Genomic DNA, 114,540 nt, shown 5'->3' with positions numbered 1-114,540 from the left:
CGCGCCGCGTTCGCCGACGCCTGGGGCGTCGAGCCCGTCGACATCGGCGTGGGCGGGTCCATCCCGTTCGTCGCCGCCTTCGCCGAGCAGTTCCCCGAGGCCGCCATCCTCGTCACCGGCGTCGAGGACCCCGACGCCCGCGCGCACGGTGCGAACGAGTCGCTGCACCTCGGCGAGTTCGAGAAGGTCTGCGTCGCCGAGACCCTGCTGCTCGCCCGCCTGGGCGCGCTGCCCCGCTGACAGCAAGGAAGACGATGACCCAGGGCACGTACGTCGAGGACGAGTTCCAGCGCGACACCACCTACATCGAGGACCGCGTCACCACCGACGGGGCCGGCGAACACGAGTGGCCGGCCGAGCCGGGGCGCTACCGCCTCGTCGTCGCCCGCGCCTGCCCGTGGGCCAACCGGGCGATCATCGTGCGGCGCCTGCTGGGGCTCGAGGACGCCATCTCGATGGGGCTGTGCGGCCCGACCCATGACAGCGACTCGTGGACCTTCGACCTCGACCCCGACGGGCTCGACCCGGTGCTGGGCATCCCGCGGCTGAAGGACGCCTACGAGAAGCGCTTCCCGGGGTACCCGCGCGGCATCACGGTGCCCGCGCTGGTCGATATCGCCTCGGGCCGGGTCGTCACGAACGACTTCGCGCCGATGACCCTCGACTTCTCGACCCAGTGGCGCGAGCACCACCGCGCCGGCGCGCCGGACCTCTACCCCGAGCCGCTGCGCGAGGAGATGGACGTGGTGATGAGGCGCGTCTACACCGAGGTGAACAACGGGGTCTACCGCTGCGGGTTCGCCGGTACCCAGGCGGCCTACGAGGACGCCTACGAACGGCTGTTCACGGCGCTGGACTGGCTCGAGGAGCGGCTGGCCGACCGGCGCTACCTCATGGGCGAGACCATCACCGAAGCCGACGTGCGGCTGTTCACGACGCTGGCGCGCTTCGACGCGGTCTACCACGGCCACTTCAAGTGCAACCGCAGCAAGCTGACCGAGATGCCGGTGCTGTGGGCGTACGCGCGCGACCTGTTCCAGACCCCGGGCTTCGGCGACACCACCGACGTCGTCCAGATCAAGAGCCACTACTACGAGGTGCACCGCGACATCAACCCCACCGGGGTGGTGCCCGCCGGCCCCGACCTCACCGGCTGGGGTACGCCGCACGGGCGGGAGGCGCTGGGCGGCCGCCCGTTCGGCGACGGCACCCCGCCCGGGCCGCCGGCGCCGGCGGAGCGGGTGCCCACCGCGCACAACCCGCTGGTGGGTGCCGACGGGCTCGTCCGCCGCTGAGCTCGAAGGCCACGACGCGCCCTCGCCCACGGCGGCGATGGGCGTGTCCTGCACGAGGATCCATAGGCAACTCTCAGGATGGTGCGCGACATCGAGGCGGTTTCTGCGGGACAGTGAGCCCGCAATGTTCCGTGCCTCGAGGAGCTCCTGATGCCACTTGTGAAGTCGTTGTGGGCCAGCATCCAGGGCGACCCGGTCTTCATGCGACGGGTCAACGGATGGCTGACGATCTTCTGGCTCGTGATGATCCCGGTGTCGCTGGTCACCCACTGGGTCAACTCGGTGGTCTACGTCTCGGCGCTCTCGCTGTGGGCGCTGGTGTCGGGCCACTGGTCCGCGTGGCAGGCCGCGCGGGTCGAGGTCAAGCAGCACGAGGAGGCGGAGGCGGCCAAACAGGAGAACGTCCCCGAGCAGGTGGTCCAGGAGATCATCGCGAGGACGGAGCTCCAGCCCGACCCGGCCGCGACGGCCGGGAGCGCGACGGCCGGGAGTGCGCCCGCCTGAGCGCGCAGTCACTCCATACCGCCCGGCTCGCCGAGGTGGAGCACCAGGCCGAGGTCGCGACTCGGGTGGACCTACGGGTCGAAGCGGTAACCGAGTCCGGGCTCGGTGATGAGGTGGAGGGGCTGGGAGGGGTCGTGTTCCAGCTTGGCGCGCAGCTGGGCCATGTAGACACGCAGATAGTTGGTGTCCTTGTCCCGTCCGGGTCCCCACACCTCGGTGAGCAGCTGGCTGCCGGTGACGAGCCGGCCGGGGTGGCGCACCAGGATCTCGATGAGGTGCCACTCGGTGGGAGTGAGTCTGACCGGCGTGCCGTGCCGGGATGCTCGCTTCGATGCGAGGTCGATGGTGAAGGCATCGGTGGTGACGACCGGGGCCTGCGGGTCGGGGTGGGCGCGCCGCAGTGCCGCCCGTACCCGGGCGAGGAGCTCGTCCATGCCGAAGGGCTTGGTGAGGTAGTCGTCCGCGCCGACGTCGAGAGCGCGGACCTTGTCCCTCTGGCCGTCGCGGGCGGACAGGACGATGACGGGAACGGTGGTCCATCCCCGCAGGCCGGCGACGACCTCCACCCCGTCCATGTCGGGCAGGCCGAGGTCGAGGATGACCAGGTCGGGTGGGCTGGCCGCAGCCGACCTGAGGGCGGCGGAGCCGTCGCGCACGGCGGTGACGGTGTAGCGCCGTGCTCGGAGGTTGATGCTCACGGCGCGCAGCATCTGCGGGTCGTCCTCGACGATCAGGATCCTGCTCATGCGGCGGTCGGCAGGCAGATGGTCATGGTCAGTCCACCGCCCGGGGTCGAGGAGGGCTCGAGGCGCCCGTTCATCGCGTCGAGGAACCCGCGCGCGATCGCCAGACCCAGCCCGAGCCCCGTGCTGACGTCCTGGTCCCCAAGTCGTTGGAACGGGACGAAGACGGCGTCCCACGTGCCGGGCTCGATGCCTGGCCCGTGGTCAACGACGTGCAGGCGGGCCAGGTCGAGCTCGGCGACGCCCGGGCCGGGGGCGGGTGCCTCGGCGTGGATCTCCACGGTGCCGCCCTCGGGAGTGAACCGGGCTGCGTTGTCGATCAGGTTGGCGATGACCTGCTCCAGCAGGCCGGCATCGGCCAGCACCAAGGGCAGGTTGTCGGGGGTGTCGACGGCGACGCGACGCGTCGTGCCGTGCAGCACGGCACGGGCAACGACCGCGTCGAGCGCGATGGGTTGCAGGTCCACGGGCAGCACACCGGCCTGGATCCGGCTCATGGCGAGCAGGTTGGAGACGACGTCCGACAGCCGGTCGGCGGATTCCTCGATCGTCCGGAGCAGCGCGGCGCGTTCGTCGTCGCTCCAGGGCACGTCATCCTGGCGAAGGCTCGAGGTGGCGGCCTTGATGCCGGCCAGCGGGGTTCGCAGGTCGTGCCCGACGGCAGCCAGCAGCCCGGCCCTGATGCGGTCGGTCTCGGCGAGGGTTTCGGCCCGCCCGGCCTGCTTGGCCAGTTCCTGACCCTCCCAGGCGCGTGCGGCGAGGTCGGCCAGGGTCGCGAACAGGTGCCGATCCTGGCCGACGAGCTCGGGGCCCCACGCGATGAGCTCCAGGCCGCCCGGGGCGGGGGCGCGCAGGGTCGGGCGACCCTGGATGTCGCTGCCCACCGATGCCAGGAGGGGGGCGTCATCCGTCGAGGCCTTGCGCAGCGCGACGGCATCCATGGTGAACAACGCCCGGACCCGCTCCAGGACGGTGCTCACCGACCCGTCACCGAACTCGACCGCGCCGAGCTCGGACAGCAGCCGGGACTCGACGAAGTGGCGGTCGGCGGCGCGACGTGCTCTGGAACCGAGCTCGACGGCGACGCTGACCAGGACGGCCACGAGGACGAACACGACCAGGTCCACAGCGGTGTCCCGGTTGGCCACGGCCAGCGTGTAGTAGGGAGGTGTCAGGAACCAGTTGACCAGCAGGAACGAGACCACGGCCGCCGACAGCGCCGGCCCGGCCCCGCCCAGCACGGCGATCACGACGACGGCGAGCAGGTAGATCAGGAGGAAGCTGCCGACGGCGAGCCGTGCCTGCAGCGGCAACAGGACGACGGTCAGCAGGGGCAGCCCGACGATGGTGAGCACCAGGCCCGCGCGGCCGTGGGGAAGGCGGACCTGTCCGGTCCGCGGGGGCTGCGCGCGGGCTTCCGTCCCGGCGACGACGTTCACCTGGTCAGCGTGTCACAGGGCCGGCGTCGGTTGCGGCGCCTTCCTCCTGGTGCCGGTGCTCGGCGGCCGCGGCGGATCCCAGCTGGTAGGGCACGTTGGTGACCATCACCCCCGGGAGGAAGATCAGCCTGGCCTTCAGCCGCAAGGCGGTCTGGTTGTGCAGCAGCTGTTCCCACCAATGGCCGACGACGTACTCGGGGACGAACACCGCGACGACATCGCGGGGGCCCTGGGTGCGCAGGTGTCTGATGTGCTCGATCACCGGCCGGGTCACATCCCGGAAGGATGAGTCGAGGATGGTCAACGGCACCGGGATGTCCCGGTCCAGCCAGTCGCGCCCGAGCTGGTCGGTCTCGTGGACGTTCGTGCGCACGGTCACCGCTGTGAGCGTGGTGGGTCGGGTGGCGCGGGCGTAGGCGATCGCTCGCAGGGCCGGGGTGTTCACCGTGGAGACCAGGACCACGGCATGGATCCGGCTCGGGAGCAGCACGCCCGCGGGTCCCGGGCGCAGCTCGTCGCGCACGGCCTGGTAGTGCCGGCCGATCCCGGTCATCAGTGCATAGACCAGCGGCATCGCGATGACCACGAGCCACGCGCCGTGGGTGAACTTCGTGACCAGGACGATGACCAGCACCAGGGCTGTCGTGGCGGCGCCGAGCGCGTTGATGCCCTGCGCGCGGCGCATCCGCCCGATCTCCGATGCCCGGTCGGTGAGGCGGATCAGGGTCCGCCAGTGGCGGACCATGCCGGCTTGGCTCAGTGTGAACGAGACGAACACGCCGATGATGTACAGCTGGATCAGGCGAGTCGGGCTGGCGTCGAACGCCCAGATCAGCGCGACGGCCAGCAACGCCAGGATGACGATCCCGTTGGAGAAGACCAGTCGGTCGCCGCGGCGGGCGAACTGACGGGGGAGGAAGCCGTCCTCCCCGAGGATCGACGCAAGGATGGGGAAGCCGTTGAACGCGGTGTTCGCTGCGAGCACCAGGATGGCGGCAGTGAAGGCCTGGACCGCATAGAAGCCCGCGGAGTCGTTCCCGAACACCGCGGCCGCCAGCTGAGCGATGACCGTGCGCTGCGAGTACCCGGCCGGCGCCCCCACCAGCTGCGCAGCGTCTGCGGCGACGTGGACATGGGTGGCCAGTGCCAATGCCGTGATGCCCACGAACATCCCGATCGTCAGCACGCCCATGATCCCCAGAGTGGCGGCGGCGTTGCGGCTCTTCGGCTGCTTGAAGTTGGGAACCCCGTTGCTCACCGCCTCCACCCCGGTGAGCGCCGTGCACCCTGACGCGAACGCCCGCAGCACCACGGCCACCAGCAGCAGGCCCGCCACGCTCTGCTCGGCCCGGATCCCGATGGTGGCCGACTCGGCCACTGGCGCGTCACCGCCGAGGAACCTCCAGATGCCGAACCCGGTCATCGCCAGCACGCACAGCACGAACCCGTAGGTCGGGACGGCGAACACCGTTCCGGACTCCTTGACCCCGCGAAGGTTGACCACCGCGAGCGCGACGACCAGCCCGGCGGACATCAGCACCACGTGAGGCGCCAGGGCCGGGAACGCGGCCACGACGTTGGCGACCCCCGCCGCGACCGAGACGGCGACGGTCAGCACGTAGTCGACCATCAAGGCGCTGGCCGCCACCAGCGCGGCCGTCCGGCCGAGGTTCTCGCGGCTCACGGCGTACGCGCCACCGCCGTCCGGGTAGGCGTAGCAGGTCTGCCGGTACGAGAGCACGACGATGACCAACAGGGTCACGACGGCGGCAGCGACCCACGGGGTCATGGAGAGGAGGGCCAGCCCGCCGAGGCTCAGCATGAGCAGGATCTCCTCGGTCGCGTACGCGTTCGAGGACAGAGGGTCGCTGCAGAACACCGGCAGGGCGAGCTTCTTCGGAAGGAGCGTGTCGCCCATCATCGAGGTCTGGAGGGGGTGCCCCAGCATCAGACGCTTCGGAAGGCGGGTCAATGTCGTCATGGCTCCACGGCAGCACCGACCGGCCTGGGCTTGCGGAATCCTGACGAGTCCTTGACGCGGGACCGGCGAACCTTGACGCCCTCTTGGCACCCTCGTACCAGCCCAGCCGCCGAACCTCCGCTTCCGCCGCTGGTCGGGTGGCGGCCCAGCCGACCCCGCGTCAGTCCTTGCCGGTCTCGCCCGGCAGCGCGAGCATCTGGTCGAGCGCGGCCCGCGCGTACCGCGAGGTCTCGTCGTCGACCCGGATGGCGTTGACCACCCGGCCCTCGACCAGCGACTCCAGCGCCCACACCAGGTGCGGCAGGTCGATGCGGTTCATGGTCGAGCAGTAGCAGACGTTCTTCTCCAGGAAGGCGATGCGCTGCTCGGGGAACTGCGCGGCCAGCCGGCGCACCAGGTTCAGCTCGGTGCCGACCGCCCAGGCGGTGCCGGCCGGGGCGGCCGCGATGGTCCTGATGATCCTCTCGGTCGAGCCCACCTCGTCGGCCAGCGCGACGACCTCGTGGCGGCACTCGGGGTGGACGATGACCTTGACGCCGGGGATGTCGCGGCGCGCCGCCTCGACGGCCTCGACCGAGAAGCGGCCGTGCACCGAGCAGTGGCCGCGCCACAGGATCATCGTGGCGTCGCGCAGCTGCTCGGGGGTGAGCCCGCCCATCGGGCGGTGCGGGTCCCAGACCACGCAGTCCTCGAGGGGGCGGCCGAGGTCGCGGGCGTAGGTGTTGCGGCCCAGGTGCTGGTCGGGCAGGAAGAGCACCTTGCCGCCGTCGCCGGCCCGGTCGAGCGCCCAGGTGAGCGCCGTGCGGGCGTTCGACGAGGTGCAGATGGTGCCGCCGTGGCGCCCCGTGAAGGCCTTGATGGCCGCCGAGGAGTTCATGTAGGTGACCGGCACGGTGCGCTCGGCGACACCGGCCTCGGCCAGCTGCTCCCAGCACTCCTGCACCTGGTCGATGGCGGCCATGTCGGCCATCGAGCACCCGGCCGCGAGGTCGGGCAGGACGACCGTCTGCTCTTCGGCGGTGAGGATGTCGGCCGACTCGGCCATGAAGTGCACCCCGCAGAACACGACGTACTCGGCGTCGGGGCGGGCGGCGGCCTCCTTGGCCAGCTTGAAGGAGTCGCCGGTGACGTCGGCGAACTCGATGACCTCGTCGCGCTGGTAGTGGTGGCCCAGGACGAACACGCGCTCGCCCAGCGCGGCCTTGGCGGCGCGGGCCCGCTCGACCAGGCCCGGGTCGGAGGGTGCCGGCAGGTCGCCGGGGCACTCCACCCCGCGTTCGCTGGCGAGGTCGCGCCCCTGCCCGAGCACGAGCAGGGGGAGGGGGGCGGGACGGGGCGCGCCGGTCGTGGTCGTCACGCCCCGATCGTATGCCTCAGCCCCTCGACGTCCGGCCGTCGACCGACTCCCGGAGGAGGTCGGCGTGCCCGGTGTGGTGCGCCCGCTCGGACAGCAGGTGGTGGACGGTGCGCCGCGCGCCGGGCTCCTCGCCCGGCCGGAACCACAGGGCGGGCGGCCCTGGGTGCTCGGCTCCGGCGGCGGGCACCGATACCCTCGCTGACGTGCGCGTGCTCATCGCCCCGGACCGGTTCGGGTCCACCCTCGGCCCGACCCAGGCGGCCACGGCGATGGCGGCCGGGTGGGCCGCCGGCGCGCCCCACGACGACGTCCGCATCCTGCCCCTGTCCGACGGGGGCCCCGGCTTCCTCGACGTCGTGCAGCGCGCCCTGGGCGGGGTGACGGTGGCCACCACCGTGAGCGACCCGGTGGGGCGCGAGGTGCCGGCCGCCGTGCTGGTCGTCGACGAGGGGCATCGCCGCACCGCGTGGGTCGAGACCTCCCAGGCGACGGGCCTGCACCTGCTCGCGGCCGACGAGCGCGACCCCGGCAGCACCAGTACGTGGGGCGTCGGTCAGCTCGTCGACACCGCCCTGGCCGAGGGCGCCACCCGCATCGTCCTGGGGGTGGGCGGGGGCGCCACGAACGACGCAGGGGCCGGGATGCTCGCCGCGCTCGGCGCCGGCCCGAGCTCCGTGCTGGCCCGCGGAGGGCTCGCGCTCACCGACGCGCCGGGCGACTCGCTGCTGGGCCTGCCGTCGGTGCTCGACCGGCTCTCCGGCGTCGAGCTCGTCCTGGCCACCGACGAGGAGACGCCGCTGCTGGGTCTGTCGGGCACCAGCGCCGTCGAGGCCCCGCGCAAGGGCGCCTCGCCCGACCTCGCGCAGCGCCTGGAGTTCGCGCTCGGCCACTTCACCGACGTGCTGGCCCGCTCGCTCCCCAGCCCGCCCCTGGACCTGCTCACCGGGCGCCCGCGCCGTCTCGACCGCGAACCGGGGGCGGGGGCCGCCGGGGGTCTGGGCTTCGCGCTGCTGGCCCTCGGAGCCCGTCCGGTCGGGGCGGTGGCCGAGGTGCTGCGGGTCAGCGGCTTCTCGGTGGCGGCCGCGGGCAGCGACCTGGTCGTCACGGGCACCGGCCGTCTCGACTGGACCGCGCTGCGGGGCTCGGTCGTCTCCGGGGTGGCCGAGGCCACGATGGAGACCGCACGGCCCGTGGTCTGCGTCGCCGGTGAGTGCCTGGTCGGGCGCCGCGAGTCGATGACGCTGGGCCTGGCCGGCTGCTACGCCGTGGCCGACACCCCCCGCGAGGTCGAGGCCATGGTGGCCGACCCGGTCGCGACCCTCGAGGCCCGTACCGCTCGCGTCGCGCGCACCTGGTCCCCGGCGCGCTGACGGACGGCCCCCAGCGGCTGTCCGGGGCGCGACGTACAGTGGGAGCATCCGGGAACACCGGAGGCCGATCCGGGGTTGGACGCAGCACCAGGCCCACCGGCCATCACCACCACAGACTCAAGGAGTCCTCGCATGAGCGACCAGCTCCAGACCACCGAGGCCACCGAGACCGCGACGCACGGCGTCCAGCTCACCGACGTGGCGTCCACCAAGGTCGCCTCCCTGCTCTTGCAGGAGGGTCGCGACGACCTCCGCCTCCGCGTGGGCGTGCAGCCCGGCGGCTGCTCGGGGCTCATCTACCAGCTCTACTTCGACGAGCGCACCCTCGACGGTGACCTCGTGCGCGACTTCGGTGGCGTCGAGGTCGTCGTCGACCGGATGAGCGCCCCCTACCTCGAGGGCGCCACCATCGACTTCTCCGACACCATCGAGAAGCAGGGGTTCACGATCGACAACCCCAACGCCGGCAGCTCCTGCGCCTGCGGCGACAGCTTCAGCTGACCCACGGTCCCAACGGGTCCGGGCCATCCCCTCGATGGTCCGGGCCCGTTGCCGTGCCCCGGGGCGGGTAGGTTGCTCTGGTGCAGATCGCCGTCACCGGGTCCATCGCCACCGACCACCTCATGACCTTCCGCGGGAGGTTCGCCGACTCCCTGGTCGTCGAGCAGCTCGACAAGATCTCGGTCAGTTTCCTCGCCGACCGCCTCGAGATCCGTCGAGGAGGCATCGCCGGCAACATCTGCTTCGGGATGGCCGTCCTCGGCGCCCGGCCGCTCCTCATCGGCGCCGCCGGTGAGGACTTCGGTGACTACCGCAGCTGGCTGACCCGCCACGGCGTCATCACCGAGCACGTCCACGTCTCCTCGACCCACCACACCGCGCGCTTCGTCTGCACCACCGACGACGACATGGCGCAGATCGCCACCTTCTACGCGGGTGCCATGTCCGAGGCCCGGATGATCGAGCTCGGGCCCATCCACGAGCGGTGGGGCCTGGACCTGGTGCTCATCGGCGCCGACGACCCCGACGCCATGCTGCGCCACACCGACGAGTGCCGGGGGCGCGGCATCCCGTTCGTGGCCGACCCCTCCCAGCAGCTGGCCTTCGCCGACGGGCCGTTCATCCGCAAGCTGGTCGACGGTGCCGACTACCTCTTCACCAACGAGTACGAGTCGCACCTGACCTCGACCAAGACCGGCTGGAGCCAGGACGAGATCGACGACCGGGTGACGACCCGCGTCATCACCCGCGGCAAGGACGGCGCCGACATCCGCACCCGCGGTGAGGAGCCCCTCCACGTGCCGGCCGCCGGTGACGTCGCGCGGGTCGACCCGACCGGCGTCGGCGACGCCTTCCGCGCCGGCTTCCTGGTCGGGCTGGCGGGTGGCCTCGGGCACGAGCGCTGCGCCCAGATGGGCTCGGTGCTCGCCGCCTACGTCCTCGAGACCGTGGGCACCCAGGAGTACACCGTCACCCGCAGCGGGGTCCTCGAGCGCGTCGCCGCCGCCTACGGCGACGACGCCGCCGCCGAGATCGCCCCCGTCGTGCGGTGCGCTCGCGACTGACGGCGCCGGCCTCGGTGTTCCCCCCGGTCGAGCCGCCCCCCAGCCCCTGGCTGTTCGACGCGGCGCGGGCCACCCCGGGCGACGACCTCGTCGCGGCCGGTGCCGACCTCGAGCCGGGGACCCTGCTCGAGGCCTACCGGCTGGGGCTCTTCCCGATGGGGCTGGGGCGCCACGGCCACGGCACGCTCGGCTGGTGGTCGCCCGACCCGCGCGGGGTCGTCCCGGCCGGCGCCCTGCGGGTGCGCCCGTCGCTGCGCAAGGTCCTGGGGCGCTTCGAGGTCACCGTCGACACCGCCTTCGCCGAGGTGGTCGACGGCTGTGCCGACCCGGAGCGCGACGGCCGCTGGATCACCCCCGAGGTCGAGGCCGCCTACCTCGCGCTGCACGAGCTCGGCTGGGCGCACAGCGTCGAGGTCCGGCAGGACGGACGCCTCGTGGGCGGCCTCTACGGGGTCTCGGTGGGCGGGCTGTTCGCGGGGGAGTCGATGTTCCACCGGGTGCGCGACGCCTCCAAGGTCGCGCTGGTGGGGCTCGTCACCCGCTTCCACGCCGACGGCGACCCGCGCCGCCTCGTCGACGTCCAGTGGGCCACCGACCACCTGCGCCGGATGGGGGCCGAGGAATGGCCGCGGGAGACCTACCTGGCCCGGCTGGCCTCGGCCCTGCAGGCCCCTCAGGTCGACCTGGCGTCGGTGGAGCCGCTGCCGGTGTCGGCGCTCGGGGCGGGCCGCGCGGCGGGCCCGGAGGCCGCGGCGCCACCCAGCACCACGGTGTAGCGGGTCCACCCCTCCTCGCGCGCCACGACCACGGTGTGCCCGCGCATCCGGCACCAGGCGGGGACGTCCGAGCGCGCCGCCTCGTCGTCGGCCAGCAGGACGAGCACGGTGCCGGCCGGCCGGCCGCGGCTCGCCCGGGCGGCCCGGATGACGGGGGTGGGGCAGCGGGTCCCGCGCGCGTCGACCACCTCGGGGGCGCTCACAGGTCGAGGGTCCCGAGCCGGCGCCGGACGTCGGTGACGACCCGGGGGAGCAGCGTGCAGAGCCGTTCGACGTCGTCGGCCCGCGTCGGTGAGACGGCCTCGGTGGGCAGGACCACGCGCACGTTGCCGTGGGTCAGCACACCGAGCGCGGCCAGCACGTGGCTCGGGCGCAGCGCGCTGGAGGTGCAGGCCGAGCCCGACCCCACCGCGAGACCGTGGCGCGCCAGCTCGTCGACGAGCACCTCGCCGTCGGCGAACAGCACGCTGAAGGTGACGACGTGGGGGAGCCGGTCGGCGGGGTCGCCGACCACCTCGACGTCGGGCGCCGACGCCGCGGCGGCGCGGATGCGGTCGACCAGCGCCGCGGCGCGGGCGGCGTCGTCGGCGGCCACCGGCTCGTGCTGGCGCCAGGCCTCGGCGGCGGCGAGCACCAGGGGCACCCAGGGTGCGGCGGCGGCGCGACCCTGCTCGGCCGGGAGCCGCGGGCCGGGCAGCCCCCACCGGGTGCCGGCGCGGACCCCGAGCAGCCCCAGCGGGGGACCACCGAAGGCCGCGGCGTCCGCCACCACCACGTCACCCACCGCCGGCAGCGGGTCGCGCCCCAGCGAGGCCGTGGCGTCGACCAGGAGCGGGACCCCGGCCTGGCGAGCGGCGGCGGCGACCTCGGCCAGCGGCTGCCGGGTGCCGACCTCGCCGTTGGCCGTCTGCAGGACCGCGGCCGCCACCTCCGGGCCGGCCAGGGCCGTGGCCATCGCGTCGGGCGCCACGCGCCCGGTGCCCGAGACCGCCGGGTGCTCCTCGTCGCCGCAGCGCAGCAACACCACGGAGCGCTCCACCGGTGAGGCCACCAGACGCGTCCCCACCCGTCGGCGGGCGTGTCCCAGCCCGTCGAGCCCCAGGACCAGGGCCTCCTCGGCGCTGGCGTGCACCGAGAGCTCCTCCGGCCGCACCCCGAGGGCGCCCGCGAGCACCTCCCGCGCGGTGTCCAGCAGCGCGCGGGCCCGGCGGCCCGGAGCGTGCAGCGCCGCGGGGTCGCCCCAGCCCACCGACAGGGCCGCGGCGAGGGTCTCGGCGGCGAGCGGATGCAGCGGCCCCCGCGTGGCGTCGAGCAGGCCGGCGGCCGCGCCGGGCGCCGGAACGGCCGGTCCGATGTCGCCCGGACCCGGCCTCGAAGGTTCAACGGTGGTGTGCGCCACGCGTCGACGGTAGCCCCCCTGCCTGCCCCTCACCGTGGGGGTGCAGTAGTGTTTGCCCCGTTCTTCCACCTCCCGACCGAAGGGTGAAGCGGTGCGCCAGCACGACCTCTTCTCGGCCCGACGCCCCGTCCGCCGGCTCGGCACCTGGGCTGCCGTCGGAGCCCTGACGGCCACCGCGCTCGCCGGCTGTGCGAGCGGCGACCTGCGCGGCTCCGCCTCCTCCGGCTGGCTCCCGCACGCGGTGACCCAGGGGGGCGAGCGCGTCACCACGCTGTGGATCGGCGCCTGGATCACCCTGATCGGCGTCGGCCTGCTCGTCATCGGCCTGATCCTCTGGTGCCTGGTGGCGTACCGCCGCAAGAAGGACGACACCGAGCTGCCCGTGCAGCTGCGCTACAACATCCCGATCGAGATCCTCTACACCGTCGTCCCGATGCTGATGGTGGTGGTGTTCTTCTACTACACCGCCCGCGACGAGGCCGCGCTGGTCGACACCTCGACCAAGCCCGATGTCACCGTCAACGTCATCGGCAAGCAGTGGAGCTGGGACTTCAACTATCTCGAGGCCGACGTGCACGAGGTCGGGACCCAGGCCATCCTCACCGGCGAGCCGGGGGCCGAGAAGACCATCCCCACCCTGTACCTGCCGGTGAACGAGCGCACCGAGTTCGTGCTCACGACCCGCGACGTCAACCACTCGTTCTGGATCCCCGCCTTCCTGCAGAAGATGGACATGATCCCGAGCCGGGTCAACCGCTTCCAGGTCGTGCCGACCCAGGAGGGGCAGTTCAAGGGCAAGTGCGCCGAGCTGTGCGGCGCCTACCACTCGCAGATGCTCTTCAACGTCAAGGTCGTCTCCCGTCAGGAGTTCGACGCCCACATGGCCGACCTGCGGGCCGCCGGACAGACGGGCATGCTCGACAACACCCTGAACCGTTCGCAGCTGATGGACGGCCAGACCGTCACCACCGGAGGGAACTGAGATGAGCACCGCCTCCGACGCCCGGATGTTCCGTGAGACGACCACCACGACCTCGACCCGCGTGCGCCCCCGCACGGCGCCGGGCTCGATCGTGGTCAAGTGGATCACCACCACCGACCACAAGGTCATCGGCAACCTCTACTTCATCACCTCGTTCATCTGGTTCCTGCTCGGCGGCGTGATGGCCCTGGTCATCCGCGCCGAGCTCGCGGAGCCGGGTCTGCAGATCGTCGACACCCCCACCCAGTACAACCAGCTGTTCACCATGCACGGCACGATCATGCTGCTGCTGTTCGCGACGCCGCTGTTCGCCGGCTTCGCCAACGCGCTGATGCCGCTGCAGATCGGCGCCCCCGACGTGTCGTTCCCGCGGCTGAACATGTTCGCGTACTGGCTCTACCTCTTCGGCGGCCTCATCGCCGGCGCCGGCTTCCTCACCCCCAACGGGGCGGCCGCCTTCGGCTGGTTCGCCTACGCGCCGCTGTCCGACAGCACCTACAGCCCGGGGGTCGGCGGTGACCTCTGGGTCTTCGGCCTCGCCCTCGGTGGCTTCGGCACCATCCTCGGCGCGGTCAACTTCATCACGACGATCCTGACGATGCGCGCCCCCGGCATGACGATGTTCCGGATGCCGATCTTCACCTGGACCGTCCTGATCACCTCGATCCTGGTGCTGATCGCCTTCCCCGCCCTGGCCGCCGCGCTGTTCGCCCTGGGCGCCGACCGACGGTTCGGGGCGCAGATCTTCGCCCCCGAGAGCGGCGGGGCCATGATGTGGCAGCACATCTTCTGGTTCTTCGGCCACCCCGAGGTCTACATCATCGCGCTGCCGTTCTTCGGCCTGATCTCCGAGATCCTCCCGGTGTTCTCGCGCAAGCCGATCTTCGGCTACAAGACCCTCGTGTACGCCACCATCGCGATCGCCGCCCTGTCCGTCTCGGTGTGGGCGCACCACATGTACGCGACCGGCGAGGTCCTGCTGCCGTTCTTCGCGATCATGACGATGCTGATCGCGGTACCCACCGGGGTGAAGTTCTTCAACTGGATCGGCACCATGTGGGGCGGCAAGCTCGAGTTCGCCACGCCCCTGTACTGGGCCATTGGCTTCCTGGTCACGTTCCTCTTCGGCGGCCTGACCGGCGTCATCCTGGCCAGCCCGGCCCTGGACTTCCAGCTGTCCGACAGCTACTTCGTGGTGGCGCACTTCCACTACGTGGTCTTCGGCACCGTGGTCTTCGCGATGTTCGCGGGCTTCTACTTCTGGTGGCCCAAGCTCACCGGCCGGATGCTCGACGAGAAGCTGGGCAAGATCCACTTCTGGATGCTGTTCATCGGCTTCCACACCACGTTCTTCGTCCAGCACATCCTCGGCGCCCAGGGCATGCCCCGCCGGTACGCCGACTACCTGCCCGAGGACGGCTTCACCCTCGGCAACCAGATCTCCACGGCGGGCGCGTTCCTGCTCGGGGCCTCGATGCTGCCGTTCTTCTACAACGTCTGGAAGACCTGGAAGTACGCGCCGCTCGTCGAGTCCGACGACCCGTGGGGCTACGGCGGCTCGCTCGAGTGGGCCACGTCGTGCCCGCCGCCGCGGCACAACTTCGACCGGATCCCGCGGATCCGTTCCGAGCGCCCCGCGTTCGACCTGCACCACCCCGAGGCGGCTCCGGCCACCTCGGTGCACCCCGACGCGAGGGCCACCGAGCGCAGCTCGCTCGTCTCGGCGCTCGGCCCGGCCGACATCGACGAGCAGGCCTTCCTCGACGAGACCGACCAGAAGACGAAGGACTGACGCCAATGCGCGCCATGGAGCGGATCGGCATCCTCATCGGGGTGTTCGCCTTCACCGTCGCCGCCATCTACTGGGCCTGGACGCACTCGACCGTCCTCGGTACCGAGTGGGTCGGCGTCGTCGGCCTCATCCTCGCCGGCCTGCTGGGCTTCATGATCGCCTGGTACCTGTGGATGACGCGGCGCAAGCTCGACCGCGACCCGTCCGACGACCCGTTGGGCGACATCGACGAGATCCAGGGCGACTACGGCTTCTTCAGCCCGCACAGCTGGCAGCCGCTGTTCCTCGGCGCGTCGGCCGCCATCATCTTCCTCGGCCTGGCCGCGGGCTGGTGGCTGGTCATGATCGGCGTGCTCCTCGCCGGGCCGGCCATCGTGGGCTGGACCTTCGAGTACTGGAAGGGCCCCAAGGCCCTCTGAGCCACCGCGACGTTCCGCCACGGGCCGCCCCTCGGGGCGGCCCGTGGCGCGTCCGGGGAGCTCAGCCCCAGCCGAGCTCGTGCAGCGCGGCGTCGTCGATGCCGACGTGGTGCGCGATCTCGTGCACGACGGTCACCGCGATCTCGTCGGTGAGCTCCTCGACATCGGCGCACATCCGGGTCAGCGGGCCGCGGAACAGCACGATGCGGTCGGGTAGGGCCCCGGCCGCCCAGCCGTCGTCGCGCTCGGTGAGCGGGATGCCGTCGTAGACCCCCAGCAGGTCCGGGTCGTCGGCGGGGGGCTCGTCCTCGACGAGGAAGACGACGTTGTCGAGCATGCCCAGCAGCTCTGCCGGCACGTCGTCCAGGGCGTCCCCGACGATGGCGTCGAAGGCCTCGGGCCCCAGGGGCCCCATGGTCAGGCCGGGGCCCGCAGCCGGCGCAGCACCGGCCGGTTGAGGGGCAGGCCGTTCCAGGTGGTGGTGGCCACCCCGTCGGCGCAGCGCAGGTGCAGCACGTGGGGGGTCTGCACGGCCACGACGCGGGCCTCGAACACTCCTGGCGCGCTCCAGCCGCCGGAGGCCGTCCAGGGGCCGGAGGTCGTCGTCTGCGGCCATCCGTCGGCGCCGCACGGCACCTCGAGGGCGTCCTCGCCCTCGGTGAGCCGCAGGGTCCAACCGTGACCGCCCGCAGCGGGCGCCACCTCGACCCGCTCCAGGAGGGGGACCTCCTCGGTGGGGGTGTGGGCGTAGGACCACGGCCCGTCGGCGGGGGTGGGCCCGCTGGGCTGCGGGGCGCCCGACGGTGCCGGGAGGCTCGCGGCGGCCAAGGCCTCGGTCAGGGCCGCGTGGGCGGCCGGGGCGGGGGGCAGCGGGGCGCCGGCCAGGTGGGGCAGCAGCTCCTCCCAGATGGCGTCGAGGGTCTCCTGGGTGCGCTCGGTGCATCCCGTGAGCGCCACCACCAGCTCGGCCTCCGGCACCACGACCGAGACCTGCCCGTAGGCCCCGTCGGCCCGCACCGCCCCGTGGCGGCAGCGCCACATCTGGTAGCCGTAGCCCTGCTGCCACTCCACCTCGCCGGGATGCACCGACGTGTCGGTGTGCAGCGCCGTCATGGTGGCGACCCAGCCGGCCGGGAGCACGCGGCGGCCCTGCCAGCGCCCGTCACGCAGCACCAGCTCGCCCAGGCGGGCCAGGGCGGCCGTCGGGACGTGCAGGCCGGAGTAGCCGAGGTCGACCCCGTCCTCGGCGCTCCAGGCGGCGTGGTCCAGGCCGAGCGGTTCCAGCAGCCGGGGCCGCAGGTAGTCCAGGAGCCGCTGGCCGCTGCGGCGCTGCACCGCCAGGGCGGCCATCAGGGTGGCGCCGTTGTTGTAGACGAACCACCCCGGCTCCTCCTCGGGCTCGGTGGCCAGGAAGACGTCCGGGAACTGCGCGGGGGAGTGCTCGCGCCAGGTGAGGGTGTCGACGCGGTGGCCGGTGCGCATCGCGAGGAGGTCGTGCAGGGTGAGGGCGGCGGCGCGCGGCCCGGCACGGTGGGCCGACTCGGGGAACAGGTCGACCACGCGCTCGTCGAGGCGCAGCAGGCCCTCGGCGACCCCGAAGCCCACGGCGCACGCCGTGAAGGTCTTGCTCACGGAGTACATCAGCTGGACCCCGTCGCGGTGGTACGGCGCCCACCAGCCCTCGGCGACGGTGTGGCCGTGGCGCAGGACGGTGACACTGTGGGGCTCGAGCCCGCGGTCCTCCCAGCGCCGCACCAGGGCCAGCAGGGCGGCGGAGGGCACTCCCTGGTCCTCGGGCGTGCTGGGGGGCAGGAGGGGGCCGGAGGGCGGCGTGGCGGGGCTCACCCCGCCAGCCTAGGCGGCCAGGGGAGCGCCATCGCGGCGGTCGCCACGGCAGACGGTGTCGGTGTCGAGGGCGGGCGGCTCGACGACGGAGGCCGCATCCCGGGCGGGGATGCGGCCTCCGTCGAGCGGGCCGAGCCGGGCTGCTCAGCGGCGCCCGGCGACCTCGGCGGACTCGGCCGCCTCGGCGGACTCGATCTCGCGGGCGTGCCGCGGAGCCTCGATGGCCTCGGTCTCGTGGCCGTGGTGCTGGGCGGCGGCGAGCTCGGCCGGGGTGACCGGGTTGACGGCGTCGGCGAAGTAGAACCGCGAGAGCGCGGCGCGCACGCGGTCCTTGCGGGCGGCCGGGCGGGCCACCCCGTGCTCGTCGGTCTCGGGCTCGAGCTGGAGCGGGGCCACCGGCTCGTGCTGCACGAGGAGCCACTGGTCCTGCGGCAGCTCGGTCTCGTGCCGCTCGAAGTAGCGGCCGTCGGGGGTGCGGATGATGGTGCCCGACTCACGGCCGTGCAGGACCTGCTCGCGGTCGCGCCGCTGCAGGGACAGGCACATCCGCTTGGTCACCCAGAACACGATGGGGGGCAGCACGAAGAAGCCGATCCGGAAGAACCAGGTGAGGTCATTGATCGACATGCCCAGCTGGATCGCCATGATGTCGTTGCCCGAGGCGAACATCAGCACGGTGTAGGCCGTGGCCCCCGCCATGCCGATGGCGGTCCGCACCGGAGCGTTGCGCGGGCGCTGGAGCAGGTGGTGCTCGCGCTCGTCCTTGGTCACGAACCGCTCGACGAACGGGTACGCGCCGATGACGACGTACACCAGCGGGAGCAGGATGAGCGCGCCGGGGATGATGTTCATCGACAGCGTGTAGCCGAAGGCGTTGACCTCGAGCCAGCCGGGCAGCAGGCGCAGCGCACCGTCGGCGAAGCCCATGTACCAGTCGGGCTGAGAGCCGGCGGTGACGGGGGAGGGGTCGTACGGCCCGTAGGCCCAGACCGGGTTGATCTGCACCAGCGCGGCCATGAGCGCGAGCACCCCGAAGACGATGAAGAAGAAGCCGCCGGCCTTGGCGGCGTACACCGGCATCACCGGGTAGCCGACCACATTGTCGTTGGTGCGGCCGGGGCCGGGGAACTGGGTGTGCTTCTGGAGCGCCACCAGGCCGATGTGCGCGGTGAAGAGGCCGACCAGGATGGCCGGGATGAGCAGCACGTGGGCCGAGTAGAGCCGGGGGATGATCATCTCGCCGGGGAACGGGCCCCCGAAGATGCCGTAGACCAGGTAGGTCCCGATGACCGGCGAGGTCTGCACGAAGCCGGCCATGGCCCGGATGCCGGTGCCGGAGAGCAGGTCGTCGGGGAGGGAGTAGCCCGCGAACCCCTCGATGATGGCGAGCAGGGCCAGCACCGAGCCGATGACCCAGTTGATCTCACGCGGCTTGCGGAAGGCGCCCGTGAAGAAGACGCGGAACATGTGCACCACGATCGCGACCACGAACATCAGCGCGGCCCAGTGGTGGATCTGGCGGATGATCAGGCCGCCCTTGATGTCGAACGAGATGTGCACCGCGGAGGCGTAGGCCTCCGACATCCGGACCCCGCGCAGTGGCACGTAGGAGCCGTCGTAGATGGTCTCGCCCATGCTGGGCACGAACCAGAAGGTCAGGAAGGCCCCGGTGATCAGGCAGATGATCATCGAGTACATCGCGATCTCGCCCAGCATGAAGGACCAGTGGTCGGGGAAGACCTTCTTCATGAGGTAGCCGACCGGCTTGGCCGCGCCGGTGCGCTCGTCGACCCAGCCGGCGAGGCCGCCGATCTTGCGGACGCCGGCCGAGGTGGGCGTGGGCGGCGTGCGGTCGCCGTCGCGCAGGGCGTCGGCGGGGCGGTCGGTGGTCGCCGTCATGTCAGCCACGCTCCCAGAAGCTCGGGCCGACCGCTTCGCGGAACGGCTGTGCGGAGACGAGGTAGCCCTCGTCGTCGACCGTGATCTTCAATTGTGGCAGAGGGCGGTGCGCCGGCCCGAAGATGACCTTGCAGTCCTGGGTCACGTCGAAGGTTGACTGGTGGCAGGGGCAGAGCAGGTGATGGGTCTGCTGCTCGTAGAGGCCCACCGGGCAGCCCACGTGGGTGCAGATCTTGGAGTACGCGACGATGCCCTGGTAGCCCCAGTCGATCTCCTTCTGGGACTGGATCTGCTCGGGGTCGAGCCGCATGAGGAGCACGGCGGCCTTCGCCTTCTCCTCGAGGAGGTTCTCGGCGCCGCCCTCGTTGGTCTCGGGGTCGGGGAGCAGGCCCTCGGGCATCACGTGGAAGACCGAGCCGATGGTGACGTCGCTGGCCTTGATGGGCAGGTTCTCGGGGTCCTTCATCAGGCGCAGCGGCTTGAACTCGGGGACCTGGCCGGGGCCGCTGGGGCCGCCGTTCCACCAGGTGAGCGACAAGCTCTTCTGCGGCATCTCGCCGAGGGAGCCGGCCACCTGCACCACGAGCGGCACCGCGAACAGGCCGAGGGCGCCGCCCAGGGTGTACTTGATGAGGGGGCGGCGGGTGATCTGCGAGGAGCCCCCGTCGACGGCCAGGACGCGGACGACCTCCTCGCGGTCGGCGTCGCTGGAGCGCAGCGGGTGGCGCTCCTCGACGACCTCGACGTCGGGCATCAGCGTCTTGGCCCAGTGCACGGCGCCGAAGCCGATGCCGAGCAGCGAGAACGCCAGGGTGACCCCGAGGGCGGCGTTGGAGGCGCTGGTGGTGCCGATGCCCGGGATGAAGACCGTCTCGTTGAGGTCGATGGCGTAGTACAGGACCACGAACAGGAGGGTGGCCAGGATCGAGATGCCGAAGAGCGTGGCGACCTGCTTCTCGGCACGGTCGGCGGCGCTCTGGTCGAGGTCGGCCATCCGCGGCACGTGCGTGGGCAGGCCGGGGTTGACGAAGCGGTCGGGGATGCCGCCGTACCCGACGACGTGGCCCTCGTCGAGCCGCACGGCGTCACCGTGGCCGGTGGTGGGGGCCACCTCGGTGCCGGGGGTGGGGGTGTCCTGCTCGTTCATCGGGATGCCGGTTTCTCTCGCGTCGGGTGTCGGGGGCGGGGCCGGGTCAGGCGGCCTTGGAGCCGAGCCAGACGGCGCAGCCCACGAGGATGCCGAGGCCGAAGACCCAGGCGAAGAGACCCTCGGTGACCGGGCCGAGCGACCCCAGCGTCATGCCGCCGGGGCTCTCCTCCTGGTTGAGGGTCGTGAGGAAGGCGATGACGTCCCTCTTGTCGTCGGGGGTGATGTTGGCGTCGTTGAACACCGGCATGCTCTGCGGCCCGCTGACCATCGCCTCGTAGACGTGCTTGCCCGTGACGTCGCCCAGGGACGGGGCGTACTTGCCGCGGGTCAGGGCGCCGCCGGCCCCCGCGAAGTTGTGGCACATGGCGCAGTTGACGCGGAAGATCTGGCCACCGCGCGCGGGGTCGCCCTTGGTGGGGTCGACGGCTTCCTCGCTGGGCACGGCCGGCCCGGGCGCCAGGGAGGCGATGTAGGCACCCATGTCGGCGATCTGCTCCTGGGTGAACTTCACGCTCTCGGAGCGGGAGGCCTGCACGCCGGGCTGGGTCATCGGCATCCGGCCGGTGCCGACCTGGAAGTCGACCGCGGCGGCGCCGACACCGGCCAGCGGCGGGCCGGCGATCTCGTTGCCGTTGCCGGTGGAGCGGCCCTCGGCGTTGAGGCCGTGGCACGAGGCGCAGTTGGCGCGGAAGAGGGCCTTGCCGCTCGCGACGCTCTGGGCCGGGAGGGCCTGGGTGGTCGCGTCGGCCGGCTCGGGGGCCACGGCCGCGTAGACCGCACCGGTGAGGAACAGGCCGATCATCAGGAGGACGGCGATGGCCGCCGGATGCCGGCGCCGGGCTGCCAGTGCGTTCACGAGTGCTTCCTGTCGTCTGCTGCGGTCAGGGGTCGGCCTGCGGGAGAGGTCACTTGAGAAGATAGATGGTGGCGAACAGGGCGATCCACACCACGTCGACGAAGTGCCAGTAGTACGACGTGACGACCGCGCCGGTCGCCTGGGCGTGGGTGTAGCGGCGGGTGGTGAAGGTGCGCCCGATGATCAGCAGGAAGGCCAGCAGGCCGCCGGTGACGTGCATCCCGTGGAAGCCGGTGGCGAGGTAGAAGATCGAGCCGTAGGAGTCGGACGAGAGCGTGACGCCGTCGGCGATGAGGTGCGCGTACTCGTAGACCTGGCCGGCCACGAAGGTGGCGCCGAAGACGTAGGTGAGGACGTACCACTCGCGCATGCCCCACTCCCGGAAGCGCAGCAGCCGGGTGCCGGCGGGGCGGGCGGGGACACCGCGCTCGGCCTGCCAGACGCCGAGCTGGCACCAGACGGAGGAGATGACCAGCACCAGGGTGTTGGCGGCCGCGAACGGCACGTTGAGCTCGGCCGTCCGCTCGGACCACAGCTGCGGCAGGTGGCCGCGCAGGGTGAAGTAGAACGCGAAGAGGGCCGCGAAGAACATGAGCTCGCTGGAGAGCCACACCATCGTGCCCACCGCGACCATGTTGGGCCGCGTCGCGGGGCCCGATCCTGGGATCGAGGGGACCGGACCGGTGTGCTTGAGCGAAGCCGCTGCTGTAGACGCCACGCAGGCATTATGCCGACTCCGTCCACCCCGTGCCGAGGCGACCCCCCGAAAGCCTCAACATCCGCGACGCGACGCTGGTCACGGACGGCGACCGACCCGTACCGGAGCGCCGGGCGTCGCTCGCTACGATGCCTTGCATGAGCGACTCCCACGCCGCAGCGGGCCCCGCGTCCACCCCGGCCGCCGACGGCGTCCACCGGGTCCGTGTCCTCCTCTACAGCGACGACATCACCACCCGTGACGCCGTCCGTGCCGCGGCCGGGCGCCGCCCCGCGCGTGACGTCGAGGTCGTCGCGTGGCACGAGTGTGCGACCGCCGAGGCCGTCATCGAGGCGATGGACGCGGGCGGGTACGACATCGCGGTGCTCGACGGCGAGACCGCCCCGGTGGGTGGGCTCGGCCTGTGCCGCCAGCTGAAGAACGAGATCTTCCGGTGCCCTCCGATCCTGGTGCTCACCGGGCGCCCGCAGGACGCCTGGCTGGCCGGCTGGTCGCTGGCCGACGACGCCGTCCCGCACCCCCTCGACCCGATCGCGGTCGCCGAGGCCATCGCCCGGCTCGCCCGCGACCGGGCCAGCGTCGGCTGACACGGGTGCCCCCCGCCACGGCCGCCCCGAGCTGGTCCGACCTGATCGCGGCCCTGCTGCGTCGCGAGGACCTGACCACCGACCAGGCCCGCTGGGCGATGGGCCAGGTCATGGGCGGCGAGGCCAGCCCGGTACAGCTGGCCGGCTTCCTGGTCGCCCTGCGCGCCAAGGGCGAGACGGTCGACGAGCTGCGCGGCCTGGCCGACGTGATGCTCGAGCACGCCCACCGCATCGACGTGCCCGGGCCGAGCGTCGACATCGTCGGCACCGGCGGTGACCGGCTGCACTCGGTCAACATCTCGACCATGGCGTCGGTCGTCGTCGCGGCCACCGGCCTGCGCGTCGTCAAGCACGGCAACCGGGCTGCGTCCTCCTCCTCCGGCTCGGCCGACGTCCTCGAGGCGCTCGGGGTCGACCTCACCCTCGACCCGGGCCAGGTCGCGGCGGTGGCCGAGCGGGCCGGCATCACCTTCTGCTTCGCCAACGCCTTCCACCCCTCGATGCGGCACGCGGCCGTGGCGCGGCGGGAGCTCGGCGTGGGCACCGCCTTCAACGCGCTCGGCCCGCTCACCAACCCGGGGCAGCCGACCTACGCCGCGGTGGGGGCGGCCGACGCCCGGCTGGCGCCGCTGCTCGCCGGGGTCTTCGCCGGGCGGGGCCGCCCGGCGGCGGTGTTCCGGGGCGACGACGGGCTCGACGAGCTGACCCTGGCCACGTCGTCGACGGTGTGGTGGGTCGCCTCCGGCGAGGTCACCGAGCTGTCGGTGGCTCCCGGCGACGTCGGCCTGGCGAGTGCGCCGGTCGAGGCGCTGCGCGGCGGCGACGCCGCCTTCAACGCCGACGTGGCGCGGCGCGTCCTCGCCGGCGAGACCGGGCCGGTGCGCGACGCCGTGGTCCTCAACGCCGGGATGGCGCTGGCCGTGGCCGAGGGCGCGCCCGGCGCTCCGACGCGCGACTCGCTGGTCGCGGCCCTGGCGCGTGGTGTGGCGCGGGCCCAGGAGGCGGTCGACGCCGGGGCGGCGGCGGCGCTGCTCGAGCGCTGGGTCGCCACGACCCGCGAGCTGGCCGCGGGCTGACGCCCGTCCTCCGGGTGGCGAGGCCGGCCGGGTCAGTCCTCGATGCCGAGGCTGAAGGCCGACTCCAGGTCGTGCGAGGAGTAGGTGCGGAAGGCGATGTGGGTGTTGGTGCCCGTGACGCCGTCGACCTTGTTGAGCCGGTCGGCGATGACGTCGGCCAGGTCCTCGTGCCGGCGCACCCGCACCATCGCGACCAGGTCGGCGTCGCCGGCGACCGAGTAGACCTCGGTGACGCCGTCGAGGTCGGCGATCGCCTGGGCGACCTCGGGGATGCGGTCGACGTCGGCGGTGATGAGGACGATGGCGGTGATCACGGCGTCAGCCTAGCCACCGACCGCACGGCTCACAGGGCGCGGTCGAGCAGGGCCTGCAGCTCGCGGTAGTGCCGCTCGGCACCGGCCTCCTGGTACATCGAGGTGTCGGCCATCGTGTAGCCGTGCGGCGCGTCGGGGAAGATCTCGTTGAGCGCGGTCAGGTCGTGGGCCGCGAAGGCCTCGGCCAGGGTGGTGACGGCCTCGGGCGGCATCGAGCGGTCGTGGTCGGCGTGGCCGAGGACGAACTCGGCCCGGGCCGCTGCGAGCCCGAGGTGCGGGCTGTCCGGCGTGTCGGTGACCAGGCCGCCACCGTGGAAGCCGCCGCAGGCGGCCACGTCGTCGGGGTGGGCCGTGGCGGCCCGCATCGAGAGGCGGGCGCCCATGCAGTAGCCGGTGGTGCCGAACGGGCCGTCGTCGACGCCGTCCAGGCCGCGCAGGGCCGCGACGTAGGCGGCGATGTCGGGGACCGCGAGGTCGGCGGTGAGCGCCTGCACCCGCGACATCGCAGGGCCCATGAACGCCTCACGGCCCTCGGGGGTGCGCAGGTCGCCGGTGGGCATCAGGGTCGCGACGTCGCCGTCGCGGTGGAAGACGTTGGGCGCCATCACGACGTAGCCCCACGAGGCGATGCGGTCGCACATGGCGGCGATCTGCGGACGCAGGCCGATCGCGTCCATGAAGAAGAGCACGCCGGGGCCGTGGCCGGAGGGCGGGCGCGAGACGTGGGCCTCGGCGGTGCCGCCGGGGACAGGGACGTCGATGAGGTGCAGGTCGCTCATGCTCCGGACGCTACGCCCGCCCCGTTCCTCCCTGCTTTTCGGGGTCACCCCGAAAAGCCGACGAGACAAGACCTGGCAGGTCTTGTCTCGTGCCGGAACCCTGGTGTCGAGCCGCTCGCGGTCAGCGGACGCCGGCGAACCCGGCGGCGGCGCGCCGGGAGGTCTCGAGCGGCTCGAGCTCCTCGCGCACGGCGGCCGCCCCGGCCACCGGGCACGTCCAGGCGCCGTCGACGTCGACGATCCGCACGCCGGGGGCCTCCAGCCAGCGCAGCACCTTCTCGCTCTCCTCGGGCGTGGCGGCGGTGGCGGGGGCGAGCGGAGCCGAGACGACCTCGGCGCTGGCGCGCAGGGCCGCGATGTAGGGCATCGGGTCGGCGCCGCGCGGCGAGGTGGTGCTGCCCGCCAAGCGCCCGTGACGCACGCACACGACCTCCCAGCCGCCGGTGACGGACCGGCGGGCCGCGACGAGCTCGGGGATGCGGGCCAGCGGGTCGAGGCGCTGGCTGCGGGTGGCCCCCCGGACGAACGCGACCAGCCGGTCGCGCACGACCTGGGCGTCCTCGAAGCGCTCGGCCGCGGCCAGGGTGTCCATCCGCTCCTGGAGGGCGACGAGCAGCTCGCGACCCCCGCCGCTGAGCAGCCGCGCTGCCCGCCCGACGACCTCGGAGTACTGCTCGACCGACTGGGCGCCGGTGCAGGGGGCGCCGCAGCGGCCCATCTCGGCCAGGGCGCACGCGGCCCGCGGCCGCGTCGGCGAGAGCCGCTCGACGCACTGGCGCAGGGGCAGGACCTCGTGGACCGCGGCCACCGCGGCCTCGGCCGCGTGGCGCGACCCGAAGGGCCCGACGTAGCGCGCGTCGTCGGCGGCGACCGCCCGCACCACCGAGAGCCGCGGGAAGGGCTCGACCGTGAGCTTGACCCACAGGGCCTTCTCGGGGTGCCGTGAGCGACGGTTGTAGCGAGGCTTGTGCTCGGCGATGAGCCGCAGCTCGCGGACCTCGGCCTCGAGAGTGGTGGCGCAGACGACCGGGCTGACGGACTCGGCGAGGCGCACCATCTCACCCATCCGCCGCCGGTGCTCGGAGGCGGTGAAGTACGAGCGCACCCGCGTGCGGATGGACACCGAGGTGCCGACGTAGAGCACGTGGCCGTGGCCGTCCTTGAACAGGTAGACCCCGGGCGCGTCGGGCAGGTCGTCGGCCAGGTGGCGCTTGCGGCGCCGGGCGGGGGAGACCCGCGCGGTGTAGTCGAGGAGCTCCTCGAGCGAGTGCACGCCGAGGTTGCCGACCCGCTCGATGAGCCCGTGCAGGACGTCGACGGTGGCGCGGGCGTCGTGCAGGGCCCGGTGGTCGGGGGTGGTGCGCGAGCGGAACAGCCGCGCCAGCGAGCCGAGGCGATGGTTGGGCACCTCGTCGCGCCGGACCAGCTGGCGGGCCAGGTGCACGGTGTCGAGCACCGGGAAGCCGGGCCAGGGGTGCTCGGTGCGGGCCGCGGCCGCCTTGAGGAAGGAGACGTCGAAGCGCGCGTTGTGGGCCACCAGCACGCTGCCGGCGGCGAACTCGAGGAAGGCGGGCAGCGCGGCTTCGATGCGTGGCGCGCCCGCCACCATGGCGTCGGTGATGCCGGTGAGCACCGCGATGAAGGCCGGGATGGGCTCGCCGGGGTCGACCAGGGTCTGGAACTCCCCGAGGACCTCGCCGGCGCGGACCTTGACCGCGCCGATCTCGGTGATGCCGCACTCGGCCGGGCTGCCGCCGGTGGTCTCCAGGTCGACGACGACGAAGGTGACCGACGACAGGGGCGTGCCCAGGTCGTCGAACGTGCCCTGGACCATCGTCATGTCCCGAACCGTAGGTCGGCCCTCCGACATCCCCTCCGAGGCGCGCGGGAGGGACGGCCGGCGGCCGGGTCGCGCCGAAGGGGAGCCCTCCCCTCCGGATCGGCGCCGGGAGGCCGCCCACGCGGTCTAGGGTGGTCACGCCCCCCGACCGGGGACGTCGGGGCGGGCTCGGGGCCGTGGAGGAGGAACGTCGTGATGCGTGGTGCCGGTGCCCGTGCGGCGGCGACCCGCCGGGCCCGCCGACGCGTCGCGAGCCTGGTCACGGTGGCGCTGGTCGCCTCCGCCCTCGGGTACGTGGCGGTGGCCAGCGACGGCACTACCGTGCACGAGACCGACCTGAACGACGCCGGCGTCTTCGTCAGCTCCGCCGCGCAGGCGAAGTTCGCCAAGGCCAACGTGCCCATCGGCCAGCTCGACACCGGGGTCGCCACCGACGCCGGCACCGGCGCCGGCCTCGACGTGCTCCAGGACGGCGCCGCCGTGCTCGGCCTGCGCACCGACACCGGCGAGCTCTTCCCCATCGACGTGCGCACCTCCACCGCCGGCGACCCCGCCGCCACCGTCCCGGCCGTGAAGTCCGTCCCCGGCCGGTGGACGCCGCGCCCGGTGGCCCTCGGCGGAGGCACCCTGGCCCTGCTCGACCCGGCTGCCGGCAAGGTCTACGCCCAGCGCGTCGACCCCGCGACCGGCACCGACAACCTGCCCGGGCTGGCCACGGGTGCCGAGCCGGTGGCCACGGTCGGCCCGAACGGCGCGCTGGCGGTCGGTCTCGACGGCGTCATCCACGTCGTCTCCGGGGCCGACGGTCGCGTCACGTCGGTGGCTCCGGCCGCGGCCGGCTTCGCCCGACCCGTCGTCGCCCCCACGTCGTTGCGCGCCGCCACCCCCGACATCACCGCGGTCGGACGCGCCTGGGTGGCGTACGACGCCGCCAGGGACCGCGTCTACACCGCGAGCAGGCCTGCGGGGTTCGACGCACAGGTCACGGTCGACGGCGCCCGGTTCGCGGCGCTGCAGCAGCCCGGCCCGGATGCCGAGGCCGTGGTCGTGCAGTCGGCCGACCGGGCCGCGCAGGTGCCGCTCGACGGCGGGGTCTCACCGGGGGGCGTCGTCGTCGGCGAGCGCGTCAACCGGGTACCGGGCGCTGTGCTGCTGTCGCGCCCGGTCGTGCTGGCGGGGTGCCTCCACGCCGCCTGGGCCGAGGAGGAGCGTGTCTTCTACGGGGCCAACTGCGGCCGCGTCGGTGACGAGCCGAGCACCACGTTGCCCGCCGAGGGCACGCTGCCGACGCGGGACGGGGTGGCGCTGCGGGTCAACCGTGGGCTCGTCGTCCTCAACGACCTCGACAACGGCGGCGTGTGGGACCTCGAGGACAAGCCCACGAAGATCGACAACTGGGACGCCCTCACCCCGCCGGTGCAGGAGGACGACAAGACCCGGAAGAAGGACGAGAACCTCCTCGACGACACGGCGGCCCAGCAGCCGCCCACCGCCAAGGACGACGCCGAGACGGTCCGCCCCGGCCGCACCAGCAAGCTGCACGTGCTCGACAACGACACGGACGCGGCCGGCTCGGTGCTGGCCATCGACCAGCGCGACGTCACGGCCCCCTCGACGAAGGGCGTCGCCGCCACGGTCTCGGCCGACGGGCAGGCGGTCGACGTGTCGGTCCCGGCGGAGGCCGCGGGCGGCCTGTTCGAGTTCTCGTACAAGGTCAACAACGGCAAGAAGACCTCGCAGAAGTCGGCCAGGGTCACGGTCCGCGTCGTCGGCGACGACGTCAACGGCCCCCCGCGGCTGCGCCCGGGCGGGGCCCGGCTGGCGCAGCAGGTGTACCCGGTCATCGTGGGGAAGCGTCTCTCGGTGCCGGTGCTGGCCGACTGGCGCGACCCCGAGAACGACGTCCTGGCGGCGCGGGCCGAGACCGAGGGCGGGGTCGTCGACGGCCAGGGGCGGATCACGCTGCGGGCCCCCACCGAGGTGGGGAGGCAACAGATCGGCTACGTCGTCACCGACGGCCTGGGCGGGTCCACCGAAGGCACCGTCGCGGCGCTCGTGATCGGTACCGGTCCCGACGTCAAGCTCGTGGCCCCTCGTACCCAGCCGGACGCCGTCCGCGGGGTCGTCGGCAAGCCCCTGCAGGTCGAGCCGCTCGGCAACGACGTGGCCGGCGCCGACCCGGGCGAGCCCGACGCCACGCTGACGCTGCGCTCCGAGGTGCGCCCGGTCGGTCCGCTGCAGGTCGACACCGACCTCGCCACCGGCCAGGTGACCATCACCGGCTCCGCCCCCGGCACGTACGAGCTGTCCTACTCGGCCGTCACCGGCGCCGGGGCGGCCCCGGGCCGCATCCGGGTCGACCTGGTGACACCACCCGAAGGCGCGCCGCCGGTCTCGGTGCCCGACACCGCCACCCTGCACGACCAGGCCGCGACCCTCGTCGACGTCCTGGCCAACGACTACTCCCCGCGCGGTGACGTGCTGGTCACCGCGGCCGTGCAGGCCGAGGGTGAGAACTCCTGGCTCCAGCCGTCGATCTACCAGGGCCGCTGGGTACGCCTGGAGTCCAGGGAGCCCGCCCCGCTCGACGGCCCCGGCCGCAGGGGCGTCATCCGCTACACCGTCAGCGACGGCACGCAGCGGGTCACCGGCCAGGTGGCGGTGCTCCAGCAGTCGGCTCTCGACGGCCCCGTGCCGCTGGTGGTCGACGACGAGGCCGCCGTGCGCGAGGGCGACACGGTCTCGATCCCCGTGCTCGACAACGACACGATGGCCGACGGCATCCCGCTCGTGCTCGACCCCGGCAGCGTCAAGGTCATCAGCACGGGCGACGAGCAGCGGGCGTTCGCCTCGGGCAACGTCATCCGCTACGTCCCCGAGGCCACGGCCCTGAAGGCGTCGAGGTTCGTGACGATCGAGTACGCCGCCTACGCCGAGGGGATGAAGGACCGCGCCCAGACCGCCCGGGTGCGGGTGCAGGTCACGCCGCTGCCGAACGCCCAGCGCATCAACCAGGCGCCGGTGGCCCGCAGCTTCACGGCCACCGTCACCGCCGGCGACCCCATCACCATGACGGTGCCGACGTTCGGGGTCGACCCCGACGGCGACAGCGTCAGCGTGACCGGCGTGGTCGGCGCCGACGGGGGAGCGGTCGACCTGACCCTGGGCCGCGTCGTGGGCATCGGGCCCTCGACCATCCGGTACGAGTCGTTCCCGCTGGCGGCCGGCACCGAGGTCGTCACCTACGAGGTGCGCGACCGCTTCGGGGCCACCAGCCGGGCCTCGGTGCGGGTCGGCGTGGTGCAGCCCGGCGACCCGCAGCCCCCGGTGGCGGTGGCCGACGAGGTCTTCGCGGCGCCCGGCAAGACCGTCACCGTCAAACCCCTCACGAACGACCTCGTGGCACGCGGCGACAGTGTCGAGGTCGAGACCCGGAGCCTGAACTCGCCGGCGACGCTGCGGCTGTGGCGCGTCGACGACGACAACGTCGTGCAGACCGAGGTGCCCGACGACACCACCCAGCTGCATCAGCTGGGCTACAGCATCAGCAACGGCATCTTCGACCCGTCGAAGGCGTCGATCCTGGTGCGCCCCGTCAAGGGCTGGGTGAACCCGCCGGTGGCCAACGACGACGTCGCGGCGCCCAAGCCCGGCGAGACCGCCACCCTCGTCGACGCCCTCGCCAACGACACCGACGTCGACTCCGACCCGGCCACGCTGCAGATCGTCGACGTGCTCTCGCCCGACGCCCGCTACGACCCCTCGACCCGGCGGGTGTCGGTGAAGATCCTCGACCACCCCTACGCCGTGCCCTACGTCATCGAGGACGAGGACGGCGCGACCGCGATGGCCGTCATCAACGTGCCCACCGGGGCCAACGGGCAGCCCTTCGTGGTGCAGAACGCGGTGATCGAGATGGACAAGGACTCGACCCGCACGGTCGCGCTGAACGACTACGTCAAGAGCCCGCGGGGCCGCGTCGTGTCCGTCACCACGGCCGACACCGTGAGCGCCTCGCCCGCCGAGGACCTCGACGTGTCGGTCACCGACAACCGCACGCTCGAGCTCACCTCCTCCAACGGCTACGTGGGCCCGGCGGCCGTCATGCTCGAGGTCACTGACCAGGACGCGGTCGGCCAGAAGGACTTCGGCACCGCGTACGTGTCGGTGCCGGTGCAGATCGGCCCCAAGGTGCCGTTGCTGCGCTGCCCCGAGGGCGAGGTCAGCGTGCTCGCGGGCGGCATCGACCGCAGCGTCGACCTGCCCACCTTCTGCCACGTCTGGCTGCCCGTCGGGACCGGTCTCGACAGCGTGCGCTTCGAGACCCGCTGGCAGACCGAGGCCGACGCCGACCTGCGCATCGACGGGCCGAGCAACCGGCGGGTGACGCTGCACGCCGACGCGGGCGCCTCGAGCTCACGGGGCCGGCTGAGCGTCACCGCACCCGGTCTGGCGACGCCCTCCACCATCGGCGTCCGGGTCATCGGCACGGACGAGGCGGCCCGCTCCGGCCTGACCCCCGGAGGCGCCGAGGACCCCGTCCCCGCGCCCCGGATGCGGCCGATCAGCCTCACCGGCCTCCAGGAGGGCCAGTCGCGTGCGGTCGACGTGTCGGTCTACCTCGACTCACCCCTGGCCGAGCCGGCGTGCAGCATCACCTCGGCCCGCATCGAGCGCGGCACCGGCGTCACGGTGTCGACCTCGGGCTGCACGCTCACCGTCACCGTCGGCACGCAGCCCTCGCCCACGGCGTCCATCGCTCTGTCCGTCAGCGACGGGCCGGGTCGCACCGCCCCCGGCCGGGTGTCGGTGACGATGCTCGGCCGCCCGTCCGTGCCGCGCCAGGTCGGCGCGGTCGCCGACCGGGACGCCGGGGGTCAGGCGCGCGTCGCGTGGCTGCCGCCCACCTACGACGGGGGAGCCACGGTGTCCTCCTACGTGGTGCGCTGGACCGGGGGCTCGTCGGGGCAGATGAGCTGTTCCGCCTCGCCGTGCACGGTCACCGGCCTGACCAACGGCAAGGACTACCGCTTCACCGTCGCCGCGGTCAACGGCGTCGGTGAGGGACCCGCGTCGGAGCCCAGTGCGGCGGTGCGCCCCGACACCCTGCCGCGCCAGGTCACGGGGGTGCGGATGCTCGCGCGGGGTGACCGGTCGCTGGAGATCGGCTGGGACGAGCCGACCAACGAGGGCAGCCCGCTGACCAAGTACGTGGTCCGGCTGATCTCCTCGACGGGTGAGACCAGGACGGTCGACGTCGCGGCCCCGAGCCTGCGCACGACGGTGACGGGGCTCGACAACATGGCCGAGCAGTCGGTGCAGGTGCAGGCCTGGAACGAGCTCGGCGCGGGGCCGTTCGGGCCGGCGGTCACGATGCAGTCGGCGGGCACCCCGCCCGCCCTGCCGGCCCCGGGCATCCAGGCCAGCGGGCCGGGCCCGGCGCAGGACTCGGCCGCGCTCACCATCACCTGGGAGCAGGGCTCGCCCAACGGGCCGCCGACGACGAAGTACACCCTCTACCAGTCGGTCGGCAACGGCGCCTGGACGGCGGTCGCCACCACCGCTCCCGGCACCCGCGACGCCAAGGTGACCATCCCCTACGACGGCAACACCTACCGCTACACCGTCACCCTCACCAACGGCGCCGGCCTCGAGGGGCCGCAGACCAACTCCTCGTCGTTCACGTCCGTCGGCCAGCCGTCGACCCCGACGCTCACGGCCAGCACGCCCAACAACGACCGCCGGATCACCCTGACGGTCGGCGTCGGGCAGCCTCGCGCCGGGTCGTTCACGACCATCCGGTGGTCCGGCGGCGGCCAGAACGGCAGCCACGCCTGTGGCTGCGCGCCCGGCTCGCAGGTCAGCTTCACGGTGGGTCCGTTCGACACCTCACCCACCAACAACCGCACCCTCACCGTGTGGACGGTCAACTCCGGGGGCAGCGAGTCGAACCGCGTGTCCGACACCGCGACACCCTACGGACCGACGCTGCAGCCCACCGGTCTGAGCAGCACCCGCAGCGGCAACACCATCACCTGGAGCTGGAACCTCCCGGAGAACGGGCGGCCGATCCAGCGGGTGGAGGTGCGGGGGGCCGTCGGCCAGGTCTTCGACTCGGCCAAGCAGCAGGTGAGCTTCACCGGGCAGGACGGCAGGACCTACCAGCTCGAGGTCCGGGCCTACGCGGGCGGCGACTGGTCACCCTGGGCGGGCCCCGACTCCCAGTCGATCCCTCAGCCGAAGAGCGTGACGGTCCTGAAGGGCAGCACCTGCACCCAGCGGTCGTGCAACACCGGCAACGGGTCGTGCACGAGTGCCGGCTGCCGCTGGATCGCCGTGCGCACCTCAGGGTTCAGCGGCGGTGTGACCTGCACCTTCCGCGTCGACGGCGGCACCGTCTCCGGGTGGCGCGACCTGTCGATGGGAGGGAACGCCACCCAGGAGAGCGACAACTTCTACGGAGGCACAGGAACGGTCACGGCCATCTGCGACGGCGTCTCCGACAGCCTCCAGTGGTAGCGCCGCCCGGCCGCCTCGCTCGGGGCCGGGGCGGGGGGACTGTCGGTGGTCGCGTCTAGCGTCGTCCGCGACACCTTGGAAGGGGTGAGACGCATGACCCGACCCGACGTCCTGGCCATCGAGTGCCGCACCTGCCCCGTGCGCGAGCTGCACTGTGCCGACTGCATGGTGCCCGTCCTGCTCGAGATCACCACGAGGGCCTCCGAGACCTCCCTCGACGCCGAGGAGCGTGCGGCCGTCACCCGTCTGGTGCGCGCCGGCCTCGTCGACCCCGAGACGGCCACCGCGGCCCGGGCCCGCCTCGAACCCGGCAGCACGGGCACCGGCTGGGGCCTCGCCGTCGGCTGAGGGCGCCGGCCGTCGGCCGCGGTCCCGCTCCCTACGATGAGCCGGTGCCCCGACGACCCAGCCCCCGTCGTACGCGGGGTCCGGTGGTCGCGGTGCTGGCGGCAGCCCTCCTGCTGGGCGGATGCTCCGACGCGGCGCCTCCCGACGGCGCCCCCGCGAGCCCCCGGCCGAGCACGTCGGCGCCCGCGCCCGGCCCGAGCGGCGCCCGCCCGGGTGCCTCGGTGCCGGACGCCTCCGCCGTGTCCACCGCCCTCGACACCCTGCTGGAGGCCCGGGACGCCGCCGTGCGCACGGGTGACACCGCCGCCTTCCGGGCCACCGTCGCCGCGCCGACCGACGCGGCCGGGCGGCGCCAGCTGCAGACGTTCGGGGCGGCCCGCGCGCTCGGCCTCTCGCAGCTGTCCCACGACGTCGCGCCCCCGGCCGACGACCCGGCGGCCGTCGACGTGACGCTGCGCTACCGGGTCGCCGGCGTCGACCGGGCCGAGCGCACCGCCACCGTCCGCTACGCCCTGCGCCGCGCGGGCGAGCGCTGGCTGGTCGCCGACGAGACCGCCACCGGTACCGACGCCGCCCCGCCGTGGCTGGCGATGCCGGGGCTGACGGTCCGTCGCGGGCGTTCCGTGGTCGTCGCGGGCACGGCCCCCGAGGCCGCCCTGGCCGCCGCGGCCACCACCGTCGACCGCTCGCTCCCGGTCCTGGCCCGCCTCTGGCCCGGCACTCCGCGCCGCACCCTGGTGCTGCTGCCCGAGACGCCGGCCGAGGCGGCCACCCTGCGGGGCGACGGCGGTGCCGCGGTGGGCCGGGTGGCCGCCACCACCGACGGCCCCACCGACGCCGCGGGGCTGGCCACCGGCGACCGTGTGCTCGTCGACCCCGACGCCCGGCGCCGTCTGACCCCGGTCGGCCGCGACGTCGTCCTGACCCACGAGCTGGCCCACGTGGCGGTGCGGGGGAGCGTGCCGGGCACGGCCCCGCTGTGGCTGTCCGAGGGCTACGCCGACCACGTGGGCTACGCCCGGGCGGGCCTGCCCGAACGCACGCTGGCCGCACCCCTGGTCGCGGCCGTCCGTGCCGGCACGGCCCCCGCCGCGCTGCCGACCGACACCGCGCTCGACCCCGGCGTCAGCGACATCGAGGTCGGCTACCTCGCCGCGTGGCAGGCCGCGCAGACGGTGGTAGCGCTGGCGGGGGAGGCCGGGCTGCGGCGTCTCGTGCGGGCGTGCACCGCGACCGGCGGCGCCGAGGCGGCCGCGCGGGCCTGCGACGCAGCGATGCCCGGCGTCATCGGCACCGACCGCGCGGGCCTCACCCGTCGCTGGCGGCAGCGGCTGGCCGCCCTCGCGCGGTGACGTCCGGCACCACCAGCAGCGACGCGGCCACCAACACCGCGACCAGCCAGAACTGGTTGTAGAACGCCTGCTTGTTCACCAGGTTCGCCACGGCCAGCACGAGGGCGAACCAGCGCAGGACCTCGCCGACGTCGGGCTGGCGGCGCCACACGGCCCAGACGGCGGCCGCGACGGCGGCCAGCATCACGAGGCCGGTGGCGGCGAAGGGCAGCTCGACGCCGCGCTCGTTGAGGAAGTACAGGTACCAGGTGTTCGCGAAACGGATGGGATGGAAGGTCAGCAACGTCGTCACGGTGTCGTCGACGAAGGCCGAGGCGTCCGCCAGCAGCCACGGCAGCACCAGCACGCCGGCCAGAGCCCCGGCGGCGAGGGTGCGCCGCCACCCGAAGGGGCGCCACAGCAGCAGCAGCGGCGCCAGCAGGGCCAGGTGCTGCTTGCTGGCGCACGCCACGGCCAGCGGCAGCACGGCCCACCAGGCGTGCCCGCGCCGCACCAGCACGGCCCACCACACCAGCAGGGCGGCGAGCACCGGCTCGGTCCAGGCCTGGTCGACCTGGGTGAGCGTCCCGGGGGCGAACACGACCAGGGCCACGACGGCCGCGGCGCGCGCCGCTTGGCCGCGCCGACCCCCGGCGAGGGCCCACAGGCCGGCCAGCAGCACCAGGGTCCAGACCAGCAGCATCCACCGGACGTCGCCGGCGACCCAGCGCCCGGGCGCGGTGAGCACGCCCATCCACGGCAGGTAGGTGAAGTGGTCCTGGACGCCGGGGGAGCCGGTGAAGACCTGCGTGTAGACGTCGTCGAGGCGCGCGGTGGCGTCGGCGAACTGCTGGAGGATGACCCACACGTCGATGCGTGGGGCGCGGTCACCCAGGATGGTGACGGCCGCGAGGGCCGTGTGGGCCAGCACCGCCACGCCCGCCGCGGCGGGCGCGGCCCAGGGTCGGGGGAGAGCCAGGAGCCCGGCGACCAGCACGGCCCCGACGGCCAGCACGGCGAGGGCGGCCGTCAGCCAGCCGCCGCGCAGGTACGAGAAGAGGGGCACGGTGAGGGTGAGTACCGCCGAGCCCACGAGCACCGCCGGGCCGAGCCACGACGGCAGGGCGAGGGCGGTGCGTCGCACCAGCCACCACGCCAGCAGCGCGGTGCACGCGGTGAGCACCAGCAGGATCGGTACCCGGAAGCGCACCACGCTCCACTGGGCGACCCCGAACCAGGCCAGCCACGCGAGGCCGAAGAGCAGCCCGGGCCCCCACGGTCGCCGGCCGGCGTCGGCGCCGTCGGGCCGCGGCGCGACGGTGGGCCGGCCGGCGTCAGCCACCGTAGAGCGCGTCGACCTCGTCGCCGAAGTCGCGCATGACGACGTTGCGCTTCAGCTTCAGCGACGGGGTGAGGTGCCCGGACTCCTCGGTGAAGTCACCGTCCAGGATGACGAACTTGCGGATCGACTCCGCCTTGGAGACCGCGGTGTTGGCGTCGTCGACGGCCTTCTGGATCTCGTCGCGGATGCGCTGGTCGTCCTTGGCCTTCGCGAACGGCAGGCCCTCGAGGCCGTGGGTGGCCGCCCAGCCGGGGTACATCTCCTCGTCGAGGGTGACCAGGGCGGCGATGAACGGCTTGCCGTCGCCGACGACGATGCACTGGCTGACCAGCGGGTGCGCCCGCAGCCGGTCCTCGAGCACGGCCGGCGCGACGTTCTTGCCGCCCGCGGTCACGAGGATCTCCTTCTTGCGACCGGTGATCCGCAGGAAGCCCGCGTCGTCGAGCTCGCCGATGTCGCCGGTGTGGAACCAGCCGCTGCGCACGGCGTCTGCGGTCGCGTCGGGGTTGCCGCGGTAGCCGCGCATCACGTTGACGCCGCGGAGGCAGATCTCGCCGTCGTCGGCGATGCGCACGTCGACGCCCGGCAGCGGCTGACCGACGGTGCCGATCCTCATCGCGTCGGGGCGGTTGACGGTGGCGGGCGCGGTCGTCTCGGTCAGCCCGTAGCCCTCGAGGATGGTGACCCCGATGCCGCGGAAGAAGTGGCCCAGCCGGGTGCCGAGCGGCGCCCCGCCGGACACGGCGTAGCGCACCTGACCGCCCATGGCGTCGCGCAGCCGGGCGTAGACCAGCTTGTCGAACACGGTGTGCCGCACCCGCAGTCCGAGCGGCACCGAGCCGGCGTCACGCGCCTCGGACCAGGCGATGGCGGCCGCCGCGGCCCCGGCGAAGATCTTGCCCTTGCCGCCGGCCTCGGCCGCGCTCTCGGCCGAGTTGTAGATCTTCTCGAACACGCGGGGCACGGCCAGGATGAACGTGGGACGGAACGAGCCGAAGTCGGCCATCAGGGTCTTGAGGTCGCTCGAGTGCCCCATCCGCACCCCGGCGGCCACGGCCAGGACCTCGATGAAGCGGGCGAACACGTGCGCCAGCGGCAGGAACAGCAGGGTCGAGGAGCCGGGCGCCCTGACGACCTGGTGGATCTCCTCGGCGGTGTTCTCGGCCAGGGTGAGGAAGTTGCCGTGGGTGAGCTCGACGCCCTTGGGCCGGCCGGTGGTGCCCGAGGTGTAGATGACGGTGGCGACGCTGTCGCGGTCGAGGCCCTCGCGTCGCGCGCCCAGCTCGGCGTCGTCGACGTCGGCGCCGTCGCGGGCCAGCGACCCGAGGTCACCGTGGTCGATCACCCAGGTGTGCCGCAGCGCCGGCAGGTCGCCGCGCACCCGGTCGAGGGAGGCCACGTGCTTCTCGGTCTCGACGACGACCCCGACCGCGCCCGAGTCGGAGAGGATCCACGCCACCTGGTCGGCCGAGGAGGTCTCGTAGATGGGGACGGGCACGGCGCCCGCGGCCCAGAGCGCGAAGTCGGTCAGGGTCCACTCGTACCGGGTGCAGCTGAGGATGCCGACGACGTCGCCGGGCGCGACGCCGGCGGCGATGAAGCCCTTGGCGAGCGCGTCGACCTCGTCGGCGAAGGCGGCGCTGCTGACGTCCTGCCACCCGTCGCCGTGGCGCCGCGAGAAGGCGACCCGGTCGGGGCGCTCGTCGGCCAGGCGGGTCGGGAGGTCCCCCAACGTCCCCGGGGCCGTCGCGGGCAGGACCAGCGGCATCGACTTCTCGTGCACCGTGGGACTCCTTCGTGCTCGGTGGGCGGCCCCTCAACTCTAGGGCCCGGGCGCCGGGTAGCCTGCGGTGCCATGGCCGACCGCACCCGCTCCTCCGTCGACATCGCCGCCTCCCCGGGCGAGGTCCTCGACGTCATCGCCGGGTTCGAGGCCTACCCGGAGTGGGCCGAGCAGGTCAAGGACTGCACCGTCCTCACCGAGGACGGCGACGGCTGGGCCGACCAGGTCGAGTTCACCCTCGACGCGGGTGCCATCAAGGACCAGTACGTGCTCGAGTACGACTGGGACGTCGCCGAGGACGGCACCGGCGTCATCTCCTGGCACCTGGTGCGGGCCTCGCTCCTGAAGGGCCTCACCGGCAGCTACACGCTCGAGGCGGTGGGCGCGGGCACCCGGGTGTCGTACGACCTCGAGGTCGACCTGACGATGCCGATGATCGGGATGCTGAAGCGCAAGGCCGAGAAGCACATCATCAGCACCGCGCTCACCGAGCTCAAGAAGCGCGTCGAGGGCTGAGCGCCACCATGACCTCACAGCGGTGGCCCGAGGACGTGGGGAGCGTCGGCGACGAGGCGGCGCGTCTCCTCGAGAGCCTACGACGGGCCGGGCTGGAGGCCGCCGCGCACGTCTCCGAACCGGCGCCCGCCGCGCGGACCCGCACCGGCGGCGCCACCCCGGGGGCCGCCCCCGAGGCTCCTGACGGTGCCCACCATCCGGCCGACGACGCGAAGGCCGATGGGCCGAAGGCGTTCTCGTGCGACGACCCGGTGTGCCAGTGGTGCCCGGTCTGCCGCGCGTCGGCGTTCGTGCGTCGCCTCAGCCCCGAGACCCTGAGCGGGCTGGCCGAGCTCGCCGGCGTCGCCGCTGCCGTGCTGTCCGACCTCGCCGGTGCCCGTGCCCGCCAGGAGGGCGCCGGGCCCGGCGCGGACCACGCCCGCACCCCCGCTGCCGAGGAGGAACCCCGTGGTTGACCGACCCCTGGCCATCGGCGTCGACATCGGCGGCACCAAGGTCGCCGCCGGGGTGGTCGACGCCTCCGGCGCGGTCCTGCGCCGGGCGCGGCGCGACACCCCTCACCGCTCCACCAGCCCACGCGTGGTCGAGGACACCATCGTCTCGGCCGTCGAGGAGCTGCTCGAGCAGGACGACGGCGTCGTCGCCGTCGGCATCGGGGCGGCCGGGTTCGTGGCGGCCGACCGCGCCACCGTGGTCTTCGCCCCCCACCTGTCGTGGCGCAACGAGCCGCTGCGCGAGGCGCTCGGCAGCCGCCTCGACCTGCCGATCTTCGTCGACAACGACGCGAACGCCGCCGTGTGGGCGGAGTACCGCTTCGGCGCGGGGCGCGGCGAGGGCCAGCTCGTCATGGTCAACCTCGGCACCGGTATCGGCGGTGGCATCGTCCTCGACGGGCGGGTGCTGCGGGGCCGCTTCGGCATCGCCGGCGAGTTCGGCCACATGCAGGTCGTGCCCGACGGCATCCGCTGCGAGTGCGGCAACCGCGGGTGCTGGGAGCAGTACGCGTCGGGCAACGCCCTCGTCCGCGAGGCGCGGGCGCTGATGTCGGCCGGCAGCCCGGTGGTCTCGGACCTCTTCGACCGCGTCGGGGGCAAGCCCGAGGACCTCACCGGGCCGCTGGTCACCGAGGCCGCCCGTGACGGCGACCCGCTGGCCCGCGAGCTGCTCGGTGAGATCGGGCGGTGGCTGGGCGTCGGCATGGCCGACCTCGCGGCCGCGCTCGACCCCGGCACCTTCGTGGTCGGCGGCGGGGTGAGCGCGGCCGGTGAGCTGCTGCTCGAGCCCGCGCGGCAGGCCTTCCGGCGCCAGCTGACCGGCCGCGGCTACCGGCCCGAGGCACGCATCGTGGCGGCCGAGCTCGGCAACGAGGCGGGCCTGGTGGGCGCGGCCGACCTGGCACGCGTCGGGGCCGGCGACCTGGCCTGGGCCGACGCCGGCGACCGGTCGGCGCCGCGGGCGGCGCGCGCCGCAGGGGCCGCAGAGGGCGGCGAGACGGAGCCCGAGCCGCCGGGCGTCCCGCCGGCCGGCTGACGCGTGACCGGCGCGGGGGTGCTGCGGGTCGCGTCCTACAACACCCGTGACTTCCTCGACGACCACCGCCTGGCGGCGCGGGTGGTGCGCGCCGTCGACCCCGACGTGCTCTGCCTCCAGGAGGTACCCCGCCGGCTGCTGGCCGGCGCCCGGGTACGCCGGTTCGCCGCCGCCTGCGGGATGGACTGGACCGGCCGGCACCGGGGGAGCGGCGGCACGACGGTCCTCACCTCCCCGCGGGTGCGGGTGCTGGGCGGCGGGCACCACCGGCTACCGGTGCGCTGGCCCGACCGCACGCGGGGCTTCGCCGAGGTGCGGGTCCTGCCGCCGGGCGGCGCCCCGGTGTCGGTGGTGTCGGTGCACCTCGGCCTGAAGGCGGGGGAGCGGGTGGCCCACACCGAGCGCATCCTGGCGGCCCTCGCCGACCGGGAGCCGCTGGTGCTGGCGGGCGACCTCAACGAGGACGACACCGGGGCGGCCTGGCGGCTCATCGACGTCCCCGGTCGCCTGCGCCTGGTGTCGCCACCGGAGCCGACCTTCCCGGCGCGCGCCCCGCGGCGCCGGCTCGACGTCGTGTTCGCCTCACCCGGGCTGCGGGTGCGGCCGCACCGCGAGGTGGCCGTGCCGGATGCCGTCTGGGCACGGGCGAGCGACCATCGGGCCGTGTGGGTCGACCTCGAGGCGCCGGCCCGCTGACGCCGTGGGAGCGACGGCTCGACCCGTGCGGGGACGTGGCGGTGGGGGGCGGCCGTCAGAGACGGACGCCGTCGTCGTCCTCGTCACGCTGGCGCGGCTGGCGCAGGACCAGCAGGGCGAACCCGCCCAGCGAGAGGGCGAGGCCGGCGAGGAACCAGCGCGTGCTGTGGAAGGGCCGGGCCAGGGCGACGTAGACCAGGCACAGCGGCCCGGCCACGAGCCCCAGGACGGCGCCCCAGAAGTGCAGGTCCTCCTGCGGCGGGAGCTCGACCTGCGGGGGCTCGAAGTGCTCGTCGTCGTCGACCGGCGTGGACGACGCGGTGGCCGCGTCCGACGCCGGCGGGGGCGGCTCCACCACGCGCCACGAGGAGGCCGGGACGAGGCCGTCGAGCGGTGAGGGGTTGACCCACGGCGGGCGTCCGGTGGTGGTCGGGCCCCCGGACGGCGCGGGGGCACCGGTGGGCTCGGCGGAGGACGCGGAGGAGGGGGCGGAGGGGGTGGCGCCCGCGGCATCCGGAGCGGGCGGCTCGGCGGAGGCGCCGGGCGCGGTGTCGTCCTCGGCTGCGGTGCCGTCGGCGCGCAGGTCCCAGCCGGCGACGATGGACGCGAAGCGCTCGTCGACGTCGCGCTCGTCCATCTCACCGGGGCGGTCGCTCACGGGTCCTCCTGCAGGTCGTGCGGCGTGATGATCTTCGCACGGGACCGCCCCCGCGCGAACGTGTGTGAAGACCCCGTGCATCCCCGACCTTCTTCACACACGTTCGGGGTGGGCCGCGACCGGCGGAGCCCCGGCCCCGCGAGCGGGTGTGCACTAGGCTGCCGAGCACACGCGCAGAAGGGTGGTCCGGGTGTTCTACTGGGTGCTGAAGACGGTCGTCCTCGGGCCGGTCCTGCGCCTGCTCTTCCGACCCTGGGTCGAGGGCGAGGAGCACATCCCCGAGACGGGCGCCGCGATCTTCGCGAGCAACCACCTCTCGTTCTCCGACTCGATCTTCCTGCCCCTCCTGGTGCCCCGCCGGGTGACCTTCCTGGCCAAGTCCGACTACTTCACCGGGCTCGGGCTCAAGGGCCGCCTCACCGCCGCGTTCTTCAAGGGGGTCGGCCAGCTGCCCATCGACCGCTCCGGCGGCCGGGCCAGCGAGGCCGCCCTCAGCTCGGGCCTGAAGGTCCTGCGCCGCGGCGAGCTGCTGGGTCTCTACCCCGAGGGCACCCGCAGCCCCGACGGGCGCCTGTTCAAGGGCCGCACCGGCGTCGCGCGGATGGCGCTCGAGGCCCGCGTGCCGGTCATCCCGGTCGCCATGATCAACACCGACAAGGCCCAGCCCACCGGCACGAAGATCCCGAAGCTGGTGCGGGTCGGTGTCCGCATCGGCCAGCCGCTGGACTTCTCGCGGTACGAGGGCATGGAGGGCGACCGCTTCGTCCTGCGCTCGATCACCGACGAGATCATGTACGCGCTGATGGAGCTCTCCGGCCAGGAGTACGTCGACATGTACGCCACCGCGATGAAGGACCGCATCGCCCGCGAGAAGAAGAACAAGGCCAAGGAGGCCGCCGAGGCCGCCACGCCGGGCCGCGCCGTCAGCGAGCTCGAGGAGTCCCTCGACGTGCGCGGGCTCGACGCCGACGCCCGCGGCGCCGAGCACCGTCCGGGCGACCCCCACCACGACGGGGCCCACTCGGACGACGGCCCGCAGCGCCGCGCGAGCTGACCCGCGGATGGGGGTCCTGGGGCCGCGCTCGCCGCGCACCGGGCGCCGTGAGCCGGTCGTCGTCGAGGCCTTCCACCGCGGCCTCGACGTCTTCCGGCCCCTCGCCGCGCTCTACGCCGGGCTGCTCGCGTGGCAGCGCGCCGACACCATGGTCCGCCCCTGGGTCGCCGGCCTCGCCCTGGGCGTGATGCTCGCCTGGTCGCTGGGGCTCCTCGTCGTGCGCCGCCGCCCCCGAGCCCTGGTGGCCGTCGAGGTCGTCATCGCCGTGCTGGCGGTCCTGGCCACGCCGCTGGCCGACGGGATGGCCGCGGTCACGGCGGGGCAGTTCACCATCCCCACGGTGTGGGCGGCCGGGTCGGTGGCCGGCGCCGCCGTGGTGGCCGGGGCCCGGGGCGGCCTGGTCGCGGCGGTCGTCGTGGGCGCGGCTGACCTGGTCGAGATCGGCGGCCGGCCCAGCCAGCTCACGGTGCACAACATCGTCATCCTCGTGCTGCTCGGCGGTCTCGTCGGGCTGGCCGTCGACCTCGCCCGCTCGGGGCTGCAGCGCGAGGAGCAGGTGCTCCTCGAGCGTGAGCGGCTGCGCGAGCGCGAGCGCATCGCCCGGGTCGTGCACGACGGCGTGCTCCAGTCGCTGGCCTACATCCACCGGCGCGGCAGCGACCTCGGCGGCGAGGCCGGCGAGCTCGGGCTGCTGGCCGCCGACCAGGAGCGCGCCCTGCGCCGGTTCGTCTCCGGCGCCGGCGCCCCGGGCGACGCGCCGCTCGACCTGCACGGGGTCGAGGGCGCCGAGGTCGACCTGCGCGTGCTCGTCACCGCCCACGAGCGGCCCGGGGTCAGCGCCGCGGTGCCGGCCGACCCGCTGCTGGTCGACCCCCGAGTGGCCCACGAGCTCGACGCCGCGCTGACCGCGGTGCTCGACAACGTCGAGCGCCACGCCGGCGACGGCGCCCGCGCCTGGGTGCTGCTCGAGGGCGACGCCGCGGGGGTCGAGCTCACCGTGCGCGACGACGGCCGTGGCGCCGAGGCCGGCGAGCTGTTCGGCGCCGCCGCCCGGGGCCGGATGGGCGTCAGCGGCTCCATCCGCGGGCGGGTCGAGGACCTCGGCGGAACAGCCACCTGGACCACCCGTCCCGGGGCAGGATGCACGGTGCGCCTCGTCGTCCCGCGCCGGCAGCCGGCGCCCCCCTGACCCCCTCACCACCCCGGCAGGAGACCCGATGAGCCAGCCGCCCGGCGCCGCGGCGCCCCCCGCCCCGCGGGTCCTGGTGGCCGACGACCACCCGCTGTGGCTCGCGGCCCTCGAGCGTGACCTCGCCGCGCGCGGGGTCGACATCGTCGGCACGGCCGTCGACGGCCCGGCGGCCGTGCGGCGCACCCGGGCGGCCCGCCCCGACGTGCTCGTCCTCGACCTCAACCTGCCGGGGATGCGCGGCGACGAGGTGTGCCGGGCCCTCGGCGACGTGCCGACCCGGGTCCTCATCCTCTCGGCCAGCGGCGAGCAGCACGACGTCCTGGCCGCCATCAAGGCCGGTGCCACCGGCTACCTCGTGAAGTCGGCGTCGCCGGCCGAGATCCTCGACGCCGTGCTGGCCACGGCGCGCGGCGAGGCGGTGTTCACGCCCGGGCTGGCGGGGCTGGTGCTGGGGGAGTTCCGCCGGATGGGAGCCGCCCCAGAGCCCGCATCCGGCGGCCCGGCCCGCTCGCGCCCCATCCCGCAGCTGACCGCCCGCGAGACCGAGATCCTGCGGCTGGTCGCCACGGGGATGGGCAGCAAGGAGATCGCCGCCCAGCTCGTGCTGTCTCACCGCACCGTCCAGAACCACGTGCAGAACACCCTCGGCAAGCTGCACCTGCACAACCGCGTCGAGCTCGTGCGCTTCGCCCTGGCCCACGGCCTCGAGGACGACGACCCGGCCGGCGCCTGACGCCGGCACCGGGACGCCGGCAGGGGCTCGCCATCGGCCCCGGGTATCGCGATACGGGCCCGGTGTCTCGGATGGCGGGCGCCGACCTACCATTGACCACCGTGAGCACGACCACTCCCGCCGACCCCCTCCAGCGGCTCGCCGCCGGTGCCCACCTCCCGGCCGCCCAGCAGCCGGTGTGGCCCGACCGGGCCGCCCTCGACGTGGCCACCTCGACGCTCGCGACCTATCCGCCGCTGGTCTTCGCGGGCGAGTGCGACGTCCTCAAGGAGCGCATGGCGGCGGTCTCGCGCGGCGAGGCCTTCGTGCTCCAGGGCGGCGACTGCGCCGAGACCTTCGCCTCGGCGACGGCCGACAACATCCGCGACCGGGTCAAGACCATCCTGCAGATGGCGGCGGTCCTCACCTACGGCGCGTCGATGCCGGTGGTCAAGGTCGGCCGGATGGCGGGGCAGTACGCCAAGCCCCGCTCGAGCCACGACGAGACCCGCGAGGGCGTCACCCTGCCCGCCTACCGCGGTGACATGGTCAACGACTACGAGTTCGAGGCCGACGCGCGCACCCCCGACCCCGACCGGCTGGTGCGGGCCTACCACGCGAGCAGCGCAACGCTGAACCTCGTGCGGGCCTTCACCATGGGCGGTTTCGCCGACCTGCGCCGCGTGCACGACTGGAACCGCGGCTTCGTCGGCAACACCGCCTTCGCCCGCTACGAGCGCCTGGCCAAGGACATCGACAAGGCGATGCGCTTCATGTCCGCCTGCGGCGCCGACTTCGAGGCCATGAAGACCACCGAGTTCTTCGCGGCGCACGAGGCGCTGCTGCTCGACTACGAGCGCCCGCTCACGCGCGTCGACTCGCGCACCGGCGAGCTGTACGACACCTCGGGGCACTTCATCTGGGTCGGCGAGCGCACCCGCGACCTCGGCGGGGCGCACCTCGACTTCGTCTCGCGGGTCAGGAACCCCGTGGGCGTGAAGGTCTCGGCCAGCGCCGACGTCGACGACCTGCTGCGGATCATCGACCTCGTCGACCCCGACCGCGAGCCCGGCCGGCTGACCTTCATCACCCGGATGGGCGCGGGCACCGTACGCGACGCCCTGCCGGCCATCGTCGAGAAGGTCACGGCCTCCGGCGCGCTCGTCAGCTGGGTGTGCGACCCGATGCACGGCAACACCTTCTCGTCGGCGTCGGGCTTCAAGACCCGCGACTTCGAGGACGTCGTCGAGGAGGTGCGCGGCTTCTTCGAGGTGCACCGCGGCCTTGGCACCCACCCCGGCGGCATCCACGTCGAGCTCACCGGCAACGACGTCACCGAGTGCATCGGGGGCTCCGAGAAGATCCTCGACGCTGACCTCGGGATGCGCTACGAGTCGGTGTGCGACCCCCGCCTGAACCACCAGCAGAGCCTCGAGCTCGCCTTCCTGGTGGCCGAGATGCTGGCCCAGGACTGAGGACGGACATGCCCGAGATCATCGCGGACCTGTTGTCCGACACCCTGACCCGTCCTACCCCGGCCATGCGCGAGGCGATGGCGCGGGCCGAGGTCGGTGACGACGTGTTCGGCGAGGACCCCACCGTGCGCGCGCTCGAGGAGCGGGTCGCGGGGCTGCTCGGGCACGAGGCGGGGCTGTTCGCGCCCACCGGCTCGATGGCCAACCAGCTGGGACTGCGCCTGCACGTGGCGCCGGGCCGCGAGATGGTGGCGGACCAGCAGGCGCACGTCGTGCGCGCCGAGCTCGGGGCCGCGGCCGCGTTCTCGGGGATCACCAGCCGCACCTGGCCGAGTGTGCGGGGCCGCCTCGAGGCGGCGGGCCCGATGTCGCTGGTCACCACCGGGGTCGGGCCCTACCAGGTCGAGACCGCGCTCGTGGTGGTCGAGAACACCCACAACTTCGGCGGCGGTACCGTGCAGCCGATCGAGACCATCCGCGAGGTGCGCGCCGCCACGCAGCCGCGCGGCGTCGCGATGCACCTCGACGGCGCCCGGCTCTGGAACGCCCACGTCGCCTCCGGGGTGGCGCTGGCCGACTACGGCACCGCGTTCGACACCGTGTCGGTGTGCCTGTCCAAGGGCCTGGGCGCGCCGGTGGGCTCGGTGCTCGTCGGGTCGGCCGACGCGATGGCCGAGGCGCGCATCTGGCGCAAGCGCTACGGCGGTGGGATGCGCCAGGTCGGCATCCTGGCCGCGGCGGGGCTGCACGCCCTCGACCACCACGTCGAGCGCCTGGCCGACGACCACGCCCGCGCCGCGCGCTTCGCCGCCGCCTGTGCCGAGGTCGCGCCCGGCACCATCGACCCCGCCACCGTCGAGACCAACATCGTCGTGCTCGACGTCGGCGCGGCCGGGCTGACCGCCGCGGCGTTCGTCGAGGGCACCCTGGCCCGCGGGGTGCGGACCTACGCGGTCGGCCCGGCCGCGGTGCGCCTGGTCTGGCACCTCGACGTCGACGACGCCGGCACCGAGGCCGCCATCGCCGCGGCGCGCGAGGTCCTCACCGCCGCTGCCTGAGGGCGCCCGCGGGGTCAGACGTCGTGGTGCAGGGCCTCGACCGGCGGGTCGTCGGCCGCGCTCGCGTCGCGTCGCCGGCGCCGCCCCAGCATGCCGCGCAGCTCGACCAGGTACATCGACGCCACGACCAGCCCGCCGCCCAGCAGCATCCGGCCGGTCAGTGACTCCCCACCCAGCAGCACCGCGAAGAAGGCCGCGAACACCGGCTCCATCGCCATCACGATGGCCGCGCGGGTCGCTGTCAGGTGTGCCTGGGCCCAGGTCTGCGCCCAGAGCGCCAGCGCCCCGGCGACGAGCGCCATGTACAGCAGCGAGGCCCACTGGCCGCCGTCGGCCGGGAGCGAGACCCCGTCGCGGACGGCCGCCACGCCGGTGACCACCGCGATGACCGCGGCCTGCACCGTCGACAGGCCCACGGCGGCCCCGGGGGTCGACCACCGGCCCAGGGCGATGATGTGGCCGGCGTACAGCACCGCCGAGGCCAGCGTCACGCCCTCGCCGATGCCCACCGACAGCCCGCGCAGCGACAGCACGGCCAGCCCCAGCGTGGTCAGGGCCACGGCGGCCCAGGTGACCCGGTCGATGCGGTCGCGCAGCAGCAGCGCCCCGAGCAGCGGCGTCAGCACCACGTAGGTGCCGGTGACGAAGCCCGAGACCGAGGCGTCGGTGTGCTGCAGCCCGGTGGTCTGCAGCAGCTGGGCCAGCCCGTAGAGCACCCCGAGCACCACCCCGATGCGCAGGTCGCGGCGCGACAGGGCCAGGGTCTGGCGGCGGAACAGTGCGAACAGCACGACCGCCGCGATGGCGAAGCGCACCGCCAGGAAGTCGGCCGGCGGCAGCGTGACCACCAGGTCGCGGATGAGGAAGAACGTCGAGCCCCAGACCGCGGTGACGAGGAGCAGGAGCAGGGTCGCCGCACGGGCGTGCCGCAGGGGTGGGGTCACCGGGGTCGACCGCCGGTCAGACGATGGTGATGGTGACGGTGCTCCCCTTGGGCGCTTGGCCGTCGGCGGGGTCCTGGAAGCGCACGGTGCCGAAGAAGCCGCCCAGCGCCTTCTCGACCTTCACGGCGAAGCCGAGGCCTTCCAGGATCGTCCTGGCCTCGCCCGTCTGCTTGCCCACCACGTTGGGCACGTCGACCATCACCGGGCCCTTGGAGACCACCAGGGTGACCGTGTCGCCCTGGTAGAGGATGCCGTCGCGCGGGGACTGGCTGATGACCGACCCCTTGGGCACGGTGTCGCTGTTCTCCTGCGTGCCGGCGTCGACCTTCAGGCCGAGCTGGGTGAGCGCCTGGGTGGCGGCCTCCGCCTTCGTGCCGGTGTAGTCCTTCACCGTGATCGGCCGGCGCCCCCGGCTCACCGAGACGGCCACGGGGGTGCCCCGCTTGACGCTGGCGCCCGCGGCCGGCTCGTTGCTCACGACCTGCCCGTTGGGGACCGTCTCGCTGTAGACCCGGGTGACCTTGCCCAGGGCGAGGCTGTTCTCCTCCAGCTGTCGGGTCGCCTCGGCCACGGTCATCCCCTGGACCTTCGGGACGCTGTAGCGCTCGGGGCCCTTCGAGACGGTGAGGACGACCTCGGTGCCGCGCGAGACCGTCGCGCCGACCCGGGGGTCGACGGAGATGACGGTGCCGGCCGCGACGTCCTCCGAGAAGGCGCCGACGACCGAGGGGTCGAGCGACGCCTGCTGCACGGCGGTCACGGCCTGCGCCTCCGGGCGGTTCAGCACCGAGGGCACGGTGGCGGTGGCGCCCGGCCCGAGCAGGAAGAACCACGCGGTGGCGGCGGCCAGCAGCACCGAGGCCAGGGCGGCCGGCCACCAGTTGCGCCGGCGCCGGCCCCCGCCGCCCACGACCACGCCCTCCAACGGCGCCGCGGGCACGTGCAGGGCCGCGGTCTCGCCGTCGCGCGGCAGCACTGCGGCGCGGCCGGGGCGCGGGCCGACGGGCAGCGCCGCGGTGGCGGTGGGCACCGCGGCGGCCTCGACCGCCGCGGCTCCCTCGGGCCGACCGTCGAGGACCTCGGCCGAGAGGCCGGCGCGGGTGCGCCGCACCATCGCCAGCAGCTCGGAGGCGTCGACGGGACGCTCGTCGGGGTCGCGGGCGGTGGCGACCGCCACGAGGTCGTCGATCTCGGGCGGCAGCGAGGCGACCCGGCTCGACGGCACCGGGACGCCGCCGTGCACGTGCTGGTAGGCGACGTGGATGGGGGTGTCCCCGGTGAAGGCCTTGGTGCCGGTGAGCATCTCGAGCAGCACCAGCCCGGCGGCGTAGACGTCGCTGCGGGCGTCGGCGATGCCGCGCTCGACCTGCTCGGGTGACAGGTACGCGACGGTGCCCAGGAGCACCCCGGTGGAGCTGGTCATGGTCTGGCTCGACACGGCGCGGGCGAGGCCGAAGTCGGCCACCTTCACCGCACCGGTCTCGCTGAGGATGACGTTCTCGGGCTTGACGTCGCGGTGGATGAGCCCCTTGGCGTGCGCCGCACCGAGGGCCTGGAGCACGGGGTCGAGCACGTCGAACGCGGCCCGCGGCGACAGCGGCCCCTCGTCGGTGAGGACCTCGCGCAGGGTCTGCCCGGGCACGTACTCCATGGCCAGGAACACCGAGCCGCCGTCCTGGCCCTGGTCGAAGACCGCGACGACGTTCGGGTGCGACAGGGCGGCCGCCGAGCGGGCCTCGCGGCGGAACCGGCTGACGAAGGACTCGTCGTGGACGAGGTGGGGGCGCATCACCTTGAGGGCGACCTCGCGCTCGAGGCGCTCGTCGACCGCGAGGTAGACCGTGGCCATCCCGCCCTCGGCGATCCGCGACAGGACGCGGTAGCGCCCGTCGAGGGTCTGGCCGATGAGGGCGTCGCCGGTCGATGACACCGCACGAGTGTACGTAGTCACGCGTCCCGCCCCGATCCTCGTCCGGTGATCACATGCTCGCGCGCAACCGCATGATGTTGGCGACGTAGTGCTTCGTGTCGCTGTACATCCCTCGCTGCTGCACCGACGCCAGACCCTGGTAGTAGCCCGCGACGGCGGTCGGCGTGCTCGAGGTCGCCCGGGTCAGCGCGCGCAGCATCACGACGCCGGCGGTGATGTTGTCCTGGGCGTCGAGCAGGTCCAGGCGCCGGCCCACGAGCGAGGACGCCCACTGGCCGCCGGACGGGATGACCTGCATGACGCCCACGGCGTTGGCGGGGGAGACCGCCCGCTGGTTCCAGCCGGACTCCTGGAAGGCCACGGCCAGGGCCAGCCGGGGGTCGACCCCGTGACGGCGCGCGGTGCGCACCACCATCGCCTTGACCTGGGTCCGGCTCGGCACCGCGCGGCGGGCCAGCTGCGCGTGGTTGCGGCGGGCCGCGGCGACCACGGCGTCCGGGTAGCGCACCCCCGCGAAGGTGTCGCCCACGGCGTGCGTCGAGGAGACCGCCCGCGGCACCCGGAGGCGCTGGCCCACCTGGAGGACGGCCCGGCTCGAGATCCGGCTGGCCCTCGCCACCGCGGCCACGGTCGTGCCGTACCGGGACGCGATGCCGCCCAGGGTGTCGCCGGAGCGCACCGTGTAGGAGCGGGTCGCCGGGCCGGCGGCCGCCTTGGCGGTGCGGGCCGCGGCCTTCCGCGCGACGGTGTGGGCGGCGCGGACCACGAGCCGGTCGCCCGGGTGGATGAGGCTGCGCGCGCCGAGGTGGTTGGCCTTGAGGATGCTCGGGATGCCGACCCGGTAGCGCGCCGCGATGCCGCTGACGGTCTCGCCGCTGCGCACGACGTGCACGGTCGCGGCGACCCGGGTGGTCGTGCGAGCCGGGGTGGCCTGGTGCACGGGTGCCGTGCGCGGGACGCTGAGGCGCGACCCGGCCATGATCAGGTGCGCCGAGCGCAGGTGGTTCCGGGCGGCCAGCGTCCCGACCGAGGTGCGGAACCGGGCGGCGATCACCTCCAGGGTGTCGCCGGGGCGCACCCGGTAGCCGGTCCAGCCGTAGGGGGCGCCGGACGAGCCGGCGACGACGGCGCTGACGTGGTCGAGCGGGATGACGGCGGGGGGCGGTGTGGCAGGGGCGACCATGTGACTCTCGGACCTTCGGCCTCGGGGTTGGCTGGCGTGACGCGTGGGTACTTCGGGGGCCCAAGGTACCGGAGTGGCGCGTGTTACGCCCGGGACTGCGCGGATCCGCGCCGTCGGCCCCGGCTGTGGGAACCTGGGCGGGTGAGCGACTCCCTGCCCGAGCCCGGCCCCGACCTCGAGACCCTCGTCCCGTCGTGGGTCACCGTCCCCGACCTCGCCGAGCGCCTCGGCATCCGGCTCGCCGACGTGCGGCGGCTCATCGAGGACCGCGAGCTCCTGGCGGTCCGGGTGGGCGAACGGCGCGTGGTCGCCGTCCCTGAGGGCTTCCTGGACGCCGACGGCCCGCTCGAGGCGCTCAAGGGCACCTTCACGGTGCTGGCCGACGGCGGGATGCGTGACGACGAGATCGTGCGCTGGCTGCACACCCCCGACGACACGCTGCCGTCCGGCGGCACCCCGCTCGACGCCATCCGGGCCGGTTTCAAGACCGAGGTCCGACGCCGGGCGATGGAAGAGGCCTTCTAGGAGGCCCGCTCGCCGCGGACGGGCCCCTCGGGCCTCGGGTCGGACGGGGTCAGGCGCTGCGCGCCGTCGCCGTCGTCACGAGGTCGGCCAGGACCCCGGCGGCCTCGGCCTCCAGGTGCGGGGCGTCGGCCAGGGCGGCCCGGGCCGACGCGGCCAGCCGGGCGATCTCGTCCTCGAGCACGCCGACGGCCCCGGAGTCGGTGATGCGCCCGCGCAGCTCGTCGACCTGCCGGCCGTCGAGGTCGGCCCGCCCCAGCAGCGACTCGACGCGGGCCCGGCCCGCGGCGTCGGAGCCGGCCAGGGCGTGCGCCAGCAGCACGGTGCGCTTGCCCTCGCGCAGGTCGTCGCCGGCGGGCTTGCCGGTCTCACCGGGGTCGCCGAAGACGCCCAGCAGGTCGTCGCGCAGCTGGAAGGCCCGCCCCAGGTCGAGCCCGTAGCGCGACAGGGCGTCGAGCCCGGCGGCATCGAGACCGCCGACGGTGGCCCCGATGAGCAGCGGGTGCTCGACGCTGTACTTGGCGCTCTTGTAGCGGATGACCCGCCCCGCGCGCTCGACCCGCTCGGTGTCGCCCACGCCCTCCCACGGCCGCATCGACTCGACCACGTCGAGGAACTGGCCGGCCATCAGCTGGGTACGCATCCGGTCGAAGACCCCGCGCCCACGGGCCAGCGCGTCGGTGGGCAGCCCGCAGGTCGCGTAGGCCTCGTCGGTCCAGGTGAGGCACAGGTTGCCCGCCAGCACCGCGCCCGCCAGGCCGAAGCGCTCGCCGTCGCCGGACCAGCCGCGCTCGGCGTGCCGCGCGGCCAGCGCCCGGTGCGCGGCCGGCATCCCGCGCCGGGTGTCGGAGTCGTCCATCACGTCGTCGTGGATCAGGGCGGCGGCCTGGAACAGCTCCATGGCGCTCGCGAGGCGCACGAGGGCCGGGGAGTCGGGCAGGCCCGCGGCCCGCGCGCCCCAGTAGAGGAAGGCCGCGCGCAGCCGCTTCCCGCCGCGCAGCAGCTCGCCGACGGCCGCCAGGAGGTCGTCGACGTCGGGCCCGAGCTCGGCCAGGACGGTGGCCTGCGCGGCCAGCTCGTCGTCGAGCACGGCCTGCACCCGCCGCCGCAGGTCGGCGGTGTCGAGCACGCTGGTCACGGGGGCTCCTCGGGCGCACGGAGGGTGGTGGCGGTGGTTCGGATGGTGGCGCCCCAGAGCCTACGGCGTCGGGGCTCGCGTACCCTCGGCGCCATGGCCCAGTACGGCGGAGGAGGGCGCCCCGAGCACCTCGTGGCGTCCATCCCGGCGCGGCTGCGCGACGAGCGTCCGTCCATCAGCTTCGAGTTCTTCCCCCCCAAGGACGACGCCAGCGAGGCCCAGCTCTGGGACGCCCTGCGGCGGCTCGAGCGGGTGCGGCCGGCCTTCGTCTCGGTCACGTACGGCGCCGGCGGCACCACCCAGGACCGCACCGTGCGGGTCACCGGGCGGATCGCCGACGAGACCTCGCTGACCCCCCTCGCGCACCTCACGTGCGTCGGGGCCTCGGTGCGCCAGCTGCGCCAGGTGGTCGGGCACTACGCCGCCTCCGGGGTGCGCAACATCCTGGCCCTGCGCGGTGACCCGCCCGGCAACGTGCGCGGCGAGTGGACGGCCCACCCCGAGGGCCTCGACCACGCCGAGGACCTCGTGCGGCTGGTCCGGGGGCTGGGCGACTTCACCATCGGCGTCGCGGCCTTCCCGGACGTCCACCCCGACAGCCCCGACCTCGACCACGACGTCGAGGTGCTGGTGCGCAAGGCCGACGCCGGTGCCACCTTCGCCATCACCCAGATGGTCTTCGACGCCGACAGCTACCTGCGCCTGCGCGACCGGGTGGCGGCCCGCCGCGACCTGCCGGTCACCCCGGGCCTGATGCCGGTGACGAGCTTCCCGCAGATCCAGCGGATGTCGGAGCTGATGGGCACCCCGCTGCCGCCGCAGGTCGTCGAGCGGCTCGAGGCCGTCAAGGACGACAAGGTGGCGGTGCGGGCGGTGGGTGTCGAGATCGCCACCGAGATCGGGCGGCGGATGCTGGCCGAGGGCGCGCCGGGGCTGCACTTCATCACCATGAACCGCTCCACGGCCACCCTCGAGGTCCACGAGGCCCTCGGGCTCTGAGCCCGGACGCCACCGCGGGCGGTCGGAGGGTGCTCCCCTCCGATCGCCCGCGGCGTCGTGATCGTGGTGCCGGTGGTGCTCCGCCTCAGTCGGCGATGCCCCCGCAGACCGTCGGGAGGGTGGCCTCGAGCGGGAACTGCGCGCCGAGCTCGGAGGGGCCGGACTCGAAGTCGTACACGCCGTTGCCGTTGAGGTCGATGCCGTGGACGACCACCTGGACCGTGCCCGCGTTGGCCAGGGCCGCGGCGTTGGAGAAGGTCCGGGTGTACTCGAGGTGGCCGGTCGCGTCGGCCACCGGGAACCGGGACAGGTCGAGGGCGCTCGCGGGCGAGGTGTCGCCCACGGTGGTCAGCGAGGTCAGGATGCCGCCGTAGAACGGGGCGCCCTCGACCACGTTGGTGATGCCGTTGTGGTCGGCGTCGGCGCTGCCGTCGGGGCACCCCTTGTCCATGGGCGTGCCGTCGATGCCGTGCAGGTGCATGGCGTGGGGCAGGCCCGGGGCGAGCCCGTCGACGGTGACCGTGACCTGGACCTTGCCGTTGGGCAGCGCGGTGATGCGCGTGCTGCCGTGCGCCTGGCTGTTCGGCACGCTGGCCAGCTGCACCGGGTTCAGCCCGTAGTGGTAGCTGGCGACCTTGGCCGAGGGGTTGGAGTCGTGCGTGGCCTGGGCCGTCGTGGCCGTGGCGACGCTGAGCGCCAGCGCGCTGCCGACGACGAGGAAGGGGGTGAGCTTCATGGGGGTGTCCTTCTGCAAGGGCCGGGGCGCCACCGTTGGTGCCCTCGACCTCGTTCGCCGCGGAGGGGCCGGCCGGATGCGTCGGGCCCGCAGCCGCCTCTCAGGAGACTGTCAGGCGACGTCCATCGGCTGGCCCGCGGTGACCCGGATGAGCTCGTCGTAGGTGGTCGCGAAGACGGTGTGGCTGTGGCCGGCCGCGGCCCAGACCCGGGCGTAGCGGCCGAGGGTGACGTCGACGATCGTGCGCAGCCGCCGGGGGTGCCCCACGGGCGCCACGCCACCGATCGCCATCCCGGTGTGGAGGCGGACGAAGTCGGGGTCGGCCTGGTCGACGGCCACGTACTCGGCCAGGCCCGCGACCTTGGCGGTGTCGACCCGGTGGCCGCCGGAGGCCAGCACCAGGAGCGGCTCGACGCCGCCGTCGGCCCTGGTGGCGGCGAAGACGAGGCTGTTGGCGATCTCGGCCGGGGTGATGCCCAGGGCCTCGGCGGCCGCCTTCGCGGTGCGCACGGCGCCGGGCAGCTGGCGCAGCTCGGGCCGCACGTGCTGGACCGCGAGGGCCTCGAGCACGGCGGCGACGGCCGGGTGGGTGGTGAGGTCGCGAGGTGGAGGGACCGCTGCGGGGGCGGGGCCGGCGGGTTCGGGCGACATGACGGGAGCGTAGTGGCCGGGGCGGCCCGGGGCCCGAGGTCGGGGTACGGGACGGCCCTCCGTCACGGGTTGACCCGACGTCGGGGGTGCGGGGTACAGTGGTCGACATCGAACAGGTGTTCGACAATTCCGTCCGGACGTCGTCACGCGGGCCCCTCACGGTCCCCGGGTCGCTCCGTCCTGCCCGCAGGAGGCCCGCCATGGTCCGTCGCCACGACGACCCGCTCGAGGTCGTCACCGGGGCCGGTGCGCCCGGCCCGCCAGGGGGCGGCACCGCTCTCGGCGGCCCGCACTCCTTCGTGTGGCGGGGCCGGCGGTACACCGTCTGCGCCGTCCTCGACTCCTGGCAGGAGCGGCGCGCCTGGTGGCGCGAGGTCGGCGACGCCGGGGGCGGCCCGCCCGCCACCGAACGCCGGGTCTGGCGGGTCGAGGCCTGCCCGCCCTCCGGCACCACCGGGGTCTTCGACCTCGGCCGCGACGACGACCACTGGCTCCTGCTGCGGGCCCACGACTGAGGGAGAGGCACCACCGATGCCGCACGCCACGACCACGCTCGACCTCCTCGAGCGGGCCCGCGAGGCCGTCACCTCCGGGTACTCCGCCCCGGCCGCCTCCGCCCGCTACCTCTGCGCCTCGCTGGCCGCGCTGCGGGCCGCCGCCGCGCTCCTGGCCGCCCGCCCGGCCGGCACCCCCCGCGAGCAGGGCCCGCAGGACGTGTGGGGCCTCACCGCCCACACCGCCCCCGAGCTCACCGAGTGGGCCCAGCGCTTCGCCCTGGTCACCGGCCACCGGGTCGGCGTCGAGACCGGGCTGGTGCGGGTGGGGGCCCGCGAGGCCGACGACCTGCTGCGCGACGCCGAGACCTTCGTCGACCTCGTGGCCTCCCGGCTCGGGGTCCCCGTCGCCCACGTCGCGGGCCGCCGGCTCGTCCCCGTCCGCTCCGCCTGAGGCCGCCGATGACCGCCACGCCCGGGTCCACCACCCCCGACGGGTTCGCCCACCTGCACGTCGCCTCGGGGTTCTCGATGCGCTACGGCGCCTCGACCCCCGAGGACCTCGTCGCCCGCGCCGCCGAGCTCGGCCAGGGCGCGCTCGCGCTCACCGACCGCGACGGGCTCTACGGTGCGGTCCGGTTCGCGCAGGCGTGCGGGGCGGCCGGCCTCGACCCGGTCCTGGGTGTCGACCTCGCCGTCGCCGACCTCGTGCCGGGCCGCGCGCCGCGGCGGGTCCGCACGCCGGTGCGCGGCGGGGCGGTCGTCGACCCCCGCCGGCCCCGCGTCACCGTCCTCGCCCGCGGGCGCGGCGGGGGAACGGAGGCCGGGCGCGGCTGGGCGGCGCTGTGCCGGCTCGTCACCGCCACCCACCTGCGCGGTGAGCGGGGCATCCCGGTCACCACCCCCGACCTCCTCGCGCGCTGGTCCCACCCCGCCGGGGAGGGCGGGCCAGGAGAGGGCGGGTCGGGGGAGTTCGGGTCGGGGGAGGGCGGGCCGGGAGAGGTCGGGTCGGGGGAGGGCGGGCCGGCCCGGCTCGTCGTCCTCCTCGGCCCCGACTCCGACGTCGGCCGGGCGGTGCTGGCTGGGCAGCGCGAGCAGGCTCGCACCCTGCTGGCCCGCTGGCGCACCCTGCTCCCGCGCGACGGGCTGGCCGTCGAGGTCGTCCTGCACGGCGGTCCCGAGGGCACGCCGGGATGCCGCTCGCACGCCGCGCGCCTGCTCGGCCTGGCCGACGCCGCCGGGGTGCCGGCCGTCCTCAGTGCCGCCGTCCGGCACGCCGAGCCCGGCCAGGTCCGCGCCGTCGACGTCCTCGACGCCGCCCGCCGCCTCGTCGTCCTCGACTCCCGCCACCTCGACCGCGTCACCGACGCCGGGCACCTGGCCGACACCGGCTCGATGCGGGCCCGCGCCCTCGAGGTCACCTCGGGCGACACTGCGCGCGCCGACCGGCTCCTCACGATGACGGCCCTGCTGGCGTGCGAGTGCGTGCAGCATCCCCGCGACGACCTCGGCATCGGCGCCGTCCACCTGCCCGAGCCCGAGATCCTGAACATCCCCTCCGGCACCGACCCGATGGACGTCCTCGCGCAGCGCTGCCGGGCCGCGGTCGAGCGGCGCTACCCGGGGGCCACCGACGTCGAGCGCGAGGTCGTCCTCGACCGGCTCGACGCCGAGCTCGCCGTCGTCCGCTCGCTCGGCTACCCCACCTACTTCCTCACCGTCGCCGAGGTCACCGACCTCATCCGGGCGCGCGGCGTGCGGGTGGCCGCCCGCGGCTCGGGCGCCGGGAGCCTGGTCAACCACCTGCTCGGCATCAGCGGGGTCGACCCCATCCGTCACCGCCTCCTCATGGAGCGCTTCTGCTCGCCGCTGCGGGCCGAGCTGCCCGACATCGACGTCGACGTCGAGTCGGCCCGGCGCACCGAGATCTACGAGGCCGTGCTCGAGCGCTTCGGCGGCGAGCGGGTCACCTGCGTGTCGATGATGGACACCTACAAGGTGCGCCACGCCGTGCGCGACGTCGGGGCCGCGCTCGGGATGCCGCCGGTCGAGGTCGACGAGATCGCCAAGGCGTTCCCGCACATCCGGGCCCGCGACGCCCGGCACGCCATCGCCGACCTGCCCGAGCTGCGCAGCCGCGGCCTCGACAGCCCCCGCCTGGCGCAGTTCTTCGACCTCGTCGAGGCCCTCGACGGCCTGCCCCGCCACATCGCCCTGCACCCGTGCGGGGTGGTGCTCTCCAACGCCGGGATGCTCGACCGCACCCCGGTCGAGGCGAGCTGGCTCGGCTTCCCGATGAGCCAGTTCGACAAGGACGACGTCGAGACCCTGGGCTTCCTCAAGCTCGACGTCCTCGGCATCCGGATGCAGTCGTCGATGGCGCACGCCGTGGCCGAGGTGGAGCGGGTGAGCGGCGAGCGCATCGACCTCGACGACGAGGCACAGGTGCCGCTCGACGACCCCGACACCTTCGAGCTCATCCGCACCACCCGCACCCTGGGGATGTTCCAGATCGAGAGTCCCGGCCAGCGCGAGCTCGTCGGCAAGCTCGGGCCCCGGGCGTTCGACGACCTGATCGTCGACATCTCGTTGTTCCGGCCCGGGCCGGTCAAGTCCGACATGATCACCCCGTTCCTCGAGAGCCGGCACGGCTGGCGCGAGAAGCGCCACCTGCACCCCAGCCTCGTCCCGGCGCTGGCCGAGACCGAGGGGGTGGTGGTGTTCCACGAGCAGGTGCTGCTCATCGTGGCCGAGACCACCGGGGTCAGCCTGGCCCAGGCCGACGAGGTGCGCCGCTCGATGGGCACGCCGCACGGCCAGGAGGAGGTCGAGGCGTGGTGGCGGCCGGCCGCGCAGGCCCGCGGCTACGACGCCGCCGACCGCGACCGCATCTGGGAGGTGCTCAAGAGCTTCGCGAGCTTCGGGTTCTGCAAGGCGCACGCGGCGGCCTTCGCGCTGCCCACCTACCACTCGGCCTGGCTCAAGACCCACCACCCGGCGGCCTTCCTCTCCGGCATCCTCACCCACGACCCGGGGATGTACCCCAAGCGCCTCCTCCTCGACGACGCCCGCTCCTTCGGCATCCCGGTGCTCGGGCTCGACGTCAACGCCTCGCGCGAGGTCTACCGGGTCGAGCCCGTCGAGCACGGGGGCGACGACGGGGCCGACGAGAGGAGGCGACACGCCGATGTGCCACCCGATCCGTCGGCGTGTCACCTCCTCTCGACCGGCGAGGGGGGCGCCGTCCCCGGATGGCGGCGTGACCCCCAGCCCTACGGCATCCGGCTGTCGCTGGCCGACGTCAAGGGCATCAGCGAGGCCGAGGTCGCCCGTATCGTCGCCGGTCAGCCCTATGCCGACCTCGGCGACTTCTGGACCCGCGCCCGGGTCAGCCGGCCGGTCACCGAGCGGCTGGTCCTGGCCGGGGCCTTCGACGCCCTGCACGGGATGGGCTCGTCGTCGCTGGGGCGCCGCGGCCGGGTCACCCGCCGCGACCTGCTCCTGCACGTCGCCGAGCTCGAGCGGTGGGAGCGCGGGGCGGGCGGCCGCGGAAGGTCCGGCCGGCCCACCCGGTCGGCGCGGCCGCCACGCCCCGGCACCGTCGACGGCCACCGGCTCGAGATCCCGGCCTCGGCCGCCCGCGAGATGCAGGAGGCCGGCCCCGACGTCCGGCTCCGGGCCGCCGCCCAGTCGCAGGCGGCCCGCGAGGTCGTCCCGGCCGCCGAGCAGCCCACCCAGCTCACCCTCGACCTCGGCGACCGGCCGCGCCTGGTCGCCGGCACCGGGCTGCCCGAGATGACCGGGCCCGAGCGGGTCCGCGCCGAGCTCGACGTCCTCGGCCTCGACGTCTCGGCCCACGTCATCGCCTTCTACGAGCCGCTGCTCGCCGCCCTCGGGGTCACCCGCAGCCGCGACCTGGTCGGGTCCCGCAGCCGCAGCGAGGTGTGGGTCTCGGGGGTCAAGGTCGCCACCCAGACCCCACCGGTGCGCTCCGGGCGGCGGGTCGTCTTCCTCACCCTCGACGACGGCACCGGGCCCTCCGACTGCACCTTCTTCGAAGACGTCCAGGGCCCCTACGCCGGGGTGGTCTTCCACAGCTGGATGCTCCTGGTGCGCGGCGTCCTGCGCCGCACCGGCGACCGCGGGGTCTCGATCCGCGCCACCGGCGCCTGGGAGCTCGCCGCCCTGTGGGACGCCTGGCAGCTCGGCGGCCTCACCGCCGTACGGGCCGCGATCGCCGCGGGCGAGGCCGACGCGGTGGCCCGGGCCGAGGCCGCCGAGCACGCCGCGCGCGACGCCGACGCCCGCACCGGCCGGCGGGTCCTGGTGCACGCCTCCGGGTTCCGCCAGTCGCCCTACGCCGACATCAAGCCCGCCGGCGCCGACCCACGGGCCGGCCGCGGGGTGCCGGTCCTTGACCACCCCGGCGGCATGGCGCGTCCGGTCCCGGGGACGCCTCCCGGGCAGGTCGTGCCCGCGGCGGCCTCCACCCCGGCCCTGCCGTCGCGCAAGCTGTGGCACGCCAGCCCCGGCAGCTCGGGACACTAGGGTGGTCACCGCCCCCGCCCCACCGCGCCGCCGAGGAGACCCACCGTGGCCGAGCACCGCGACCGGCCGCCCGCCGCGGCGAGCCCCCGGACCACGGCCGTCCAGCGGGTCCTCGACGCCCACGCCGCGCAGCAGCAGGCCGCGCTGGGCCGCCCGCTGCGCGTCCTCGACCTCGGGGGTGGCACCGGTGGCACCGCGGTCCCCCTGGCCGTGGCCGGCCACGACCTCACCGTCGTCGACCCCAGCCCCGACGCGCTCTTCTCGCTGCGCCGCCGGGCCGCCGAGCGCGGGGTCGAGGTCCGCGCGCTCCAGGGCGACGCCGACACCGTCCACGACCTGCTCGGCGCCCCCGCGCCGGCCTTCGACCTGGTCTGCCTGCACGGCACCCTCGAGGTCGTCGACGACCCCGAGGCCGCCGTCCGCGCCGTGGCCGCCCTGCTCGCCCCCGGTGGCACCTTCTCGCTGGTCGTCGCCCAGCGGCTGCACGCGGTGCTCACCAACGCCCTCGCGGGCCGGCTCGACCGCGCGCGGGCCGTCCTCGAGCGCCCCGACGGCCGCTGGGGCGACGACGACCCCACGCCCCGACGCTTCGACGAGCCCGCCGTGCTGGCGCTCCTGGCGGCCCAGGGGCTCACGCCGGTCCACGTCCAGGGCGTGCGGGTCTTCGCCGACCTCGTGCCCTCGGCGCTGCTCGACTCCGAGGCCGACCGGGGGGCGCTGCTGGCCCTCGAGGAGGCCGCCGCGGCCGCCGACGACCACCCGCTGCTCGGCCGCCTCGGCAGCGCCCTGCACGTCCTCGCCACCCGGGGCTGAGCGCCGGGGGTCCTCCCGGTGAGCCGCCGGCAGTTCACGCTGCCCGAGCGGGTCGCCACCACCCCGCTCGACGACACCGGGTGCACGGTGCTGCACGTCGACATGGACGCCTTCTACGCGTCCGCGTCGCTGCTGGCGCACCCCGAGCTCGTCGGCACCCCGGTCATCATCGGCGGCGGCAACCGCGGCGTGGTGCTGTCGGCCACCTACGAGGCGCGCCGCTTCGGGGTCGCCTCGGCCATGCCGATGTCGCGCGCCCGCCGGCTCTGCCCCCAGGCCACCGTGCTCCCACCCGACCACGACCTGTACGCCACCATCTCGGCCGGGGTCATGGAGACCTTCCGGTCGATCACCCCTGTCGTCGAGCCGCTCTCGCTCGACGAGGCCTTCCTCGACGTCTCCGGGGCGGTCCGCCTCCTCGGGGGCCCGGCCGCGATCGGGCAGCACCTGCGCGACACCGTGCACGACGAGCAGGGCATCTCGTGCTCGGTCGGGGTCGGCCCCAGCAAGTTCGTCGCCAAGCTCGCCTCGGCCCTCGCCAAGCCCGACGGCATGGTCGTCGTGCCCCGCGACGAGGTCGTCCCGTTCGTCCAGCAGCTGCCGGTGGCGGCGCTGTGGGGCGTGGGGGAGCGCACCGAGGAGGCCCTGCTGCGGCTCGGGCTGCGCACCGTGGCCGACATCGCCCACACCCCGCTCACGACCCTCGTGCGCGGGCTCGGCGAGGCCACCGGCCACCACCTCCACGAGCTCGCCTGGGGCCGAGACCACCGCCCCGTCGAGCGCGAGCAGCGTGAGAAGAGCGTCGGCAGCGACCGGACCTTCGACAGCGACCTCGACGACGCGGTCCTCATCCGGCGGCACCTGCTGGCCCTCAGCGAGCGCACCGCGGCCCGGATGCGTGCCGCCGGCACCACCGGCCGCACCGTCACCCTCAAGGTGAGGTTCAGCGACTTCACGACCATCACCCGGGCCCGCACCCTGCGCGAGCACACCGACAGCGGCCGCGCGATCCACGAGGCCGCGTGCGGGCTTTTCGACGCCCTGGGTCTCCAGCGGGCCCGGATCCGCCTGGTCGGCGTGCGGATGACGGGTCTGCTCGACGTCACCCGGGCGCCGGTCCAGGGGGTCATCGGCGAGCCCGAGCACGGCTGGCGCGACGCCGACCGGGCCGTCGACCGGGCCCGCGCCCGCTTCGGTGCGGAGGTCGTCCGGCCGGCCAGTCTGATCGAACCTCGCACATCGGCTTCCGTACGGCGACCTGGCGATTTATCCTGAGGGTTCAGGAGCTACTTGGGGGCGTCCGCCGGACGCCCCGGGCCGACCACGGGAGGTTCCGTGCCCCTCTCAGACCACGAGCAGAAGATGCTCGACCAGCTGGAGCAGGCGCTTGCCGCCGAGGACCCGAAGTTCGCCTCGCAGATGCAGGGCAGCGGGCTGGCCTCGCTCCAGCGGCGCCGGTGGGTCCTCGGTGCCGTGGGTGTGCTCGCGGGCATGGGTCTGGTCCTGGTCGGCGTCAACACCACGATGTGGGTCGGGGCCGTCGGCTTCGCCCTCATGGTCGCCGCGGCCGTCTACGCCGTCACCCCCCCGCGCAAGGCCGCCTTCGGCGTGGTCCGTGACGGTGGCGCCATCGACCCCCACAAGGGGGGCAAGGCCCGCAGGAGCAAGAAGGGCGGCTCCATCATCGACCGCCTCGACGAGCGCTGGGAGCGTCGCGAGAACAAGTGGTGACCCACCGCCCCGCGGGGCGCCACTGCCGCCCGTCGCTCAGGTGACGAGCAGCCCCACCACGTAGAGACCGGCCACCACCAGGGCGGCCGCGAGCTCGATGCCCCACCCCTGCAGGATCGCCACCACCGCGTGCTGGGTACGCCCCCAGGCCTCGCGGCGCGACGAGCCGCGACCGGTCTCGACCAGCCAGATGCCGAGGACGAAGCCCACCACGGCGCCGACCACCGGGATCACGAAGAACCCGACCACGGCCAGCGCGAGGGCCGGCAGCAGGGTCGAGGTCCGCACGCCCTGCTGCTTCATCCGCCGGCCGGGGACCAGGTACTGCAGGACGAAGCCGGCGGCTGCCACCAGGACGCTCAGGCCCAGCAGGACCCAGCCCGCCGGGCTGTTCTCGGTGAGGGCCCACACGAACATCCCCGCCACCACCAGGACCAGGCCTGGCAGGACGGGGATGACGATGCCGACCAGCCCCACCACGATGAGCAGCGGCGGCAGGACGATCCAGACGTCGCCCGCGAGGGCGTCCACCCTCAGTGGTCGAGGGCGGTGGGCCCGGCCGGCTCGGTGAGCCGGTCGCTCTCGTCGAGGATCTCGGCCTTGTCGGCCAGGGCGGGGACGTGCTCACGCCCGTGGTGGGCACAGAAGAGCAGCTCGCCGCCTGCGTGCAGCCGCGCCCGGACGTATGCCTGGGCGCCGCAGCGGTCGCAGCGGTCCGCAGTGGAAAGGGCGGGTGCAAGTGCTGCGGTCACGTCGGCCTCCTCGGCTCGCTCGGGGGGTGCTGCTGGTGGTTCCGTGTGCCGACCCGTTCGGATCGGCGCCCTGTCCAACAGTCAAGCACGCCGATTGCTTCCCGGTCGCAGGGGGCCACCAACGGGCCGTCCGGTGTCGAGATCGTGACCTTTCCGCCGACGGCGAACGCCCCGACCGAGGGGTGCGCGGTGCGCCTGTCCGGGCCCGTCGGAGGCGCCGGTTACCCTGCAGAACGTGCCGAGCCCCGCCGCGAAGAAGACCGCCACCAGCAAGTCCGCCTCCGAGTACACCGCCCACCACCTGCAGGTGCTCGAGGGGCTGGAGGCCGTCCGTAAGCGGCCCGGCATGTACATCGGCTCCACCGACTCCCGCGGCCTCATGCACTGCCTCTGGGAGATCATCGACAACGCGGTCGACGAGGCCCTGGGCGGGCACTGCGACCGCGTCGACGTGGTCCTGTTCGCCGACGGCTCGGTCGAGGTCCGCGACAACGGTCGCGGCGTCCCGGTCGACATCGAGCCGCGCACCGGGCTCACCGGCGTCGAGCTCGTCTACACGCGCCTGCACGCGGGCGGCAAGTTCGGCGGCGGTTCCTACACCGCCTCCGGCGGCCTGCACGGCGTCGGCGCGTCGGTGGTCAACGCCCTGTCCTCCCGCCTCGACGTCGAGGTCGACCGGGGCGGCAAGACCTACGCCATGAGCTTCCGCCGCGGCGAGCCGGGGAGCTTCTCCGACGTCGCGGGCGCGGCCGGGCGCAAGGACCCCGAGCACCCGTTCACCCCGTACGTGAAGACCAGCGCCCTCGAGGTCGTGGGCAAGACCGGGCGCGGGGTCACCGGCACCCGCGTGCGCTACTGGGCCGACCGGCAGATCTTCCTGGCCGACGCCGGCTTCGACCTCGAGGGGCTGCTGGCGCGGGCCCGGCAGACCTCGTTCCTGGTGCCGGGCCTGACCATCGTCGTGCGCGACGAGCGGGGCGCCGAACCCACCGAGGAGGTCTTCGTCCACGACGGCGGCATCTCGGAGTTCTGCGAGTTCCTCGCCACCGACGCCGCCGTCACCGACGTCTGGCGGCTCCAGGGCAGCGGTACCTTCACCGAGACCGTCCCCGTCCTGGACGCGCAGGGCCACATGACCTCCACGGCGGTCGAGCGCGAGTGCGGGGTCGACATCGCGGTGCGCTGGGGCACCGGCTACGACACCACCGTGCGCTCGTTCACCAACATCATCGCCACCCCCAAGGGCGGTACCCACCTGGCCGGGTTCGAGCAGGCGCTGCTCAAGACGCTGCGCTCCCAGATCGCGGCCAAGGGGCGCACCCTCAAGGCCGGCAGCGACAAGCCCGAGAAGGACGACGCGCTGGCCGGGCTCACCGCCGTGGTCACGGTCCGTCTCGCCGAGCCGCAGTTCGAGGGCCAGACCAAGGAGGTGCTCGGCACGGCGGCGGTGCGCCAGATCGTCGCCAAGGTCGTCGAGACCGAGCTCACGAGCCTGCTCACCTCCACCAAGCGCCCCTACAAGCAGCAGGCGGCCGCGGTCCTCGAGAAGGTCGTGGCCGAGATGAAGTCGCGCATCAGCGCGCGGCTGCACAAGGAGACCCAGCGCCGCAAGACCGCGCTCGAGTCCTCGACCCTGCCGGCCAAGCTCGCCGACTGCCGCAGCAGCGACCCCGCGCACACCGAGCTGTTCATCGTCGAGGGCGACAGTGCGCTCGGCACCGCCAAGCTGGCCCGCAGCAGCGACCACCAGGCCCTGCTGCCCATCCGCGGCAAGATCCTCAACGTCCAGAAGGCCTCGGTCACCGACATGCTCGGCAACGCCGAGTGCGCCGCGATCATCCAGGTCATCGGGGCCGGCTCCGGGCGGACCTTCGACCTCGAGTCGGCTCGCTACGGCAAGGTCATCATCATGACCGACGCCGACGTCGACGGCGCCCACATCCGCACCCTGCTGCTCACCCTGTTCTTCCGCTACATGCGGCCCCTGGTCGAGGCCGGGCGGGTCTACGCCGCCGTGCCGCCACTGCACCGGGTCGAGGTGATGAACCCCGGGTCCAAGGCCAACGAGGTGATCTACACCTACTCCGAGGGCGAGATGCGCCGCCTGATGGCGAGCCTGGCCAAGCGCGGACGCAAGACCAAGCCGCTGCAGCGCTACAAGGGCCTCGGCGAGATGGACGCCGACCAGCTGGCCGAGACCACCATGGACCCGCGCCACCGCACCCTGCGCAAGGTGACGCTGCGCGACATCGAGTCGGCGGCCACCGTCTTCGAGCTGCTCATGGGCGGCGACGTCGGCCCCCGCAAGGACTTCATCATCGACAGCGCCGACGCCCTCGACAAGGAGCGCATCGACGCCTGAGCGTCCCCGTCGGGGCGTCCCGTGGTTGCCCTCGTGCGGTGTGTCGGACACAGTGGGACCGACGACGTCCCGGGCCCAGCGCGCCCCGGAAGGGAAGGCCGCGATGGGCACCACCGCCGGGCAGGGCGAGGTGCCGGTCGCGGGCGAGGTCCCCACCGACCTGAAGCGGGTGATGGGGCCGAGGCTCCTGCTCCTCTTCATCGTCGGCGACATCCTCGGCACCGGCGTCTACGCCCTCACCGGCGAGGTCGCCGCCCAGGTCGGCGGCGCCGCGTGGGTGCCGTTCCTGGTGGCCTTCGTCATCGCCACCATCACGGCCTTCTCCTACCTCGAGCTCGTCACCAAGTACCCGGAGGCCGCCGGCGCCGCGCTGTACGCCCACAAGGCGTTCGGCCTGCACTTCGTCACCTTCATCGTGGCCTTCACCGTGATGTGCTCGGGCATCACCAGCGCCTCGACCGCCTCGCGGGCCTTCGCCTCGAACGTCGCCACCGGCTTCGGCCTCGACAGCACTGACCCCACCCTCGGGCTGTGCATCGCGCTGGGGTTCATGGCCCTGGTGGCGGTGGTCAACATCCGTGGGGTGGGGGAGTCGGTCAAGGCCAACATCGTCCTCACCGGCGTCGAGCTGTCGGGCCTGCTGCTCGTCATCCTGGTCGGCTTCTACGCCCTGTTCGCCGGGCGCACCGACTTCAGCCGGACCATCGTCTTCGACAGCCCCGGCGACAAGAACGCCTTCCTCGCGGTCACGGCCGCCACCTCGCTGGCCTTCTTCGCGATGATCGGCTTCGAGGACTCGGTCAACATGGCCGAGGAGACCAAGGACCCGGTGCGCATCTTCCCCACGATGATGCTCAGCGGCCTGGCCATCACCGGCGGCATCTACGTGCTGGTCGCGCTCTTCGCGGTCGCCATCGTGCCGGTCGGCGAGCTCGCCCGGGGCGACACCCCGCTGGTCACCGTCGTCGAGACGGCGGCGCCCGGCGTGCCGATCTCCACCCTGCTGCCGTTCATCTCGATGTTCGCGGTCGCCAACTCGGCGCTGATCAACATGCTGATGGCCAGCCGCCTGCTGTACGGCATGGCCCGCCAGGGGGTGCTGCCGTCGTTCCTGGGCACGGTCCACCGCGGCCGGCGGACGCCCTGGGCCGCCATCCTCTTCACGACCGCCCTCGCCGCCGGCCTCATCGTGGTCGTCAGCGAGAACGCCGGCGGTGAGGTCATCTCGGCTCTGGGCGGCACCACCGCGCTGCTCCTGCTCGGGGTGTTCACCCTCGTCAACGTCTGCGTCCTGGTGCTGCGGCGCGACCGCATCGACCGCGACCACTTCACCTCGCCGGGCGTCCTGCCCGCCGTCGGCGCCCTGCTCTGTGCGTTCTTCGTCGGACCCTGGACCGGGCGCGACGGCATCCAGTACCGGATCGCCGGCTGGCTGCTGGTGGTCGGTGTGGCGCTGTGGGCGCTCACCTGGCTGGTCGACCGCGCGGTCCACGGCACGGGGACCTCCCGGCGCACGCCCGACGAGCGCGACGAGCCCCCGGGGCTGGGGGGCGGCGCCGCGGGCTGACGGCGCCGGTGCCCGTCAGGCGGGGGCCGGGCCGGTCGAGTCGCGCACCACGAGCACCGTGGGCATGACCAGGTCGGAGGGCCCGCTCGTGTCGGCCGGGTCGCTGAGCGCCCGCAGCAGCAGGCGGGAGGCCTCCCGGCCCTGCTCGGCGACGTCCTGGCGCACGGTGGTGAGCCCGAGGACCTCCGAGAGCACGTAGTCGTCGATGCCGATGACCGACAGGTCGCGGGGGACCTCGAGGTCGAGACGGCGCGCGCTCTCGCGGACGCCGATGGCCATCTCGTCGGAGGCGGCCACGATGGCGGTGGGGCGGTGGTCGGTGCACAGCAGCCGGGCGCTGTCGGCGGCCGCGGCCTCGGCGGTCCAGTCCGACCCGAGGACCCAGTCCTCGACCACCGGCAGGCCGGCCGCCTCCATGGTCTCGCGGAAGGCGGTCAGCCGGGTCTGGGGGGTCTCGACGTGGGCGACGTTGCGCGGCACGTCGCCGATGTAGCCGATCCGCCGGTGTCCGAGGTCGATGAGGTGCTCGACCGCGGTCCGCATGGTCGCGCGGTCGTCGATGCGGACGCAGGGCCGCCCGGGCACGGCCGAGCCGATGGCCACCAGCGGCAGGCCGAGCCGGTCGATGAGCGCGACTTCGTCGTCGGTCATCGGGACGTTCAGGGAGATGACGCCGTCGACGCGCTTCCAGAGCATGTTCTGGGTCAGGGGCAGGCGCTGGTCGTAGGTGTCGTCCTCGAGGTCGAACAGGATCACGTGGTGCCCGTGGGCCCGCAGCTCCTTCTCGATGGCGCTGACCAGGGTGGCGAAGAACCAGCGGGTCAGGAACGGTGCGACGACGGCGACCACACGGGTCCGCCCGGACGCCAGCGAGGTCGCCGTCGGCGACGCCACGTAGTGCAGCTGCTCGGCGACCTCGAGGACGCGCCGCCGGGTCTGCGGCGAGACCCGGTCGAGCCCACGGAGGGCGCGGGAGACCGTGGCGACCGACACCCCGGCCACCCGCGCCACATCCGTGATCGTGCTGATGACGCTCGTCCTTCGGTGGTAGGAGGCCCTCAGCCCTTCGTCCCGCCGGCCAGCAGGCCGCGGACGAAGTAGCGCTGGAGGCTGAGGAAGACCGCCACCGGGACGGCGATGGAGATGAACGCCGCCGCCGACAGCAGGTACCACCGGTTGCCCAGGGTGCCGCTGATGTTGTTCAGCACCATGGTCAGGGGGGCGTTGCTGCCGTTCCCGGCGTTACCGCCGAGCATGGTGATGGCGACGAGCAGGTCGTTCCACACCCAGAGGAACTGGAAGATCCCGAAGGACGCCAGCGCCGGGGTGATCAGCGGCAGCAGCACCTGGAAGAAGATGCGCACGTGGCCGGCGCCGTCGACCCGGGCCGCCTCGAGGAGCGAGGCCGGGATCTCCTTCATGAAGTTGTGCAGCAGGAAGACCGCCAGGGGCAGGGCGAACGCGCTGTGCGACAACCAGAGCGACCAGTACGTGCCGCCGATCCCGATGTTCTGGAACATCGTGACGAGGGGGAGCAGCGCGATCTGCAGCGGGACGATCTGCAGCGCGAAGACGGCCACGAACAGCAGGTTGCGGAACGGGAAGTCGATCCACGCGAACGCGTAGGCCGCCAACGACGCCAGGAACAGCGGCAGCATCACCGCGGGGATGGCGATCACGAACGAGTTGACGATGAAGTCGGTGAGCGGCGGTTGCCCCTCGGCGCCCGAGAGCACCGCGGAGTAGTTGCTCAGCGTGAACGGGGTCGACAGGGCCTGCCACCAGCCGGTGGCCTGGATGTCGCCCTGCTTGCGGAAGGAGGTGACGAGCAGGCCGAAGGTGGGGGTGGTCCACGCCAGCGCCATGACGATGGCGATGACCGAGGCCCAGGGGGAGGTGACGGAGCGGGCGGCGTTCCCCGCCGCGGAGCCCCGACGGCGCTTCGTGGGGAGCGCGTCCTCGCGGGCGGCCTCACCGATCGCCACGTCGGCGACGGCACCGGAGACCGGGGGAGGGGTGGCGGTGCTCATCAGGCGTCCTTCCTGAACTGGATGACGTTGAAGACGATGATCGGCATCACCAGCAGGAAGATGACGATCGCGATGGCCGCACCCAGGCCGGGCTGCTGCGTGACGAACGAGCGGTTGTAGAACTCGTTGGCCAGCACCGAGTCGCCGAGCTTGCCGCCGCTGGAGGCCTGGACGATGTCGAAGGCCTTGAGGGTGGCGATGGCGATGGTCGTGAGCACCACGATCACCGACGAGCGGATGCTCGGCAGCGTGACGAACCGGAACATCTTGACGCCGCTGACGCCGTCGAGCTTGGCGGCCTCGATGATCTCGTCGGGGATGGCCTTGATGGCGGCCGACAGCACGGTCATCGCGAAGCCGGCCTGGATCCAGATCATGATCGCGATGAGGGCGAAGGTGTTGCCGGGGGCGTTGCCGACGAAGTCGACGGGGTCCATCCCGAGCTTGGTGATGATGGCGTTGAGCAGGCCGGTCTGGTTCGACCCGGGGTCGCCGTTGTAGAAGTAGACGAACTTCCAGATCAGGGTGGCACCGACCATGGAGATCGCCATGGGGAGGAAGATCAGCGCCTTGGCGACGGCCTCGCCGCGGGCGCGGTCGATGAGGGTCGCGTAGAGGAGCCCGAAGGCGGTAGCCAGGAACGGCACCAGGACGACCCAGAAGACGGTGTTGCGGAAGACGTCGGGCAGCCCGGGGGTGGTCCACAGGAGCTGGAAGTTCTCGAGGCCGACGAACTTGCCACGAGAGCGGACCGAGCCGAAGTTGAGGTCGAAGAACTTGCCGTCGTAGAACGCCCGACGGATGGTCAGGATCGCGGGGTAGATGAGCGCGATGCTGATGAACAGGAGCGTGGGGCCGACGAAGGCGACCGCCTGGACCTTCTCGCCCACGCGCCCCTTGAAGAGCGACGCGAAGAGAAGGATGCCGACGAACACGACGGCGAAGACGGCCAGGCCCAGCACCATGGTGCCGAGCTTGCTGGCCGTCCCGGCCGCCGTGATCGTGGCTACCGATGTTGCGAACACGTACACCTCCCGGTAGAGCGCTGCCGGTGGAGCGGGGCGACCCCGCCCCACCGGCAGCAGATGTTCAGTTCAGCTGGTCAGAGCGAGAGGCTCAGTTGGCCGGCCAGGACTTCTCGATGTTGTCCAGCGTGGTCTTGTCGTCCTGACCCTTGACCCAGTTGGTCATCTCCGACCAGAAGGTGCCCGCGCCCACGGCGCTCGGCATCTGGTCGGACCCGTCGAAGCGGAAGACCGCAGCGGGGTCCTGGAGGATCTTGGCGCTCTGCTGGTCGATCGGCGAGACCAGGTTGGCGACGTCCAGGCCCTTGTTGGCGCTGACCCAGCCGCCGTTGGTCGTGGCCTTGGCCTTCGCGTTGGCCCAGTCGGGCGACGCGAGGAACGCCGCGAAGGCCTTGACCTCGGGGGCGTCACGGAAGGTGGCCACGAACTCGCCACCGCCGAGCACCGGCTTGGTGCTGGTGTCGACGCTCGGGAGGTAGAAGGCCCAGACGTCGCCGTCCTCGGCGACCTTGGTGCCCTCGGGCCAGTTCGAGGCGTAGAACGAGGCCTGGCGGTGCATGTAGCACTTGTTCTTCAAAATCGGCTGGCCGCCGTCCTGGAACGTCGTCGTGGCGATGGTCGAGGGAGCGCCGAAGCCGCCGTTGGTGTACTTCGGGTCCTTCAGGATGGCACCGACCTTCGCGAGGGCGTCGGCGACCTTGGGGTCGTTGAACTTGACCTTGTGGGCGACCCACTGGTCGTAGACGTCGGGGCCGGCCGTGCGCAGCAGCACGTCCTCGACCCAGTCGGTGCCGACCCAGCCGGTGGCGGTACCGGAGCCGAAGCCGGCGCACCAGGGCTTGGCGCCCGGGTCGTCGGCCGCGATCTTCGCGGTGAGGGTCATCAGCTCGTCCCACGTGGTCGGGACGGTGTAACCCTTGGCCTTGAAGGTCTTGGGGGAGTACCAGACGAACGACTTGACGTTCGCGCCGAGCGGGGCCGCGTAGAGCGTGCCGTCGACGGAGCCGTACTTGCGCCAGTCCTTGCCGAAGTACTTGTCGACCTCGTCGCCCACCGTCTTGCTGGCGGGGATGGCCTTGCCGGTGTCGACCATGGTCTGGAGAAGACCCGGCTGCGGGATGAACGCGACGTCGGGGAGGTTGCCGCTCTGGGCACGCTGCGGGAGGTTCTTCTCGAAGTCCTTGTCGCCTTCGTAGTTGACCTTCACGCCGGTGCAGTCCTCGAAGGCCTTGTAGGAGGCCTTGTGCGACGCGTCCTCCGGGGTCACGATCGAGGTGTAGATGCTCACGGTCTTGCCGTTGAGCTCCGACTTCATGTCACACCACTTGCTGTAGTCCGTGGTGTCGGCGGACGCCTGGGCGCCCGGGTCGTTGTTGGAGCTGGAGCCGCACGCCGCGGTCGTCAGGGACAGCGCAGCGATACCCGCTGCTGCCATCACCTTGCGCTTGTGGTTGAGGGCCATTGCCCGCCTCCGTTTCACTGGATCGGCCGGGGCGGGGATGCCTCGGCGGTGAGGGGAACCGGGCACAATGTAAAAGCGTTTACACACGCGGCGCAATGGGCGCTCGCCGGTGGCGCGGTAACGATTACGTAACACGGCCGCAGCGCCCCGGACCCACCCCCGCTGACCTCCCGGTTTTTCGGGGTCACCCCGAAAAGCCCGCGGAGCAAGGGTTGCGAGCCGGGGTCTCGCCGGCGAACCCCTGCCTCGAGCGACGGCCGCGCCGGATGCCGGCCACGCGGCCCTTCCGGCCGCGCGGGGCGAGTCCCCGGCTCAGCGGACGGGCGCGCCGATGCCGGCGATCACGGCCCCGTGGGCGACGCCCGAGCCGTCGCGGCGGCCGGTGGCCTGGGGCAGCTCGAGGGCCACCCCGCCGGCGCCCGAGGCCCGCGCGGGCAGCGCGCCGACCCACGCCAGCACGAGAGCGTCCTCGCCGCGCAGGAACCGGTGCGCGCGAACGCCGCCGGTGGCGCGGCCCTTGGCGGGGTACTCGCTGTACGGGGTCACCTTGAGGGACCCGGGCTGGGTGCCGGGCAGTGCGTCGGACGAGCCCGCCGAGGTGACGACGACGTTCTCGGCGGCGGGGTCGACGGCCCCGAAGAACGCGACCGTGGCACCGGGCGCGAGCCGCACCCCCGCCATCCCACCCGCGGAGCGACCCTGGGGGCGCACGGCCGAGGCCGGGAAGCGCAGCAGCTGGGCGTCGCTGGTGACGAAGACCAGGTCCTCGGTACCGTCGCGCAGCGCCACGGCGCCCACGACCCGGTCGCCGTCCTTGAGCGAGACGGCCTCCCAGTCGGAGCGTCCGGGGTAGTCGGGGGTGACCCGCTTGACGACGCCCTGCGCCGTCCCGAGAGCGACCCCGGGGCCGTCGGGGTCGAGCGGCACGATGGTCAGCGGCTCCTCGCCGCGGGGCAGGTCGACGAAGACCGCCAGCGGGGCGCCACCGGAGAGGCTGGGTGCGCCCCCGAGCGGCGGGAGGGTGGGCAGCTCCAGGGCCGACAGCCGCACCATCCGCCCGAACGAGGTGACCAGCCCGAACTCGCCGCGGGCGGTGGTGCGCACGGCCCCGATGATGGCGTCGTGCTTGGCGCGTGGGCCGTCGGCCGGCACCGGGTCGGCGTCGGAGGTGCGGGCCAGCAGCCCGGTCGAGGACAGCAACACCCAGCACGGGTCGTCGGCGACCTCGAGCGGGGTGGTCGCGGTGAGGGGCGTGCCCGCCGACTCCAGCAGCACGGTGCGCCGCGGCGTGCCGTGGGCCTTGGCGACGTCGGCGAGCTCGGTGGAGACGGTGCGGCGCAGCAGCTTCTCGTCGGCCAGGATCGCCTCGAGCTCGGCGATCTGGCGGCGCAGCTCGTCGCGCTCGGCCTCGAGCTCGATGCGCGAGAAGCGCGTGAGCCGGCGCAGCTGGAGCTCGAGGATGTACTCGGCCTGCGCGTCGGAGAGGTCGAACACCGACATCAGCCGCTCCTTGGCGGCGGCGGCGTCGTCGCTGGCCCGGATGAGCTGGATGACCTCGTCGATGTCGAGGATCGCGATGAGCAGCCCCTCGACCAGGTGCAGGCGCGCTTGCCGCTTGGCCAGCCGGAACGCGGTCCGCCGGCGGACGACGTCGACGCGGAAGTCGACGTAGACCCGCAGCAGCTCCTTCAGGCCCAGGGTGCGGGGCTGGCCGTCGACGAGGGCGACGTTGTTGATGCCGAAGGAGTCCTCCATCGGCGTCAGCTTGTAGAGCTGCTCGAGCACGGCGTCGGGGTTGAAGCCGTTCTTGATCTCGAAGACCAGACGCAGGCCGTTCTTGCGGTCGGTGAGGTCCTTGACGTCGCTGATGCCCTGGAGCTTCTTGTTCTGCACCAGCGTCTTGACCCGCTCGATGACCTTCTCGGGGCCGATCAGGTAGGGCAGCTCGGTGACCGTGATGCCCATCCGGCGGGCGGTGACCTTCTCGACGCGCGCGGTGGCGCGGGTGCGGAAGCTGCCGCGGCCGGTGAGGTAGGCGTCGCGGATGCCGTCGAGCCCGACGATGCGGCCGCCGCCGGGCAGGTCGGGGCCGGGGACGAACTTCATCAGGTCGTCGAGCGAGCAGTCGGGGTGGTCGATGAGGTGGCGCGCGGCCCCGATGACCTCGACCAGGTTGTGCGGGGCCATGTTGGTGGCCATCCCGACCGCGATGCCGCTGGTGCCGTTGACCAGGAGGTTGGGGAACGCCGCCGGCAGCACGCCGGGCTGGGTGAGGGAGTCGTCGTAGTTCGGGACGAAGTCGACGGTGTCCTCGTCGAGCGCGGTGACCATGAGCAGCGCGGCCGGGGCCATCCGGGCCTCGGTGTAGCGCGAGGCGGCCGGGCCGTCGTCGAGGGAGCCGAAGTTGCCGTGGCCGTCGACCAGCGGCAGGCGCATCGTGAACGGCTGCGCGAGGCGCACGAGGGCGTCGTAGATGGCCTGGTCACCGTGGGGGTGGTACTTGCCCATGACCTCGCCGACGACGCGGCTGCACTTGACGTGCGGGCGCTCGGGGCGCAGGCCCAGCTCGGACATGCCGAAGAGGATGCGCCGCTGCACCGGCTTCAGGCCGTCGCGGGCGTCGGGCAGCGCGCGGCTGTAGATGACGCTGTAGGAATACTCGAGGAACGCGCTGCGCATCTCCTCCTCGACGTCGATGTCGACGATCCGCTCGGTGAAGTCCTCGGGCGGAGGGGTGGTGCTGCGCGTGGCCATGGGGGCGAGCGGGTCCTTCGGTCGGCGCCGGGCGGATGCGGCGGGATGCGGCGGGCTGCGGGGGAGCCGGGGCGCGGGATCCCGGCTGCGTCCATCTTCCACACCCGGCCGGGTCAGGGCCGCACCGACACCCCGAAGCGCCCGAGGTGCACGACGTCGGCCAGCGGCCGCCGGGCGCGGGTCCGGGCCGAGCCGGAGGTGCGCACCGCCTCGTGCCCGAGCGCCACCACGCCGACCAGCCGTCGGCCGGCCGGGATGCCGAGCGCCTCCCGTACGGCGTCGTGCCGGGGCGCCGGGACCCCGAAGAACAGCGCACCGAGCCCGGCGTCCTCGGCGCCGAGGAGCAGCACCATCGCGGCCATCGCGGTGTCGGTGTCCCAGTACGGCACCGGCCAGCGGTCGGGGGAGCGGTCGACCCAGCCCTTGTCGGGCTCCGCGTAGCGGTCGAGGTACGCGTCGGGGTCCGAGAGGCAGAGCACGAGCGCGGGGGCGGCCGAGACCCCGCGCAGCCACGCGTCGCCGGGGCCCCCGCCCGAGGCCGCGCCCCAGAACCGCGCGCGGTCGGCGGGGTCGAGCAGGACGACGAAGTCCCACCCCTGGCTGAACCCCGCGCTCGGGGCCCGCACGGCCAGGCCGAGCAGGTCGCGCACGACCTCTTCGGGTACCGGGCGCGCGGGGTCGAACCGGCGCACCATCCGCCGCCGCCGCACCGCCTCACGTAGCTCCACGGGGCCAGTGTGCCCGCCCCCCTCCGGTCCTGCGCCCGGCCCCGCCGGATGGCAGGATGGCGCCATGGTGGAGGGCACGCTCCCCCCGGGTTACCCGGTGCAGTGGGAGGCCGACGTCGTCCTGCGCGACGGGACGGTCGCCGGCCTGCGCCCGATCCGCCCCGACGACACCGACGGCATCCACCGCTTCCACGCCGCGCAGTCGGCCGAGTCCATCTACCTGCGTTTCTTCGCCCCGCTGCGCCGGCTCAGCGACGCCGACGTGCACCGCTTCACCCACGTCGACTACGTCGACCGGGTCGCGCTGGTGGTCACGATGCGTGAGGAGATCATCGGCATCGGCCGCTTCGACCGGCTCGACGGCCGCAGCGCCGAGGTCGCCTTCAACATCAGCGACCACTACCAGGGCAAGGGCATCGGCTCGGTCCTGCTCGAGCACCTGGCCGCCATCGCCCGCGACCTCGGCATCACCCGCTTCATCGCCGAGGTCCTGCCGCAGAACCGCAAGATGCTGGCGGTCTTCTCCGACGCCGGCTACGAGGTCACCCGCCGCGTCGAGGACGGCGTCGTCGAGGTCGGCTTCGACATCGAGCCCACCGACCGCTCCCGCGCCGTCGAGATGAGCCGCGAGCACCGCGCCGAGGCCCAGAGCCTGCGGGTGGTGCTGAACCCGCGCACCATCGCCGTCATCGGGGCCAGCCGCGACCACCACACCTTCGGCGGCCAGCTCCTCGACCGGGTGATCGCCTCGGGCTTCACCGGCCGCCTGGTGCCGGTCAACCCCAGGAGCCGCACCCTGCGCCGGCTGCCCGCCTACGCCTCGGTGGTCGACGTGCCGGGCGAGGTCGACCTCGCGATCGTGGCGGTACCGGCCGCGGCCGTCCTCGGCGTCGTCGACGAGTGCGCCGAGAAGGGTGTCAAGGCGCTGCTCGTGGTGTCGTCGGGGTTCGCCGAGTCCGGGCCGGAGGGCGAGGTGCGCCAGGCCGAGCTGGTCCGGCGGGCCCGCGGGGCCGGGATGCGGGTCATCGGGCCCAACTCTTTCGGGATCATCAACAACGACCCCGATGTGCGCCTCAACGCCTCGCTGGCGCCCACCCTGCCCCCGCCCGGGCGGCTCGGCCTCTTCTCGCAGTCGGGCGCCCTGGGCATCGCGGTGCTGGCCTCGGCCGCGCGGCGCAACCTCGGCATCTCGACCTTCGGCTCGGCCGGCAACCGGGCCGACGTCTCGGGCAACGACTTCATGCAGTACTGGATCGACGACGACTCCACCGACGCCGTCGGGCTCTACCTGGAGTCGATGGGCAACCCACGCAAGTTCTCGCGGATCGCCCGCAAGCTGGCGCTCATCAAGCCGGTCATCGTCGTGAAGTCCGGGGTGTCGCGCTTCGGGGTCCCGCCGGGGCACACCGTGCGCGAGACCCAGGCCCGGCCCGAGGTGTTCGCGGCGATGCTCAAGCAGGCCGGCGTCATCCGGGTCGAGAACGTCCACCAGCTCTTCGACGTCGCCCAGATCGTCGTGCACCAGCCCCTGCCGCGGGGCTCGCGGGTGGCGGTGGTCGTCAACTCCGACGCGCTGGGCGCCCTGACCGCCGACGCCTGCACCAGCTGGGGGCTCACCGTCACCCACGGCCCGGTCACGCTGCCCAGCGAGGCGACGGCCGAGGACTTCCGCACCGCCCTGGACGCCGCGTTCGCCGACGACCGCGTCGACTCGGTGCTCACCGGCTTCATCCCGCCGCTGGCCACCGGCGACGCCGATGTGGCCGCTGCCGTGCGGGGCGCCGCCGACGGCGCCGACAAGCCCTGCGTGGCGACCTTCCTGGGGCTGCGGGGGGTCGACGACGGGCACGCCTCGGTCAAGGGCACCGGTGGCTCGACCCGCGCCATCCCCGTCTACACGATGCCGGAGGACGCGGTGCGGGCCCTGGCCGCGGCCACCCGCTACGGCGAGTGGCGCCACCGCGACCAGGGCACCCCGGTGGCGCCGGTCGGCATCAACCGCCGCATCGCCGAGGACGTCGTGGGCACCGTGCTGTCGGTGACGCCCGAGGGCCGGCGGCTCACCCACGACGAGTGCACCGCGCTGCTGGCCGCGTACGGGGTGCAGGTGTGGGGGCAGCACGAGGTCGCGTCCGCCGACGAGGCCGTCGAGGCGGCGGAGCGGCTCGGGTGGCCGGTGGTCCTGAAGTCCGTCTCGCCGATGGTGCGCCACCAGGGCGGCAGCAGCGGGGTGCGGGTCGACCTCGGCGACCCGTCGTCGGTGCGCTCCGCCTGGGCCTCCCTCAGCGAGCACCTCGCGCCGCTGCAGGCCGACCGCTTCGTGGTGCAGCGGATGGCGAGCCCCGGCGTGCCGTGCGTCGTCACCTCCGACGAGGACCCGCTGTTCGGGCCGGTCATCGGCTTCTCGGTGGCGGGCCTGCCCACCGAGCTGCTCGACGACGTCGCGCACCGCATCCCACCGCTCACCGACGTCACCGTCTCCGAGCTCATCTCGTCGATCAAGGCGGCCCCCGTGCTGCACGGCTACCGCGGCCAGACCCCCGTGCACCGGGCCGCGCTCGCCGACCTCATCGCCCGGGTGTCGGTGCTCGCCGACGACATGCCCGAGATCGCCTCGCTGGTGCTGAACCCGGTCAACGCCCACCCCGGTGGGGTCGAGGTCCTCGGCGCCGAGATCACCCTGGCCCCCGCCCCCCGCCGCATCGACCCCGGGCGCCGGTCGCTCACGTGAGCGCCGCCCGTCGGTGCGGGACGGCACAATGGGCGGCATGAGCCGTGCGCACCACGCCCCCGTCCTGCCCCAGGACCTCCTCGCGTCCATCGACCGGGCCGGTTACTACCCGGCCCTGGTGGCCGACGTGGTGTCGGCGGCGCTGGCCGGCGAGCAGCTCGACAACCACCTGGTGCACCTCGAGACCACGTTCGACCGCGACGTCGTGCGCCGCCACATCACCGTGCTGGTCCTCACCCCCACCCGCCTGGTCATCGCCCACGCCGACGACCACGCCGACGAGCCGCCCGCCCCGCAGGAGGTCGCCACCGCGACCACCGAGGCCATCCCGCTCTCGGCGGTCAAGGGCGTCATGCTCACCCACGTCGTCGAGAACCCCGAGGCCTACGTGCCGGGCAGCCTGGGCCGCGAGATCACCCTGACCCTCGGGTGGGGAACCGTCGCCCGGGTCGACCTGGTGCCGGCCTCGTGCGCCGACCCGGACTGCGACGCCGACCACGGGTACGAGGGCACCATCACCGGCGACGACATCGCGCTGCGCATCTCGGCCGCGGCCGACGGTGACGACAAGCTGGCGGGCGCCCTGTCGTTCGCCCGCGACCTGTCCGCCGCGATCGGCCAGGGCTGACCCGGGTGGAGGGGCCCGCCGCGCCCGACTACGCCTCGGGCAGCCTGGCCGACGTGCTGCCCAGCGTCTGCGCGAGCCTGGGGGTGCCGTCGGTCGCGGGCGCTGCGGCCTGGGCGGGGCCGCTGGCGCTGCCGGCCGCCCGCCGCGGCGTGGTCGTGCTGGTCGACGGTCTGGGGGCCCGCCAGCTCGGCCGCCGGCTGGGGCACGCCCCGTGGCTGCGCGCGCAGGTCACCGGCACCCGCACCCTCGTGTCGGGCTTCCCGTCGACCACCGCGACCTCGATGGGGTCCTTCGGCACCGGCTCGCACCCCGGCACCCACGGCATGCTGGGCTACGAGGTGCTCGACCCGGCCCGCGACCAGGTCTTCAACGAGCTGTCCTGGGAGGACGGCCCCGTGCCCGAGCGCTGGCAGCCCCGCACCACGTGGTTCGAGCGCGCCGCCGCGGCCGGGCTCGGCGTGGTGCGGATCGGCCCCGGCTTCTTCGACGGCTCGGGGCTGACCCAGGCGGCGCTGCGGGGCGGGCGGTTCGCGGCGGCCGAGTCGCTGCCGGCCCGGGTCGACGCCGCGCTGGCGGCGGTGCGGGCGACGCCACGCGGGCTCGTCTACCTGTACTGGGGCGAGGTCGACAAGCTCGGCCACGTGCACGGCCCCGAGTCGCTCGAGTGGACCGCCGAGCTCGAGGCCGTCGACCGCGAGCTCGCGTGCCTCGCCGCGGGGCTGCCCGACGACGCCTCGCTCACGGTCACCGCCGACCACGGGATGCTGGCGTGCCCCCACGAGACCCGCCTCGACGTCGCCGACGAGCCCTCACTGCGGGTGGGCGTGCGCCACCTCGGCGGGGAGCCGCGCACCACCCACGTCTACTGCGAGGAGGGGGCCGTCGCCGACGTGGCCGCTGCCTGGTCAGCGGTGCTCGGCGACCGGGCCTGGGTCGGTCGCCGCGACGAGGCGGTGGCCGCGGGCCTGTTCGGCGTCGTCGCGCCCGAGCACCGCGCCCGCATCGGCGACCTCGTCGTGGTGTCCGGAGGCGACTTCACCGTCGTCGACTCCGGCCGGATGCGTCCGCAGCTCCTCGCCCTGCGCGGGATGCACGGCGCGCTCTCCGGCGAGGAGCTCGAGGTGCCGGTCGTCCACGTGCCCGCGCGCGTCGCCTAGGCTGCCTGCTCGTGGCGGACCTGGTCTTCTTCTCCGGAACGATGGACTGCGGCAAGTCGACCCTCGCGCTGCAGATCGACCACAACCAGCGGGCCCGTGACCGCGAGGGGCTGATCTTCACCAAGTTCGACCGGGCCGGGCAGTCGGTGCTCTCCTCGCGCCTCGGGCTCGAGACCGAGGCGGTCGAGGTCGACGACGCGCTGGACTTCTGGGACGTCGTCGTCGACTGCCTCACGGCCGGGGCCCGCGTCGACTACGTCATCTGCGACGAGGCGCAGTTCTACACGCCCCGTCAGGTCGAGCAGCTGGCCCGCCTCGTCGACGAGCTCGGCATCGACGTCACCGCCTTCGGCATCACGGCCGACTTCCGCACCGAGCTGTTCCCGGGGTCGCGCCGGCTGGTCGAGCTGGCCGACCGGGTCGAGGTGCTCCAGGTCGAGGCGCTGTGCTGGTGCGGGCGGCGCGCCACGCACAACGCGCGCATCGTCGACGGCGTCATGGTGGTCGAGGGGGAGCAGGTCGTGGTGGGGGACACCGCCACCGCCACCGAGGGGGTCGTCGAGTACGAGGTGCTGTGCCGGCGCCACCACATGCGGCGGATGAACAGCCACGCCGCCCGCGCCGCGTCACCGTCGCCCGACACGCTGCCGTTCGACCTCGACGCCTGCCCGGTGCCACCGCGCCGCTGAGGGGGACGCGTCGGCGGCCCTCAGGCGGGGCCGGAGCCCTTGGTGCCGAACACGATGTCGTCCCAGCTGGGGACGCTCGGTCGGCCGCGTCGCGAGCCACCCGTGCGGGTGCCGGCGTCGCGGCCGGGGTCCTGGGCCGACGCCGTGCCACCCTGCGCCTCGCGGGTGCCACCGTCAGCGCGGCCGTCACGGGAGTGCCGCGGGTCGTGGCGGGCGTCCCTGTCCTCGGGCCAGCCCCCCACGAGGTCGGCCGACGCGCTCGGCTCGTCGAGATGCTCGCCCACGGGCTTGCGGGCCCGGCTGGCCGGCGGGGGCTCGGCGCTCGACAGGTCGCCCGCGAGCGTCTCGATGGGGAGCGCGTCCTCGCGGGGACGGTCCTCACCCGGGGTCTGCGCCGGCGACGGGCGGCGGCGGGAGCGCCGGCCGCGCGCACTGTGCTCGCGCATCGCGGCCATCAGGTCGATGGGCTCGTCGGGCCGGCGGGTCCGGTCGGTGGGCTCGAGGCCGCCATCGGCGTCGACGTCGTACACGTCGACCGTGCCCGGGCCAGCCACCGCCTGGTGGGGGGTGGGGATGAAGCCGGAGGACGCCTCGTCGCCGAGCCAACGGGCCTCGTCGTTGGACGCCGAGACCGACCCGCCGAGGGGCTCGTAGCGCCAGGTCGCGGTGCGGCGACGGCCGCCGGCCGCGAAGTGCATCAGCAGCTGCCACACGCCGTCGGTGTCGCGGGCCGAGTCCCACTCGACGGCGTCGGCGTCGACGCCGCGCTCGCGCAGCCGCTCGGTGGCACGGTCCTCGAGGGTCAGCGGGGCCGAGCCGCGGGTGCCCACGGCGCACTGGCGGGCCTTGCGGGCCACGTGCTCGCGCTCGGCGAGGATCGGGCCCTCGAAGCGCTGCACCTTCTCGACGGTCCACCCCGAGCGCTCGGCGACCTCGTCGGCGGTCATCCCACGCCGGATGAGGGCCTGCACCTCGCGCGGGCGCATCCCGCCCTCGATCTCGATCTGCAGCTGGCCCAGCCGGGCCCGGTCACGACGCGCGGCGGCCCGCAGCGCGTCGTCGATGGGGAGCCGGAACCGGCCGCCGTCGGCATCCGCGACAAGGAGGTGCTGGCCGTCCTCGTGGACGCCGATGAGGCGGAGGTCTCTCATGGCTGGCTCCTCGGTGGTGGTCGTCAAGCCTCGACGATGCCACCCCGACCGGCCCGGATGGTGGAGCCCACGCCGGGGCGTGGCGGATTGCCCGGATAGCGTGTGTCCATGGCCCCCACCCCGCCCGACCTGTCGCCGTACGACGCCGTCCTCCTGGGCTCCTTCGGCGGCCCCGAGACCGAGGACGAGGTGATGCCCTTCCTGCGTCGGGTCACCGCCGGGCGCGACATCCCCGACGCCCGCCTGGCCGCCGTGGGGGAGCACTACTACGCGCGGGGCGGGCGCAGCCCGATCAACGACCTCAACCGCGACCTGCTCGCCCGGCTGCGTGACGAGCTCGCCTGGCGCGGCCTCGACGTCCCCGTCCTGTGGGGCAACCGCAACTCCGAGCCGTTCTTCGCGGACGCCGTGCACGAGGCGCTCGACCGGGGAGCGACCCGGGTCGTCACGGTCCTCACGAGCGCCTACTCGTGCTACTCCTCGTGCCGGCAGTACCGCGAGGACCTCGCCGCCGCGGTCGAGGCCGTGGGTCCGGCCGCCGACGGCCTGCAGGTCGACAAGGTCCGCCCCTACGTGCACCACCCCTCCCTGGGGCGCGCGTGGCTCGACAACCTGCTGGAGTCGCTGCGGGGCCTGCCCGAGCCCGGGCGCGCGCGCCTGCTCTTCGTGACGCACTCGGTGCCCACCGCGATGGACGACACCTCGGGTCCCGGCGACGGCGACGGCAACCTCTACGTCGACCAGCACCTGCGCCTGGCCCACCGGCTCACCGACGAGGTCAACGCCGTGCTCGGCACCGCCATCGAGGGCGAGCTGGTGTTCTGCTCGCGCTCCGGGCCACCGAGCCAGCCCTGGCTCGAGCCCGACGTCAACGACCGCATCGAGGAGCTCGCGGCGGTGTCGTCCGACCCTGTGGTCTGCGCGCCGATCGGCTTCGTCTCCGACCACATGGAGGTCGTCCACGACCTCGACACCGAGGCGGCCGAGACCGCCGAGCGGGTGGGCGTGCCGTTCGTGCGCGTCCCCACCCCCCACGCCTCCGAGGCCTTCGTCAAGGGCCTGGTCGACCTCCTGCTCGAGCGCGCGGCCGAGGCCCGCGGCGAGGTGGTCGTGGCCGACACCTGGCTGCCCGGCGACGTGCGGCCCTCGGTCTGCGCGCCCGGCTGCTGCCCGAACCTGCGGGCCGCCAAGCCGGCCCTCTGCGGCAGCGACTGATGGCCGCCAGGGTCGCGCCGGCGGTCCCCGACGGCCTCGACGTCGCGGCCCTCGAGGCGGTGGCGGTGGACGTGGCCCGGGCGGCCGGCCGTCTGGTGGTCGACGAGCGCCCGGACGACCTCGGGATGAGCGAGAAGTCGAGCCGCACGGACGTCGTCACCGAGATGGACCAGCGCAGCCAGGAGCTCGTCCTCGACCTCCTGGCGCAGCGGCGGCCCGACGACGCGGCCATGGGCGAGGAGGAGGGCGGGCGCACCGGCACCAGCGGTGTCACCTGGGTCGTCGACCCCATCGACGGCACGACCAACTACCTGTACTCGGTGCCGGCGTACGCCGTCTCGGTGGCCGCCGTCGTCGGCGACCCCGCCGTGCCCGGGGCCTGGCGGGCCGTGGCCGGCGCCGTGTTCAACCCCGCCACCGACGAGCTGTTCCACGCCCACCGGGGCGGCGGGGCGCGGCTCACCGCCCGCACCGGCACCACGGTGCTGCGCGTGTCCACCGAGACCGACCTCGCCCTGTCGCTGGTCGGCACCGGGTTCGGCTACGCGGCCGCCACCCGGGCCCGGCAGGCGCGCATCCTGGTCGACCTCCTGCCGCAGGTGCGCGACATCCGCCGGGCCGGCAGCGCCGCGCTCGACCTGTGCGCGGTGGCGTGTGGCCGCCTCGACGGCTACTACGAGAGCGGGCTCAACGTCTGGGACCGCGCCGCCGGCGAGCTCGTGGCCCTCGAGGCCGGGGCCGTGCTCGGCGGTCTCGACGGCGACGTGGCCGACCGAGACCTCACCTGGACGGCCGGCCCGGGCCTCGCGCCGGTCTTCGCCGGGCTCGTGCGCGACCTCACCCGCACCCACCTGGGCGGCCCCGCCCAGGGCTGATCCGCGGACCCGCGTGGCGCTGCATCCCGCGATGGTGCACAATCGCCGCGCACGACCCCCCGTCGGGCACCAAGCCGGGGTGTCCTGCGTTGTCAGGGCCGACCGCACGACGAAGGGTGGACAGCAGCGATGGCAACCGACTACGACGCTCCGCGCAAGACCGACGACGAGATGTCCGAGGACTCCATCGAGGAGCTGAAGAACCGTCGCGTCGACACGCGCGCCTCGAGTGTCGACGTCGACGAGACCGAGCAGGCCGAGGGCTTCGAGCTGCCCGGGGCCGACCTCTCCGGGGAGGAGCTCTCGGTGCGGGTCCTCCCGCGCCAGGCCGACGAGTTCACGTGCTCGCGGTGCTTCCTGGTGCACCACCGCAGCCAGCTCGCCAGCGACACCGCCGGCGTCCTCGTCTGCCGGGAGTGCGCGGCCTGAGGGGCCGTGCCGACCGCGTGGCCGCGCCCGTCCGTATCGCCGTCGCCGTCCGGCGGCTGCATCCGGATGCGGTCCTGCCGCGCTACAGCACCGACGGCGATGCCGGGGCCGACCTCACCAGCGTCGCCGAGGTGACCCTGCGCCCGGGGTGCCGGGCCCTGGTGCCCACAGGCCTGGCGCTCTCGCTGCCGCCCGGCACCGTGGGGCTCGTGCACCCGCGCTCCGGCCTGGCCGCCCGGCACGGGGTCACGGTCGTCAACGCGCCCGGCACCGTGGACTCGGGCTACCGGGGCGAGGTGCTGGTCAACCTGGTGAACCTCGACCCCACCGACGAGTTCACGGTGCACGTCGGCGACCGCATCGCCCAGCTGGTCGTCCAGGAGTACTTCCACGCCGACTTCTCGGAGGTCGATTCGCTTCCCGGGAGCGCCCGGGGGGAGACTGGTCACGGGTCCACCGGGGGCTTCGGCGCCGCCGGGCTCCCGTGAGACCGAGACCCCACCGCACCCGAGATCCGAGGACCGCACCGCAGTGAGCATCTTCCGCAGGAACAAGGACGCCGACCGCGCCGCCGAGCCCGTGCTCGACGAGGACGCCGACACCGCCGTCGCCGGCGACGGAGTCGACGGGTCCGCCGCGGACGAGGGCTCCTCGGGTGCCGCGGGCGTCGCGGTCTCCCGCGAGAACGGCCCCTTCGACGTCTCCGAGGTGAGCGGGCGCGACGGCCGGGTCGACCTCGGTGCCCTGTGGGTGGCCGGCATCGCCGGGATGGAGCTGCGCCTGGAGATGGACGAGCAGAGCCAGCAGGTCACCGCCGCCACCGCGGTGCTCGGCGAGTCCGCGCTGCAGGTGCAGGCCTTCGCGGCGCCGCGCTCCACGGGCCTCTGGGCCGACATCCGGCACGAGATCTCGGTGGCCGTCGAGCAGCAGGGCGGCACCGTCGAGGAGGCCGACACCGACCTCGGCACCGAGCTGCGCACCCGGATGCCCTCGGCCGGCCCCGACGGCCGCACCGTCTTCGCCCCGGCCACCTTCATCGGGGTCGACGGCCCGCGGTGGTTCCTGCGCGGGGTCCTCTCGGGCCGGGCCGCCATCGACACCGAGGCCGCCGAGCCGCTCCTGGAGCTGTTCCGCGGCCTGGTCGTCGTGCGCGGCGTCGAGCCCATGGCTCCCCGCGAGCTGCTCCCGCTGAGCCTGCCCCAGGACCCGCAGGCCACCCCGGTCGAGCAGCCCGACGACGAGCCCGCGAGCCTCGACCCGTTCGAGCGCGGCCCCGAGATCACCGAGGTGCGGTGATGGGCCTGCGTGAGCGCGTGCGCGACTTCGCCCGCACCCCGATGGAGCAGGAGGCCGACGAGCTGCGCGAGCAGTCCTACACCGAGGGCGGCGACGACCTCACCGCGCTGGCCCCGCGCCACGAGGCGTGCGTCTGCGGCACCGTGCGCACCGTCACCCTGCCGCCCCGGCGCAGCGTCCCCGCCCTGGTCGCCGAGGTCTGGGACGGCAAGGGCGTCGTGAACCTGGTCTGGGTCGGCCGCCGGTCCATCGGCGGCATCGAGCCCGGCACCTTCCTGCGCGCGCGCGGCCGGGTCGCCACCTTCAAGGGCACCCCGACGATCTTCAACCCCTCGTACGAGATCATCCCCAAGCAGTGACCACCGACCAGCGGCCCAGCCCGGCCGCCGAGACCGTCGAGGCGCTCATCCGGCACCGGCTGTCCACGGCCCTGGGTGGTTGGCGGGGCTCGCTCGAGACGGCCCTGCCCACGGTGGTCTTCGTGGCGGTCTGGACCGTCACCCAGGACGTGCGCACCGCCGCCGTCTGGTCCATCGGGCTGGCCGTGGTCCTCGCGGCGGTGCGGCTGGTGCAGCGCTCCTCGCTCCAGCACGTGCTCGGCGCCTTGGTGGCCACCGCGATCGCGGCCTTCTTCGCGCTGCGCTCCGGGCAGGCCCAGGACGCGTTCCTGCCCGGCATCCTCACCAACGCCGCCTACCTGGCCGGCACCGTCCTCTCCATCGTCGTGGGCTGGCCGGCCGTGGGCTTCCTCGTCGGCGCCGGCGACCCGCGCGCCAAGGAGGACCCGTTCGCCTGGCGCCGTGACCGCGGGATGGTGCGGGTCTGTGCCCGTCTGACCTGGGTGCTGGTCGGCATCTACGTCGTGCGCCTGGCCGTCATGGTGCCGCTCTACCTCGCGGCCGAGGTCACCCTCCTCGGGGTCGCGAAGATCGTCCTCGGCTGGCCGCTCTGGGTCGCGGGCGTGGCCGTGATGGGCTGGCTGCTCGTCTCGGGGCGCACCCCGGTCGAGCCGGGCGCGGGCCCGGGCGCCGAGCCCGGAGAGAGTCGCGTCCCGCCGTCGTCCTGACGGTCGAGGGGCTCAGTCGTCGGAGTCGTCGCGCCGCTGGCGCTCGCCGGGGCTGAGCAGCGACTCCAGGCCGGCCTCGGCCTCGGGCGTCGTGACGAACAGCAGCTCGTCGAGGGGCTCGAGCGCGTCGTCGCGGCTGGGCGCGATGGGGGAGCCGTCGCGGATGATGCCGGTGAGCACGGTGTCGACGGGGAACGGCACGTCGCCGACCCGGGCCCCCGCGTAGGGGCTGCCGACCGGGAGGGTCATCTCGACCATCATGGCCCGCCCCTGCTGGAACTCGAAGATGCGCACCAGGTCACCGACCGAGACGGCCTCCTCGACCAGCGCCGTCATCAGGCGCGGGGTCGACACGGCGACGTCGACGCCCCAGGCCTCGTCGAACATCCACTCGTTCTTGGGGTTGTTCACGCGCGCCACGGTGCGCGGCACGCCGAACTCGGTCTTGGCGAGCAACGACAGGACCAGGTTGACCTTGTCGTCGCCGGTGGCGGCCACGACGACGTCGCAGTCGGCCAGCCCGGCCTCCGAGAGGGCCTCGAGCTCGCAGGCGTCGGCCTGCAGCCAGCTGGCGTCGGGGACCTTCGAGACCTGCTCGCCGTCGGCGTCGCGGTCGACGAGCAGCACGTGGTGCCCGTTGCGGATGAGCTCACGGGCGATCGAGCGGCCGACGCTGCCGGCCCCGGCGATGACGACGCGCATGGATGGTGGCCTTTCGGGCGTCAGTGGGTCTCGGGCGGCGCGTCGAGGACGCGCTCGGCGGCGGAGAGGTCCTCGCGCCGCAGGGCGAGGTGCAGCAGGTCGCCCTCCTGGTAGACGGTGTCCTCGCCGGGCAGGAGCCCGTCGCCGAGGCGGGTCAGGTAGGCGAGGCGGCCGCCGGTGGCGGCCTCGATCTCGGCGACCCGGCGCCCGATCCACGACGGCGCGATGGGCATCTCGGCGATCACGACGCGGCCCGAGGGGTCGGTGAACTCGGGGACGTGGCCCTGGGGGAGCAGCCGGCGCAGCATCTGGTCGCTGGTCCACTTCACGGTGGCGACGGTGGGGATGCCGAGGCGCTGGTAGATCTCGGCGCGGCCCGGGTCGTAGATGCGCGCCACGACGTGCTCGACCCCGAACTTCTCGCGCGCGACGCGGGCGGCCAGGATGTTGGAGTTGTCACCGCTGGAGACGGCCGCGAAGGCGTACGCGTCACCGATGTTCGCGGCGCGCAGGGTGTCGCGGTCGAACCCCACGCCGGTGACCGTGCGTCCCTCGAAGGAGGTGCCGAGGCGCCGGAAGGCGGACTCGTCCTGGTCGATGACCGCCACCTCGTGGCCGGCGCGCTCGATGGCCCGGGCGAGGGAGGCGCCGACGCGGCCGCAGCCCATGATGACGAAGTGCACGACGCCGACGCTACTACGGGCCGGGCCCGGCCGAGACGAGGACCGGATCGTGCCGACGGGTGGGGGCCGGACTGCTTACAGTGGTCCCCGTGTCTACGCCCGGACGTCTCGTCAAGCGTGTCCTGCTCGGCCGTGCGATGCGCAGCGACCGGCTGGGGGAGACCCTCCTCCCGAAGAAACTCGCGCTGCCCGTCTTCGCCAGCGACGCCCTCTCCTCGGTGGCCTACGCCCCCGACGAGATCCTGCTGACCCTCGGCCTGGCCGGCGGCACCCTCGCCCTGACCCAGTCGTGGAAGATCGCGCTGGTCGTCGTGGTCGTCATGGGCGTGGTCATCATGAGCTACCGCCAGAACGTGCACGCCTACCCCTCGGGGGGCGGCGACTACGAGGTGGCCAGCGTGAACCTCGGCCCCCGGGCGGGCCTGACGGTGGCGAGCGCGCTGCTGGTCGACTACGTGCTGACGGTCGCGGTGTCGGTGTCGTCGGGCGTGCAGAACGCCGCGGCGGCCTTCGGGTTCGTCCGTGGCCACGAGGCGATCGTGGCGGTGCTGATCATCGTGCTGCTCACGGCGATGAACCTGCGCGGCGTGCGCGAGTCGGGCACGGCGTTCGCCGTCCCCACCTACCTCTTCATGGCCGCGGTCATCGGGATGGCGCTCTTCGGCTTCTACCGCAAGGTCTCTGGCGACCTGCCGCAGGCCGAGAGCGCCGCGCTGACGCTGCGCCCCGAGAACGGCTTCCAGCAGCTCGGCACCTTCGCGATGGCCTTCCTGCTGCTGCGCGCCTTCTCGTCGGGCTGTGCCGCGCTCACCGGGGTCGAGGCCATCTCGAACGGCGTCCCCGCCTTCAAGAAGCCCAAGAGCCGCAACGCCGCCAGCACCCTGCTGCTCATGGGCACGATCTCGGTGACGATGCTGATGTCGATGGTCGCCCTGGCGACCTGGACCGGGGTCAAGTACGCCGACGACGAGGCCCACCAGCTGCTGCGCGACGGGGTGCCGGTGGGCAGCGGCTACGTCCAGGACACCGTGATGGGGCAGGTGTCCAAGGCGGTCTTCTCCGACTTCCCGGTGGGCGTGGTGCTGGTCTCCATCGTCACCGGCCTCATCCTGGTGCTGGCCGCCAACACCGCCTTCAACGGCTTCCCGGTGCTGGGCTCGATCCTGGCCCGCGACGGCTTCCTGCCGCGCCAGCTGCACACCCGCGGCGACCGGCTGGCGTTCTCCAACGGCATCCTCATCCTCGCCGGCGCCGCCGCCTTCCTCGTCGTGATCTTCGACGCCGACGTCACCCGCCTCATCCAGCTGTACATCGTCGGGGTGTTCGTCTCGTTCACGCTGTCGCAGATCGGGATGGTGCGGCACTGGAACCGCTTCCTGCGGGTCGAGAAGGACCCCGCCGCCCGGGCCCGGATGCTGCGCAGCCGCGTCATCAACGGGGTGGGCGCGAGCATGTCGGGCACCGTCCTGCTCGTGGTCCTGGCCACCAAGTTCACCCACGGCGCGGGCTACGCGATCGCGGCCATGGGCGTGCTGTTCTTCCTGATGCTGGGGGTGCGCAAGCACTACGACCACGTCCGTGACGAGCTCTCGGTCGAGGAGGGCGACACCAAGGCCCAGATGCTGCCCTCGCGGGTCCACGCGATGGTGCTGGTCGCCAAGGTCCACCGGCCCACCCTGCGCGCGCTCGCCTACGCCCGCGCCACCCGCCCGTCGGTCCTCGAGGCCGTCACGGTGGCCGTCGACCCCGACGAGACCAAGGCCCTGCAGGCCGAGTGGGACCGGCGCGACATCCCGGTGCCGCTGAAGGCCCTCGACAGCCCCTACCGCGAGATCACCCGCCCGGTGCTCGACTACGTGCGCTCGATCCGCAGCGACAACCCGCGCGACATCGTCGTCGTCTACATCCCCCAGTACGTCGTCGGCCACTGGTGGGAGCAGATCCTGCACAACCAGAGCGCCCTGCGGCTGCGCACCCGGCTGCTCTTCACGCCGGGCGTCATGGTGTCGTCGGTGCCGTGGCAGCTGGCGTCGTCGGCCGGTGCCGAGGAGCGCTTCGAGGGCCCGGTCGTCGGCGACGTGCGGCGCGGATGAGCGGCGCCGAGCAGGCCGGAGGAGTGGGACGCCCCGCGGGTCTGGCCCCGGGCGACGAGGTCGAGGTCGAGGTCGGGCCGGTCGCCCACGGCGGGCACTGCGTGGCGCGGCACGAGGGCCAGGTCCTCTTCGTGCGGCACGCGCTGCCGGGGGAGCGGGTGCGGGCCCGGGTCACCGACCTCGGGCCGAAGGGCCGGTTCGTGCGCGCCGACGCCGTCGACGTCCTCGAGGCCTCGCCCGACCGCGTCACCCCGCCCTGCCCCTGGTCGGGCCCGGGTGCCTGCGGCGGCTGCGACCTCCAGCACGTGGCCCTGCCGCGCCAGCGCTCCCTCAAGGCCGAGGTGGTGCGCGAGCAGCTGCAGCGCCTGGCCGGCCTCGACGTCGACGTGGTGGTCGAGCCGGTGCCGGGCGACGACGCCGGCCTCGACTGGCGCACCCGGGTCGAGTTCGCCGTGGGCCCCGACGGCCGCGCCGGCCTGCGCCGCCACCGCTCGCACGAGGTCGTCGCGATCGACCACTGCCGCATCGCGGCGCCCGGGGTGGACGGCCTGCGGGTCACCGAGCGGCGCTGGGAGGGCGTGGAGGCGGTCGACACCGTGGCGCCCTCGGTCGGCGAGCCGCTGGCCGTCGCCCTGCCCGTGGGGCCGGACGACGCCGTCCCCGACGTCGTCGAGCGGGTCGAGGCGACGTGGGGCGAGGGCGACGGGGCCGGTCGGGTCGCCCGCGACTTCACGGTGTCGGCCCGAGGCTTCTGGCAGGTGCATCCGGGGGCCGGCGCGACCTTCGTCACCGCCGTCATGGACGTCCTGGCCGTGCGGCCGGGGGAGCGGGCCCTCGACCTCTACGCCGGCGTCGGCCTGTTCGCCGCCGCCCTGGGCGAGGCCGTCGGGCCCACGGGCCAGGTGGTGGCGGTCGAGTCCGACCCGGGAGCCGTCGAGCGGGCCCGGGCCGGGATGGCCGAGCTGCCCTGGGTGCTGCCGCTGCGCGCCCGGGTCGACGACGCCTTCGGGGTGGCGAGGGCCTCGCGCGGCCCGTCGCGGCGCCGGGGCGGCGGGTCACGGGGCAGCGCGCACCGGGCTCCGGCCCGCTCACCGCTGCTGCCCACCAGCGCCGACGTCGTGGTCCTCGACCCGCCCCGCACCGGGGCCGGGCCGGCCGTCGTCCGCGAGATCGCCGCCCTGGCGCCCCGCGCCATCGCGTACGTGGCCTGTGACCCGGCGGCGCTGGCGCGCGACACCGCCGCTCTGCGCGACGCCGGCTACCGGCTGGTCGGGCTGCGGGCCTTCGACGCCTTCCCGATGACCCATCACGTCGAGTGCGTCGCGCACTTCGCCCCCGAGGTTCCGTGAGCCTGACGCGTCGGCGGTTCGCCGCGCTCCTGGGGGCGGGTGCGGCCGGCTCCCTGGCGGTCGGGTGCTCCGGGCCGGCGGCGGATGGCGCGCCGGGCCCCGTCGCCACGGACGGCGGCCCGCGGGTGCTGCGCTACGGCAGCGACCCGTCGCAGGTCGCGGAGCTCCACCGTCCCGCCGGGGCTGCGCACGGGGTCGTCGTGGTCCTCCACGGCGGGTTCTGGCGGGCCGAGTACGACCTGTCGCTGGGCCGGCCCCTGGCGCGCGACCTGGCCGGGCGCGGCTGGGCGGCGCTCAACGTCGAGTACCGGCGCGTGGGCGACGGCGGGGGAGTGCCGGCGACCCTCGACGACGTGTCCGCGGCCATCGACCTGCTCGGCCGGGCGGGGCTGGGCGGTGGGCCGGTCGTCGCCCTCGGGCACTCGGCTGGGGGGCAGCTGGCGGTGTGGGCGGCGGGTCGCCGCCGGCCCGGGCGGTGGGCGGAGGCGGCGGTCGGCGTCACCCACGCCGTGGCCCAGGCCGGCGTCCTCGACCTACGCGCCGCGGCCGAGCGGGGCCTCGGGGGAGGGGCGGTGCAGGCCTTCCTGGGCGGCGACCCCGGCCAGGTGCCGCAGGCGTACGCGGTCGCGGACCCCACGGCCGGCGTCCCGCTCGACGTGCCGGTCTGGTGCGTGCACGGACGCGACGACACCACCGTGCCGCTCGCGCAGTCGCAGGCCTACGTGGGGGCCGCCACCGCGGCGGGCGCCCGGGCCGAGCTGGTCGAGGTGCCGGGTGACCACTTCGCGCTCATCGACACCACCTCCGCCGCCTGGGCGCGGACCGTGGAGGTGCTCGAGGGGATCGAGCGGGCATAGGCTCGACGTCGTCCGGCCCGTGTGGTTAGATATCTTGACGTCAAGATAAATCACGGGTCCGTCGCGACGACGCACGACTCGGAAGGGAGACCCGGTGGCCAGCACGAACAGCTTCGACGCCCACGGCACGCTCGAGGTGGGAGAGCAGTCCTACGAGATGTACCGGCTGTCGGCGGTCGAGGGCAGTGAGACCCTCCCGTACAGCCTGAAGGTCCTCCTCGAGAACCTGCTGCGCACCGAGGACGGCGCCAACATCACCGCCGACCACATCCGGGCCGTCGCGGCCTGGGACGCGGATGCCCAGCCCGACACCGAGATCCAGTTCACGCCGGCGCGCGTGATCATGCAGGACTTCACCGGCGTCCCGTGCATCGTCGACCTCGCCACCATGCGCGAGGCCGTCGCCGACCTCGGCGGCGACCCGGCCAAGATCAACCCGCTCGCGCCGGCCGAGCTCGTCATCGACCACTCGGTGATCATCGACGTCTTCGGGCGCGCCGACGCCTTCGAGCGCAACGTCGCCATCGAGTACGAGCGCAACGAGGAGCGCTACAAGTTCCTGCGCTGGGGCCAGACCGCTTTCGACGACTTCAAGGTCGTCCCCCCGGGCACCGGCATCGTGCACCAGGTCAACATCGAGCACCTGGCCCGCACCGTCATGGTCCGTGACGGCGTGGCCTACCCCGACACCTGCGTCGGCACCGACAGCCACACCACGATGGTCAACGGCCTGGGTGTGCTCGGCTGGGGCGTCGGCGGCATCGAGGCCGAGGCGGCCATGCTGGGCCAGCCCGTGTCGATGCTCATCCCGCGCGTCGTCGGCTTCAAGCTCTCCGGTGCCATCCCGGCCGGCGCCACCGCCACCGACGTCGTCCTGACGATCACCGAGATGCTGCGCAAGCACGGCGTCGTCGGCAAGTTCGTCGAGTTCTACGGCGAGGGCGTCTCGGCCGTGCCGCTGGCCAACCGCGCCACGATCGGCAACATGAGTCCCGAGTTCGGCTCCACCTGTGCGATCTTCCCGATCGACGACGTCACGCTCGAGTACCTGCGCCTCACCGGCCGCTCGGCCGAGTCGGTCGCCCTGGTCGAGGCCTACGCCAAGGAGCAGGGGATGTGGCTGCAGGCCGGCCCCGACCAGCCCGAGGCGCGCTACAGCGAGTACCTCGAGCTCGACCTGTCGACCGTGGTCCCCTCCATCGCCGGCCCGAAGCGCCCGCAGGACCGCATCGTCCTGGCCGACGCCAAGACCGCGTTCCGCAAGGTGCTGCCCACCTACGTCTCGCACGACGAGGGCGACGCCGGCGCGGCCAGCAGCTTCCCGGCCAGCGACCCGTCGCCGCAGGGCACGACCGACGGCACCAACGGCGGCTCCAAGCCGGCCGACGAGGGCGACGGCGCGGGCCGCCCCTCGAAGAAGGTCACCGTCACCACGCCCGAGGGCGCCTCGTTCGAGATCGACCACGGCATCGTGTCGATCGCCTCGATCACCTCGTGCACCAACACCTCGAACCCCTCGGTGATGATGGCCGCGGCCATGCTCGCCAAGAACGCGGTCGAGCGCGGCCTGACCGTCGCCCCCTGGGTCAAGACCTCGATGGCGCCGGGCTCCAAGGTCGTCACCGGCTACTACGAGAAGGCCGGCATGTGGCCCTACCTCGAGAAGCTCGGCTTCTACCTCGTCGGCTACGGCTGCACGACCTGCATCGGCAACTCGGGCCCGCTCAGCGACGAGATCAGCAAGGCCATCAACGACAACGACCTCGCCGTGGTCTCGGTCCTCTCGGGCAACCGCAACTTCGAGGGCCGGATCAACCCCGACGTCAAGATGAACTACCTGGCCTCCCCGCCGCTGGTCATCGCCTACGCCCTTGCGGGGACGATGGACTTCGACTTCGACACCGAGCCCCTGGGCCAGGACCACGACGGCAACGACGTGTTCCTCAAGGACCTGTGGCCGGCACCCGCCGACGTCGAGCGGACCATCGCGGCGAGCATCAGCCAGGAGATGTTCACCGAGGACTACGCCGACGTCTTCGCCGGCGACGAGCGCTGGCGGTCACTGCCGACGCCCGAGGGCAAGACCTTCGACTGGGACGCCGACTCGACCTACGTGCGCAAGCCCCCGTACTTCGACGGCATGTCGATGGACACCACCCCGGTGGCCGACATCGACGGCGCGCGGGTCCTCGCGAAGCTGGGCGACTCGGTCACGACCGACCACATCAGCCCGGCCGGCTCGATCAAGGCCGACAGCCCGGCCGGCACCTACCTGGCCGAGCACGGTGTCGAGCGCAAGGACTTCAACTCCTACGGCTCGCGCCGCGGCAACCACGAGGTGATGATCCGCGGCACCTTCGCCAACATCCGGCTGCGGAACCTGCTGCTCGACGGCGTCGAGGGCGGCTTCACCCGCAACTTCCTCGCCGGCGGCGAGCAGACGACCATCTTCGACGCCTCCGCCGCCTACCAGGAGGCCGGCGTCCCGCTGGTCATCCTCGCCGGCAAGGACTACGGCTCGGGGTCCTCGCGCGACTGGGCCGCCAAGGGCACCGCCCTGCTGGGGGTCAAGGCCGTCATCGCCGAGTCCTACGAGCGCATCCACCGCTCCAACCTCATCGGGATGGGCGTGGTGCCGCTGCAGTACCCGGCCGGCGAGACCGCCGACTCGCTCGGGCTCGACGGCACCGAGACCTTCTCGATCTCGGGCTTGACGGCGCTCAACGACGGCTCGACCCCGGCCACCGTGCACGTCACCGCGACCCGCGAGGGCGGGAGCCCGGTCGAGTTCGACGCCGTGGTGCGCGTCGACACCCCGGGCGAGGCCGACTACTACCGCAACGGCGGGATCCTGCAGTACGTGCTGCGCAGCCTGGTGCGCTGAGGCCCGCACCGCGCACCACCACGAGACGCCGCCCCGGACCATCGGTCCGGGGCGGCGTGCTGTTCCCCTCGCAGGACTCCGGGAGACGGGTGCCCGCGCTCGGTCACTGGTGGATGCCGCACTCCGTCTTGTCGAGGCCGGCCCAGCGGCCCGATCGCGGGTCGGCGCCGGGCTCGACGCGCGCGGTGCACGGGGCGCAGCCGATCGAGGGGTACTCGTCCGAGAGCAGCAGGTTCACCGGGACGCGGTGCATCAGGCCGTAGCCCAGCATCCGGTCGTGGGTCCAGGCCGCCAGCGGGTTGACCTTGACGATGCCGTTGGTCTCGTCGAAGGTCACCAGCGGGGTGTCGGCGCGCGCGGCGGACTCGTCACGGCGCACGCCGGACATCCAGCACTCGTAGCCGGTGAGGGCCTCGCGCAGCGGCTCGACCTTGCGCATCCGGCAGCAGGAGGCGGGGTCGCGGTCGTGCAGGCGGGGGCCGAAGCGGGCGTCCTGCTCGGCGACGCTCAGGCGGGCCCGCACGTCGACGACGGTGACGTCGAGGGTGAGGTCGACCTCGTCGCGGGCGCCCAGGGTCTCGGCGAAGTGGTACCCGGTGTCGAGGAAGAGCACGTCGACGCCGGGCGCGTGCTGCGAGACCAGATGGGGCAGCACCCCGGTCTCCATGCTGCTGGCGACGGCGAGGGTGCCGGGGAAGGTGCGGGCGGCCCACGCGACGACCTCGTCGGCGGAGCCCTCGCCGACCAGGCGCTGCCCGTCGTGGGCGAGCGCGCGCAGCTGGTCGGTGGACCGGCGGGTGCGGGTGGCGACGGCGGTCATCGCAGCACCTCGTCGTCGACGCGGTGCGCCCAGGCCGAGAAGGTCTCGCCGCCCTCGCGCTGGTCGAGGAAGCGGCGCACGAGGCGCTCGACGAGGTCGGGGAGCTCGTCGGCGGTGACCTTGAGCCCGCGCATCGTCCGACCGAGGCCGGCCTCGTCGCGCTCGGGCGAGGCCAGGCCGCCGCCGAGGTGTACCTGGAAGCCGGGCACCTGCTCACCGTCGACGGTGAGCAGCTGGCCCTTGAGGCCGATGTCGGCGACCTGGACGCGGGCGCACGAGTTGGGACAGCCGTTGACGTGCAGGCTGATCGGGGTGTCGAGCGCCGGTGTGACGTCGGCGAGCCGCTGCTCGAGCTCGGTGATGGCGGTGGCCGCGGCCGCCTTGGTCTCGACGATGGCGAGCTTGCAGAACTCGATGCCGGTGCAGGCGATGGTGTTGCGGCGGAACGGGCTGGGGGAGACCGAGAGGCCGAGGGCCTCCAGGCCGCTGACCAGCGCGTCGAGCCGGTCGGGCGCGACGTCGAGGACGACGAGCTTCTGGTGCGGGGTGAAGCGCACCCGCCCGCTGCCGGCGTCCGCCATCAGGTCGGCCAGGCCGGTGAGGACCTCGCCGCTGACGCGCCCGACGACCGGGGCCGCGCCGACGTAGTGGTTGCCGTCCTTCTGCCGGTGCACGCCCACGTGGTCGCCCGGGGTGGTGGCGCGGGCCGGGGCCGGGCCGTCGGGCAGGGCGTAGCCGAGGTACTCCTCCTCGAGCACCCGCCGGAACTCGGCCGGGCCCCACTCGGCCAGGAGGAACTTCAGGCGGGCCTTGGCGCGCAGGCGCCGGTAGCCGTAGTCGCGGAAGATGCGCACGACCCCGTGCCAGACCTCGGCCGCGTGCTCCTCGGGGACGAAGGTGCCCAGCCGCTCGGCGAGGCGCGGGGCGGTCGAGAGGCCGCCGCCGACCCACAGGTCGTAGCCGGGCCCGAGCTCGGGGTGTACGACGCCGACCAGGGAGACGTCGTTGATCTCGTGCACGACGTCGAGGCTGGGGTGGCCGGTGACGGCCGTCTTGAACTTGCGGGGGAGGTTCGCGAGCTCGGGGTCGCCGATGAACCGCTCGACGATCTCGTCGATGACGGGGGTGGGGTCGATGATCTCGTCGGCGGCGATGCCGGCCAACGGGCTGCCCAGGACCACGCGCGGGGTGTCGCCGCAGGCTTCGGTGGTCTGCAGGCCGACGGCTTCGAGGCGACGCCAGATCTCGGGCACGTCCTCGATGCGGATCCAGTGGTACTGGAGGTTCTGGCGGTCGCTGATGTCGGCGGTGCCGCGGGCGAACTCCGTGGAGATCTGCGCCAGGACGCGGAGCTGCTCCAGGGTCAGGGCGCCGCCGTCGAGGCGGGCCCGCAGCATGAAGTACTCGTCCGAGAGCTCGGTGTCGTCGAGCTGGGCGGTGCGGCCGCCGTCGATCCCGGGCCGGCGCTGGGTATACAGCCCCCACCAGCGGAACCGGCCGCTGAGGTCCTGGGGCGGGATGGAGCCGAAGCCCTCCTTGGAGTACACCTCCTCGATGCGGGCCCGGACGGACAGCCCGCCCTCCTCCTGCTTCCACTCCTCGTTGGCGTTGAGGGGCGCGGTGCCGTCGACGGCCCACTGACCGTTGGCCCGGCCGGCGCGCGGGGGCCGCAGGGCCCGCGGCGTGGTAGCGGTCGTCGTCATCGGGGGTTCCTCGGTGCTCGGGAAGAGTTACGTTGCGTCATGCAATGTATAACGCACGGTTATTTCAGTCGCGAAGGTCCACCAGATGGAACGGCGTCGGTCGAGGCGGCGCTCGAGTGATGGCGCGCGATGGCCGGAGCCGCTGACGACATCCCCGCCGAGGGCCTATCATCGAACACATGTTCGATGATGCGGGAGCGGCCGGAGGGCCGCCCCTGCGCGTCCCAACCCCGGCGGCCCCCGTCCGGCAGCGCTCCGGGGCCGGCGCCACGGGGGCGGGCGGGCCCCCGGGCTGGCCGCAGGGCGTGCCGCCGCCGGGGGAGCGGGGCTGGCAGCACCGGGCGGTGGCCTGGCTGCTCGACCACTGCCCGCCCGACTACCGGCTCTACCCGTCGTGGCGCCGGCATCCGGTGGCCCTGGCCTGGCTCGCGGTGAACCACCTCGACGCCCAGCTCGAGGCCATGCGCTCGTCCTACCGCGAAGTCCGGGTGGCGCTGGTCGACGACATCGGGCCCGAGGGCGTCACCCAGGTGCTGGCCGACCTCGAGTGCGAAGGCGTGCGCCTCGTGGCGGCTCGGCGCGCGGCCGGGCTGCTGCTCGACGCCCTGCGCGGGCTCGAGTTCGTGCCGCGACTCTGACTGAGTGTGTCCCTGTTCGACCGCCGAACGCACTCGAGCCGACAGTCCGGACCTGTAGTAGAGGTTTGACAGGCCTCGAGGCCGCGTCACATCGCCCAGAAAGGGCGTGTCGGGGCCCGCGCGGTCAGTTGTCGGTAAACTTCCTGACGGTGGCCGCGATTAGCGTGCCGACAGCGACCTTTTTTCCTGCGGCAGGTTCCTGCGAGAGCACCACTCAGTTGGAGTCGATGAGTGGCAGTCGATTCGTGCCTGTGGCGTCGGTGGCCGGGCAACAATAAGTCTCGACCCGCGCCACAGGTCCTGTGCCGTTTGGTAGTCCTTGCCTACGGCATCCGGCACGATGACAGCTGCAGACACAGGCTTCGTCGACGTCTTCGACGCAGTAACAGGACGAACCAGTGTCGCCGTCGCGGTGGGCGTCGTCGTCACGGTGACCGTCGTGGGCGCCGGAGTGGCTGGCGTTGCGGCCTGAGTCTGCGTCAAAGTCATGGTGGCCGGGCTGCCGCTCGACCCGTACCCGGCAAGGCTCAACACGGCAACAACTCCTCCATCGTGCCGGTGCGGGTGTCGGAGTCGCGGTCCCGGTAGCCGTTGCGGGAGCTGACCCGTTCCGGGCTGCGTTCGCCATCCGGCGCGCCGCAGATCGCGTCGGCCTCGGCCGACATCAACGCCTGCACGAACGTGGCAGCATGGTGCGCAGCAGTCCCGGCAGCTCGCATCAGCGGTGCCGGGTGCACTTCATCCGCAACGTCCTGGCCCACGTGGCCAAGGGCGAGTCCGAGATGGTCGCCGCGGTCTTCCGCACGATCTTCGCCCAACCCAGCCTCGCACCGATGAGCAAGCAGTGGGACAAGGTCCGCGACGAGCTCGCCGCCCGCTACCCCAAGATCGGCCCCTTGATGGACGACGCCAAAGCCGAGGTCCTCGCCTTCGCCGCGTTCCCCCGCGAGCACTGGCGCAAGATCTGGTCCACCAACCCCCTGGAGCGGCTGAACAAGGAGATCAAACGCCGCTCCCGCGTCGTGGGCATCTTCCCCAACGAAGCCGCCGTCATCCGCCTCATCGGAGCCATCCTGGCCGACACCCACGACGAATGGGCCACCGACGAACGCCGCTACCTCTCCGAAGAATCCATGGCCAAGATCGGCGCAAAGGACGACACTGGAACCGTCGCCCTCACCGAAGGCGACCGGTAGGCATCGACGACCTCAAAGCCCACCACTCCACGGGACTCTTACTCCACAGGCCGAGGCTAGATCGCCGTTGCGCACTACGCGGGCTTGAGCCCCGGACTGCTGCATTCCGCCGCGAGCCGGGCGCTCCTCGCTGATCGGCGCCGTGGGTCGCACGGCTGGTCAGCCAGCGCCGTGTAGACGGAATCGTCTACCGGGCGTACTGTTGTCGCATGGCCGAGACAACAACGATCCGCATCAGCCGGGACACCCACGCCAGGGTCACCCGCTTGGCGGCCGAACGCCACGAGACGATCGATGAAACGGTGAGTAGCGCTCTGCGGGCGCTGCGCCAAGACGCCATGGGTCGCGACCTGACCGAGGAGCTCACCGAGGATGAGGCGGCCTGGCTCGATGCTGATGCCGGGTGATGTCGTCGAGCTCGACCTCGGCACTCCGGCCGGTAGCGAGGCGGGGCTACGTCGTCCCGCAGTCGTCGTCACCGCTGCACGGGTGCTGGCGGGTGGACCGAACGTCGTGCAGGTGGTGCCGCTGACCCGCACCCTCCGTTCCAGCAGCACGGAGGTGGTCATCGACCCTGATCACGGCAACCGTCTTTCAGCGCGCTCCTCGGCGCAGTGCCAGCACGTGCGTTCTGTGGCCATCACGCGCATTCAGCACCGCACGGGCAATGTCGGCCCAGTAGTACTCGGCGAGGTCCGAGAGACGCTCGCATTGCTACTGGACCTTTAACCCTCGTCGCTTGGGACCAGCGCATCCAGGTAGCCCTCTTCGCCGCGAATGACGCAGGGCGACGTCCGCTCGAGATGAGGACGACCCGGCCATGCCAAGGGACCCGGACCGTCCGGTCATCGACGGTGACGGACTCGACGTCGGCGCTGGTCCGCAGGCCAACGTGGCGTATCCATCGACCGCTCCACGGCCACCGAACCGCCCTGCCCTGGCAGTCATGGAATCCGCCGCTGCCCTCGATGACGACCAGCCCGGGCTCAATGCCGGAACCCGCGGCCCACGGCAGGCCGAGGTGGGCCGGTAGCCGGGCCGGGCGAGCGGCGAGTAGGTCATCGTCAGCAGAGTCACTGCCGCCGCCGAGCAGGTGCCAGCTCGCCCCACCTGGCCAGGACCCAGGTATCGGACAGGACGCAACCCACCCCTCGTCTGGTGAACCGGGTGACCGCTACGTCGCCCGCGACGTCGACGGCCATCGCAGCGAACCGACGCCGCCGGCTCAGTCGCACCACGGGCTCCAGGTGCTCGGACTGGATCAACCGGACGCTCTCGGAGAGCGCGTCATAGGTCACGCCCCCATGCCAGGAGGATCTCGACGTGGCAACCCTCGCTCTCCGGCGCGACGTGCGACGGCGCCGCGTTCTGTGCGCCGAGTGCCGAGCGAGTGAGGACGTGGTGGAGGGCACCCTCGTCCCTGCGGGTGCAGCCGGGCCGACCACCTAGACTCGTGGGGTTCGACCGGACCCGAGAACGAGGAGGTAGGCCGCGGTGAGCCTGCTGGAACGGATCGACGGTCCCCGCGACCTCAAGGCCCTCCCGGCGGCGCAGCTGCCCGCCCTCGCCGACGAGATCCGTGCCTTCCTGGTCGACCAGGTCTCGCGCACCGGGGGCCACCTCGGGCCGAACCTCGGCGTCGTCGAGCTCACCATCGCCCTGCACCGGGTCTTCGACAGTCCTACCGACACCGTCGTCTTCGACACCGGCCACCAGTCCTACGTGCACAAGCTCCTCACCGGCCGCCGCGACTTCTCGGCGCTGCGCAAGCAGGGCGGGATGTCGGGCTACCCCAGCCGCGCCGAGTCGCCCCACGACGTCGTGGAGAACTCGCACGCCTCCACGTCCCTGTCCTGGGCCCACGGCATCGCCGCCGGCCGGGTCGTCCGCGGCGAACGCAACCGGCACACCGTCGCGGTCATCGGCGACGGCGCCCTCACCGGCGGCATGGCGTGGGAGGCCATCAACAACATCGCCGCCGAGGACGACCTGCCGCTGGTGCTCGTGGTCAACGACAACGAGCGCTCCTACGCCCCCACCCGCGGCGGCCTGGCCGACCACCTCGCCACCCTGCGCACCACCCGCGGCTACGAGCGCTTCCTCGACTGGGGCAAGCGCAACGTCTCGCGCACGCCCGTCGTCGGCGGCGCCATGTACGAGACGCTGCACGGGGTCAAGAAGGGCATCAAGGACATCGTCGCCCCGCAGGGGATGTTCGAGGACCTCGGGCTGAAGTACATCGGCCCGGTCGACGGCCACGACGAGCCCGCCCTCGAGGCCGCGCTGCGCAAGGCCCGCGCGTTCGGCGGCCCCGTGCTCGTGCACGTCCTCACCCAGAAGGGCCGCGGCTACGACCCGGCCATCACCGACGAGGCCGACCAGTTCCACGCCGTGGGCGTCATCAACCCCGAGACCGGCCTGCCGCTCGAGATCGCCGGCCGCAGCTGGACCGACGAGTTCGCCGAGACCATGGTCGCGCTGGGCGAGGAGCGCCGCGACGTCGTCGCCATCACCGCCGCCATGATGATGCCGGTCGGGCTCCAGCCGTTCTGCGACCGCTTCCCCGAACGCACCTTCGACGTCGGCATCGCCGAGCAGCACGCGATGACGATGGCCGCGGGCCTGGCGTTCTCCGGCCTGCACCCGGTGGTCGCGGTCTACGCCACCTTCCTCAACCGGGCCTTCGACCAGCTGCTGATGGACTGCGCGCTGCACCGGGCGGGCGTCACCGTCGTGCTCGACCGCTCGGGGGTCACCGGCCCCGACGGCGCGTCGCACCACGGCATGTGGGACATGACCATCAGCGGGGTCGTGCCCGGTCTGCACCTGGCCGCGCCGCGCGACGGCCAGCAGGTGGCCCGGGCCGTACGCGCCGCCGTCGCCATCGACGACGCCCCGTCGGTCGTCCGCTTCCCCAAGGGCACGGTCGCCGAGCCCATCGAGGCCGTGCGCACCGTCGGCGGGGTCGACGTGCTCGCCGAGCCCGATGCCGACGCCGTCGACGTCCTGCTGGTCGGGGTCGGCTCGATGGCGGCCACCGCGCTGACCGCCGCCGAGAAGCTGACCGCCGAGGGGCACCGCGTCCGTGTCGTCGACCCGGTGTGGGCGCTGCCGGTGCCCGACGAGGTCGTCACGCTGGCCCGGGCGGCCGGCCGGGTCGCCGTGGTCGAGGACAACGTCGTGGTCGGCGGCATCGGCTCGCAGGTGACCCAGGCGTTGCGTGACGCCGGGCTCGACCAGCCCGTCGACGTCTTCGGGCTGCCCAAGCGCTTCCTCGAGCACGCCTCGCGGGGGCAGGTGCTCGACGCCGCCCAGCTCACCCCCGACGCCGTCGCCACCCGGCTACGCGACCGCCTCGCCTGACGCCATGGAGCCTTCCGACGGTCCCGACGAGGCGCGTGCGGAGGTACGTGCGGCCTACGACGCCATCGCCCAGGACTACGCGGCGACCTACCCCGGCACCGAGCCCGAGGCCCGCCTCGACCTCGCGATGGTCGAGGACTTCGCCGACCGCGTGCTCGAGGGCGGCGGCGCCCGGGTGCTCGACGCCGGCTGCGGCACCGGGCGGATGGCGCGCTTCCTGGCCGACCGCGGCTGCTCGGTCGTCGGCGTCGACATCTCGCCCGGGATGCTGGCGATGGCGCGCCGCCACCACCCGGACCTCGAGGTGCACGAGGCGTCGCTGACCGACCTGCCCTTCGCCGACGCGTCCTTCGACGGGGTGCTGCTCTGGTACTCGGTCATCCACCTGCCCGACGAGGACCTGGCGCGCGCCCTGGCCGAGGTCGCCCGCGTGGTCCGGCCCGGCGGTCACGTGCTGGTGGCGTCGCAGAAGGGCGACGGGCCGGTCGACGTCGGCGCCCGGCTGCGCGAGCGCGGGCACGACGTGGTGCTGACCCGCTACCACCGCGGACCCCGCGACCTGATGTCGGCGCTGGCCGCGGTCGGGCTCGAGCGTCGAGCCCGGATGATCCGCGAGGCCGTCGGGCGGGAGCAGGAGGGGCAGGTCGTCGTCCTCGCCCGCCGCGCCTGACCCGACGACGCGAACCCGCAGGGACGCCGCTCAGGCGGGCGCCGGAGCCGCAGCCGGGGGCGTGAGGGCGACGACGCGGTCCCACTCCGGCCCGGCGAACGCGATCGCCGCGGCGGGGAAGAGCCCGTTCTCCTCACGGTCGATGTGCACCCGCAGGGCTCGCTCGAAGGCCGGCATCGTCGCCGTGCGGCCCTGCCCGATCTCGGCGAGCAGCGCGTCGAGCATCGCGTGCTCGGCACACAGGGAGCGCACGTGCTCGGTGAACTCGGGGTCCTCGGCCAGGACGGTGAACATCCCGGCCTCCTCGGCGGAGGTGTGCGGCTGCAGGAGGTCCTGCAGCCGCCCGACCGCGCGCGAGGTCACCTGCGCATCGGCGCCGGCGCAGGCGCGCCGCAGGTCACCGCAGGCATTGATGATGTCGACGTGCTCGGCCATGAACCGGCCGACCACCGTCACGCTCTCGCATCCGCAGTACGAGCACATCGACCGTCCTCCGTCCAGCTGGGGCGCGAGTGGTCGCACGGGCCACATCTCGGTCGACGCGGTGAGGCGGTGACCGGGACCGCAGCCGCGCGCCCGGCGCCGACATTTTTCTCCAGCAACACTGTGGAAATTACTCCTGCGGCGGGCGCGGCACCAACTCCGCCCTCCGCGGGGCACCCGGGTCACGCTGATGGCGCGGAAGTTCGCTCGTGACACGGATGTATCCGCGCCATCGACACGTTTCCGCGTCTTCACTGTGACGACGCGGAAGCTCGCGCCCATCAGTAGACCCGGATGTCCCCGGGCTTCCGGCGAACCGCTCAGGCGGGGAACACGCCGCTGGAGAGGTAACGGTCGCCGCGGTCGCAGACGATGAAGACGATCGTGGCCCCCTCGACCTCCTGGGCCACCTGCAGGGCGGTCCAGCAGGCGCCGGCCGCGGAGATCCCCCCGAAGATGCCCTCCTCGCGGGCCAGCCGGCGGGCGGTCTCCTCGGCGTCGGCCTGGGTGACCTCCACGGTCCGGTCCACCGCCGAAGGGTCGAAGATGCTCGGCACGTACTCCGGTGGCCAGGCGCGGATCCCCGAGATCTTGGAGCCCTCGGCGGGCTGTGCCCCGACGACCTGGATCCCGGGGTTGCGCGACTTCAGGAAGTGCGAGACCCCGGTGATCGTGCCGGTGGTGCCCATCGCGGACACGAAGTGCGTGATGCGCCCGTCGGTCTGGCGCCACAGCTCCGGCCCGGTCCCGTTCTCGTGGGCCCGAGGGTTGTCCGGGTTGCCGAACTGGTCCAGGACCCGGCCGCGGCCCTCCTGCTCCATCCGGGTCACGACGTCGCGAGCCTCCTCCATGCCGCCGCCGGACGGGGTCAGGACCAGCTCGGCGCCGTACGCCTTCATGGTCTGGATCCGCTCGATGGACGCGTCCTCGGGCATCACGATGACCAGCCGGTAGCCGCTGATCGCCGCCGCCATCGCCAGGCCGATCCCGGTGTTGCCCGACGTCGCTTCCAGCAGGGTGTCGCCGGGCGCGATCTCCCCGCGCGCCTCCGCGCCGCGGATCATGCTGATCGCGGGGCGGTCCTTGACCGAGCCGGCCGGGTTGTTCCCCTCGAGCTTCGCGAGGAGCACGTTGCCCCGGCGGTCGTTCTCCGGACCCGGCAGGCGCTGCAGACGGACGAGCGGCGTGTCGCCGATGACGTCCTCCATCGTGGGGTACGCAGGGGGTTCGCTCACCCGTGCGAGTCTACGGCGGCGGCCTCGCGCACCGGGCTGCACCCCTGGGCGTCACATCCCCATGCCGCCGTCGACCGGGAGCCCGATACCGGTGACGAAGCGCGAGGCGTCGGACGCGAGGAAGACCACCGCGTCGGCCATGTCCTCCACCGTCCCGAGCCGCCCGGCCGGCGTGAGGTCGACGACCGCGCCGACCGCGGCCTCGGCCGAGGCGAACAGCCCCAGCTCGGCCACGTCGTTCGCCAGGCCCGCACCCATCGCCGTCGGGACGAGCCCGGGGTAGATGCAGTTGACGCGCACGCCGTAGCCGAGCTTGCCGGCCTCGGTGGCCGCGACGCGGGTCAGCCGGTCGACGGCCGACTTGGTGGCCGAGTACACCGCGATCCCGGGGAAGGCGATGGTGGCCGCCACCGACGAGACGCTGATGATGCTGCCGCCCCGGCCCGCGGCCCCGCCCGGGCGCATCGTGCGCAGGCCGTGCTTGAGCCCCAGGGTCGTGCCGAGGATGTTCACCCGCATCATCCGCTCGATGTCGGCCACCTCGACCTCGGTGACGAGGCTGGTGATCTCGATGCCGGCGTTGTTGACCAGGATGTCGAGGCCGCCCAGCCGCTCGACGGTGGCGGCCACCGCGGCCTCCCACGAGGACTCGTCGGTGACGTCGAGGCGGACGAAGCCGTGGCCCTCGCCCAGCGCGGCGGCGGTGTCGGCCCCGGAGTCCTGCAGGTCCCCGACCATCACGCGGGCGCCCGCGGCGGCCAGGGCCTTGGCCATGCCCTCCCCGAGCCCCTGGGCTCCTCCGGTGACGAGGGCGGTGCGCCCGGACAGGTCGTAGGACGTCATGGTTCGGCTCCTTCGCCGGACGGATGGGCGCGGCGGTGCGCCCACGCCGAGTGTCCTGCGGGCGCGACGGTGCTGTCCAAGGTCGGTGGGCTCGGCCCGACGACGGCGTCGGTACCGGCGGAGGGCTGCGCCGACGGCGAACACACTGGACGCGGTGGGGCGGCGGCCGGTTGGGTGGAGGGATGCGGATGCGGATGCTGGTGCTCGGCGGGACGGCGTGGCTGGGTGCGGCGGTGGCCGAGGAGGCCCTGCGCCGGGGGCACGAGGTCACCTGCCTCGCTCGCGGCTCGGCCCCGGCGCCGGCGCGCGCGAGCTTCGTCGCCGCCGACCGCGACCTCGACGACGGGCTGACCGCGGTGGCCGGCACGCGCTGGGACGTCGTCGTCGACGTGTCGCGGCACCCCGGCCAGGTACGTCGTGCGGTGCGTGACCTCGACACCGGCCACTGGGTGTTCGTCTCGACCGCCAACGTCTACGCCACCTTCGGCGCGCTCGAGCAGACCGAGGACGCCCCCCGCCGCGCCCCGCTCGGCGGCGACGTCCTGCCCGACATGGAGTCCTACGGCGAGGCCAAGGTCGCCTGCGAGGACGCCGTGTTCGCCGCCCCGGCGACCGCCACGGTGGCACGCTCGGGCCTCATCGGCGGCCCCGGCGACGACTCGGGCCGCACCGGCTACTGGCCCTGGCGTTTCGCCCATCCGGTGGGGGAGCGGGTCGTCGTCCCGGACGACCTCGACTTCCCGTGCGCCCTCGTCGACGTGCGCGACCTCGCCGCCTTCCTGGTCAGCGCGGCCGAGCGGCGCCTCGACGGGGTGGTCAACGTGACCGGGCCGAGCGTGCCGCTGCGCGAGGTGCTCGACACCGCCGCCCGCGTGGCCGCGGCGACGGCCCAGCCGCTGCCCGTCGCCGCCGAGCGGCTGCGCGAGCTCGGGGTCGGCGCCTGGATGGGCCCGGCGTCCCTGCCGCTGTGGGTCGACGATCCCGACTGGCGGGGCTTCGCCACCCTCGACACCACGCGGGCCCGGGCGGCGGGGCTCGTGACCCGTCCGCTCGAGGAGACCCTGCGTGACGCCCTCGCCTGGGAGGAGGGGAGCCGCAGCTCGCCGCGCCGCGCGGGGCTCACCGACGACGAGGAGCGCCGGGTCCTTGCCGCCCTCAGCGGCGAGGCGGGCTCGGCCGGGTGAGGACCTCGACGCCGTCCTCGGTGATGGCGACCGTGTGCTCACTGTGGGCGGTGCGCCCGCCGGTGGCGCTGCGCAGCGTCCAGCCGTCGTCGTCGGTGACGAGCCGGTCGGTGTCGGCCATCACCCAGGGCTCGAGCGCCAGCAGCAGCCCCGGCCGCAGCCGGTAGCCGCGCCCGGGCCGGCCGCTGTTGGCCACGTGCGGGTCCTGGTGCATCGTCGAGCCGACCCCGTGGCCGCCGAACTGGGTGTTGACCCGGTACCCCGCCGCGGTCAGCGTCGTCCCGATGGCGTGCGACACGTCGCCGAGGTACGCGCCGGGGCCCGCCGCCGCGATGCCCGCGGCGAGGGCCCGCTCGGTGGCGGCGATGAGGGCGGCGTCCTGCGGGCTCGGTGAGCCGCCCACGACGAAGCTGATGGCCGAGTCGGCGACGACGCCGTGCAGCGAGACGGCCAGGTCGAGGCTCAGCAGGTCACCGTCCACCAGGCGGCGCGCGTGGGGGAGCCCGTGCAGCACGGCGTCGTTGACCGAGGTGCAGATGTAGTGACCGAAGGGCCCGCGCCCGAACGACGGCGCGTAGTCGACGTAGCAGGACACCGCGCCGGCATCCAGGATCATCTCCCGCGCCCAGCGGTCGATGTCGAACAGGTCGGTGCCGGCGACCGCCCGACCCCGCAGGTCCTGGAGGATGTCGGCCACGAGGGCACCCGTCCGCCGGCCGCGCTCGACCTCGGCCGGGCTGAGGATCTCGATCATGCAGGCACCATCTCACGGTGCCGCGGTCGTGTCCTCAGCCGGTCTCGCCGTGGAGGACCGGGGTGGTCGATGGGGTGCGGTACCCCTCGCCCAGGCCCGCCACGAGGACGTCGACGAGGGTCGGCACCTCGTCAGGGTCGACCCTGGTCGTTGCGACACAGACGTTGTCGCGCCAGATCGACAGGACCACCACGCCCGCCTCGTGGTGCCACGTGGCGCGCAGCGCGCGGCCCTCACCGCGGACGTCGGGGACGACGGCGGTGCGACCCACGGGACCGGAGCGCGCCATACCCGAGTGTGCCTCCGGGAGAGGCCGGCTGTCGAGAGCCGGACCTAGAGGGCGGTCTCGCCCGGACCTTGCGGGTCGTGCACGAACGCCGAGGCGTACGACGTCTCGCCCACCGCGATGGAGTACTCGGAGTAGTAGTCGCTGATGCCGCGGCGCTGCGCCTCGCGGTGGCGCGGGTGGTCGCGCCATCCCCGGTGGGACTCGGGGTCGGCGAAGGTGACGATGGTCGCGCGCTCCCCGTCGTCGGCCACGAACGTCTTGGTCTCGAGGAAGCCCGGCATCGACCGCGCGAGCTCGGCCACCACGGCGAGCTCGTCGCGGTAGGCGCCCTCGTGTTCGGCCCGCAGCCGGTTGCGGAAGACCGTGACCACCTGGCCGACCAGCGGCCGCTCGACCTCACCCACCTGGGCTGCCCCTCTCGTGCTCGGCTGTCGCGGAGCGGCGTGGCCCGGTCGGCGACGCCCTGCGGACGCTACCGGCGGGGGTCGGGCCCGTCCAGCACGCCACGCTGCGACCATCCGGTGACGAACGCGTCCGCGATGCGGCGGTGGCTGCGGTCGTTGGGGTGGAAGAAGTCGCCGGCCAGACCGGTGAGGATGCGCACCCCGGTCGTGTGCTCCTCGACGGGCGCGAGCAGCAGGTCGGGGCGCTCGGCCACCACCTCGCGCACGACCCGCGAGAGCTGCGCGGCCGCAGGGACTCGCGGCCCCCACCGGAACTCCGGTACGTCCCCGACGACCGATCCGGCCGGCAGCTGCGCGACGAGCGTGCGCAGGTCCAGCCGGAAGCGCTCGGGGTCGGTACGCCCCGCGTCGTTGGAGCCGACGCACAGGGTGACGAGGGCGGCGTCGGCGGGGAGGGGCAGCTGGGCGGCCAGGACGTCGGCCACCCGGGCGCCGTACACCGCGCGGTTGTCGACGGCCACCGTCGCGCCCCACGCCGCCTCGACGTGGGTGACGAACAGGGCCAGCCACGACCGCGACGCCCGCGTCGTGCCGGTGCCCACCGTCAGCGAGTCACCGAGGGCCACCACCAGCGGGGCGCCCGAGAGCGCGCGCCGCCCCCAGTACCGGCCCCACGGCGCGACCGACAGCCGCACCCGCAGGGCGCGGGCCACGAGGACCGCCAGGGGGGCAGCGGGCAGCAGCAGCCGTCGGGTCGCCATGGGGGTGGTTCGTCGTGCGGCGCGGCTCAGATGTCGCGGAAGGTCTCGATGGTCGCGCCCAGGGCGTTGAGGCGCTCGGCGAGGTCCTCGTAGCCGCGGTTGATGACGTAGACGTTGCGCAGCACCGAGGTGCCGGGCGCGGCCAGCATCGCGAGCAGCACGACCACGCCCGGGCGCAGCGCCGGCGGGCACATGACCTCGGCGGCCCGCCACTTCGGGGTGGGGCCGGTGATCATCACGCGGTGCGGGTCGAGCAGCTGGACCTGGCCGCCGATCTTGGTCAGCTCGGTGAGGTAGATGGCGCGGTTCTCGTAGACCCAGTCGTGGATCATCGTCGTGCCCTCGGCGCAGGCCGCGATGAGCGCGAAGAACGGCAGGTTGTCGATGTTGAGCCCCGGGAAGGGCATCGGCGCGATCTTGTCGACCGGGGCCGTCAGCGGGCCGGGGTGGATGGTGAGGTCGACCAGGCGGGTCCGGCCGTTCTGGGCCAGGTACTCCTCGGTGAGGTCGAAGCGCAGACCCATCTCCTCGAGGGTGGCGAGCTCGATCTCGAGGAACTCGATCGGCACCCGCTCGATGGTGATCGTCGACTCGGTGACGACCGCGGCCGCGATCAGGCTCATGGCCTCGATCGGGTCCTCCGACGGGGAATACTCGATGTCCATGTCGACCCGGCCGACGCCGGTGACGGTGAGGGTGGTGGTGCCGATGCCCTCGATGCCCACGCCGAGGCCCTGCAGGAAGAAGCACAGGTCCTGGACCATGTAGTTGGGGGAGGCGTTGCGGATGACGGTGGTGCCCTCGTAGCGGGCCGCGGCCATCAGCACGTTCTCGGTGACGGTGTCGCCGCGCTCGGTGAGCACGATGGCGCGCTTGGGGTGGCGGGTGGGGTCGACGACGGAGTCGTAGAAGCCGTGCGTCGCGGTGACGTCGAGGCCGAAGTGGCGCAGGGCCGACAGGTGCGGCTCGACGGTGCGGGTGCCGAGGTCGCAGCCACCGGCGTAGGGCAGCTTGAAGTGGTCGTAGTCGGCCAGCAGCGGGCCGAGGAACATGATGACGGTGCGGGTGCGCCGCGCGGCCTCGACGTCGATGCCGGCCAGGTCGAGCTGGGCCGGCGGCACGACCTCGAGGTCGTTGCTGTCGGGCAGCCAGCGGACCTTGACCCCGATCGAGGTCAGCACCTCGATGATCCGGTTGACCTCCTCGATGCGTGCCAGGTTGCGCAGCGTGGTCTTGCCCTTGTTGAGCAGGCTGGCGCACAGGAGGGCGACCGCGGCGTTCTTGCTGGTCTTGACCGGGATCGAGCCCGACAGCTTGCGGCCGCCGACGATCCGCAGGTGCTGGGGGCCGCTGTGGCCGAGGGAGACGAACTCGCTGTCGAGCTTCTCGCCGACGCGCGCCAGCATCTCGAGCGAGAGGTTCTGTTTCCCCTGCTCGATGCGGGCGACCGCGCTCTGGCTGGTGCCGAGCAGATCGGCGAGCTCGTTCTGGGTCAGGCCCTGGTGGCGCCGGGCATCCCGGATGAGGGTGCCGATGCGGGTCAGGTAGGTGTCGCTGGTCGTCGTCACCGGACCAGCATATATCACCTGTGAGATATTGCACCCGAGCGCTCACCCCGAACGTGTGTGAAGAGCGTCGGCATGGCGACGCTCTTCACACACGTTCGGGGTGGGGAGGGTCAGCGGGCGACGCTGGCGACGCCGTGGGGCAGCAGGCGCCGCCCCAGGACGCGCTCGCTGGCGCCCTCGCGGTCGAGCAGCGGGATGATGCCGCCGTTCCAGAACGAGAAGCCGGCCCCGGTGATCATCGCCAGGTCGATGTCCATCGGCGCCTCCGCGACGCCCTCGGCCAGCATCCGGCCGACCTCGTCGGCGATGGCGTCGAGCACGCGGACCCGGACCTCCTCGGCCGACAGCTCCACCGGCTCGGCGGGCCGCGCGCGCAGCGCCTCCACCTCCGGGTCGGGCACGGGCCGGCCGCGCTCGTCATTCAGGTAGTACCCGCGCCTGCCGGCCGCCACGATGCGGGCCAGCGTGGGCGAGAGGTAGAAGCGGTCGCCGAACGCCCGCACCAGGGTCTCGCTGTTGTGCAGCGCGATCGGCGGGCCGACCAGGCCGACCAGGACGAACGGCGGCATCGGGGCCATCCCCGCCACCGCGCGGTCGGCGACCTCGACCGGTGTGCCGGCGTCGACGATGCGCGAGTACTCGCCCATGAAGCGGCCGAGCAGCCGGTTGACCACGAACGAGGCCGAGTCGGTGACCCGGATGCACGTCTTGCCGAGCGCGCGGCCGGTCGCGAACGCGGTGGCCAGGGAGGCCTCGTCGGTGTGCTCGCCGGGGATGATCTCGAGCAGCGGCATGACCGCCACCGGGTTGAAGAAGTGGAAGCCCACGACCCGTTCGGGATGCGCCAGCCGGCTCGCCATCTCGGTGATGGACAGCGACGAGGTGTTGGTGAGCAGGACGGCCTCGGGGGAGACCACGGCCTCGACCTCGGCGAACACCTGCTGCTTCACCGACATCTCCTCGAAGACCGCCTCGATGACCAGGTCGGCGTCGGCGAAGCCCTCCTTGCTGGTCGACCCGGTGACCAGGCGCTTGAGGAACGAGGCCTTGTCCGGCGAGACGCGGCGCTTGGCCAGCAGGGTGTCGACCTCCTGGTGCACGTAGCCGACGCCCTTGGCGACGCGCTCCTCGTCGAGGTCGGTCATCACGACCGGCACCCCGAGCCGGCGCGCGAAGAGCAGCGCCAGCTGGCTCGCCATCAGGCCCGCGCCCACGACGCCGACCTTGGTGACGGGGCGGGCCAGTGCCTTGTCGGGTGCGCCGGCGGGGCGCTTGGCGCGCTTCTGCACGAGGTCGAAGGCGTAGAGGCCGGCGCGCAGCTCGTCGCCCATGATGAGGTCGCCGAGCGCCTCGTCCTCCGCGGCGAAGGCCTCGGTGCGGCCGGCCGTGCGCGCCGCGCGGACCAGCTCGACCGCGCGCAGCGGGCCGGGGGAGCGGCCGCCGGTCCGGGCCAGGACGACCGTGCGGGCGCGGTCGCACGCGGCGTCCCAGGCCTCGGCGTCGTCGCTGACCGGGCGGCGCTCGGGCGTGACCGCGCCGCCCAGCACGGCGGCGGCCCAGCGCAGCGAGTCCTCGAGGAAGTCGGCGGGCTCGAGCAGCACGTCGCCGATGCCGAGCTCGACGACCTCGCGGGCCTTGAGCATCCGGTTCTGCGACAGCGGGTTCTCGATGATGACCTTCAGGGCTGCCTCGGGCCCGACGAGCCGGGGGAGCAGCCAGCAGCCGCCCCAGCCCGGCACCAGCCCGAGGAAGGCCTCGGGGAGGGCGAAGGCTCCCACGCCCCCCGACACGGTGCGGAAGTCGGCCGAGAGGGCCAGCTCGACCCCGCCCCCCATGGCGGCGCCGTTGACGAACGCGAACGTCGGCACCGGCAGGTCGGCCAGCGTCGCGAACGCCGCGTGACCCGCGCGGGCGATCTCGAGGGCCTGCGAGCGGTCGGTGACGTACGGGACGCCGGAGAGGTCGGCGCCGACGGCGAAGACGAACGGCTTGCCGGTGACCGCGACGGCCTGGATCTCACCTGACTCGGCCCGGGCCCGCAGGGCGTCGAGCGTCGCCTGCAGCGCCGCGACCGACGCCGGCCCGAAGGTGCTGGGGCGGGTGTGGTCGTGCCCGTTGTCGAGCGTGACCAGGGCCAGGACGCCGGCCCCGCCGGGGAGCGTGACGTCCTGGGCCGGGGCGTGGGTGACGACCTCGGCCGGCATCCGGGGGGCCTCGGTGGTGGTGCTCATGCGCGTGCGCCTTCCGTGCCGTAGTCCGCGTGGTGGGGGTTCTCCCAGATCACGGCGCCGCCCATCCCGATGCCGATGCACATCGCGGTGAGGCCGTAGCGCACCTCGGGGTGGTCCTCGAAGTGGCGCGCCAGCTGGGTCATCAGCCGCACGCCGGAGGACGCCAGCGGGTGCCCGGTGGCGATGGCGCCGCCCCAGGGGTTGACCCGCTCGTCGTCGTCGGCGATGCCGAAGTGGTCGAGGAAGGCCAGCACCTGCACGGCGAAGGCCTCGTTGAGCTCGAACAGCCCGATGTCGCCGATGGTCAGCCCGGCCTTCGCCAGGGCCTTCTCGGTGGCCGGCACCGGCCCGATGCCCATGACCTCGGGCTCGACCCCGACGAACGCGTAGGAGGTCATCCGCATCCGCACCGGCAGGCCCAGCTCGGCCGCGGCCGACTCCGAGGCCAGGAGGCAGGCGGTGGCACCGTCGTTGAGGCCCGCGGCGTTCCCGGCGGTGACGTTGCCGTGCGGGCGGAACGGGGTCTTGAGGGCGCCGAGCTCCTCGAGCGTGGTGCCCGGACGGGGCGGCTCGTCGGCGGTGGCGAGCCCCCACCCCTTCTCGGCGTGGCGCGTCGCGACCGGGACGAGGTCGGGCTGGACCTTGCCCGCTGCGTACGCCGCGGCCAGCTTGCGCTGGCTGCCCACGGCGAAGGCGTCGGAGCGCTCCTTGGTCAGCTGCGGGAAGCGGTCGTGCAGGTTCTCGGCGGTCTTGCCCATCACCAGGGCCGACTCGTCGACGACGCGCTCGGCCACGATGCGCGGGTTGGGGTCGATGCCCTCGCCCATCGGGTGGCGGCCCATGTGCTCGACACCGCCGGCCACGGCCACGTCGATCGCGCCGACGCCGATGGCGGAGGCGACGGTGGTGACGGCCGTCATCGCGCCCGCGCACATCCGGTCGACCGAGTAGCCGGGGGTCGACGTCGGCAGGCCCGCCAGCAGCGCGGCCAGGCGCCCCAGGGTCAGGCCCTGGTCGCCGATCTGGGTCGTCGCGGCGATCGCGACCTCCTCGACGCGCTCCTTGGGGAGCTCGGGGTGGCGCCGCAGCAGCTCGCGGATGCACTTGATGACGAGGTCGTCGGCGCGGGTCTGGGCGTACATGCCCTTCTCGCCGGCCTTGCCGAAGGGGGTGCGGACGCCGTCGACGAAGACGACCTCCTGGAGCTCACGGGGCACGGGTGGCCTTCCTGGTCGGGTGCGGGGTCGGCCCGGGTGCACCGGGCTCACCCCGCGAGACTACTAAGCGGTCGCTTAGTGGTCGAGTACGCCCGGCGTGAGAGCCG

103 protein-coding genes and 2 pseudogenes (1 of these 105 cut by a window edge) are annotated in these 114,540 nt (G+C 73.6%); 56 read left to right on the top strand and 49 right to left on the bottom strand.

The window, feature by feature from the left end; all coding sequences use genetic code 11:
* The 3 genes from ATL31_RS02130 to ATL31_RS02120 all read left to right on the top strand — a co-directional run.
* Positions 1–240, top strand: partial view of a dipeptidase gene (locus tag ATL31_RS02130; RefSeq protein ID WP_101397149.1) — the end only. Its footprint begins 1,062 nt before the window's first position; the window shows 240 of its 1,302 coding nt (coding positions 1,063–1,302); its start codon lies off the left edge, out of view; it ends in the stop codon at positions 238–240.
* Between the two features lie 14 nt (positions 241–254).
* Positions 255–1,295, top strand: coding sequence for a glutathione S-transferase family protein (locus ATL31_RS02125; RefSeq protein WP_101394316.1), 1,041 nt, complete (start codon positions 255–257; stop codon positions 1,293–1,295).
* A 150-nt stretch (positions 1,296–1,445) separates the two neighbouring features.
* Positions 1,446–1,799, top strand: coding sequence for a hypothetical protein (locus ATL31_RS02120; protein WP_143598278.1), 354 nt, complete (start codon positions 1,446–1,448; stop codon positions 1,797–1,799).
* Positions 1,800–1,870: 71 nt separating this feature from the next.
* On the opposite strand, the gene ATL31_RS02115 is transcribed toward ATL31_RS02120, so the two are convergent.
* The 5 genes from ATL31_RS02115 to ATL31_RS16730 form a co-directional block, all read right to left on the bottom strand.
* Positions 1,871–2,545: a response regulator gene (locus ATL31_RS02115; protein WP_101394314.1), complete on the bottom strand. Its 675-nt coding sequence runs from the start codon at positions 2,543–2,545 to the stop codon at positions 1,871–1,873.
* Complete coding sequence (locus ATL31_RS02110) at positions 2,542–3,981, bottom strand: sensor histidine kinase (RefSeq protein WP_101394313.1); 1,440 nt, start codon at positions 3,979–3,981, stop codon at positions 2,542–2,544. Before ATL31_RS02110 ends, ATL31_RS02115 begins: the two co-directional genes overlap by 4 nt.
* A 4-nt stretch (positions 3,982–3,985) precedes the next feature.
* Positions 3,986–5,929 (bottom strand): APC family permease, encoded by a 1,944-nt coding sequence (locus ATL31_RS02105; RefSeq protein ID WP_245861841.1) that lies wholly within the window; start codon positions 5,927–5,929, stop codon positions 3,986–3,988.
* A 193-nt stretch (positions 5,930–6,122) separates the two neighbouring features.
* Positions 6,123–7,319, bottom strand: a complete 1,197-nt coding sequence (gene nadA, locus ATL31_RS02100; RefSeq protein WP_101394311.1) for a quinolinate synthase NadA — start codon at positions 7,317–7,319, stop codon at positions 6,123–6,125.
* A 16-nt stretch (positions 7,320–7,335) separates the two neighbouring features.
* The gene (locus ATL31_RS16730; protein WP_245861840.1) at positions 7,336–7,506 is read right to left on the bottom strand and encodes a mycothiol transferase; all 171 of its coding nucleotides are present in this window, start codon (positions 7,504–7,506) and stop codon (positions 7,336–7,338) included.
* 16 nt (positions 7,507–7,522) lie between these two features.
* Here ATL31_RS16730 and ATL31_RS02095 point away from each other — a divergent pair, with 16 nt between their 5' ends.
* From ATL31_RS02095 to aat, 4 genes are all read left to right on the top strand, one after another.
* Complete coding sequence (locus tag ATL31_RS02095) at positions 7,523–8,689, top strand: glycerate kinase family protein (RefSeq protein WP_245861839.1); 1,167 nt, start codon at positions 7,523–7,525, stop codon at positions 8,687–8,689.
* Positions 8,690–8,821: 132 nt separating this feature from the next.
* A complete protein-coding gene (locus ATL31_RS02090; RefSeq protein ID WP_101394309.1) occupies positions 8,822–9,190 on the top strand; it encodes a HesB/IscA family protein in 369 nt (122 codons plus the stop codon).
* Between the two features lie 80 nt (positions 9,191–9,270).
* Positions 9,271–10,254, top strand: coding sequence for a carbohydrate kinase family protein (locus ATL31_RS02085; RefSeq protein WP_101394308.1), 984 nt, complete (start codon positions 9,271–9,273; stop codon positions 10,252–10,254).
* Positions 10,239–11,030, top strand: coding sequence for a leucyl/phenylalanyl-tRNA--protein transferase (gene aat / locus ATL31_RS02080; protein WP_245861838.1), 792 nt, complete (start codon positions 10,239–10,241; stop codon positions 11,028–11,030). Before ATL31_RS02085 ends, aat begins: the two co-directional genes overlap by 16 nt.
* Here aat and ATL31_RS02075 read toward each other — a convergent pair.
* Together ATL31_RS02075 and ATL31_RS02070 are read right to left on the bottom strand one after the other, a co-directional pair.
* The gene (locus ATL31_RS02075; RefSeq protein ID WP_101394307.1) at positions 10,928–11,233 is read right to left on the bottom strand and encodes a sulfurtransferase TusA family protein; all 306 of its coding nucleotides are present in this window, start codon (positions 11,231–11,233) and stop codon (positions 10,928–10,930) included. The genes aat and ATL31_RS02075 overlap by 103 nt on opposite strands.
* Positions 11,230–12,429, bottom strand: a complete 1,200-nt coding sequence (locus tag ATL31_RS02070) for an aminotransferase class V-fold PLP-dependent enzyme (RefSeq protein WP_245861837.1) — start codon at positions 12,427–12,429, stop codon at positions 11,230–11,232. The genes ATL31_RS02075 and ATL31_RS02070 overlap by 4 nt, the downstream gene beginning before the upstream one ends.
* Before the next feature lie 91 nt (positions 12,430–12,520).
* On the opposite strand from ATL31_RS02070, the gene ctaC reads away from it, so the two are divergent.
* From ctaC to ATL31_RS02055, 3 genes are read left to right on the top strand one after another with little or no spacing between them, the layout of a single operon-like run.
* Positions 12,521–13,411, top strand: a complete 891-nt coding sequence (gene ctaC, locus ATL31_RS02065) for an aa3-type cytochrome oxidase subunit II (RefSeq protein WP_101394306.1) — start codon at positions 12,521–12,523, stop codon at positions 13,409–13,411.
* A gap of 25 nt (positions 13,412–13,436) precedes the next feature.
* Entirely contained in the window at positions 13,437–15,203 is a 1,767-nt protein-coding gene (gene ctaD / locus ATL31_RS02060) for an aa3-type cytochrome oxidase subunit I (RefSeq protein ID WP_245862610.1), read from the top strand.
* 5 nt (positions 15,204–15,208) lie between these two features.
* Complete coding sequence (locus ATL31_RS02055) at positions 15,209–15,622, top strand: cytochrome c oxidase subunit 4 (RefSeq protein ID WP_101394304.1); 414 nt, start codon at positions 15,209–15,211, stop codon at positions 15,620–15,622.
* A 61-nt stretch (positions 15,623–15,683) separates the two neighbouring features.
* On the opposite strand, the gene ATL31_RS02050 is transcribed toward ATL31_RS02055, so the two are convergent.
* The 6 genes from ATL31_RS02050 to ctaE form a co-directional block, all read right to left on the bottom strand.
* Entirely contained in the window at positions 15,684–16,037 is a 354-nt protein-coding gene (locus ATL31_RS02050) for a metallopeptidase family protein (protein WP_101394303.1), read from the bottom strand.
* 2 nt (positions 16,038–16,039) lie between these two features.
* A complete protein-coding gene (locus tag ATL31_RS02045; protein WP_101394302.1) occupies positions 16,040–17,467 on the bottom strand; it encodes a serine hydrolase domain-containing protein in 1,428 nt (475 codons plus the stop codon).
* Positions 17,468–17,611: 144 nt separating this feature from the next.
* Positions 17,612–19,366 (bottom strand): cytochrome bc1 complex cytochrome b subunit, encoded by a 1,755-nt coding sequence (gene qcrB / locus ATL31_RS02040; protein ID WP_101394301.1) that lies wholly within the window; start codon positions 19,364–19,366, stop codon positions 17,612–17,614.
* Position 19,367: 1 nt separating this feature from the next.
* A complete protein-coding gene (gene qcrA, locus ATL31_RS02035) occupies positions 19,368–20,513 on the bottom strand; it encodes a cytochrome bc1 complex Rieske iron-sulfur subunit (protein ID WP_101394300.1) in 1,146 nt (381 codons plus the stop codon).
* Between the two features lie 46 nt (positions 20,514–20,559).
* Complete coding sequence (gene qcrC / locus ATL31_RS02030) at positions 20,560–21,372, bottom strand: cytochrome bc1 complex diheme cytochrome c subunit (protein ID WP_101394299.1); 813 nt, start codon at positions 21,370–21,372, stop codon at positions 20,560–20,562.
* Positions 21,373–21,421: 49 nt separating this feature from the next.
* Positions 21,422–22,090 (bottom strand): cytochrome c oxidase subunit 3, encoded by a 669-nt coding sequence (gene ctaE, locus ATL31_RS02025; RefSeq protein ID WP_483878484.1) that lies wholly within the window; start codon positions 22,088–22,090, stop codon positions 21,422–21,424.
* Between the two features lie 137 nt (positions 22,091–22,227).
* Between ctaE and ATL31_RS02020 the strand changes: the two genes are divergently transcribed.
* Together ATL31_RS02020 and trpD are read left to right on the top strand one after the other, a co-directional pair.
* Complete coding sequence (locus ATL31_RS02020; protein ID WP_211283949.1) at positions 22,228–22,677, top strand: response regulator transcription factor; 450 nt, start codon at positions 22,228–22,230, stop codon at positions 22,675–22,677.
* Positions 22,678–22,682: 5 nt separating this feature from the next.
* A complete protein-coding gene (trpD, locus tag ATL31_RS02015; RefSeq protein ID WP_211283948.1) occupies positions 22,683–23,753 on the top strand; it encodes an anthranilate phosphoribosyltransferase in 1,071 nt (356 codons plus the stop codon).
* Between the two features lie 32 nt (positions 23,754–23,785).
* Here trpD and ATL31_RS02010 read toward each other — a convergent pair whose 3' ends face one another.
* From ATL31_RS02010 to ATL31_RS02000, 3 genes are all read right to left on the bottom strand, one after another.
* The gene (locus ATL31_RS02010; RefSeq protein ID WP_055813308.1) at positions 23,786–24,067 is read right to left on the bottom strand and encodes an Lrp/AsnC family transcriptional regulator; all 282 of its coding nucleotides are present in this window, start codon (positions 24,065–24,067) and stop codon (positions 23,786–23,788) included.
* A gap of 29 nt (positions 24,068–24,096) precedes the next feature.
* On the bottom strand, positions 24,097–24,846 hold the full coding sequence (locus tag ATL31_RS02005) for a dienelactone hydrolase family protein (protein ID WP_101394297.1): 750 nt from the start codon (positions 24,844–24,846) through the stop codon (positions 24,097–24,099).
* A 121-nt stretch (positions 24,847–24,967) separates the two neighbouring features.
* Positions 24,968–26,686 carry a DEDD exonuclease domain-containing protein gene (locus ATL31_RS02000; protein ID WP_101394296.1) on the bottom strand — a complete coding sequence of 573 codons (1,719 nt, stop codon included), beginning with the start codon at positions 26,684–26,686 and terminating at the stop codon, positions 24,968–24,970.
* Positions 26,687–26,881: 195 nt separating this feature from the next.
* Here ATL31_RS02000 and ATL31_RS01995 point away from each other — a divergent pair, with 195 nt between their 5' ends.
* The 3 genes from ATL31_RS01995 to ATL31_RS01985 all read left to right on the top strand — a co-directional run bounded on the left by ATL31_RS01995 (position 26,882) and on the right by ATL31_RS01985 (position 34,905).
* Entirely contained in the window at positions 26,882–33,205 is a 6,324-nt protein-coding gene (locus ATL31_RS01995; protein WP_101394295.1) for an Ig-like domain-containing protein, read from the top strand.
* Between the two features lie 93 nt (positions 33,206–33,298).
* The gene (locus ATL31_RS01990; protein WP_101394294.1) at positions 33,299–33,553 is read left to right on the top strand and encodes a hypothetical protein; all 255 of its coding nucleotides are present in this window, start codon (positions 33,299–33,301) and stop codon (positions 33,551–33,553) included.
* 44 nt (positions 33,554–33,597) lie between these two features.
* Entirely contained in the window at positions 33,598–34,905 is a 1,308-nt protein-coding gene (locus tag ATL31_RS01985; protein WP_143598274.1) for a hypothetical protein, read from the top strand.
* On the opposite strand, the gene ATL31_RS01980 is transcribed toward ATL31_RS01985, so the two are convergent.
* Positions 34,862–36,226 carry a hypothetical protein gene (locus ATL31_RS01980; RefSeq protein ID WP_101394292.1) on the bottom strand — a complete coding sequence of 455 codons (1,365 nt, stop codon included), beginning with the start codon at positions 36,224–36,226 and terminating at the stop codon, positions 34,862–34,864. The two genes, ATL31_RS01985 and ATL31_RS01980, sit on opposite strands and share 44 nt — an antisense overlap.
* Positions 36,219–38,009, bottom strand: a complete 1,791-nt coding sequence (locus tag ATL31_RS01975) for an AMP-dependent synthetase/ligase (RefSeq protein ID WP_245861836.1) — start codon at positions 38,007–38,009, stop codon at positions 36,219–36,221. The genes ATL31_RS01980 and ATL31_RS01975 overlap by 8 nt, the downstream gene beginning before the upstream one ends.
* A gap of 72 nt (positions 38,010–38,081) precedes the next feature.
* Here ATL31_RS01975 and ATL31_RS01970 point away from each other — a divergent pair, with 72 nt between their 5' ends.
* From ATL31_RS01970 to ATL31_RS01955, 4 genes are read left to right on the top strand one after another with little or no spacing between them, the layout of a single operon-like run.
* Entirely contained in the window at positions 38,082–38,525 is a 444-nt protein-coding gene (locus ATL31_RS01970) for an SRPBCC family protein (RefSeq protein WP_101394291.1), read from the top strand.
* Positions 38,526–38,533: 8 nt separating this feature from the next.
* Positions 38,534–38,980 (top strand): hypothetical protein, encoded by a 447-nt coding sequence (locus ATL31_RS01965; RefSeq protein WP_101394290.1) that lies wholly within the window; start codon positions 38,534–38,536, stop codon positions 38,978–38,980.
* Positions 38,973–40,055, top strand: coding sequence for an ROK family glucokinase (locus ATL31_RS01960; protein ID WP_245861835.1), 1,083 nt, complete (start codon positions 38,973–38,975; stop codon positions 40,053–40,055). The genes ATL31_RS01965 and ATL31_RS01960 overlap by 8 nt, the downstream gene beginning before the upstream one ends.
* A 3-nt stretch (positions 40,056–40,058) precedes the next feature.
* The gene (locus tag ATL31_RS01955) at positions 40,059–40,751 is read left to right on the top strand and encodes an endonuclease/exonuclease/phosphatase family protein (RefSeq protein ID WP_245861834.1); all 693 of its coding nucleotides are present in this window, start codon (positions 40,059–40,061) and stop codon (positions 40,749–40,751) included.
* A gap of 55 nt (positions 40,752–40,806) precedes the next feature.
* On the opposite strand, the gene ATL31_RS16275 is transcribed toward ATL31_RS01955, so the two are convergent.
* Positions 40,807–41,409, bottom strand: a complete 603-nt coding sequence (locus tag ATL31_RS16275; protein ID WP_143598272.1) for a hypothetical protein — start codon at positions 41,407–41,409, stop codon at positions 40,807–40,809.
* Positions 41,410–41,599: 190 nt separating this feature from the next.
* Here ATL31_RS16275 and ATL31_RS01945 point away from each other — a divergent pair, with 190 nt between their 5' ends.
* The 5 genes from ATL31_RS01945 (at position 41,600) to ATL31_RS01925 (ending at position 46,900) form a co-directional block, all read left to right on the top strand.
* The gene (locus ATL31_RS01945) at positions 41,600–42,463 is read left to right on the top strand and encodes a lysophospholipid acyltransferase family protein (protein WP_101394288.1); all 864 of its coding nucleotides are present in this window, start codon (positions 41,600–41,602) and stop codon (positions 42,461–42,463) included.
* A gap of 7 nt (positions 42,464–42,470) precedes the next feature.
* Entirely contained in the window at positions 42,471–43,652 is a 1,182-nt protein-coding gene (gene macS, locus ATL31_RS16375; RefSeq protein WP_101394287.1) for a MacS family sensor histidine kinase, read from the top strand.
* 28 nt (positions 43,653–43,680) lie between these two features.
* Positions 43,681–44,388 carry a response regulator gene (locus ATL31_RS01935; RefSeq protein WP_101394286.1) on the top strand — a complete coding sequence of 236 codons (708 nt, stop codon included), beginning with the start codon at positions 43,681–43,683 and terminating at the stop codon, positions 44,386–44,388.
* A 71-nt stretch (positions 44,389–44,459) separates the two neighbouring features.
* On the top strand, positions 44,460–45,842 hold the full coding sequence (locus ATL31_RS01930) for a class II 3-deoxy-7-phosphoheptulonate synthase (protein ID WP_101394285.1): 1,383 nt from the start codon (positions 44,460–44,462) through the stop codon (positions 45,840–45,842).
* 8 nt (positions 45,843–45,850) lie between these two features.
* The gene (locus ATL31_RS01925; RefSeq protein ID WP_211283947.1) at positions 45,851–46,900 is read left to right on the top strand and encodes a threonine aldolase family protein; all 1,050 of its coding nucleotides are present in this window, start codon (positions 45,851–45,853) and stop codon (positions 46,898–46,900) included.
* A gap of 14 nt (positions 46,901–46,914) precedes the next feature.
* Here ATL31_RS01925 and ATL31_RS01920 read toward each other — a convergent pair whose 3' ends face one another.
* From ATL31_RS01920 to ATL31_RS01910, 3 genes are read right to left on the bottom strand one after another with little or no spacing between them, the layout of a single operon-like run.
* Positions 46,915–47,844 carry a DMT family transporter gene (locus ATL31_RS01920; protein WP_101394284.1) on the bottom strand — a complete coding sequence of 310 codons (930 nt, stop codon included), beginning with the start codon at positions 47,842–47,844 and terminating at the stop codon, positions 46,915–46,917.
* Between the two features lie 16 nt (positions 47,845–47,860).
* The gene (gene pknB / locus ATL31_RS01915; protein WP_245861832.1) at positions 47,861–49,774 is read right to left on the bottom strand and encodes a Stk1 family PASTA domain-containing Ser/Thr kinase; all 1,914 of its coding nucleotides are present in this window, start codon (positions 49,772–49,774) and stop codon (positions 47,861–47,863) included.
* Between the two features lie 49 nt (positions 49,775–49,823).
* Entirely contained in the window at positions 49,824–50,957 is a 1,134-nt protein-coding gene (locus tag ATL31_RS01910) for a LysM peptidoglycan-binding domain-containing protein (protein WP_101394282.1), read from the bottom strand.
* A 141-nt stretch (positions 50,958–51,098) separates the two neighbouring features.
* Between ATL31_RS01910 and ATL31_RS01905 the strand changes: the two genes are divergently transcribed.
* Positions 51,099–51,482, top strand: coding sequence for an Rv2175c family DNA-binding protein (locus tag ATL31_RS01905; protein ID WP_245861831.1), 384 nt, complete (start codon positions 51,099–51,101; stop codon positions 51,480–51,482).
* 49 nt (positions 51,483–51,531) lie between these two features.
* Here ATL31_RS01905 and ATL31_RS01900 read toward each other — a convergent pair whose 3' ends face one another.
* Entirely contained in the window at positions 51,532–52,617 is a 1,086-nt protein-coding gene (locus ATL31_RS01900; RefSeq protein ID WP_101394281.1) for a polyprenyl synthetase family protein, read from the bottom strand.
* Positions 52,618–52,710: 93 nt separating this feature from the next.
* On the opposite strand from ATL31_RS01900, the gene metF reads away from it, so the two are divergent.
* Positions 52,711–53,616, top strand: a complete 906-nt coding sequence (gene metF, locus ATL31_RS01895) for a methylenetetrahydrofolate reductase [NAD(P)H] (protein WP_101394280.1) — start codon at positions 52,711–52,713, stop codon at positions 53,614–53,616.
* Positions 53,617–53,701: 85 nt separating this feature from the next.
* On the opposite strand, the gene ATL31_RS01890 is transcribed toward metF, so the two are convergent.
* A complete protein-coding gene (locus ATL31_RS01890) occupies positions 53,702–54,352 on the bottom strand; it encodes a superoxide dismutase family protein (protein WP_101394279.1) in 651 nt (216 codons plus the stop codon).
* Positions 54,353–54,463: 111 nt separating this feature from the next.
* Positions 54,464–55,003: a YbaK/EbsC family protein gene (locus tag ATL31_RS01885; protein WP_101394278.1), complete on the bottom strand. Its 540-nt coding sequence runs from the start codon at positions 55,001–55,003 to the stop codon at positions 54,464–54,466.
* Between the two features lie 200 nt (positions 55,004–55,203).
* Here ATL31_RS01885 and ATL31_RS01880 point away from each other — a divergent pair, with 200 nt between their 5' ends.
* From ATL31_RS01880 to ATL31_RS01855, 6 genes are read left to right on the top strand one after another with little or no spacing between them, the layout of a single operon-like run.
* Positions 55,204–55,518 carry a DUF6504 family protein gene (locus tag ATL31_RS01880; protein ID WP_101394277.1) on the top strand — a complete coding sequence of 105 codons (315 nt, stop codon included), beginning with the start codon at positions 55,204–55,206 and terminating at the stop codon, positions 55,516–55,518.
* Between the two features lie 16 nt (positions 55,519–55,534).
* Complete coding sequence (locus ATL31_RS01875; protein WP_101394276.1) at positions 55,535–55,951, top strand: SAV_6107 family HEPN domain-containing protein; 417 nt, start codon at positions 55,535–55,537, stop codon at positions 55,949–55,951.
* Between the two features lie 8 nt (positions 55,952–55,959).
* Positions 55,960–60,045, top strand: a complete 4,086-nt coding sequence (locus ATL31_RS01870) for a DNA polymerase III subunit alpha (RefSeq protein ID WP_101394275.1) — start codon at positions 55,960–55,962, stop codon at positions 60,043–60,045.
* A gap of 45 nt (positions 60,046–60,090) precedes the next feature.
* Entirely contained in the window at positions 60,091–60,858 is a 768-nt protein-coding gene (locus ATL31_RS01865; protein ID WP_101394274.1) for a class I SAM-dependent methyltransferase, read from the top strand.
* An 18-nt stretch (positions 60,859–60,876) separates the two neighbouring features.
* Complete coding sequence (gene dinB / locus ATL31_RS01860) at positions 60,877–62,133, top strand: DNA polymerase IV (RefSeq protein ID WP_101394273.1); 1,257 nt, start codon at positions 60,877–60,879, stop codon at positions 62,131–62,133.
* 60 nt (positions 62,134–62,193) lie between these two features.
* On the top strand, positions 62,194–62,589 hold the full coding sequence (locus ATL31_RS01855; RefSeq protein ID WP_101394272.1) for a DUF3040 domain-containing protein: 396 nt from the start codon (positions 62,194–62,196) through the stop codon (positions 62,587–62,589).
* A 36-nt stretch (positions 62,590–62,625) separates the two neighbouring features.
* Here ATL31_RS01855 and ATL31_RS17025 read toward each other — a convergent pair whose 3' ends face one another.
* The gene (locus ATL31_RS17025) at positions 62,626–63,120 is read right to left on the bottom strand and encodes a DUF456 domain-containing protein (RefSeq protein ID WP_101394271.1); all 495 of its coding nucleotides are present in this window, start codon (positions 63,118–63,120) and stop codon (positions 62,626–62,628) included.
* A gap of 2 nt (positions 63,121–63,122) precedes the next feature.
* Positions 63,123–63,341, bottom strand: coding sequence for a DUF7455 domain-containing protein (locus ATL31_RS01845; protein WP_101394270.1), 219 nt, complete (start codon positions 63,339–63,341; stop codon positions 63,123–63,125).
* A gap of 235 nt (positions 63,342–63,576) precedes the next feature.
* Here ATL31_RS01845 and ATL31_RS01840 point away from each other — a divergent pair, with 235 nt between their 5' ends.
* On the top strand, positions 63,577–65,703 hold the full coding sequence (locus tag ATL31_RS01840; protein WP_101394269.1) for a DNA gyrase/topoisomerase IV subunit B: 2,127 nt from the start codon (positions 63,577–63,579) through the stop codon (positions 65,701–65,703).
* Between the two features lie 103 nt (positions 65,704–65,806).
* Positions 65,807–67,270 (top strand): APC family permease, encoded by a 1,464-nt coding sequence (locus ATL31_RS01835; protein WP_245861830.1) that lies wholly within the window; start codon positions 65,807–65,809, stop codon positions 67,268–67,270.
* Positions 67,271–67,285: 15 nt separating this feature from the next.
* Here ATL31_RS01835 and ATL31_RS01830 read toward each other — a convergent pair whose 3' ends face one another.
* The 6 genes from ATL31_RS01830 to ATL31_RS01805 form a co-directional block, all read right to left on the bottom strand.
* On the bottom strand, positions 67,286–68,281 hold the full coding sequence (locus ATL31_RS01830; protein ID WP_245861829.1) for a LacI family DNA-binding transcriptional regulator: 996 nt from the start codon (positions 68,279–68,281) through the stop codon (positions 67,286–67,288).
* 47 nt (positions 68,282–68,328) lie between these two features.
* Positions 68,329–69,300, bottom strand: coding sequence for a carbohydrate ABC transporter permease (locus tag ATL31_RS01825; protein ID WP_101394268.1), 972 nt, complete (start codon positions 69,298–69,300; stop codon positions 68,329–68,331).
* Complete coding sequence (locus tag ATL31_RS01820) at positions 69,300–70,265, bottom strand: carbohydrate ABC transporter permease (RefSeq protein WP_101394267.1); 966 nt, start codon at positions 70,263–70,265, stop codon at positions 69,300–69,302. Before ATL31_RS01820 ends, ATL31_RS01825 begins: the two co-directional genes overlap by 1 nt.
* A 151-nt stretch (positions 70,266–70,416) precedes the next feature.
* On the bottom strand, positions 70,417–71,787 hold the full coding sequence (locus ATL31_RS01815) for an ABC transporter substrate-binding protein (protein ID WP_101394266.1): 1,371 nt from the start codon (positions 71,785–71,787) through the stop codon (positions 70,417–70,419).
* A gap of 312 nt (positions 71,788–72,099) precedes the next feature.
* On the bottom strand, positions 72,100–74,541 hold the full coding sequence (locus ATL31_RS01810) for a DNA gyrase/topoisomerase IV subunit A (protein WP_101394265.1): 2,442 nt from the start codon (positions 74,539–74,541) through the stop codon (positions 72,100–72,102).
* A gap of 113 nt (positions 74,542–74,654) precedes the next feature.
* Positions 74,655–75,269 (bottom strand): nitroreductase family protein, encoded by a 615-nt coding sequence (locus ATL31_RS01805; RefSeq protein ID WP_101394264.1) that lies wholly within the window; start codon positions 75,267–75,269, stop codon positions 74,655–74,657.
* A 64-nt stretch (positions 75,270–75,333) separates the two neighbouring features.
* On the opposite strand from ATL31_RS01805, the gene ATL31_RS01800 reads away from it, so the two are divergent.
* The 4 genes from ATL31_RS01800 to ATL31_RS01785 are packed head-to-tail and all read left to right on the top strand — an operon-like array spanning position 75,334 to position 80,474.
* Positions 75,334–78,000 (top strand): bifunctional acetate--CoA ligase family protein/GNAT family N-acetyltransferase, encoded by a 2,667-nt coding sequence (locus ATL31_RS01800; RefSeq protein ID WP_101394263.1) that lies wholly within the window; start codon positions 75,334–75,336, stop codon positions 77,998–78,000.
* Positions 78,001–78,028: 28 nt separating this feature from the next.
* Complete coding sequence (locus ATL31_RS01795) at positions 78,029–78,628, top strand: DUF5998 family protein (RefSeq protein WP_101394262.1); 600 nt, start codon at positions 78,029–78,031, stop codon at positions 78,626–78,628.
* A 5-nt stretch (positions 78,629–78,633) separates the two neighbouring features.
* Positions 78,634–79,785, top strand: a complete 1,152-nt coding sequence (locus ATL31_RS01790; RefSeq protein WP_342749452.1) for an alkaline phosphatase family protein — start codon at positions 78,634–78,636, stop codon at positions 79,783–79,785.
* Between the two features lie 11 nt (positions 79,786–79,796).
* The gene (locus ATL31_RS01785; protein WP_101394260.1) at positions 79,797–80,474 is read left to right on the top strand and encodes a thymidine kinase; all 678 of its coding nucleotides are present in this window, start codon (positions 79,797–79,799) and stop codon (positions 80,472–80,474) included.
* Positions 80,475–80,494: 20 nt separating this feature from the next.
* Here ATL31_RS01785 and sepH read toward each other — a convergent pair whose 3' ends face one another.
* Entirely contained in the window at positions 80,495–81,625 is a 1,131-nt protein-coding gene (gene sepH / locus ATL31_RS01780; RefSeq protein ID WP_101394259.1) for a septation protein SepH, read from the bottom strand.
* 108 nt (positions 81,626–81,733) lie between these two features.
* Here sepH and ATL31_RS01775 point away from each other — a divergent pair, with 108 nt between their 5' ends.
* From ATL31_RS01775 to ATL31_RS01745, 7 genes are all read left to right on the top strand, one after another.
* Positions 81,734–82,840 (top strand): ferrochelatase, encoded by a 1,107-nt coding sequence (locus ATL31_RS01775; protein WP_101394258.1) that lies wholly within the window; start codon positions 81,734–81,736, stop codon positions 82,838–82,840.
* Complete coding sequence (locus ATL31_RS01770) at positions 82,840–83,715, top strand: inositol monophosphatase family protein (RefSeq protein WP_101394257.1); 876 nt, start codon at positions 82,840–82,842, stop codon at positions 83,713–83,715. Before ATL31_RS01775 ends, ATL31_RS01770 begins: the two co-directional genes overlap by 1 nt.
* A 129-nt stretch (positions 83,716–83,844) precedes the next feature.
* Entirely contained in the window at positions 83,845–84,144 is a 300-nt protein-coding gene (locus ATL31_RS01765; protein WP_101394256.1) for a DUF4193 domain-containing protein, read from the top strand.
* Positions 84,145–84,161: 17 nt separating this feature from the next.
* Positions 84,162–84,632, top strand: coding sequence for a dUTP diphosphatase (dut, locus tag ATL31_RS01760; protein WP_101397127.1), 471 nt, complete (start codon positions 84,162–84,164; stop codon positions 84,630–84,632).
* A 43-nt stretch (positions 84,633–84,675) separates the two neighbouring features.
* Positions 84,676–85,440 carry a DUF3710 domain-containing protein gene (locus tag ATL31_RS01755; RefSeq protein WP_101394255.1) on the top strand — a complete coding sequence of 255 codons (765 nt, stop codon included), beginning with the start codon at positions 84,676–84,678 and terminating at the stop codon, positions 85,438–85,440.
* Positions 85,440–85,799 carry an OB-fold nucleic acid binding domain-containing protein gene (locus tag ATL31_RS01750; RefSeq protein WP_101394254.1) on the top strand — a complete coding sequence of 120 codons (360 nt, stop codon included), beginning with the start codon at positions 85,440–85,442 and terminating at the stop codon, positions 85,797–85,799. The genes ATL31_RS01755 and ATL31_RS01750 overlap by 1 nt, the downstream gene beginning before the upstream one ends.
* Positions 85,796–86,506 carry a DUF3159 domain-containing protein gene (locus ATL31_RS01745; protein ID WP_101394253.1) on the top strand — a complete coding sequence of 237 codons (711 nt, stop codon included), beginning with the start codon at positions 85,796–85,798 and terminating at the stop codon, positions 86,504–86,506. Before ATL31_RS01750 ends, ATL31_RS01745 begins: the two co-directional genes overlap by 4 nt.
* Positions 86,507–86,518: 12 nt before the next feature.
* On the opposite strand, the gene ATL31_RS01740 is transcribed toward ATL31_RS01745, so the two are convergent.
* Both ATL31_RS01740 and ATL31_RS01735 read right to left on the bottom strand, forming a co-directional pair.
* Positions 86,519–87,208: a potassium channel family protein gene (locus ATL31_RS01740; RefSeq protein WP_055813168.1), complete on the bottom strand. Its 690-nt coding sequence runs from the start codon at positions 87,206–87,208 to the stop codon at positions 86,519–86,521.
* Between the two features lie 20 nt (positions 87,209–87,228).
* Positions 87,229–87,891 (bottom strand): potassium channel family protein, encoded by a 663-nt coding sequence (locus ATL31_RS01735; RefSeq protein ID WP_101394252.1) that lies wholly within the window; start codon positions 87,889–87,891, stop codon positions 87,229–87,231.
* Between the two features lie 89 nt (positions 87,892–87,980).
* Here ATL31_RS01735 and ATL31_RS01730 point away from each other — a divergent pair, with 89 nt between their 5' ends.
* The 4 genes from ATL31_RS01730 to acnA all read left to right on the top strand — a co-directional run bounded on the left by ATL31_RS01730 (position 87,981) and on the right by acnA (position 95,074).
* Complete coding sequence (locus ATL31_RS01730; RefSeq protein WP_425440318.1) at positions 87,981–89,984, top strand: APC family permease; 2,004 nt, start codon at positions 87,981–87,983, stop codon at positions 89,982–89,984.
* Positions 89,981–91,333, top strand: a complete 1,353-nt coding sequence (locus tag ATL31_RS01725) for a class I SAM-dependent RNA methyltransferase (protein ID WP_101394250.1) — start codon at positions 89,981–89,983, stop codon at positions 91,331–91,333. The genes ATL31_RS01730 and ATL31_RS01725 overlap by 4 nt, the downstream gene beginning before the upstream one ends.
* A complete protein-coding gene (locus ATL31_RS01720) occupies positions 91,330–92,190 on the top strand; it encodes an alpha/beta hydrolase family protein (protein WP_101394249.1) in 861 nt (286 codons plus the stop codon). The genes ATL31_RS01725 and ATL31_RS01720 overlap by 4 nt, the downstream gene beginning before the upstream one ends.
* 157 nt (positions 92,191–92,347) lie before the next feature.
* Complete coding sequence (gene acnA / locus ATL31_RS01715; protein WP_245862608.1) at positions 92,348–95,074, top strand: aconitate hydratase AcnA; 2,727 nt, start codon at positions 92,348–92,350, stop codon at positions 95,072–95,074.
* Between the two features lie 103 nt (positions 95,075–95,177).
* Here the strand turns inward: acnA and ATL31_RS01710 are convergent, their stop codons facing one another.
* Both ATL31_RS01710 and ATL31_RS01705 read right to left on the bottom strand, forming a co-directional pair.
* Positions 95,178–95,894: a phosphoadenylyl-sulfate reductase gene (locus ATL31_RS01710; RefSeq protein WP_101394247.1), complete on the bottom strand. Its 717-nt coding sequence runs from the start codon at positions 95,892–95,894 to the stop codon at positions 95,178–95,180.
* Positions 95,891–97,597 (bottom strand): nitrite/sulfite reductase, encoded by a 1,707-nt coding sequence (locus tag ATL31_RS01705; protein WP_101394246.1) that lies wholly within the window; start codon positions 97,595–97,597, stop codon positions 95,891–95,893. The genes ATL31_RS01710 and ATL31_RS01705 overlap by 4 nt, the downstream gene beginning before the upstream one ends.
* Before the next feature lie 179 nt (positions 97,598–97,776).
* Between ATL31_RS01705 and ATL31_RS01700 the strand changes: the two genes are divergently transcribed.
* Positions 97,777–98,235: a hypothetical protein gene (locus ATL31_RS01700; RefSeq protein ID WP_245861826.1), complete on the top strand. Its 459-nt coding sequence runs from the start codon at positions 97,777–97,779 to the stop codon at positions 98,233–98,235.
* A 533-nt stretch (positions 98,236–98,768) separates the two neighbouring features.
* Here ATL31_RS01700 and ATL31_RS01695 read toward each other — a convergent pair.
* A pseudogene (locus ATL31_RS01695) lies at positions 98,769–98,921 on the bottom strand (transposase); the annotation flags it as partial.
* Positions 98,922–98,930: 9 nt separating this feature from the next.
* On the opposite strand from ATL31_RS01695, the pseudogene ATL31_RS01690 reads away from it, so the two are divergent.
* The 5 genes and pseudogenes from ATL31_RS01690 to ATL31_RS01665 all read left to right on the top strand — a co-directional run.
* Positions 98,931–99,431 (top strand): annotated as a pseudogene (locus ATL31_RS01690) (transposase); the annotation flags it as partial.
* Between the two features lie 209 nt (positions 99,432–99,640).
* The gene (locus tag ATL31_RS01685) at positions 99,641–99,838 is read left to right on the top strand and encodes a hypothetical protein (protein WP_101394245.1); all 198 of its coding nucleotides are present in this window, start codon (positions 99,641–99,643) and stop codon (positions 99,836–99,838) included.
* Positions 99,822–100,160 carry a type II toxin-antitoxin system PemK/MazF family toxin gene (locus tag ATL31_RS01680; RefSeq protein ID WP_101394244.1) on the top strand — a complete coding sequence of 113 codons (339 nt, stop codon included), beginning with the start codon at positions 99,822–99,824 and terminating at the stop codon, positions 100,158–100,160. Before ATL31_RS01685 ends, ATL31_RS01680 begins: the two co-directional genes overlap by 17 nt.
* 765 nt (positions 100,161–100,925) lie before the next feature.
* Positions 100,926–102,794, top strand: a complete 1,869-nt coding sequence (dxs, locus tag ATL31_RS01670; RefSeq protein WP_101394242.1) for a 1-deoxy-D-xylulose-5-phosphate synthase — start codon at positions 100,926–100,928, stop codon at positions 102,792–102,794.
* Between the two features lie 4 nt (positions 102,795–102,798).
* Entirely contained in the window at positions 102,799–103,464 is a 666-nt protein-coding gene (locus tag ATL31_RS01665) for a class I SAM-dependent methyltransferase (RefSeq protein WP_101394241.1), read from the top strand.
* A 30-nt stretch (positions 103,465–103,494) separates the two neighbouring features.
* Here the strand turns inward: ATL31_RS01665 and ATL31_RS01660 are convergent, their stop codons facing one another.
* The 3 genes from ATL31_RS01660 to ATL31_RS01650 form a co-directional block, all read right to left on the bottom strand.
* Positions 103,495–103,920 carry a hemerythrin domain-containing protein gene (locus ATL31_RS01660; RefSeq protein WP_245861825.1) on the bottom strand — a complete coding sequence of 142 codons (426 nt, stop codon included), beginning with the start codon at positions 103,918–103,920 and terminating at the stop codon, positions 103,495–103,497.
* A 347-nt stretch (positions 103,921–104,267) separates the two neighbouring features.
* Positions 104,268–105,182, bottom strand: a complete 915-nt coding sequence (gene cysM / locus ATL31_RS01655; protein ID WP_211283946.1) for a cysteine synthase CysM — start codon at positions 105,180–105,182, stop codon at positions 104,268–104,270.
* Positions 105,183–105,233: 51 nt separating this feature from the next.
* The gene (locus ATL31_RS01650) at positions 105,234–106,025 is read right to left on the bottom strand and encodes an SDR family NAD(P)-dependent oxidoreductase (protein ID WP_101394238.1); all 792 of its coding nucleotides are present in this window, start codon (positions 106,023–106,025) and stop codon (positions 105,234–105,236) included.
* A gap of 182 nt (positions 106,026–106,207) precedes the next feature.
* Here ATL31_RS01650 and ATL31_RS01645 point away from each other — a divergent pair, with 182 nt between their 5' ends.
* Positions 106,208–107,209, top strand: a complete 1,002-nt coding sequence (locus ATL31_RS01645; protein ID WP_245861824.1) for an NAD-dependent epimerase/dehydratase family protein — start codon at positions 106,208–106,210, stop codon at positions 107,207–107,209.
* On the opposite strand, the gene map is transcribed toward ATL31_RS01645, so the two are convergent.
* The 7 genes from map to ATL31_RS01610 all read right to left on the bottom strand — a co-directional run bounded on the left by map (position 107,181) and on the right by ATL31_RS01610 (position 114,433).
* Entirely contained in the window at positions 107,181–107,963 is a 783-nt protein-coding gene (map, locus tag ATL31_RS01640; RefSeq protein WP_101394236.1) for a type I methionyl aminopeptidase, read from the bottom strand. The genes ATL31_RS01645 and map overlap by 29 nt on opposite strands.
* Positions 107,964–107,997: 34 nt before the next feature.
* Positions 107,998–108,252 (bottom strand): hypothetical protein, encoded by a 255-nt coding sequence (locus ATL31_RS01635; RefSeq protein ID WP_101394235.1) that lies wholly within the window; start codon positions 108,250–108,252, stop codon positions 107,998–108,000.
* Positions 108,253–108,296: 44 nt separating this feature from the next.
* Positions 108,297–108,656 (bottom strand): antibiotic biosynthesis monooxygenase family protein, encoded by a 360-nt coding sequence (locus ATL31_RS01630; RefSeq protein ID WP_211283945.1) that lies wholly within the window; start codon positions 108,654–108,656, stop codon positions 108,297–108,299.
* Between the two features lie 68 nt (positions 108,657–108,724).
* Positions 108,725–109,417 (bottom strand): SGNH/GDSL hydrolase family protein, encoded by a 693-nt coding sequence (locus tag ATL31_RS01625; RefSeq protein ID WP_101394233.1) that lies wholly within the window; start codon positions 109,415–109,417, stop codon positions 108,725–108,727.
* A gap of 26 nt (positions 109,418–109,443) precedes the next feature.
* Positions 109,444–110,985, bottom strand: coding sequence for a helix-turn-helix domain-containing protein (locus ATL31_RS01620; protein WP_101394232.1), 1,542 nt, complete (start codon positions 110,983–110,985; stop codon positions 109,444–109,446).
* A 110-nt stretch (positions 110,986–111,095) separates the two neighbouring features.
* Entirely contained in the window at positions 111,096–113,216 is a 2,121-nt protein-coding gene (locus tag ATL31_RS01615; RefSeq protein WP_101394231.1) for a 3-hydroxyacyl-CoA dehydrogenase NAD-binding domain-containing protein, read from the bottom strand.
* Entirely contained in the window at positions 113,213–114,433 is a 1,221-nt protein-coding gene (locus tag ATL31_RS01610) for a thiolase family protein (protein WP_101394230.1), read from the bottom strand. Before ATL31_RS01610 ends, ATL31_RS01615 begins: the two co-directional genes overlap by 4 nt.
* Between the last annotated feature and the right edge of the window lie 107 nt (positions 114,434–114,540).

The organism is Phycicoccus duodecadis (genome assembly GCF_002846495.1).
Taxonomy (GTDB): domain Bacteria; phylum Actinomycetota; class Actinomycetes; order Actinomycetales; family Dermatophilaceae; genus Phycicoccus; species Phycicoccus duodecadis.
The sequence above is the reverse complement of the archived record's forward strand: the minus strand, read 5'-3'. Positions and strand labels throughout refer to the sequence as shown.

Bases quoted from the DNA above. Each gene is read 5' to 3' on its own strand.
- ATL31_RS02125 (WP_101394316.1), top strand. From the start codon at position 255: ATGACCCAGGGCACGTACGTCGAGGACGAGTTCCAGCGCGACACCACC.
- ATL31_RS02120 (WP_143598278.1), top strand. From the start codon at position 1,446: ATGCCACTTGTGAAGTCGTTGTGGGCCAGCATCCAGGGCGACCCGGTC.
- ATL31_RS02115 (WP_101394314.1), bottom strand. From the start codon at position 2,545: ATGAGCAGGATCCTGATCGTCGAGGACGACCCGCAGATGCTGCGCGCC.
- ATL31_RS02105 (WP_245861841.1), bottom strand. From the start codon at position 5,929: ATGCTGGGGCACCCCCTCCAGACCTCGATGATGGGCGACACGCTCCTT.
- ATL31_RS02090 (WP_101394309.1), top strand. From the start codon at position 8,822: ATGAGCGACCAGCTCCAGACCACCGAGGCCACCGAGACCGCGACGCAC.
- ctaD (WP_245862610.1), top strand. From the start codon at position 13,437: ATGTTCCGTGAGACGACCACCACGACCTCGACCCGCGTGCGCCCCCGC.
- ATL31_RS02055 (WP_101394304.1), top strand. From the start codon at position 15,209: ATGCGCGCCATGGAGCGGATCGGCATCCTCATCGGGGTGTTCGCCTTC.
- ATL31_RS02050 (WP_101394303.1), bottom strand. From the start codon at position 16,037: ATGGGGCCCCTGGGGCCCGAGGCCTTCGACGCCATCGTCGGGGACGCC.
- qcrB (WP_101394301.1), bottom strand. From the start codon at position 19,366: ATGACGGCGACCACCGACCGCCCCGCCGACGCCCTGCGCGACGGCGAC.
- qcrA (WP_101394300.1), bottom strand. From the start codon at position 20,513: ATGAACGAGCAGGACACCCCCACCCCCGGCACCGAGGTGGCCCCCACC.
- ATL31_RS02020 (WP_211283949.1), top strand. From the start codon at position 22,228: ATGAGCGACTCCCACGCCGCAGCGGGCCCCGCGTCCACCCCGGCCGCC.
- ATL31_RS02005 (WP_101394297.1), bottom strand. From the start codon at position 24,846: ATGAGCGACCTGCACCTCATCGACGTCCCTGTCCCCGGCGGCACCGCC.
- ATL31_RS02000 (WP_101394296.1), bottom strand. From the start codon at position 26,686: ATGACGATGGTCCAGGGCACGTTCGACGACCTGGGCACGCCCCTGTCG.
- ATL31_RS01995 (WP_101394295.1), top strand. From the start codon at position 26,882: ATGCGTGGTGCCGGTGCCCGTGCGGCGGCGACCCGCCGGGCCCGCCGA.
- ATL31_RS01990 (WP_101394294.1), top strand. From the start codon at position 33,299: ATGACCCGACCCGACGTCCTGGCCATCGAGTGCCGCACCTGCCCCGTG.
- ATL31_RS01970 (WP_101394291.1), top strand. From the start codon at position 38,082: ATGGCCGACCGCACCCGCTCCTCCGTCGACATCGCCGCCTCCCCGGGC.
- ATL31_RS01965 (WP_101394290.1), top strand. From the start codon at position 38,534: ATGACCTCACAGCGGTGGCCCGAGGACGTGGGGAGCGTCGGCGACGAG.
- macS (WP_101394287.1), top strand. From the start codon at position 42,471: ATGGGGGTCCTGGGGCCGCGCTCGCCGCGCACCGGGCGCCGTGAGCCG.
- ATL31_RS01935 (WP_101394286.1), top strand. From the start codon at position 43,681: ATGAGCCAGCCGCCCGGCGCCGCGGCGCCCCCCGCCCCGCGGGTCCTG.
- ATL31_RS01930 (WP_101394285.1), top strand. From the start codon at position 44,460: ATGGCGGGCGCCGACCTACCATTGACCACCGTGAGCACGACCACTCCC.
- ATL31_RS01925 (WP_211283947.1), top strand. From the start codon at position 45,851: ATGCCCGAGATCATCGCGGACCTGTTGTCCGACACCCTGACCCGTCCT.
- ATL31_RS01910 (WP_101394282.1), bottom strand. From the start codon at position 50,957: ATGGTCGCCCCTGCCACACCGCCCCCCGCCGTCATCCCGCTCGACCAC.
- metF (WP_101394280.1), top strand. From the start codon at position 52,711: ATGGCCCAGTACGGCGGAGGAGGGCGCCCCGAGCACCTCGTGGCGTCC.
- ATL31_RS01890 (WP_101394279.1), bottom strand. From the start codon at position 54,352: ATGAAGCTCACCCCCTTCCTCGTCGTCGGCAGCGCGCTGGCGCTCAGC.
- ATL31_RS01885 (WP_101394278.1), bottom strand. From the start codon at position 55,003: ATGTCGCCCGAACCCGCCGGCCCCGCCCCCGCAGCGGTCCCTCCACCT.
- ATL31_RS01880 (WP_101394277.1), top strand. From the start codon at position 55,204: ATGGTCCGTCGCCACGACGACCCGCTCGAGGTCGTCACCGGGGCCGGT.
- ATL31_RS01875 (WP_101394276.1), top strand. From the start codon at position 55,535: ATGCCGCACGCCACGACCACGCTCGACCTCCTCGAGCGGGCCCGCGAG.
- ATL31_RS01870 (WP_101394275.1), top strand. From the start codon at position 55,960: ATGACCGCCACGCCCGGGTCCACCACCCCCGACGGGTTCGCCCACCTG.
- ATL31_RS01835 (WP_245861830.1), top strand. From the start codon at position 65,807: ATGGGCACCACCGCCGGGCAGGGCGAGGTGCCGGTCGCGGGCGAGGTC.
- ATL31_RS01825 (WP_101394268.1), bottom strand. From the start codon at position 69,300: ATGAGCACCGCCACCCCTCCCCCGGTCTCCGGTGCCGTCGCCGACGTG.
- ATL31_RS01820 (WP_101394267.1), bottom strand. From the start codon at position 70,265: ATGGTGCTGGGCCTGGCCGTCTTCGCCGTCGTGTTCGTCGGCATCCTT.
- ATL31_RS01815 (WP_101394266.1), bottom strand. From the start codon at position 71,787: ATGGCCCTCAACCACAAGCGCAAGGTGATGGCAGCAGCGGGTATCGCT.
- ATL31_RS01810 (WP_101394265.1), bottom strand. From the start codon at position 74,541: ATGGCCACGCGCAGCACCACCCCTCCGCCCGAGGACTTCACCGAGCGG.
- ATL31_RS01800 (WP_101394263.1), top strand. From the start codon at position 75,334: ATGGTGGAGGGCACGCTCCCCCCGGGTTACCCGGTGCAGTGGGAGGCC.
- ATL31_RS01795 (WP_101394262.1), top strand. From the start codon at position 78,029: ATGGGCGGCATGAGCCGTGCGCACCACGCCCCCGTCCTGCCCCAGGAC.
- sepH (WP_101394259.1), bottom strand. From the start codon at position 81,625: ATGAGAGACCTCCGCCTCATCGGCGTCCACGAGGACGGCCAGCACCTC.
- ATL31_RS01775 (WP_101394258.1), top strand. From the start codon at position 81,734: ATGGCCCCCACCCCGCCCGACCTGTCGCCGTACGACGCCGTCCTCCTG.
- ATL31_RS01770 (WP_101394257.1), top strand. From the start codon at position 82,840: ATGGCCGCCAGGGTCGCGCCGGCGGTCCCCGACGGCCTCGACGTCGCG.
- ATL31_RS01765 (WP_101394256.1), top strand. From the start codon at position 83,845: ATGGCAACCGACTACGACGCTCCGCGCAAGACCGACGACGAGATGTCC.
- ATL31_RS01750 (WP_101394254.1), top strand. From the start codon at position 85,440: ATGGGCCTGCGTGAGCGCGTGCGCGACTTCGCCCGCACCCCGATGGAG.
- ATL31_RS01740 (WP_055813168.1), bottom strand. From the start codon at position 87,208: ATGCGCGTCGTCATCGCCGGGGCCGGCAGCGTCGGCCGCTCGATCGCC.
- ATL31_RS01725 (WP_101394250.1), top strand. From the start codon at position 89,981: ATGAGCGGCGCCGAGCAGGCCGGAGGAGTGGGACGCCCCGCGGGTCTG.
- acnA (WP_245862608.1), top strand. From the start codon at position 92,348: ATGTACCGGCTGTCGGCGGTCGAGGGCAGTGAGACCCTCCCGTACAGC.
- ATL31_RS01710 (WP_101394247.1), bottom strand. From the start codon at position 95,894: ATGACCGCCGTCGCCACCCGCACCCGCCGGTCCACCGACCAGCTGCGC.
- ATL31_RS01705 (WP_101394246.1), bottom strand. From the start codon at position 97,597: ATGACGACGACCGCTACCACGCCGCGGGCCCTGCGGCCCCCGCGCGCC.
- ATL31_RS01700 (WP_245861826.1), top strand. From the start codon at position 97,777: ATGTTCGATGATGCGGGAGCGGCCGGAGGGCCGCCCCTGCGCGTCCCA.
- ATL31_RS01685 (WP_101394245.1), top strand. From the start codon at position 99,641: ATGGCCGAGACAACAACGATCCGCATCAGCCGGGACACCCACGCCAGG.
- ATL31_RS01680 (WP_101394244.1), top strand. From the start codon at position 99,822: ATGCTGATGCCGGGTGATGTCGTCGAGCTCGACCTCGGCACTCCGGCC.
- ATL31_RS01665 (WP_101394241.1), top strand. From the start codon at position 102,799: ATGGAGCCTTCCGACGGTCCCGACGAGGCGCGTGCGGAGGTACGTGCG.
- ATL31_RS01650 (WP_101394238.1), bottom strand. From the start codon at position 106,025: ATGACGTCCTACGACCTGTCCGGGCGCACCGCCCTCGTCACCGGAGGA.
- ATL31_RS01645 (WP_245861824.1), top strand. From the start codon at position 106,208: ATGCGGATGCGGATGCTGGTGCTCGGCGGGACGGCGTGGCTGGGTGCG.
- map (WP_101394236.1), bottom strand. From the start codon at position 107,963: ATGATCGAGATCCTCAGCCCGGCCGAGGTCGAGCGCGGCCGGCGGACG.
- ATL31_RS01635 (WP_101394235.1), bottom strand. From the start codon at position 108,252: ATGGCGCGCTCCGGTCCCGTGGGTCGCACCGCCGTCGTCCCCGACGTC.
- ATL31_RS01625 (WP_101394233.1), bottom strand. From the start codon at position 109,417: ATGGCGACCCGACGGCTGCTGCTGCCCGCTGCCCCCCTGGCGGTCCTC.
- ATL31_RS01615 (WP_101394231.1), bottom strand. From the start codon at position 113,216: ATGAGCACCACCACCGAGGCCCCCCGGATGCCGGCCGAGGTCGTCACC.